The organism is Streptomyces cylindrosporus (genome assembly GCF_022698165.1).
GTDB lineage: Bacteria > Actinomycetota > Actinomycetes > Streptomycetales > Streptomycetaceae > Streptomyces > Streptomyces cylindrosporus.
In genome coordinates, this window is the sequence record NZ_JALDAY010000021.1 from 1 (window position 1) to 113,228 (window position 113,228).

At 71.4% G+C, this 113,228-nt stretch carries 104 protein-coding genes, 3 pseudogenes and 1 riboswitch (1 of these 108 running past the window's edge); of the genes and pseudogenes, 67 read left to right on the forward strand and 40 right to left on the reverse strand.

Translation table 11 applies throughout. The features are described 5' to 3' along the window. Positions 1-110: 110 nt before the first annotated feature. The 10 genes from clsA to MQP27_RS47410 all read left to right on the forward strand — a co-directional run bounded on the left by clsA (position 111) and on the right by MQP27_RS47410 (position 10,189). Positions 111-719 (forward strand): cardiolipin synthase ClsA, encoded by a 609-nt coding sequence (gene clsA, locus MQP27_RS47365; RefSeq protein ID WP_133047467.1) that lies wholly within the window; start codon positions 111-113, stop codon positions 717-719. 114 nt (positions 720-833) lie between these two features. Continuing rightward, a complete protein-coding gene (locus tag MQP27_RS47370) occupies positions 834-3,329 on the forward strand; it encodes a mannose-1-phosphate guanyltransferase (RefSeq protein WP_242777623.1) in 2,496 nt (831 codons plus the stop codon). A gap of 107 nt (positions 3,330-3,436) precedes the next feature. Next, the gene (locus MQP27_RS47375; protein ID WP_242777625.1) at positions 3,437-4,342 is read left to right on the forward strand and encodes a DUF881 domain-containing protein; all 906 of its coding nucleotides are present in this window, start codon (positions 3,437-3,439) and stop codon (positions 4,340-4,342) included. Then, entirely contained in the window at positions 4,339-4,671 is a 333-nt protein-coding gene (locus MQP27_RS47380; protein ID WP_003988855.1) for a small basic family protein, read from the forward strand. The genes MQP27_RS47375 and MQP27_RS47380 overlap by 4 nt, the downstream gene beginning before the upstream one ends. 5 nt (positions 4,672-4,676) lie before the next feature. Beyond that, complete coding sequence (locus MQP27_RS47385) at positions 4,677-5,513, forward strand: DUF881 domain-containing protein (RefSeq protein ID WP_242777627.1); 837 nt, start codon at positions 4,677-4,679, stop codon at positions 5,511-5,513. Positions 5,514-5,574: 61 nt separating this feature from the next. Next, positions 5,575-6,483 (forward strand): FHA domain-containing protein, encoded by a 909-nt coding sequence (locus MQP27_RS47390; protein WP_242777628.1) that lies wholly within the window; start codon positions 5,575-5,577, stop codon positions 6,481-6,483. A 40-nt stretch (positions 6,484-6,523) separates the two neighbouring features. Beyond that, positions 6,524-7,261, forward strand: coding sequence for a transcriptional regulator FtsR (gene ftsR, locus MQP27_RS47395; protein ID WP_242777630.1), 738 nt, complete (start codon positions 6,524-6,526; stop codon positions 7,259-7,261). Between the two features lie 85 nt (positions 7,262-7,346). Beyond that, positions 7,347-7,820 carry a bifunctional nuclease family protein gene (locus MQP27_RS47400; RefSeq protein WP_004002801.1) on the forward strand — a complete coding sequence of 158 codons (474 nt, stop codon included), beginning with the start codon at positions 7,347-7,349 and terminating at the stop codon, positions 7,818-7,820. A gap of 259 nt (positions 7,821-8,079) precedes the next feature. Beyond that, a complete protein-coding gene (locus tag MQP27_RS47405; RefSeq protein ID WP_242777632.1) occupies positions 8,080-8,724 on the forward strand; it encodes a MerR family transcriptional regulator in 645 nt (214 codons plus the stop codon). A gap of 82 nt (positions 8,725-8,806) precedes the next feature. Beyond that, entirely contained in the window at positions 8,807-10,189 is a 1,383-nt protein-coding gene (locus MQP27_RS47410; protein ID WP_242777634.1) for a DNA polymerase IV, read from the forward strand. A gap of 25 nt (positions 10,190-10,214) precedes the next feature. On the opposite strand, the gene MQP27_RS47415 is transcribed toward MQP27_RS47410, so the two are convergent. Then, a complete protein-coding gene (locus MQP27_RS47415; RefSeq protein WP_242777636.1) occupies positions 10,215-10,592 on the reverse strand; it encodes a PRC-barrel domain-containing protein in 378 nt (125 codons plus the stop codon). A 114-nt stretch (positions 10,593-10,706) separates the two neighbouring features. Next, a riboswitch (glycine riboswitch) is annotated at positions 10,707-10,803 on the forward strand. Between the two features lie 176 nt (positions 10,804-10,979). Here MQP27_RS47415 and gcvP point away from each other — a divergent pair. Next, positions 10,980-13,865: an aminomethyl-transferring glycine dehydrogenase gene (gene gcvP, locus MQP27_RS47420; RefSeq protein WP_242777638.1), complete on the forward strand. Its 2,886-nt coding sequence runs from the start codon at positions 10,980-10,982 to the stop codon at positions 13,863-13,865. A 62-nt stretch (positions 13,866-13,927) separates the two neighbouring features. On the opposite strand, the gene MQP27_RS47425 is transcribed toward gcvP, so the two are convergent. From MQP27_RS47425 to MQP27_RS47445, 5 genes are all read right to left on the reverse strand, one after another. Continuing rightward, on the reverse strand, positions 13,928-14,347 hold the full coding sequence (locus tag MQP27_RS47425; protein WP_242777640.1) for a TOBE domain-containing protein: 420 nt from the start codon (positions 14,345-14,347) through the stop codon (positions 13,928-13,930). Positions 14,348-14,374: 27 nt separating this feature from the next. Continuing rightward, entirely contained in the window at positions 14,375-15,706 is a 1,332-nt protein-coding gene (locus tag MQP27_RS47430) for an ABC transporter ATP-binding protein (RefSeq protein ID WP_242777642.1), read from the reverse strand. A 106-nt stretch (positions 15,707-15,812) separates the two neighbouring features. Beyond that, positions 15,813-16,709, reverse strand: a complete 897-nt coding sequence (modB, locus tag MQP27_RS47435; protein WP_242777644.1) for a molybdate ABC transporter permease subunit — start codon at positions 16,707-16,709, stop codon at positions 15,813-15,815. Continuing rightward, the gene (modA, locus tag MQP27_RS47440; RefSeq protein WP_242777646.1) at positions 16,706-17,536 is read right to left on the reverse strand and encodes a molybdate ABC transporter substrate-binding protein; all 831 of its coding nucleotides are present in this window, start codon (positions 17,534-17,536) and stop codon (positions 16,706-16,708) included. The genes modB and modA overlap by 4 nt, the downstream gene beginning before the upstream one ends. A gap of 190 nt (positions 17,537-17,726) precedes the next feature. Continuing rightward, on the reverse strand, positions 17,727-18,122 hold the full coding sequence (locus MQP27_RS47445; RefSeq protein WP_242777648.1) for a TOBE domain-containing protein: 396 nt from the start codon (positions 18,120-18,122) through the stop codon (positions 17,727-17,729). A 61-nt stretch (positions 18,123-18,183) separates the two neighbouring features. On the opposite strand from MQP27_RS47445, the gene MQP27_RS47450 reads away from it, so the two are divergent. Next, positions 18,184-18,390: a hypothetical protein gene (locus MQP27_RS47450; RefSeq protein WP_242777650.1), complete on the forward strand. Its 207-nt coding sequence runs from the start codon at positions 18,184-18,186 to the stop codon at positions 18,388-18,390. Here the strand turns inward: MQP27_RS47450 and MQP27_RS47455 are convergent. Next, complete coding sequence (locus MQP27_RS47455) at positions 18,368-18,886, reverse strand: hypothetical protein (protein ID WP_242777652.1); 519 nt, start codon at positions 18,884-18,886, stop codon at positions 18,368-18,370. The two genes, MQP27_RS47450 and MQP27_RS47455, sit on opposite strands and share 23 nt — an antisense overlap. Positions 18,887-19,012: 126 nt before the next feature. Further along, positions 19,013-20,965 carry an APC family permease gene (locus tag MQP27_RS47460; protein WP_242777654.1) on the reverse strand — a complete coding sequence of 651 codons (1,953 nt, stop codon included), beginning with the start codon at positions 20,963-20,965 and terminating at the stop codon, positions 19,013-19,015. Positions 20,966-21,315: 350 nt separating this feature from the next. Here MQP27_RS47460 and MQP27_RS47465 point away from each other — a divergent pair, with 350 nt between their 5' ends. From MQP27_RS47465 to MQP27_RS47485, 5 genes are all read left to right on the forward strand, one after another. Further along, positions 21,316-23,211 carry an NAD-binding protein gene (locus MQP27_RS47465; RefSeq protein WP_242777655.1) on the forward strand — a complete coding sequence of 632 codons (1,896 nt, stop codon included), beginning with the start codon at positions 21,316-21,318 and terminating at the stop codon, positions 23,209-23,211. A 178-nt stretch (positions 23,212-23,389) separates the two neighbouring features. After that, positions 23,390-25,096 carry a PHP domain-containing protein gene (locus MQP27_RS47470; RefSeq protein WP_242777657.1) on the forward strand — a complete coding sequence of 569 codons (1,707 nt, stop codon included), beginning with the start codon at positions 23,390-23,392 and terminating at the stop codon, positions 25,094-25,096. Further along, the gene (locus MQP27_RS47475; protein WP_242777659.1) at positions 25,093-25,716 is read left to right on the forward strand and encodes a hypothetical protein; all 624 of its coding nucleotides are present in this window, start codon (positions 25,093-25,095) and stop codon (positions 25,714-25,716) included. Before MQP27_RS47470 ends, MQP27_RS47475 begins: the two co-directional genes overlap by 4 nt. Before the next feature lie 137 nt (positions 25,717-25,853). Beyond that, the gene (locus tag MQP27_RS47480) at positions 25,854-28,745 is read left to right on the forward strand and encodes an AfsR/SARP family transcriptional regulator (RefSeq protein WP_242777661.1); all 2,892 of its coding nucleotides are present in this window, start codon (positions 25,854-25,856) and stop codon (positions 28,743-28,745) included. 96 nt (positions 28,746-28,841) lie between these two features. Then, on the forward strand, positions 28,842-29,381 hold the full coding sequence (locus MQP27_RS47485) for a sigma-70 family RNA polymerase sigma factor (protein ID WP_242777663.1): 540 nt from the start codon (positions 28,842-28,844) through the stop codon (positions 29,379-29,381). On the opposite strand, the gene MQP27_RS47490 is transcribed toward MQP27_RS47485, so the two are convergent. Then, on the reverse strand, positions 29,365-30,771 hold the full coding sequence (locus MQP27_RS47490; protein ID WP_242777665.1) for a hypothetical protein: 1,407 nt from the start codon (positions 30,769-30,771) through the stop codon (positions 29,365-29,367). The two genes, MQP27_RS47485 and MQP27_RS47490, sit on opposite strands and share 17 nt — an antisense overlap. A gap of 178 nt (positions 30,772-30,949) precedes the next feature. On the opposite strand from MQP27_RS47490, the gene MQP27_RS47495 reads away from it, so the two are divergent. The 3 genes from MQP27_RS47495 to MQP27_RS47505 all read left to right on the forward strand — a co-directional run bounded on the left by MQP27_RS47495 (position 30,950) and on the right by MQP27_RS47505 (position 37,873). Continuing rightward, a complete protein-coding gene (locus MQP27_RS47495; protein ID WP_242777667.1) occupies positions 30,950-33,037 on the forward strand; it encodes an Rv2240c family protein in 2,088 nt (695 codons plus the stop codon). An 80-nt stretch (positions 33,038-33,117) separates the two neighbouring features. Beyond that, positions 33,118-33,411: a WXG100 family type VII secretion target gene (locus tag MQP27_RS47500; protein WP_242777669.1), complete on the forward strand. Its 294-nt coding sequence runs from the start codon at positions 33,118-33,120 to the stop codon at positions 33,409-33,411. Between the two features lie 70 nt (positions 33,412-33,481). Next, positions 33,482-37,873, forward strand: coding sequence for an FtsK/SpoIIIE domain-containing protein (locus MQP27_RS47505; RefSeq protein ID WP_242777671.1), 4,392 nt, complete (start codon positions 33,482-33,484; stop codon positions 37,871-37,873). Positions 37,874-37,982: 109 nt separating this feature from the next. On the opposite strand, the gene MQP27_RS47510 is transcribed toward MQP27_RS47505, so the two are convergent. Continuing rightward, positions 37,983-38,621, reverse strand: a complete 639-nt coding sequence (locus MQP27_RS47510; protein ID WP_242777673.1) for a hypothetical protein — start codon at positions 38,619-38,621, stop codon at positions 37,983-37,985. Continuing rightward, complete coding sequence (locus tag MQP27_RS47515) at positions 38,618-38,911, reverse strand: hypothetical protein (RefSeq protein WP_242777675.1); 294 nt, start codon at positions 38,909-38,911, stop codon at positions 38,618-38,620. Before MQP27_RS47515 ends, MQP27_RS47510 begins: the two co-directional genes overlap by 4 nt. 109 nt (positions 38,912-39,020) lie before the next feature. On the opposite strand from MQP27_RS47515, the gene MQP27_RS47520 reads away from it, so the two are divergent. From MQP27_RS47520 to MQP27_RS47540, 5 genes and pseudogenes are all read left to right on the forward strand, one after another. Continuing rightward, complete coding sequence (locus MQP27_RS47520) at positions 39,021-39,680, forward strand: hypothetical protein (RefSeq protein WP_242777677.1); 660 nt, start codon at positions 39,021-39,023, stop codon at positions 39,678-39,680. Between the two features lie 296 nt (positions 39,681-39,976). Continuing rightward, the gene (locus tag MQP27_RS47525) at positions 39,977-41,269 is read left to right on the forward strand and encodes an extracellular solute-binding protein (RefSeq protein WP_242777679.1); all 1,293 of its coding nucleotides are present in this window, start codon (positions 39,977-39,979) and stop codon (positions 41,267-41,269) included. 9 nt (positions 41,270-41,278) lie between these two features. Then, a complete protein-coding gene (locus MQP27_RS47530) occupies positions 41,279-42,277 on the forward strand; it encodes a carbohydrate ABC transporter permease (protein ID WP_242777681.1) in 999 nt (332 codons plus the stop codon). A gap of 53 nt (positions 42,278-42,330) precedes the next feature. Continuing rightward, the gene (locus MQP27_RS47535) at positions 42,331-43,095 is read left to right on the forward strand and encodes a carbohydrate ABC transporter permease (protein ID WP_242777902.1); all 765 of its coding nucleotides are present in this window, start codon (positions 42,331-42,333) and stop codon (positions 43,093-43,095) included. A 52-nt stretch (positions 43,096-43,147) separates the two neighbouring features. Continuing rightward, positions 43,148-44,200, forward strand: a pseudogene (locus MQP27_RS47540) (endo-1,4-beta-xylanase). A 60-nt stretch (positions 44,201-44,260) separates the two neighbouring features. Here the strand turns inward: MQP27_RS47540 and MQP27_RS47545 are convergent. From MQP27_RS47545 to MQP27_RS47555, 3 genes are all read right to left on the reverse strand, one after another. Beyond that, complete coding sequence (locus MQP27_RS47545; RefSeq protein WP_242777683.1) at positions 44,261-45,307, reverse strand: LacI family DNA-binding transcriptional regulator; 1,047 nt, start codon at positions 45,305-45,307, stop codon at positions 44,261-44,263. A gap of 260 nt (positions 45,308-45,567) precedes the next feature. Further along, positions 45,568-45,774, reverse strand: a complete 207-nt coding sequence (locus MQP27_RS47550) for a DUF5999 family protein (protein ID WP_278197371.1) — start codon at positions 45,772-45,774, stop codon at positions 45,568-45,570. Positions 45,775-46,172: 398 nt separating this feature from the next. After that, positions 46,173-46,757 carry a hypothetical protein gene (locus MQP27_RS47555; protein ID WP_242777687.1) on the reverse strand — a complete coding sequence of 195 codons (585 nt, stop codon included), beginning with the start codon at positions 46,755-46,757 and terminating at the stop codon, positions 46,173-46,175. Positions 46,758-47,308: 551 nt separating this feature from the next. Here MQP27_RS47555 and MQP27_RS47560 point away from each other — a divergent pair. Then, a complete protein-coding gene (locus MQP27_RS47560; protein ID WP_242777689.1) occupies positions 47,309-48,826 on the forward strand; it encodes a glutamate-cysteine ligase family protein in 1,518 nt (505 codons plus the stop codon). 20 nt (positions 48,827-48,846) lie between these two features. Here the strand turns inward: MQP27_RS47560 and MQP27_RS47565 are convergent, their stop codons facing one another. Further along, positions 48,847-50,616, reverse strand: coding sequence for a substrate-binding and VWA domain-containing protein (locus MQP27_RS47565; RefSeq protein ID WP_242777691.1), 1,770 nt, complete (start codon positions 50,614-50,616; stop codon positions 48,847-48,849). A gap of 185 nt (positions 50,617-50,801) precedes the next feature. On the opposite strand from MQP27_RS47565, the gene MQP27_RS47570 reads away from it, so the two are divergent. Further along, positions 50,802-51,602: a CPBP family intramembrane glutamic endopeptidase gene (locus MQP27_RS47570; RefSeq protein WP_242777693.1), complete on the forward strand. Its 801-nt coding sequence runs from the start codon at positions 50,802-50,804 to the stop codon at positions 51,600-51,602. Here MQP27_RS47570 and MQP27_RS47575 read toward each other — a convergent pair. Beyond that, a complete protein-coding gene (locus tag MQP27_RS47575) occupies positions 51,599-52,408 on the reverse strand; it encodes a PhzF family phenazine biosynthesis protein (protein ID WP_242777695.1) in 810 nt (269 codons plus the stop codon). The two genes, MQP27_RS47570 and MQP27_RS47575, sit on opposite strands and share 4 nt — an antisense overlap. Before the next feature lie 153 nt (positions 52,409-52,561). Between MQP27_RS47575 and MQP27_RS47580 the strand changes: the two genes are divergently transcribed. From MQP27_RS47580 to MQP27_RS47595, 4 genes are all read left to right on the forward strand, one after another. Further along, entirely contained in the window at positions 52,562-53,347 is a 786-nt protein-coding gene (locus MQP27_RS47580; protein ID WP_242777697.1) for a cyclase family protein, read from the forward strand. Further along, on the forward strand, positions 53,344-54,984 hold the full coding sequence (locus tag MQP27_RS47585; protein WP_242777699.1) for a thiamine pyrophosphate-binding protein: 1,641 nt from the start codon (positions 53,344-53,346) through the stop codon (positions 54,982-54,984). The genes MQP27_RS47580 and MQP27_RS47585 overlap by 4 nt, the downstream gene beginning before the upstream one ends. A 134-nt stretch (positions 54,985-55,118) precedes the next feature. Beyond that, on the forward strand, positions 55,119-55,616 hold the full coding sequence (locus MQP27_RS47590) for a GNAT family N-acetyltransferase (RefSeq protein ID WP_242777701.1): 498 nt from the start codon (positions 55,119-55,121) through the stop codon (positions 55,614-55,616). Positions 55,617-55,691: 75 nt separating this feature from the next. Beyond that, positions 55,692-56,324, forward strand: coding sequence for a PadR family transcriptional regulator (locus tag MQP27_RS47595; protein WP_242777703.1), 633 nt, complete (start codon positions 55,692-55,694; stop codon positions 56,322-56,324). Between the two features lie 81 nt (positions 56,325-56,405). On the opposite strand, the gene MQP27_RS47600 is transcribed toward MQP27_RS47595, so the two are convergent. Together MQP27_RS47600 and MQP27_RS47605 are read right to left on the reverse strand one after the other, a co-directional pair. Continuing rightward, a complete protein-coding gene (locus MQP27_RS47600) occupies positions 56,406-56,834 on the reverse strand; it encodes a type II toxin-antitoxin system Rv0910 family toxin (RefSeq protein WP_242777705.1) in 429 nt (142 codons plus the stop codon). A gap of 78 nt (positions 56,835-56,912) precedes the next feature. After that, positions 56,913-57,107 carry a hypothetical protein gene (locus tag MQP27_RS47605; RefSeq protein ID WP_242777709.1) on the reverse strand — a complete coding sequence of 65 codons (195 nt, stop codon included), beginning with the start codon at positions 57,105-57,107 and terminating at the stop codon, positions 56,913-56,915. Between the two features lie 197 nt (positions 57,108-57,304). Here MQP27_RS47605 and MQP27_RS47610 point away from each other — a divergent pair, with 197 nt between their 5' ends. Both MQP27_RS47610 and MQP27_RS47615 read left to right on the forward strand, forming a co-directional pair. Further along, positions 57,305-57,868, forward strand: a complete 564-nt coding sequence (locus MQP27_RS47610; protein ID WP_242777712.1) for a Clp protease N-terminal domain-containing protein — start codon at positions 57,305-57,307, stop codon at positions 57,866-57,868. A 46-nt stretch (positions 57,869-57,914) separates the two neighbouring features. Continuing rightward, positions 57,915-58,919, forward strand: coding sequence for an EamA family transporter (locus tag MQP27_RS47615; protein ID WP_242777714.1), 1,005 nt, complete (start codon positions 57,915-57,917; stop codon positions 58,917-58,919). Positions 58,920-58,984: 65 nt separating this feature from the next. On the opposite strand, the gene MQP27_RS47620 is transcribed toward MQP27_RS47615, so the two are convergent. Together MQP27_RS47620 and MQP27_RS47625 are read right to left on the reverse strand one after the other, a co-directional pair. Continuing rightward, entirely contained in the window at positions 58,985-59,620 is a 636-nt protein-coding gene (locus tag MQP27_RS47620; RefSeq protein ID WP_242777716.1) for an FMN-binding negative transcriptional regulator, read from the reverse strand. After that, positions 59,620-60,303 (reverse strand): pyridoxamine 5'-phosphate oxidase family protein, encoded by a 684-nt coding sequence (locus MQP27_RS47625; protein ID WP_242777721.1) that lies wholly within the window; start codon positions 60,301-60,303, stop codon positions 59,620-59,622. The genes MQP27_RS47620 and MQP27_RS47625 overlap by 1 nt, the downstream gene beginning before the upstream one ends. Positions 60,304-60,368: 65 nt before the next feature. Here MQP27_RS47625 and MQP27_RS47630 point away from each other — a divergent pair, with 65 nt between their 5' ends. Next, positions 60,369-61,697 (forward strand): aminotransferase class I/II-fold pyridoxal phosphate-dependent enzyme, encoded by a 1,329-nt coding sequence (locus tag MQP27_RS47630; RefSeq protein ID WP_242777722.1) that lies wholly within the window; start codon positions 60,369-60,371, stop codon positions 61,695-61,697. On the opposite strand, the gene MQP27_RS47635 is transcribed toward MQP27_RS47630, so the two are convergent. Beyond that, positions 61,669-62,598, reverse strand: a complete 930-nt coding sequence (locus tag MQP27_RS47635) for a DMT family transporter (protein WP_372511470.1) — start codon at positions 62,596-62,598, stop codon at positions 61,669-61,671. The two genes, MQP27_RS47630 and MQP27_RS47635, sit on opposite strands and share 29 nt — an antisense overlap. 74 nt (positions 62,599-62,672) lie before the next feature. Between MQP27_RS47635 and MQP27_RS47640 the strand changes: the two genes are divergently transcribed. Further along, positions 62,673-63,575 carry a LysR family transcriptional regulator gene (locus MQP27_RS47640; protein ID WP_242777724.1) on the forward strand — a complete coding sequence of 301 codons (903 nt, stop codon included), beginning with the start codon at positions 62,673-62,675 and terminating at the stop codon, positions 63,573-63,575. 1 nt (position 63,576) lies between these two features. Here MQP27_RS47640 and MQP27_RS47645 read toward each other — a convergent pair whose 3' ends face one another. After that, a complete protein-coding gene (locus MQP27_RS47645) occupies positions 63,577-64,044 on the reverse strand; it encodes a pyridoxamine 5'-phosphate oxidase family protein (RefSeq protein ID WP_242777725.1) in 468 nt (155 codons plus the stop codon). 141 nt (positions 64,045-64,185) lie between these two features. Between MQP27_RS47645 and MQP27_RS47650 the strand changes: the two genes are divergently transcribed. Continuing rightward, entirely contained in the window at positions 64,186-64,842 is a 657-nt protein-coding gene (locus MQP27_RS47650) for a cysteine hydrolase family protein (RefSeq protein ID WP_242777727.1), read from the forward strand. Here the strand turns inward: MQP27_RS47650 and MQP27_RS47655 are convergent. Continuing rightward, the gene (locus MQP27_RS47655; protein ID WP_242777729.1) at positions 64,829-65,332 is read right to left on the reverse strand and encodes a Rieske (2Fe-2S) protein; all 504 of its coding nucleotides are present in this window, start codon (positions 65,330-65,332) and stop codon (positions 64,829-64,831) included. The two genes, MQP27_RS47650 and MQP27_RS47655, sit on opposite strands and share 14 nt — an antisense overlap. Before the next feature lie 205 nt (positions 65,333-65,537). On the opposite strand from MQP27_RS47655, the gene MQP27_RS47660 reads away from it, so the two are divergent. From MQP27_RS47660 to MQP27_RS47695, 8 genes and pseudogenes are all read left to right on the forward strand, one after another. Further along, positions 65,538-66,302: a HipA family kinase gene (locus tag MQP27_RS47660; protein WP_242777731.1), complete on the forward strand. Its 765-nt coding sequence runs from the start codon at positions 65,538-65,540 to the stop codon at positions 66,300-66,302. Next, complete coding sequence (locus tag MQP27_RS47665) at positions 66,299-66,748, forward strand: DUF3037 domain-containing protein (protein WP_242777733.1); 450 nt, start codon at positions 66,299-66,301, stop codon at positions 66,746-66,748. The genes MQP27_RS47660 and MQP27_RS47665 overlap by 4 nt, the downstream gene beginning before the upstream one ends. A 125-nt stretch (positions 66,749-66,873) precedes the next feature. Beyond that, on the forward strand, positions 66,874-67,635 hold the full coding sequence (fabG, locus tag MQP27_RS47670) for a 3-oxoacyl-ACP reductase FabG (RefSeq protein ID WP_242777735.1): 762 nt from the start codon (positions 66,874-66,876) through the stop codon (positions 67,633-67,635). Positions 67,636-67,648: 13 nt separating this feature from the next. Beyond that, complete coding sequence (locus tag MQP27_RS47675) at positions 67,649-68,410, forward strand: SDR family oxidoreductase (protein WP_242777737.1); 762 nt, start codon at positions 67,649-67,651, stop codon at positions 68,408-68,410. Between the two features lie 211 nt (positions 68,411-68,621). Beyond that, positions 68,622-70,205 (forward strand): ABC transporter substrate-binding protein, encoded by a 1,584-nt coding sequence (locus tag MQP27_RS47680; protein WP_242777739.1) that lies wholly within the window; start codon positions 68,622-68,624, stop codon positions 70,203-70,205. A gap of 84 nt (positions 70,206-70,289) precedes the next feature. Further along, positions 70,290-70,973 carry a uracil-DNA glycosylase gene (gene ung, locus MQP27_RS47685; protein WP_242777741.1) on the forward strand — a complete coding sequence of 228 codons (684 nt, stop codon included), beginning with the start codon at positions 70,290-70,292 and terminating at the stop codon, positions 70,971-70,973. Between the two features lie 550 nt (positions 70,974-71,523). Beyond that, a pseudogene (locus tag MQP27_RS47690) lies at positions 71,524-71,796 on the forward strand (hypothetical protein); the annotation flags it as partial. A gap of 393 nt (positions 71,797-72,189) precedes the next feature. Further along, positions 72,190-72,441, forward strand: a pseudogene (locus MQP27_RS47695) (hypothetical protein); the annotation flags it as partial. A gap of 237 nt (positions 72,442-72,678) precedes the next feature. On the opposite strand, the gene MQP27_RS47700 reads toward MQP27_RS47695, so the two are convergent. The 3 genes from MQP27_RS47700 to MQP27_RS47710 form a co-directional block, all read right to left on the reverse strand. Next, the gene (locus MQP27_RS47700; protein ID WP_242777743.1) at positions 72,679-73,173 is read right to left on the reverse strand and encodes a hypothetical protein; all 495 of its coding nucleotides are present in this window, start codon (positions 73,171-73,173) and stop codon (positions 72,679-72,681) included. Between the two features lie 112 nt (positions 73,174-73,285). Further along, positions 73,286-73,801, reverse strand: a complete 516-nt coding sequence (locus MQP27_RS47705) for a DinB family protein (RefSeq protein ID WP_242777745.1) — start codon at positions 73,799-73,801, stop codon at positions 73,286-73,288. A gap of 42 nt (positions 73,802-73,843) precedes the next feature. Beyond that, the gene (locus MQP27_RS47710; protein WP_242777747.1) at positions 73,844-74,440 is read right to left on the reverse strand and encodes a TetR/AcrR family transcriptional regulator; all 597 of its coding nucleotides are present in this window, start codon (positions 74,438-74,440) and stop codon (positions 73,844-73,846) included. Between the two features lie 172 nt (positions 74,441-74,612). Between MQP27_RS47710 and MQP27_RS47715 the strand changes: the two genes are divergently transcribed. Beyond that, entirely contained in the window at positions 74,613-75,797 is a 1,185-nt protein-coding gene (locus tag MQP27_RS47715; RefSeq protein ID WP_242777749.1) for an FAD-dependent monooxygenase, read from the forward strand. A gap of 13 nt (positions 75,798-75,810) precedes the next feature. Continuing rightward, complete coding sequence (locus tag MQP27_RS47720; RefSeq protein WP_242777751.1) at positions 75,811-76,716, forward strand: Gfo/Idh/MocA family protein; 906 nt, start codon at positions 75,811-75,813, stop codon at positions 76,714-76,716. On the opposite strand, the gene lnt is transcribed toward MQP27_RS47720, so the two are convergent. Together lnt and MQP27_RS47730 are read right to left on the reverse strand one after the other, a co-directional pair. Further along, positions 76,640-78,214: an apolipoprotein N-acyltransferase gene (lnt, locus tag MQP27_RS47725; protein ID WP_242777753.1), complete on the reverse strand. Its 1,575-nt coding sequence runs from the start codon at positions 78,212-78,214 to the stop codon at positions 76,640-76,642. The two genes, MQP27_RS47720 and lnt, sit on opposite strands and share 77 nt — an antisense overlap. 110 nt (positions 78,215-78,324) lie before the next feature. After that, positions 78,325-78,801 (reverse strand): nuclear transport factor 2 family protein, encoded by a 477-nt coding sequence (locus MQP27_RS47730; protein ID WP_242777755.1) that lies wholly within the window; start codon positions 78,799-78,801, stop codon positions 78,325-78,327. Positions 78,802-79,223: 422 nt separating this feature from the next. Between MQP27_RS47730 and MQP27_RS47735 the strand changes: the two genes are divergently transcribed. After that, positions 79,224-79,436 (forward strand): hypothetical protein, encoded by a 213-nt coding sequence (locus tag MQP27_RS47735; RefSeq protein ID WP_242777757.1) that lies wholly within the window; start codon positions 79,224-79,226, stop codon positions 79,434-79,436. Between the two features lie 71 nt (positions 79,437-79,507). Then, on the forward strand, positions 79,508-80,248 hold the full coding sequence (locus MQP27_RS47740; RefSeq protein ID WP_242777759.1) for an SDR family NAD(P)-dependent oxidoreductase: 741 nt from the start codon (positions 79,508-79,510) through the stop codon (positions 80,246-80,248). Positions 80,249-80,367: 119 nt separating this feature from the next. Here the strand turns inward: MQP27_RS47740 and MQP27_RS47745 are convergent, their stop codons facing one another. Continuing rightward, complete coding sequence (locus MQP27_RS47745) at positions 80,368-80,547, reverse strand: hypothetical protein (RefSeq protein ID WP_242777761.1); 180 nt, start codon at positions 80,545-80,547, stop codon at positions 80,368-80,370. A gap of 133 nt (positions 80,548-80,680) precedes the next feature. Next, positions 80,681-80,959, reverse strand: coding sequence for a winged helix-turn-helix transcriptional regulator (locus MQP27_RS47750; RefSeq protein WP_242777763.1), 279 nt, complete (start codon positions 80,957-80,959; stop codon positions 80,681-80,683). A 137-nt stretch (positions 80,960-81,096) separates the two neighbouring features. Between MQP27_RS47750 and MQP27_RS47755 the strand changes: the two genes are divergently transcribed. Beyond that, positions 81,097-81,657 (forward strand): carboxymuconolactone decarboxylase family protein, encoded by a 561-nt coding sequence (locus MQP27_RS47755; protein WP_242777765.1) that lies wholly within the window; start codon positions 81,097-81,099, stop codon positions 81,655-81,657. Between the two features lies 1 nt (position 81,658). Here MQP27_RS47755 and MQP27_RS47760 read toward each other — a convergent pair whose 3' ends face one another. Then, a complete protein-coding gene (locus MQP27_RS47760; protein ID WP_242777767.1) occupies positions 81,659-82,534 on the reverse strand; it encodes an undecaprenyl-diphosphate phosphatase in 876 nt (291 codons plus the stop codon). Between the two features lie 306 nt (positions 82,535-82,840). Here MQP27_RS47760 and MQP27_RS47765 point away from each other — a divergent pair, with 306 nt between their 5' ends. The 3 genes from MQP27_RS47765 to MQP27_RS47775 are packed head-to-tail and all read left to right on the forward strand — an operon-like array spanning position 82,841 to position 85,658. Beyond that, a complete protein-coding gene (locus MQP27_RS47765; RefSeq protein ID WP_242777769.1) occupies positions 82,841-84,019 on the forward strand; it encodes a Gfo/Idh/MocA family protein in 1,179 nt (392 codons plus the stop codon). Continuing rightward, the gene (locus MQP27_RS47770) at positions 84,016-84,942 is read left to right on the forward strand and encodes a DUF6807 domain-containing protein (RefSeq protein WP_242777771.1); all 927 of its coding nucleotides are present in this window, start codon (positions 84,016-84,018) and stop codon (positions 84,940-84,942) included. Before MQP27_RS47765 ends, MQP27_RS47770 begins: the two co-directional genes overlap by 4 nt. Then, the gene (locus MQP27_RS47775) at positions 84,939-85,658 is read left to right on the forward strand and encodes a cupin domain-containing protein (protein ID WP_372511472.1); all 720 of its coding nucleotides are present in this window, start codon (positions 84,939-84,941) and stop codon (positions 85,656-85,658) included. The genes MQP27_RS47770 and MQP27_RS47775 overlap by 4 nt, the downstream gene beginning before the upstream one ends. Positions 85,659-85,667: 9 nt before the next feature. Here MQP27_RS47775 and MQP27_RS47780 read toward each other — a convergent pair whose 3' ends face one another. Beyond that, positions 85,668-86,138 carry a winged helix-turn-helix transcriptional regulator gene (locus MQP27_RS47780; protein ID WP_242777775.1) on the reverse strand — a complete coding sequence of 157 codons (471 nt, stop codon included), beginning with the start codon at positions 86,136-86,138 and terminating at the stop codon, positions 85,668-85,670. Positions 86,139-86,245: 107 nt separating this feature from the next. On the opposite strand from MQP27_RS47780, the gene MQP27_RS47785 reads away from it, so the two are divergent. Then, positions 86,246-87,415: a thiolase family protein gene (locus MQP27_RS47785; RefSeq protein ID WP_242777777.1), complete on the forward strand. Its 1,170-nt coding sequence runs from the start codon at positions 86,246-86,248 to the stop codon at positions 87,413-87,415. A 3-nt stretch (positions 87,416-87,418) separates the two neighbouring features. On the opposite strand, the gene MQP27_RS47790 is transcribed toward MQP27_RS47785, so the two are convergent. After that, positions 87,419-88,204, reverse strand: coding sequence for a TVP38/TMEM64 family protein (locus MQP27_RS47790; RefSeq protein ID WP_242777779.1), 786 nt, complete (start codon positions 88,202-88,204; stop codon positions 87,419-87,421). A gap of 49 nt (positions 88,205-88,253) precedes the next feature. On the opposite strand from MQP27_RS47790, the gene MQP27_RS47795 reads away from it, so the two are divergent. The 4 genes from MQP27_RS47795 (at position 88,254) to MQP27_RS47810 (ending at position 91,879) form a co-directional block, all read left to right on the forward strand. Next, the gene (locus MQP27_RS47795; protein ID WP_242777781.1) at positions 88,254-88,976 is read left to right on the forward strand and encodes a DNA alkylation repair protein; all 723 of its coding nucleotides are present in this window, start codon (positions 88,254-88,256) and stop codon (positions 88,974-88,976) included. Between the two features lie 255 nt (positions 88,977-89,231). After that, on the forward strand, positions 89,232-90,401 hold the full coding sequence (gene tuf, locus MQP27_RS47800) for an elongation factor Tu (RefSeq protein ID WP_242777783.1): 1,170 nt from the start codon (positions 89,232-89,234) through the stop codon (positions 90,399-90,401). A 95-nt stretch (positions 90,402-90,496) separates the two neighbouring features. Beyond that, the gene (locus tag MQP27_RS47805) at positions 90,497-91,342 is read left to right on the forward strand and encodes a spermidine synthase (protein ID WP_242777785.1); all 846 of its coding nucleotides are present in this window, start codon (positions 90,497-90,499) and stop codon (positions 91,340-91,342) included. A gap of 99 nt (positions 91,343-91,441) precedes the next feature. Beyond that, positions 91,442-91,879: a DUF4442 domain-containing protein gene (locus MQP27_RS47810; RefSeq protein ID WP_242777905.1), complete on the forward strand. Its 438-nt coding sequence runs from the start codon at positions 91,442-91,444 to the stop codon at positions 91,877-91,879. A gap of 57 nt (positions 91,880-91,936) precedes the next feature. On the opposite strand, the gene galU is transcribed toward MQP27_RS47810, so the two are convergent. Beyond that, entirely contained in the window at positions 91,937-92,878 is a 942-nt protein-coding gene (gene galU, locus MQP27_RS47815) for a UTP--glucose-1-phosphate uridylyltransferase GalU (RefSeq protein WP_242777787.1), read from the reverse strand. 380 nt (positions 92,879-93,258) lie between these two features. Between galU and MQP27_RS47820 the strand changes: the two genes are divergently transcribed. The 4 genes from MQP27_RS47820 (at position 93,259) to MQP27_RS47835 (ending at position 100,069) form a co-directional block, all read left to right on the forward strand. Then, complete coding sequence (locus MQP27_RS47820; RefSeq protein ID WP_242777789.1) at positions 93,259-95,052, forward strand: RICIN domain-containing protein; 1,794 nt, start codon at positions 93,259-93,261, stop codon at positions 95,050-95,052. Positions 95,053-95,311: 259 nt separating this feature from the next. Next, positions 95,312-97,777 (forward strand): beta-glucosidase, encoded by a 2,466-nt coding sequence (locus tag MQP27_RS47825; RefSeq protein ID WP_242777792.1) that lies wholly within the window; start codon positions 95,312-95,314, stop codon positions 97,775-97,777. After that, the gene (locus MQP27_RS47830) at positions 97,774-99,333 is read left to right on the forward strand and encodes a carboxylesterase/lipase family protein (protein WP_242777795.1); all 1,560 of its coding nucleotides are present in this window, start codon (positions 97,774-97,776) and stop codon (positions 99,331-99,333) included. Before MQP27_RS47825 ends, MQP27_RS47830 begins: the two co-directional genes overlap by 4 nt. 85 nt (positions 99,334-99,418) lie before the next feature. Further along, positions 99,419-100,069 (forward strand): DedA family protein, encoded by a 651-nt coding sequence (locus tag MQP27_RS47835; RefSeq protein ID WP_242777798.1) that lies wholly within the window; start codon positions 99,419-99,421, stop codon positions 100,067-100,069. Between the two features lie 3 nt (positions 100,070-100,072). Here MQP27_RS47835 and MQP27_RS47840 read toward each other — a convergent pair whose 3' ends face one another. Then, positions 100,073-100,603, reverse strand: a complete 531-nt coding sequence (locus MQP27_RS47840; protein WP_242777801.1) for a gamma carbonic anhydrase family protein — start codon at positions 100,601-100,603, stop codon at positions 100,073-100,075. A 158-nt stretch (positions 100,604-100,761) separates the two neighbouring features. Here MQP27_RS47840 and MQP27_RS47845 point away from each other — a divergent pair, with 158 nt between their 5' ends. Then, positions 100,762-101,607, forward strand: coding sequence for a YhjD/YihY/BrkB family envelope integrity protein (locus MQP27_RS47845; protein ID WP_242777804.1), 846 nt, complete (start codon positions 100,762-100,764; stop codon positions 101,605-101,607). Between the two features lie 376 nt (positions 101,608-101,983). Here MQP27_RS47845 and MQP27_RS47850 read toward each other — a convergent pair whose 3' ends face one another. Further along, complete coding sequence (locus MQP27_RS47850; RefSeq protein ID WP_242777807.1) at positions 101,984-103,387, reverse strand: DUF2252 domain-containing protein; 1,404 nt, start codon at positions 103,385-103,387, stop codon at positions 101,984-101,986. Positions 103,388-103,555: 168 nt separating this feature from the next. Here MQP27_RS47850 and MQP27_RS47855 point away from each other — a divergent pair, with 168 nt between their 5' ends. Then, positions 103,556-104,869 carry a diacylglycerol/lipid kinase family protein gene (locus MQP27_RS47855; RefSeq protein WP_242777810.1) on the forward strand — a complete coding sequence of 438 codons (1,314 nt, stop codon included), beginning with the start codon at positions 103,556-103,558 and terminating at the stop codon, positions 104,867-104,869. 15 nt (positions 104,870-104,884) lie between these two features. On the opposite strand, the gene MQP27_RS47860 is transcribed toward MQP27_RS47855, so the two are convergent. Beyond that, the gene (locus MQP27_RS47860; protein ID WP_242777813.1) at positions 104,885-105,346 is read right to left on the reverse strand and encodes a DUF7144 family membrane protein; all 462 of its coding nucleotides are present in this window, start codon (positions 105,344-105,346) and stop codon (positions 104,885-104,887) included. A 142-nt stretch (positions 105,347-105,488) separates the two neighbouring features. Between MQP27_RS47860 and MQP27_RS47865 the strand changes: the two genes are divergently transcribed. Together MQP27_RS47865 and MQP27_RS47870 are read left to right on the forward strand one after the other, a co-directional pair. After that, positions 105,489-105,785, forward strand: coding sequence for a DUF8691 family protein (locus MQP27_RS47865; RefSeq protein WP_242777816.1), 297 nt, complete (start codon positions 105,489-105,491; stop codon positions 105,783-105,785). A 117-nt stretch (positions 105,786-105,902) separates the two neighbouring features. Beyond that, positions 105,903-106,379 carry a LuxR C-terminal-related transcriptional regulator gene (locus MQP27_RS47870; RefSeq protein WP_242777819.1) on the forward strand — a complete coding sequence of 159 codons (477 nt, stop codon included), beginning with the start codon at positions 105,903-105,905 and terminating at the stop codon, positions 106,377-106,379. A gap of 25 nt (positions 106,380-106,404) precedes the next feature. Here the strand turns inward: MQP27_RS47870 and MQP27_RS47875 are convergent, their stop codons facing one another. The 3 genes from MQP27_RS47875 to MQP27_RS47885 all read right to left on the reverse strand — a co-directional run bounded on the left by MQP27_RS47875 (position 106,405) and on the right by MQP27_RS47885 (position 110,014). Then, positions 106,405-108,819, reverse strand: coding sequence for a winged helix-turn-helix domain-containing protein (locus MQP27_RS47875; RefSeq protein WP_242777822.1), 2,415 nt, complete (start codon positions 108,817-108,819; stop codon positions 106,405-106,407). Between the two features lie 158 nt (positions 108,820-108,977). Then, positions 108,978-109,460, reverse strand: coding sequence for a DUF1269 domain-containing protein (locus MQP27_RS47880; RefSeq protein WP_242777825.1), 483 nt, complete (start codon positions 109,458-109,460; stop codon positions 108,978-108,980). Beyond that, positions 109,460-110,014 carry a DUF1269 domain-containing protein gene (locus MQP27_RS47885; protein WP_242777828.1) on the reverse strand — a complete coding sequence of 185 codons (555 nt, stop codon included), beginning with the start codon at positions 110,012-110,014 and terminating at the stop codon, positions 109,460-109,462. Before MQP27_RS47885 ends, MQP27_RS47880 begins: the two co-directional genes overlap by 1 nt. 133 nt (positions 110,015-110,147) lie before the next feature. On the opposite strand from MQP27_RS47885, the gene MQP27_RS47890 reads away from it, so the two are divergent. Both MQP27_RS47890 and MQP27_RS47895 read left to right on the forward strand, forming a co-directional pair. Next, positions 110,148-111,566: a hypothetical protein gene (locus MQP27_RS47890; RefSeq protein WP_242777830.1), complete on the forward strand. Its 1,419-nt coding sequence runs from the start codon at positions 110,148-110,150 to the stop codon at positions 111,564-111,566. 22 nt (positions 111,567-111,588) lie between these two features. After that, positions 111,589-113,228 carry the 5' portion of an MGH1-like glycoside hydrolase domain-containing protein gene (locus MQP27_RS47895; RefSeq protein ID WP_242777833.1) on the forward strand. The gene runs 1,057 nt beyond the window's last position, so the window shows 1,640 of its 2,697 coding nt (coding positions 1-1,640); the start codon lies at positions 111,589-111,591; the stop codon falls past the right edge of the window.

Genomic DNA, 113,228 nt, shown 5'->3' on the forward strand with positions numbered 1-113,228 from the left:
TTCTTTTAGAGCTCTGGCTCTTGGGTACACAAGCCCAAGAGCCAGAGCTTTTTTGCGTTGAGGTAAGGTCAGGGGGCATCGTTGGCTCGTTTCCCACAGGAGGCCCCCGGGTGGAGGTCCAGGAGACCCGCGTCCAGACGGACCGGGTCCTCACCATCCCCAACATCCTCAGCATGGCGCGTCTCGTCGGCGTACCGATCTTCCTGTGGCTGATTCTCCGGCCCGAGTTCGGGGGGCCGAAGAGCGACGGCTGGGCGCTGCTGGTGCTGGCCCTGAGCGGGATCAGCGACTACCTGGACGGCAAGCTCGCACGTCGTTGGAACCAGATCAGCAGTCTGGGCCGGCTTCTCGATCCCGCGGCCGACCGGCTCTACATTCTCTCGACTTTGGTCGGTCTCACCTGGCGCGAGATTCTGCCAATCTGGTTGACCGCTGTACTTCTGGCGCGAGAGCTGGTCCTGCTGGTGATGGTGGGCATCCTCAGGCGGCACGGCTATCCGCCGCCGCAGGTGAACTTCCTGGGGAAGGCGGCCACCTTCAACCTGATGTACGCCTTCCCGTTGCTCCTGCTCAGTGACGGAAGTGGATGGATCTCGTCACTCGCTGCTATTTTCGGATGGGCGTTCGCAGGTTGGGGTACAACCCTGTACTGGTGGGCAGGAGTCCTCTACGTGGTACAAGTCCGCCGCCTGGTCCGTGCGGACGCCATGGCCGACTGAACTCGTCGATTGCCCGGCCGTAGTGGCTCGATGGCTTCCGGCGGAAAAGTGCGGGACAATCTTGACGGGTGAAGTCGGCTAGACCGTCGTCTCTTTGAGGAGGACGCTTCCGACATGAAGGCCGTCGTGATGGCCGGAGGTGAAGGCACACGCCTTCGCCCCATGACCTCTAGCATGCCCAAGCCGCTCCTGCCTGTGGCCAACCGCCCGATCATGGAGCATGTGCTGAGGCTGCTCAAAAGGCATGGGCTGAACGAGACCGTCGTAACTGTCCAGTTCCTGGCCTCATTGGTCAAGAACTACTTCGGCGACGGAGAAGAGCTCGGAATGGAGCTCTCCTATGCCAACGAGGAGAAGCCACTCGGTACCGCCGGAAGCGTCAAGAACGCCGAAGAGGCGTTGAAGGACGATGCTTTCCTCGTCATCTCCGGCGATGCGCTGACCGACTTCGATCTCACCGAGCTCATCAATTTCCACAAGGAAAAGGGTGCGCTCGTCACCGTCTGTCTGACCCGTGTGCCCAATCCGCTGGAATTCGGCATCACGATCGTCGACGAAGAGGGGAAGGTCGAGCGTTTCCTGGAGAAGCCGACCTGGGGGCAGGTCTTCTCCGACACCGTGAACACGGGCATCTACGTCATGGAGCCCGAGGTCTTCGACTATGTCGAGGCCGATGTGCCCGTCGACTGGTCCGGCGATGTCTTTCCGCAGCTGATGAAGGAGGGCAAGCCGATCTACGGCTATGTCGCCGAGGGCTACTGGGAGGACGTCGGCACGCACGAGAGCTATGTGAAGGCCCAGGCCGACGTCCTGGAGGGCAAGGTCGACGTCGAGCTCGACGGCTTCGAGATCTCACCGGGTGTGTGGGTGGCGGAAGGTGCTGAAGTGCATCCCGATGCCGTTCTGCGCGGGCCGCTCTACATCGGCGACTACGCCAAGGTCGAGGCCGGTGCGGAAATCCGTGAGCACACCGTCGTGGGCTCGAACGTCGTCGTGAAGAGCGGCGCCTTTCTGCACAAGGCCGTCGTCCACGACAACGTGTACGTCGGGCAGCACAGCAATCTTCGTGGCTGTGTCGTCGGAAAGAACACCGACATCATGCGTGCCGCACGGATCGAGGACGGCGCGGTCATCGGTGACGAGTGCCTGATCGGTGAAGAATCGATCGTTCAGGGCAATGTCCGGGTCTACCCGTTCAAGACCATCGAGGCCGGCGCCTTCGTCAACACCTCGGTCATCTGGGAGTCGAGGGGGCAGGCCCATCTCTTCGGCGCCCGCGGGGTGTCCGGCATCCTGAACGTGGAAATCACGCCCGAACTCGCGGTGCGCCTCGCCGGCGCCTATGCGACGACGCTCAAGAAGGGCTCCACCGTCACCACGGCCCGCGACCACTCCCGTGGTGCGCGTGCCCTCAAGCGGGCGGTGATCTCCGCTCTGCAGGCCAGCGCCATCGACGTACGAGACCTGGAGAACGTACCGTTGCCGGTTGCCCGGCAGCAGACCGCGCGGGGCAGTGCCGGCGGGATCATGATCCGGACCACACTCGGGGTGCCGGACTCCGTGGACATCATGTTCTTCGACGGGCAGGGCGCCGACCTGTCGCAGGGCAGTCAGCGGAAGCTGGACCGGGTGTTCGCGCGGCAGGAGTACCGGCGTGCGTTCCCAGGTGAGATCGGGGATCTGCACTTCCCGGCCAGCGTCTTCGACTCGTACACCGGGTCGCTGCTGCGCAATGTCGACACTACCGGGATCGCCGAGTCCGGGCTGAAGGTCGTCGTCGACGCGTCGAACGGCAGTGCGGGGCTTGTGCTGCCCAGCCTGCTCGGCAAGTTGGGCGTGGACTCGCTGACCATCAACCCGGGGCTCGACGAGTCCCGGCCCACCGAGACCGCCGACGTACGGCGGTCGGGGCTGGTTCGGCTCGGTGAGATCGTCGCGTCCTCTCGTGCCGCCTTCGGTGTGCGCTTCGACCCCGTCGGCGAGCGGCTGTCGCTGGTCGACGAGAAGGGGCGGATCGTCGAGGACGACCGGGCGCTGCTCGTGATGCTCGACCTGGTGGCGGCGGAGCGGCGCAGCGGGCGTGTGGCGCTGCCGGTTACCACGACCCGTATCGCCGAGCAGGTGGCGGCGTACCACGGGACACAGGTGGAGTGGACGACCACCTCGCCCGATGACCTGACCCGGGTCGGACGTGACGAGTCGACCATCTTCGGCGGCGACGGCAAGGGCGGCTTCATCGTCCCGGAGTTCAGCAGTGTCTTCGACGGTACGGCGGCCTTCGTACGGTTGATCGGGCTGGTGGCGCGGACGCAGCTCACGCTCAGCCAGATCGACGCACGGATCCCGCGTGCGCACGTCCTGAAGCGGGATCTGGCGACTCCCTGGGCCGTCAAGGGACTTGTGATGCGGCGGGTCGTCGAGGAGGCCGGAGACCGCTTCGTGGACACCACCGACGGCGTGCGGGTGGTGGAGACCGACGGGCGCTGGGTGATGGTGCTGCCCGACCCGGCGGAGGCGGTCACCCATCTGTGGGCGGAAGGGCCGGACGACGCCTCCGCGCAGGCCCTGCTCGACGAGTGGTCGGCGGTCGTGGACAGCGCCGGGCGCTGAGAGAAGCAGCACGCGCGCGTGCCGGGCAGGTGTCCTCAAGGGGGCCTGTCCGGCACGCCGGTGGGGCCATTCGGAGGTAGTGGTCGCGACATGCGACGATGTGCGGCATGCCGCAGCAGCCCCCCGTTCGGAGCACACCCACGCGACCCTCGCGTCCGGACGCATCCATGTCGCTGCTCACCAACGTCATGGATCACAGCCTCGACGACGGATACGCCGAGGCCGCCGCCCGGAAGAAGGCGGAGGGCGCCGGCGGGATGCCGAACACCCTCCGAGCCAAGCTGGGGCTGGCCGCCGGACTCGTGCTCGCCGCCCTGGTGGTCACCGTCGGTGCGGCACAGGCACGCGTGGCGGCTCCGGTCGTGGCCAAGGAGCGCCAGGAGCTGATCGACCGCATCGACCGGGAGACGGCCGCCGCGGACAAGCTGGAGGGCTCCGTCGACAAGCTCCGCGACGACGTGAGCGCGAGCCAGCGCGAAGCCCTCAAGAAGAGCGGCAGCGGCGACCAGAGCGAACTCGTGGGCGTCCTTTCCGGCGCCGTCGAAGTACACGGACCGGGCGTGAAACTGGTCGTCAACGACGCCAAGGAAGCGACCAGCGGCGGCAACGGCAACCCGCGTGAGACCTCCGACTTCTCCGACACCGGCCGGGTCCGCGACCGCGACATGCAGCGCGTGGTCAACGGGCTGTGGGAGTCGGGGGCCGAGGCCATCTCCATCAACGGGCAGCGGCTGACGGCACTGTCGGCGATCAGGGCCGCGGGTGACGCGATACTGGTCGACAACAAGCCCCTGGTTCCGCCCTATACGGTGCTCGCCGTGGGCAACGGCAAGCAGTTGAGCACCAGGTTCCAGGACAGCGCCGACGGGCTGTATCTGCACGCCCTGCAGGAGAACTACGGCATCCGGACGGGCATTTCCGTCGAGGACGACCTCCGGCTGCCCGCAGCACCGAGTGTGATCGTACGTACAGCACAGCCGAGCACCGAGAAAACTGAGAAGGGCACATCGTGATCGCCGTACTGGGCCTCGTCGTGGGAGTCGTGGCCGGACTGTTGGTCCGGCCTGAGGTTCCGGCGGTCGTCGAGCCTTATCTGCCGATCGCCGTCGTCGCGGCGCTGGACGCCGTCTTCGGCGGTCTGCGGGCCATGCTCGACGGCATCTTCGACGACAAGGTCTTCGTGGTCTCGTTCCTGTCGAACGTGGTCGTCGCCGCGCTGATCGTGTTCCTGGGCGACAAGTTGGGCGTCGGCGCCCAGCTGTCCACCGGTGTCGTCGTCGTTCTCGGTATCCGCATCTTCTCGAACGCCGCCGCGATCCGCCGGCACGTGTTCCGGGCGTGAGGCCGATGACCGACAAGGAAGAGACGCCCGAGAACAGGCTGCGCAAGGAGCTGCCCGAAGAAGTGCCCGCGGAGACCTCCGAGGGCGCGGCCGACGCTCCGGAGGAGAAGCAGCCCGAGCTGACCGGCCGGCAGCGGCTGGCCAAGGGCCTGTGGCCGCCGCGCGTCACCCGGGCCCAACTCATCGTCGCCCTGCTGCTGTTCGGCCTCGGCTTCGGGCTGGCCGTCCAGGTCGCCTCGAACAGCGACAGCGACAGTGCGCTGCGCGGTGCGCGTCAGGAAGATCTTGTTCGCATCCTCGATGAACTCGACGACCGTACTCAGCGTCTTGAGGACGAGAAGCAGGGACTGGAGAAGCAGCGCGACGAGCTGGAGAACAGCTCCGACCAGGCCGAGGAGGCCCGCAAGCAGACGGTCGAGAAGGAGAAGCAACTCGGCATTCTGGCGGGCACGGTGGCCGCGCAGGGACCCGGCATCACGATGACGATCGAGGACACGAAGGGGACGGTCGAGGCGGACATGCTGCTCGACGCGATCCAGGAGCTGCGCGCGGCCGGGGCGGAGGCGATCCAGGTGAACGACGTGCGTGTGGTGGCGGGCACCTATCTCACGGACTCGGGCAAGAGCGTGAGCGTCGACGGGAACAAGATCAACGCTCCCTATCGTTTCAAGGTCATCGGCAAGCCGGAGGACCTCGAACCGGCGCTCAACATCCCTGGAGGCGTGGTGCAGACTCTCGAGAAGGAGCAGGCCACGGTCACCGTGGAGCGATCGAGCAAGATCGTCGTTGATGCCTTGCGAGCGGCGAAGCAGCCTGACTACGCTCGGTCGTCCTCCCAGTGAACCGGGGGTGCATGGGGGACGTCCGGCAGGGGCATGAGGTTGCGGGGGGTCGGCGCACCGAATGGGTGGTGCGTGGTGGAAACTGTCTGGTGGTTACGGACGTTGTGAGGATGTCCGGGTCGGCCGGCGTATTGAGTCAGGGTTCGTCCTGCCCCACGGGCGGGTCTGTTTCGGTCAAGGGGAATCGCCCGTGAAGTTGTTTCAGAGGTTGTTCGGCAAGAGCGCGCGAGAGGGCAGCGACAGCAACGCGACCGCTCGCCATCGCGCACAGCCAGACGCAGAGGGTCAGCGGCCCCTGTTCCGCGATCAGGTCGCTGGTCCGGGCGGTGACATTTCCGGAGGTCAGGGCGCGCCGTCTGTTGACCCTGCGCAGTCCGGCGGCATAGGTTTCGGGCAACCGTCAACCTCAAGTACGGGTGGAGGGTTTTCCCCTATGTCGGCCCTGGTGTGTACGAGGTGCGGTAACCGCAACGCGGAGAACAGCCGCTTCTGCTCCAACTGCGGCGCTCCCCTGCGGCCCGGGGCCACTCCCGAGCGACCGTCCGAGACCACGTCCACGATCTCCATTTCCGGCCTCGAGGCGTACGACGCCGAGGCCACCGGCCAGACCCAGCTGCCGGCCCTCTCTCCCGAGGCGCAGGCGGCCGTGGACGCGCTCCCGATGGGTTCCGCGCTCCTGGTGGTCCGCCGCGGGCCGAACTCGGGCAGCCGCTTCCTGCTGGACGGCGACCTGACCACGGCCGGGCGTCACCCGCAGAGCGACATCTTCCTGGACGACGTGACGGTCTCGCGCCGGCACGTGGAGTTCCGCCGCGGCGCGGACGGCTCGTTCACGGTGGCCGACGTGGGCAGCCTCAACGGCACGTACGTCAACCGCGAGCGGATCGACCAGGTCGGCCTGAACAACGGCGACGAGGTGCAGATCGGCAAGTACCGGCTGGTGTTCTACGCGAGCCAGCGCGGCTACTGAGCCGCCCCGGCCCGGTCCGGGGAATCCCCAGGGAAGGTCCATGCTTCAAACACCGAGCGGTGGTGCCGGCCACGGCACCGCCGCCACGGACAGTGGGCTGATGAGCATCGGCACGGTGCTGAACGTGCTGCGCGACGAGTTCCCCGAAGTGACCATCTCCAAGATCCGGTTCCTGGAGTCGGAAGGGCTGATCGAGCCGCAGCGGACCCCCTCGGGGTACCGGAAATTCACCGCGGGGGACGTCGAGCGCCTCGGTCACGTCCTGAGAATGCAGCGGGACCACTATCTGCCCCTCAAGGTGATCCGAGAGCACCTGGACGCCATGGAGCGCGGCGAGGCGGCCCCCTTGCCCACCGTGGGCCGTCAGCGGGACGGGGAGCCCGTCCTGGAGGTCTCCGAGGGCCCCACCGCGGCCCGGATCGGGCGGGCCGAGCTACTCGCGGCGGCCGACATCGGCGACGAGGAGCTCCAGGAGTGGGAGTCGTACGGACTCCTCGCACCGCTGCCCGACGGTGCCTACGACGCCGAGGCGGTCACCGTGGCCTCGCTCGTCGTGGAGCTGGGACGGTTCGGGATCGAGCCGCGCCACCTTCGGGCGATGAAAGCCGCCGCGGACCGTGAGGCCGGGCTCGTGGACCAGGTGGTGGCCCCGCTCAAGCGCCACCGCAATCCGCAGACCAGAGCGCACGCCGAGGCCCGTACGAAGGAACTGGCGGCGCTCACGGTGCGGCTGCACGCGGCCCTCGTGCAGACCGCGCTCGGCGTACGCCTGCCCTGAGCCGGGCGGGTGTGCGAAGGCCGGATAGGCCCCCCGTTCTCTGCCCGACTACCCAAACGTCCCGGGCACGTCCTAGGGTTGCTGTGTGAACGAGCTCGATGTCGTAGGTGTCCGGGTCGAAATGCCCTCCAACCAACCGATCGTGCTCCTGCGTGAAGTGGGAGGCGACCGCTACCTCCCCATCTGGATCGGGCCCGGGGAGGCGACGGCGATCGCCTTCGCCCAGCAGGGCATGGCCCCCGCACGACCGCTGACCCACGACCTGTTCAAGGACGTGCTGGAGGCCGTCGGCCAGGAGCTCACCGAAGTGCGCATCACGGATCTGCGTGAGGGCGTCTTCTACGCGGAGCTGGTCTTCGCCAGCGGGGTCGAGGTGAGCGCCCGTCCGTCCGATGCCATAGCGCTGGCCCTGCGCACCGGGACGCCGATCTACGGCAGCGACGGCGTGCTCGACGACGCGGGCATCGCGATCCCCGACGAGCAGGAGGACGAGGTGGAGAAGTTCCGCGAGTTCCTCGACCAGATCTCGCCGGAGGACTTCGGCACCAGCAGCCAGTGAGACGCGGCCGATTCGGCGGATCAGCGGTCCGTGACGGGTCGGTCGTGTCCGGTCACCACTGAAATGCCGGCATTTGCCACCGGCGCGTGAGAGAGTCCTGCGGCCCGTCCCGAGCGCATTCGGCTAGCCTTTCCCCGCGGTGGGGTACGGGAAACCACTCCTAGGGTGATTATCACTCGGCGTGCCGAGTGTGGCGGTCGTTGACGCACCCCTGGTGGCTGCCTACCGTCGAGGAGGCAGGTCAAGGACGGAGGTCGGCGTGAGAAGCAGCGGCGACGGTACGGCTGGGGGTGCCCCCGGACGGAGTCTGGGGGAGGGCGGCCCGTACCCGCTTCACAGCAGCGCGGCCGATCACGCTCCGCAGCGACCGGCGGCCGTGCCGAGCAGCGGAGGGGCGACGTCCATGGCGTCCGAGCAGATCGGCTATCGCGGGCCGACGGCATGTGCCGCCGCCGGCATCACCTACCGGCAACTGGACTACTGGGCGCGCACCGGACTCGTCGAGCCGAGCGTGCGACCCGCCTACGGGTCGGGGACGCAGCGGCTGTACAGCTTCCGGGACGTCGTCGTCCTGAAGATCGTCAAGCGGTTCCTGGACACCGGCGTGTCGCTGCAGAACATCCGGACCGCGGTGCAGCATCTGCGTGAGCGGGGCTTTCGGGACCTGGAGCGCATGACGCTGATGAGCGACGGCGCCACGGTCTACGAGTGCACCTCGCCCGACGAGGTCCACGCGCTCCTCCAGGGCGGCCAGGGCGTCTTCGGGATCGCCGTCGGGGTGGTGTGGCGGGACGTCGAGAGCGCGCTGTCGCAGCTGCACGGCGAGCGGATCGACACCGGCGAGACCCTGATCGGGCAGAACCCCGCGGACGAGCTGGCGCGGCGGCGCAACCGGGCTGTCTGAGCGCACGCGGGGGCTGGTGAGGGCAGAGGCCCCGGACGGTCGTTCGGGGCCATTGTCAGTGGCGTAGGGCAGCATCGGAGATGTGAGAAACGCGCCCACGATCCTGCATCTCGACATGGATGCCTTCTACGCCTCGGCGGAGCAGGCGTCCAAGCCGAGTCTGCGGGGGAAGGCCGTCGTCGTGGGCGGGCTGGGGCCGCGTGGGGTGGTGGCCACGGCCTCGTACGAGGCGCGGGTCTTCGGGGTGCGGTCGGCGATGCCGATGGCCCAGGCGCGGCGGCTGGCGCCGAACGCCGCGTATCTCGTGCCGCGCTTCGGGTTCTACCGGGCGATCAGCGAGCAGGTGATGGGGCTGCTGCACGCGTTGTCGCCGCTGGTGGAGCCGCTCAGCCTGGACGAGGCGTTCGTGGATCTGGAGGCCGGGGAGGCGGCTTGGGACGAGGCGTCGGCGCGGCTGGTGGGGGAGAAGCTGCGGGCCGACATACGGGCGGGCACGGGGCTCACCGGGTCCGTGGGGCTCGCCGCGTCCAAGATGCTCGCGAAGATCGCGTCCGAGGAGGCGAAGCCGGACGGGCTGGTGCTGATCGAGCCGGGGACCGAGCGGGCGCTGCTGGGGCCGATGCCGGTGCGGATCCTGCCGGGGGTGGGGCCGGCCACGGGGGACCATCTGCGGCGGGCCGGGATCACCACGGTCGACGAGCTGGCCGAGGCGGGGGAGGACGAGCTCGTACGGCTGCTGGGGAAGGCGCACGGGCATGCGCTGTACGCGATGGCACTGGCGCGGGACGACCGGCCCGTGGTGGCCGAGCGGGAGGCCAAGTCGGTGTCGGTCGAGGACACGTACGACGTGGACATCCATGACCGGCTGAGAGTGGGGATGGAGGTGCAGCGGCTGGCGGACCGGTGTGTGCGGCGCCTGCGGGGGGCCGGGCTGTCGGGGCGGACGATCGTGCTGAAGGTGCGTCGGTACGACTTCTCGACGCTGACCCGGTCCGAGACCTTGCGGGGCCCCACGGACGATCCGGCTGTGGTGCGGGAGGCCGCGGCTCGGTTGCTGGATTCCGTGGACACGACGGGGGGTGTGCGGTTGCTGGGGGTCGGGGTGAGCGGGCTTGCGGACTACACGCAGGAGGACCTGTTCGCGCAGGCCGCGGGGGTGGGGGAGAGCGAGGAGGCGGCTGCGGAGCACTCGGTGGAGGAGGGGAGCGAGGGGGCTGTGGAGGCGCAGGCGGCGCATGGCGAGCGGCGGTGGGCTGCGGGGCACGATGTGCGGCATGCCGAGTTCGGGCACGGGTGGGTGCAGGGGAGCGGGCTCGGGCGGGTGACCGTGCGGTTCGAGACGCCGCAGTCGGAGGTGGGGCGGGTGCGGACGTTCCGGGTCGATGATCCTGAGCTGGAGCCGGCTGAGCCGTTGCCGCTGGTGGTGGAGAGACCGGGGGCCGCGGTGGGTGGGGTGGGCGGCTAGGCGGTACCGCTGTCCCCGGGCTGCCCTACGCGTCCGCGTCCTCCGTGCCTGCCAAGTTGCCGAAATCCCGGTCCGGGAAAGGGGGTGGGGGAGCCACGTCCAGGCCGTAGTGGTGGTAGAGCTGGAGTTCCTGCTCGGGGGACAGGTGGCGGCCCACGCCGAAGTCGGGGGCGTCCTTGATCAGGGTGCGGTCGAAGGGGATGCGGAGTGTGCCTTCGACGAGTTCGCTGGGCTCCAGGGGGACGAAGGCGTCCCGGGAGAAGAGGCCGGTGCGTATGGCCGCCCACTCCGGCACGCCGGTCGCGTCGTCGAGGTAGATCTCGTCGATCGTGCCGATCTTCGTGCCGTTGCGGTCGAACGCCTTGCGGCCGATCAGGTTGCGCGGATCGATGTCGGTCTGCACGGGCCCTCCACTTGGTCGCAACTCATTCGTAAGCACTACAAAAGAGCACATTGGTGAAGGTGGCCACTCGAACGCCCGGGTGAGGTGCTCGCTTGGTAGGCTGGCAGCGGCTGCTGACCCCGTGCGGGAGAGTCTTCCGGAGATCGTCCGGAAGCGCCGAAGGAGCAAATCCTCCCCGGAATCTCTCAGGCACACGTACCGCACGGACGAGGTCACTCTGGAAAGCAGGGCGGGTGTCGACGGCTTCCGCTCTCACCGACGGTGAAAACCGGGAGCTCTTGGGCGACCCGGTGAAGCTCTCAGGTTGAGATGACAGAGGGGGAGGCCGTCGGGGTACCCGCGCCGGGGTGCCCCTCGAAGGTCGCGTCAGACCAGGAGGCCTCCGCAATGACCGCCCACCGCATTCCGCTCTCCGAGCTCGAACAGGGGATTCCCTTCGAGCAGCGTCATATCGGCCCCGATCACGAGGCGCGGGCCAAGATGCTCGCCCAGGTCGGGTACGGCTCCCTGGACGAGCTCACCGCCGCCGCGGTGCCGGATGTGATCAAGAACGCGGACGCTCTCGATCTGCCCGGGGCGCGTACCGAGGCCGAGGTGCTGGCCGAGCTGCGGTCGCTGGCCGACCGGAACCAGGTGCTCGACTCGATGATCGGGCTCGGGTACTACGGCACCTTCACGCCGCCCGTGATCCTGCGGAACGTCATGGAGAACCCGGCCTGGTACACGGCCTACACCCCGTACCAGCCGGAGATCTCCCAGGGGCGGCTGGAGGCCCTCCTCAACTTCCAGACCATGGTCGCCGACCTCACCGGGCTGCCCACCTCCGGCGCCTCGCTGCTGGACGAGGGCACGGCCGCCGCCGAGGCCATGGCTCTGTCCCGGCGCATGGGGAAGAACAAGAAGGGGCTCTTCCTCGTCGACGCGGACGTCCTTCCGCAGACCGTCGCCGTGATCCAGACGCGGGCCGAGCCGACCGGTGTGGAGGTGGTGGTCGCCGACCTGAGCGCCGGCATCCCGGCCGAGATCGCCTCCCGTGAGATCAACGGCGTGCTCGTCCAGTACCCGGGCGCCTCCGGTGCCGTACGCGACATCAAGCCGCTCATCGACCAGGCGCACGAGTTCGGCGCCCTCGTCACCGTCGCCGCCGATCTGCTCGCGCTGACGCTGCTGAAGTCGCCCGGGGAGCTCGGGGCGGACATCGCGGTCGGTACGACGCAGCGGTTCGGCGTGCCGATGGGCTTCGGCGGGCCGCACGCCGGCTACATGGCCGTGCACGAGAAGTTCGCGCGCAGCCTGCCCGGGCGGCTCGTGGGTGTGTCCGTGGACGCGGACGGGCACAAGGCGTACCGGCTGGCGCTGCAGACGCGTGAGCAGCACATCCGGCGGGAGAAGGCCACCAGCAACATCTGTACCGCGCAGGTGCTGCTCGCGGTCATGGCCGGCATGTACGCCGTGTACCACGGGCCGGAGGGGCTGAAGAGCATCGCCGGGCGGACCCACCGGTACGCCACCGTCCTTGCCGCGGGGCTCGCGGCCGGTGGGGTCGAGGTCGTGCACGGTTCGTACTTCGACACGCTGACCGTGCGTGTCGCCGGGCGGGCCGCCGAGGTCGTCGCCGCCGCTCGGGAGAACGGGGTCAATCTGCACCTCGTCGACGCCGACCATGTGTCGATCGCCTGTGACGAGACGACGCGGCGGGCCCAACTCACCGCCGTGTGGGGCGCGTTCGGGGTCGAGGGGGACATCGAGGCGCTGGACGCGGCCGTCGGGGAGGCGATTCCCGAGGGGCTGCTGCGCGATGACGACTACCTCACCCACCCCGTCTTCCACCAGCACCGCTCCGAGACGTCCATGCTGCGCTACCTGCGCAGGCTGGCCGACCGCGACTACGCGCTCGACCGCGGCATGATCCCGCTGGGCTCCTGCACCATGAAGCTCAACGCGACCACCGAGATGGAGCCGGTCACCTGGCCCGAGTTCGGGCAGCTGCACCCCTTCGCGCCGGCCGAGCAGGCGCAGGGATATCTGACGCTCATCCGTGAGCTGGAGGAGCGGCTCGCCGAGGTCACCGGGTACGACAAGGTGTCCCTGCAGCCCAACGCCGGGTCGCAGGGCGAGTTTGCCGGGCTGCTCGCCGTACGCGGATACCACCGGGCCAACGGGGACGAGCAGCGGACCGTGTGTCTGATTCCGTCGTCCGCGCACGGTACGAACGCCGCGAGCGCCGTGATGGCCGGGATGAAGGTCGTCGTCGTCAAGACCGCCGAGGACGGCGAGATCGACGTCGAGGACCTGCGGGCGAAGATCGAGCAGTACCGCGACGAGCTCGCCGTGCTGATGATCACGTACCCCTCGACGCACGGTGTGTTCGAGGAGCATGTCGCCGACATCTGCGCGCAGGTGCACGAGGCCGGCGGGCAGGTGTACGTCGACGGGGCGAACCTCAACGCCCTGGTGGGGCTTGCCAAGCCGGGGCACTTCGGCGGGGACGTGTCCCACCTGAACCTGCACAAGACCTTCTGCATCCCGCACGGCGGCGGCGGTCCGGGCGTCGGCCCGGTGGGTGTGCGTGCGCACCTGGCGCCGTATCTGCCGAACCACCCGCTGCAGCCGGCGGCCGGTCCCGAGACCGGTGTCGGGCCGATCTCGGCCGCGCCCTGGGGTTCAGCGGGGATCCTGCCCATCTCCTGGGCGTACGTACGGCTCATGGGTGGTGAGGGGCTCAAGCGGGCCACGCAGGTGGCCGTGCTGTCCGCCAACTACATCGCCAAGCGGCTGGAGCCGCACTACCCCGTGCTCTACACCGGCCCGGGCGGGCTGGTCGCGCACGAGTGCATCATCGATCTGCGGCCGCTGACCAAGGCGACCGGGGTGTCGGTGGACGATGTGGCCAAGCGGCTCATCGACTACGGCTTCCACGCGCCGACGATGTCCTTCCCGGTGGCCGGCACGCTGATGATCGAGCCGACCGAGTCCGAGGACCTGGTTGAGATCGACCGGTTCTGCGAGGCGATGATCGCCATTCGTGCGGAGATCGAGAAGGTCGGCGCGGGCGAGTGGCCGGCCGAGGACAACCCGCTGCGGAACGCTCCGCACACCGCTGCCGCGCTGGGCGGGGAGTGGGAGCACGCCTACCCGCGTGAGGAGGCCGTGTTCCCGGCGGGGGTGTCGGCCGCGGACAAGTACTGGCCGCCGGTGCGGCGGATCGACCAGGCCTTCGGGGACCGGAACCTGGTGTGCTCGTGCCCGCCGTTGGACGCGTACGAGGACTGACGTCGGTGCCGTGAGGTCGGCGCGGTGAGACAGGGCCCCGCTTCGGCGGGGCCCTGGTGTTTTCAGGCCGTGGCCAGGGAGACCTCGGTCGACTTGATCAGGGCGACGACCTGGGTGCCCTCCGCGAGGGCCAGGTCGCGGGCCGCCTCGTTGGTGATCGCGGAGGTCAGTTCGCCTCCCTCCACGGCGACCTTGACGGAGGCCATGGCGCCGCCGGACGCGATGGCGGTGATCGTGCCGGGGAGCCGGTTGCGGATGGAGAGGCCGTCGACCGGGCCGGTGGCGAGGGAGACCTCCGTCGACTTCACCAGGGCGCGGACCGCGGAGCCCGGGGCGAGGGCCAGGTCGGTCACGGCCTCGCGGGTGATCGCCGCGGTGAGGGTCTGGCCGCCGGAGAGACGGACGCCGACCGTCGCCATCGCCTCGCCGGGGGTGATGGTGGTGACGGTGCCGGGGAGCTGGTTGCGGATGCTCAGGGTCATGGGCAACACCGTAGGCCTTTGGGGGCTTTACGCCGGGTACGCGTGCGTCTGCGTCGCCTTCACCGTCGCCCAGACCGACGCACCCGGGTGCAGGTCGAGTTCGGCCGCGGCGACCGTGGTGAGGTCTGCGGCGAGGGGGAGTTCGCCGGTGAGGTCGGCGCGGATCTGGTCGCCGTGGGTCTCCAGGCCTGCCACCTCGCAGCGCCAGTGGTTGCGGGCGCTGGTGCCGGTGGGCGGGTCGCGGTGGAGGGTTACGGCGCTGGGTGGGAACGCGACGAACACCTCGCCGGTGAGGAGCTCCGTGGTCGTGATGGCCGGGCCCGCGTCGAGGTGGACCGTGTGGCCGTCCGCCCTGCCCTTGTAGAGGTTCAGGCCGACGAGTTGGGCGATGTAGTCGGTACGGGGGTGGCGGGCGATGTCGGACGGGGTGCCTTCCTGGACCACGCGGCCGTGTTCGATGACGACTAGGCGGTCGGCCAGGACCATGGCGTCCAGGGGGTCGTGGGTGACGAGGACTGCGACCGCCTCGAACTCGGCGAGGTGGTGGCGTAGTTGGGCCCTCACGTCGAGGCGGGTGCGGGCGTCCAGGGCGGCGAGGGGTTCGTCGAGGAGGAGCAGGCGGGGGTTGGTGGCCAGGGCTCGGGCGAGGGCTACGCGTTGGGCCTGGCCGCCGGAGAGGTGGCGGGGTTTGGCCGAGGCGTGTGCGGTGAGGTCCATGCGGTGCAGCCAGGCTGCGGCCTCGGCTCGGGATTCCGCCTTTGTCGCGCCCTGGCAGCGGGGGCCGAAGGCGACGTTGTCGAGGGCCGTGAGGTGGGGGAAGAGGAGGTAGTCCTGGAAGACGACGCCTACCGGGCGGGATTCGGGGGGTGTGTGGTGGAGGGGGGTGCCGTCCAGGTGGAGGTGGCCTGTGGTGAGGGGGGTGAGGCCGGCGAGGGCTCTGAGGGCGGTGGTTTTGCCTGCGCCGTTGGGGCCGAGGAGGGCGAGTACGTCGCCGGGGGCTGCGGTGAGGGTGATGTCCAGGGTGAAGTTGCGGCGGTTGATGACGAGGTGGGCGTCTAGGGCGGGGGTGGTTTGTGGGTGGGGGTGTGGGTGCGAGTGCGCGTGCGGGTGCGTGGTGGGGGCCCGGCCTTCGGCCGGGATTGTGTTCCCACCCGCACCACCCGTGCGACTTTCGTCGTCGGGTGCGGGTGGCCCCTGTGGGGGTTGAGCGCCGTTGGCGGGTGCGGGTTCGTCTTGAGGGGGGTGGGCGGCGTTGCTGGGTGCGGGTGGGTCCTGTGGGGGGTGGGTGCCGCTGGCGGGTGTGGGGGGGCTCTGGAGGGGCTGGGTGTTGTCGTTGGCTGGGGAGGGTGTGTTCTTCATCGGGACGGCGTCCAGGGGGTGTTCGGGTGGGTGCCGTCGAGCCGGGGGGTGGTTGGCGGGGGGTGTGGGGTCGGCTCGGGGGTGTCGTGGGGCTTGGGTGGGTGGTTCATGAGGGTGTCATCCAGCGGTCTCGTAGGGCTGCCAGGACTGTGATCGAGACCGCCAGGAGGACCAGGCTCAGGGCTATGGCTGCCTCCGGGTTGTTCTGGAGCGCCAAGTAGACGGCCAGCGGCATGGTCTGGGTGCGGCCGGGGAAGTTGCCCGCGAAGGTGATCGTCGCGCCGAACTCGCCCAGTGCCCGGGCCCAGGCCAGGACCGAGCCCGCTGCGATGCCGGGGGCGATCAGGGGGAGGGTGACCCGGCGGAAGGCCGTGAAGCGGGACGCGCCCAAGGTGGTTGCCGCCTCCTCGTAGCGGGGGTCGGCCGCGCGCAGTGTGCCCTCCACGCTGATGACCAGGAACGGCATCGCCACGAAGGTCTCGGCGACCACGACGCCTGTGGTCGTGAAGGGGAGGGTGATGCCGAACCAGGAGTCGAGCCACTGGCCGACCACGCCGTTGCGGCCCAGGGCGAGGAGGAGGGCCACGCCGCCCACCACGGGGGGGAGGACCAGAGGCAGGGTGACCAAGGCCCGTACGAAGCCTCGGCCCGGGAAGTCCGTGCGGGCCAGCAACCAGGCCAACGGGACTCCGATGACCAGACTCGCCGCCGTAGCCGCCGTGGCGCAGATCAGCGACAGGCGCAGGGCCTGCCAGACCTCCGCGCTGGTCAGCTGGTCCGGCATCGTGCTCCACGGGGCCCGCACGAGCAGCGCGACCAGGGGGAGGAGGAGGAAGGCCAGGCCCAGGAGGGCCGGGATGAGCAGGGGGAGGGGGACTCCGCGGCGGGCGGTGGGGTGGGCCCATGTGGTGTCCGGGCCTCGGCGGGGCGTGCGGACACGTCCGCGCCGCGGGCCGCCCTCCAGGGTGTCGGCCGCGGCGTCGGACCTGTCGGTGGGGGTCACGGCTTGAGGAACCCGGCCTCGTTCAGGACCTTCTGGCCCTCGGCGGACTGCACGAGCTGGATGAACGCCTTGGCCGCGGTGGGGTTCTTGGCGTTCTTCAGGAGGGCGATCGGGTAGTCGTTGATGGCCTTCGCCGACTCGGGGAACTCCACGCCCTCGACCTTGCTGCCCGCCGCCTTCACGTCGGTCTGGTAGACCACCGCCGCGTCGGCCTCCTTCAGCACCACCTTGTTGAGGGCCGACTTGACGTCCTCCTCGTAGGAGACCGGCGTGAGCTTCAGGCTGCTCGCGTCGAGCGCCTTCTGTGCCGCGGCGCCGCACGGCACCGTCTTGTCGCACAGCACGACCTTCAGGGAGGACTTGGTGAGGTCCTTCAGGGAGGCGACCTTGTCCGGGTTGCCCGGCAGGGTGGCGATCTCCAGCTGGTTGCGGACGAAGGTGGCCGGCGTGCCGACCGCGTCGCCCTTGTCCGTCACGATCGCCATCGTCTTCGGGCTGGCCGCGGCGAAGACGTCGGCCGGGGCGCCGCCCGTGATGCCCGCGGCGAGCGAGTCGCTGCCGCCGAAGCTGAAGGTCACCTTCGTGCCCGGGTGCTCCTTCTCGAACTCCTTGCCCAGCGTCGTGAAGCTCTCCTGCAGCGAGGCCGCCGCGAAGACGGTCACGGTGCCGGACAGCTTCGGCGACGAGGAGGCGGAGGCCGAGGTGTCGGACTTGGTGGAGTTCGAGTCCGAGTCGGAGGAGGAACAGGCGCTCAGGGCCAGCAGTGCGGCGGCTCCTGCGCCGGCCACCTGCAGAGTCCGGCGGGTCCGGCGCGCGGAACGGGTCATCACGGGTCCACTCCCTATGTCGCTTCGTGGAGGAGCCCGTCGGGCCTCTCCTGTGCGCCGATCATACTGGCGCAAATGCGAGGTGTAAGTCTCCTGTCACATCGCATGAGCTGGACCAATGGGTGGATGGGGTGTGCATGTGCGTTCATACGGGACGGGAGTGGCGGGCGGTGCGGATGCGCTCGGTGGGTCAGGCTCGGTCGATGTGGACGTTCGTCGACTTCACCCGGGCCGTGGCCTCCATGCCGACCTCCAGGCCGAGTTCCTCGACGGCCTCGCGGGTCAGCAGTGAGACCAGGCGATGCGGACCGGCCTGGATCTCGACCTGGGCCGCCACGTCGCCGAGTTTGATCGCGGTCACGATGCCCGGGAAGGCGTTGCGCACCGAGGTGTACGAGGTCTCCTCCTCGCTGGTGCCGGCCTTGGCGAGCTCGACGGAGAACGCGGCCAGGGCCCGCCCGTCGATGAGCCGCCGCCCGCTGTCGTCGCGATGGGTCGCCACCCGGCCGGCGTCCGCCCAGCGGCGCGCGGTGTCGGGGCTGACGCCGAGCAGCCGTGCTGCCTGGCCGATTGTGTAGCTCTGCATGCGGTCACGATAGGGCCGCGAACGGGCTTCGGCGGACGTGCACCCGGACCGGGACCGGGTCGTGGACGTGCTGCGCGTCGCCGGCGGGGACGGCTGGGCGGTCCCGCGGAGGCTGGAGAGCGACTCGGAGTGGGGCGAGGTGACCCTCGTCTTCACGGAGGGGGGCCTGTGGGAGTGTGGCGTCGAGATCCGCGGCCGTATGGGCTTCGGGCAGGTGGTGGTACGTCCGTGGCGGCGCGGGGTGTTCAGGAGAGTCCCGACGCCCTGAGTACCGCCAGCGCGGTCTCGTCGTCGATGCGGTGGCCGAGGCGGCGCAGCACCTCCGTGCCCTGGCGGAGCGTGCCGCGCTCCAGTGAGCGACGTACGCCCGTGTCCAGCTCGTGCCAGAGCAGCGGGTCGGCGACCAGGACGCGCGGGTCGAGTTCCAGGTTGTGGCCGTCGGTGTCGCGCAGGGCAAGGTGGCAGGAGGCGCCCTCGTACTGCCGTACCGAGACCAGGGCGTCCGTGCGGACCGTGCGGCGGTGCACCGGGCCGCTGACCGCGAGCCAGCCCGGACCCGCGGTCACGCGGGGCGGGAGCAGGACCGTGAAGACGGCCGCCGAGAGGGCGAGCCAGAGCAGCGCGCGGGCCGGGGTGAGCGTCCGCGCGTCCCAGTCGACCAGCAGAGTCATGGCGAAGAAGGCCAGTGCGCAGCACGCGGCGAGGCGGGCGCTGCCGCGCCAGTGGCGGTCGCCTGCCGGGGCCGGCGGTGTGCTCCTTCGCATGAGGCGACGGTAGGTCGGCGCACCAGTGGGTGGGCCCGCCGCTGACGCTCTTCTGACGCGGGGAGAGCGGATTCTGACGCGTTCCTTACGTCTCCCGGGTCGCGTAACCCGGCGGCCGGCCGGGGTTCAGCCGGTGTGCACCCGTGGCCGGCGCGCGCGGTCGGGCTCCGCCTCGCGCAGCACCTCGCGGGTGACCGGGGCGACCTCGCCCTGGCCGAACAGGAAGAAGCGCAGGAAGTTGGCGAACGGGCTGCCCTCGGTCCACTCGAAGTAGATGTGCGGGGTGCAGCCGGTGCTGTCGCGGACGTGCAGGAGCAGCGCGGCCAGGGCGTTCGGGATGGAGGAGGACTCCAGGGTCAGCACGCGGTAGCGGTTGTGCAGGACCTCGCCGCTCACCTTCAGGCCGGCCTCGAACTCGGACGGGTCGGTCACCGTGACCTCGACGAAGACGAAGTCCTCGCCGGGGATGTCGTTGTCGGCGCGGATCTGCTCGATCTTGTCGCGGTACTCGGCCTTGTCGCGCTGGTCGGGCTCGTTGGCGATGAACCGTATCTTCCGGCTCGACATGTCCCGGATGAAACGTTCCGCCATCGGGTCCAGCGTCACGCTGGTCACGCGCAGCTCGAAGGCGCGGGCCAGCCGGGACAGCAGCGAGACCAGGATGATGCCGGCGATGAAGCAGGCGCCGATCTTGACGCCGTCGGGGCGTTCGACGACGTTCGCGCCGGTGACGTACAACAGGACCGCCGAGACCGCCGCGAAGCCGATGGTCCAGCCCTTCTGCCCGGCGCGGCGGGCGGCGATGGTCACCGCGATCGCGGCCGAGGACATGAGCACCAGGACACCGGTGGCGTAGGCGCCGCCCTGGGCGTCGACGTCGGCGTCGAAGATCCAGGTGACCAGGAAGGCGATCAGGGTGAAGACGATGACCATCGGGCGGACGGCGCGGGCCCAGTGCGGGGCCATGCCGTAGCGGGGCAGGTAGCGCGGCATCAGGTTGAGCAGGCCGGCCATTGCGGAGGCGCCCGCGAACCAGAGGATGGCGATCGTGGACACGTCGTAGACCGTGCCGAAGGCGTTGCCCAGGTAGTCGTGGGCCAGGTAGGCGAGGGCGCGGCCGTTGGCCTGGCCGCCGGACTTGAACTCCTTCTCCGGGATCAGCACGGTGGTGATGAAGCTCGTGACGATCAGGAAGACGCTCATGATCAGGGCGGCGGCCGTCAGGAGCTTCTTGGTGTCCCGGATCCGGCCCTTGGGGTTCTCCTCGGTGTCGTCCGAGTCGCCCTGGACGTGCGGCATGACGGCCACGCCGGTCTCGAAGCCGGAGAGGCCGAGCGCGAGCTTGGGGAAGACCAGCAGGGACACGCCGATCATCGCGAAGACGTTGCCGTGCTCGGTCGTCAGGGCGCTGGTCCAGTCGGTGACGACGTGCCCGGCGGTGATCACGTGCCACATGCCGACCACCACGACGACGGCGTTGAGGCCGAGGTAGGCCACCACCAGGGCCACCGCGACGCCGATCGCCTCCAGGAAGCCCTTGAGGAAGACCGCGCCGAGCAGGGCGACCAGGACCAGGGTGATCACCATCTGCCTGCCGTGCAGAACGCTGGTCAGGTGCGGGTTCTCGACCATGTGCGTGGCCGCGTCGGCCGCGGAGAGGGTGATGGTGATCAGGAAGTCGGTCGCGGCGAAGCCGAGCAGGGCGAGGACGAAGAGCTTGCCCTTCCAGAACGACAGCAGGCGCTCCAGCATCGCGATAGAGCCCTCGCCGTGCGGGCTCTCCTCGGCCACCCGCCGGTAGACGGGCAGCGCGCCCGCCAGGGTCACGATCACCAGCACGATCGTCGCGATGGGTGACAGCAGGCCGGCCGCGAGGGCGGCGATGCCCGGCTGGTAGCCGAGCGTGGAGAAGTAGTCGACACCGGTCAGGCACATCACGCGGTACCAGCGCTGCCCCTTGTGGACCGGCTCCGACTCGGCCGGCGGCGCCGCGTGGGCGGTGCCCTTGCCCATGTCGGAGAGGCCTTCCAGCATCCAGGCGCGCAGGCGACTGGGTGGGGGGTGCTCGGTGGTGGCCATCGGCGTGCTCCTGATGTGCGGCTCAGCGTGTGGGTTCCGGCCATCACGCGGACGGCGGCACCAGCGTAAGCGGAGAGTGACGCGAGGGCCCACGGCTGAGGGCGTCGCGGGCGTCAAGCTTCCGTTAAGACTGGCCGGTCAGCGGGCTGCGGCGGCGGAATGGGAGGTTATGGGGTGCTTTGCCGTGATTGCTCCGTGCGAGGGGAAGGGCGTCGCCGGGCCGGGGTGGACACCCTGCGTCATGGTGACGGGGCACGGGCGGGTGGTCTTGACGTTCCCTTGACGCAATCTTGAGAGCTGTCAGGTACACGGCCGGAACAGCCCTCGCGGGCCGGGCCGTTCAGCCTGATGTGACGTCAACTCTTCCCGACCGCACGGAACCCGCCCAGCGCGCCCAGCACATGGTGATCTGCGGCGACGACGGGCTCGCGCACCGGCTGGCCGTGGAACTCGACGGAGTGTGCGGCGAGGTCGTCACCGTCGTGCTGCCGTCCGCGAGCGACGAGCACGGGGCGGAGATCGCCGCACTGCACCGCGACCCGGGCTCGCCGGTCGAACTGCACCTCTCCGCGCGGCCCGACGAGCGGACCCTGCGCGCGGCGGGCGTCGAACGCGCCGCCGCGCTCGCCCTCACCTACCGCGACGACCAGGTCAACATGACCGCTGCCCTGCTCGCGCGGACCGTCAACCCCTCGGTGCGGCTGGTGGTCCGCATGTTCAACCGGGAACGCGGCCGGCATCTGGAGCGGCTGCTGGACCGGGCGGCGGGACTGTGCGAGGCCCCGGTGCAGGACACCTCCACCACCGTGCTCTCCGACGCCGACACCGCCGTACCGGAACTCGTCGCGGCCGCCGCCGTCGGGCACGGCCACACCCTCCAGGTCGAGGGCAAGGTGTTCCGCGGGGTCGTACGGCCCGCGCGGACCGCACCGCAGGGCACCGATCTGGCCACGCTGGCCGTGCTGTCCGGTGCGCATCAGGACGACCCGGCGAGCCAGGACAGCCCGGAGACGCCCGGGGAGGACGGGACACAGCTGCTGCCCGACGACCGCACCGCCCACCACCGGCAGTCCACGCACGGGCGGCTGATGCTGGAGGAGGTCACGCACGCCTCCGAACCGGCCGCGGGGGCGCGCCGTCCGCGGCTGCGCGGCTGGCTGCGCCGACGGCTGGCGCACCTGCCCTGGAAGGTCTTCCTCTCCCATCAACTCGCCGCCGTCTACGGTGCGTTGGCCGCGGTGGTCGTCGGACTCTCCACCGCCACCGCGCTCTTCGCCGACGAACACCCGTGGTGGAAGAACATCTATCTGCCGCTGCTGGACATCTTCACCATGGGCGACCCGGCCACCGAGGAGTCGCCCGCCCGTCGCGTCCTCCAACTGCTCGCCGGATTCGTCGGGTTGGCGGTACTGCCGCTGGTCGTCGCGGCGACCATGAACGCCACCGAGGCCTTCCGCACCGCCTCCGCGAACCATCCGCCCGACGACGACGTCAGCGGGCACATCGTGCTGGTCGGCCTCGGCATGGTCGGCACCCGCGTGCTGGCCCGGCTGCGCGCCACCGACCACCAGGTGGTGGCCATCGAACGCGACCCGCGGGCCCGTGGCGTCGCCCTCGCCCGGCGGCTCGGCATCCCGCTGATCCTGGACGACGCCACGGCCCCCGAGGTGCTCGAACTCGCCCGGGTCCGGCACAGCCGCTCCCTGCTCGTCCTCACCCGCGACGACGGCCAGAACCTCGACATCGTCATGGCCGTCCGCGAGTCCAACCCCGGCGTCCGGGTCGTGACGCGGTTGTACGACGACGGCTTCGCCGCCACCGTCCAGCGCACCCTGCGCGCCTCCTACCCGGACGCCCTGACCCGGAGCAGGAGCGTTTCCGCGCTGGCCGCGCCCTCGTTCGCCGCGGCGATGATGGGCCGGCACGTGCTGGGGGTGATGCCGGTGGAGCGCGGGTCGCTGCTGTTCACCTGCGTGGACGTGGCCGGGCACGCCGAGCTGGAGGGGCGGTCCGTGCGCCAGGCGTTCCGGGAGAACGAGTGGCGGGTGCTGGCGGTCGGGTCCGCCGCCGGGCCGCTTCCCGCGTCGTCGGGCGGGGACTCCCTCACCGGCCTCAACCTCGACCGCACGGAGTTCGACTGGCGGCCCGGGCAGGAACGGGTGCTGCGGGCGGGCGACCGGGTGGTGCTGGCGACGACGCGGCGCGGGCTGGACATCCTGATGACGGGGGTGGCGCGGCGCGACTGAGGCGCCGCGAGACCCGGTGGCGGCGGCTCGGCAAGGGGGAGGGCGATCGGCGGTTCTTTGCGCCTGCTTTACTTCCGGAGTTCTTTGTTCCGCCGCTGTGGCATCGCGCGCAGTTCATCGGGGGTGAACAGCCTCGGCCCCGTCCGACGCATACTCCGTTGCAGCAGCAGGAGCTGACATGGGCCACAGCGGTCACAGACACGGCCATGGACATCACCACCACGATCACGAGACCGGCACCGGCTCCCTGCCGCCGGCCCTCGACATGTCCGTACCGGACGAGGAGTTGACGCCCAGTCAGCTCTCGCGGCGTTCGATGCTGCGGCGCACCGGGCTGCTCGGAGCCGGGCTCGCCGCGGGCAGCGTGCTGGCCGGTGCGGGGGAGGCAGCCGCGTCGACCGTCGACATGCCCGCCACGCACGGCGGCTCCCGCTCCGGCGGCTACCTGTGGCTGGCCGGCGACCACCACATCCACACCCAGTACAGCTCCGACGCCAAGTACCGGGTGATCGACCACGTCCGGCAGGCCAACGCGCACGGCCTGGACTGGATGGTCATCACCGACCACGGCAGCGAGACCCACGCCAAGATCGGTGTGGAGAAGGTCAACCCGGACATCGTCGACGCCCGCGACCGGATCGACGACACCCTGGTCTTCCAGGGACTCGAGTGGAACATCCCGGCCGCCGAGCACGGCACCGTCTTCGTGCACCCGGGCAAGAACGAGGTCGCGGTGCTCAAGGAGTTCGAGAACTCCTTCGACGGCTCGGTCAAGGGTGCCTCGGCGAGCACCCCGGCCAACGAGGCGCTCGCCATCGCGGGCGTCAACTTCCTCGCCGACGCGGTGCGCCGCCGCAAGGTCAAGGATGCCCTCTTCCTCGCCAACCACCCGGCCCGCAAGGGCATCGACTCCCCGCACGAGATCCGCGGCTGGCGCGACGCCCAGCCCACCATCGCGGTCGGCATGGAGGGCGCCCCCGGCCACCAGGCCGGCGGTCTGCCCAAGCCGAACGGCCCGGGCGGGGCGCGCGGCATCTACGACAACAGCCCCAGCGCCGACTCCTTCACCGGCTACCCGCTGGAGAGCTACCGCACCTGGGGCGGCTTCGACTGGATGACCGCCACCGTCGGTGGCCTGTGGGACAGCCTGCTCGCCGAGGGCAAGCCCTGGTGGATCACCGCCAACTCCGACTCCCACAACGTCTACGCCGACACCGCCGTACGCGGCCCGAACAGCGACTTCAACGCCAACGGCCGCTACAACGACCCGGTTTACGGCGGCGGCCTCAACCTCACCGACACCGACTTCTGGCCCGGCCAGTACTCCCGCACCCACGTCGGCGCCGCGTCCTTCTCGTACCAGTCGGTCATGGACGGCATCCGGGCCGGCCGTGTCTGGGTCGACCACGGCGGGCTCATCAGCGGCCTCGACGCCCGGCTGCGCGGCGGCGGCCGTGCCGTCACCCTCGGCGGTGTGCTGCACGTGAAGCGCGGCAGCCAGGTCGACCTGGTGATCGACATCAGCCTGGCCAACGGCCCCAACTGGGCCCAGTTCGTACCGTCGCTGGCCCGCGTGGACGTCGTCCAGGGCGATGTCACGGGGCCGGTCGCCGACAAGGACGCCTTCGCCACGCCGAGCACCCAGGTGGTCAAGTCCTTCGAGGTCGGCAAGGCGACGGGCTCGGTCCGTCTGACGTACTCGCTGGGTCGCGTCGACAAGCCGGTGTACGTACGGCTGCGCGGTACCGACGGCAACCGCGGCGCCGTCGGCATCAACGGTCCGGCGATCGACCCGGCGGGCCCGGCCATGGACGTGCTCGGCGACGCCGACCCGTGGAAGGACCTGTGGTTCTACTCCAACCCGATGTGGGTCCTGCCCGCATGACGGCACCGGACTTCCTGCCCGGCGTCCGCTCCGTCATCGGGGTGGACGCCGGGACGGTGAGCCTGCGGGAGGCGGACCATCTCGTCCATCGACTGGCGGACGAACTCGGCCTCCCCGCAGGCACGTTCGCCTGCACGCATCTGATCCGCGAGGGCGAACGGCGGGGTACGGCCATCTCCTTCGCGTTTGAGGACAGCGGGGAGGCCGAGGCGGCTTGGCGGCGGCTGGTGCGGCTGGGCGAGCCGGAGGCCGGCGCGGTCCTGGGCGGCCGTGAGTGCGGCCCGGCCGAGGCCGTCCGCGCGGCGGGGACGGCGGCCGGGGAACACGCGGGGCGCCGTGGCGGCCGGGCTGTGCTCTATCCGGGCGTGGAACACCTCACCGGTACGGTCACCCTGGGGGAGCTGCTGAGCCTGACCGCCATCGACGAGGCCACCGTGGTCGGCCGGCCGTCGACGCCCGGGCAGGGGCCCGACCCCCGCACACCGGTGCACACCCGCGACCACGTACGCCCGGAATGGCGTGGCGGCCGTCTGGTCCTCGCCCTGGTTCCCGCTGCGGGGGACACCCTCGCGCCGTTCGAGGTGCCCAATCCCACGCCTTGCTGCGCGGACCACGGCTGACAACACGGCTGACAAAGGGAGTTGGCCGGTTCGACGCGCACGACGCTCCGTCGCCCCGCAACCATGCGCCGCCCGGCGCCCCCGGACTCTATGCTCGTCCGGTCGTTCTTGTCGTCACAGTCGGTGCAGGGGATTCGGTGCGTACTCGATTCGCCGTGCTCGGACCCGTCCGGGCCTGGCGCGGCGGCACCGAGCTGGTGCTCGGGCCGCCCAAGCAACGCGCCCTGCTCGCGCTGCTGTTGACCGAGGCGGGGCATCCGGTCGCCGTGCACGAGATCGTCGACGCGCTGTGGGGCCAGGACCCGCCGGACACCGCCGTCAACGTCGTCCAGCGGCACATCGGAGCCCTGCGCCGGCTGCTGGAACCCGAGCTCCCGGCGCGCGGCGAGTCACGATGGCTGGTGCGGGGCTCGGGCGGCTACCGCCTCGACGCCGACCCCGACTCCCTCGACCTGCTGCGTTTCCGCGAGCTGCGGCAGCGGGCGGCCAAGGCGGCGCAGGAGAGTGAACCGGCCGCCGCCACCGAGCTGTTGATCGAGGCGCTGGCCCTGTGGCGCGGTCCCGCGGCCTCCGGGATCGCGCCCGAGGTGCGCTCGTATCCGGCCTTCACCGCCCTGGACGGCGAACACCTGGCCGCCGTGAAGGAGGCGGCGGAGCTGGCCCTGGAGGCCGGCGGGGGGCTCGGCGCGCGGGTGCTGGTGACGCTGCGGCAGGCCGCGGCACAACACCCGTTGGACGAAGGGCTGCAGGCCAGGCTCATCCTGGTGCTCGCGGCCACCGGGCACCAGGCCGAGGCCCTGGACGTCCACCGGACCGTACGCACTCGCCTCGCCGACGAGTTGGGCGTGCAGCCCGGCCCCGAACTGCAGGCGGCCCAGCAGCGGGTTCTCGGCCGTACCCAGACGCTGCGTGCCTCCGTGCCGACCGGTTCCGGCGAGGACGCGGGGGAGGAGGACCTCCAGCCGGCGCCCGCCGCCACCGTACGGCCCGCACAACTCCCCGCGGACCTCGCCGCGTTCACCGGCAGGCGCAGCGAACTCGCCCGCGTCCGGGAGCTGTTGCCGCCGTTCGGGGAAGCCATGTCGACCGTCGTGATCAGCGCCATCGGCGGCATGGCCGGAGTCGGCAAGACGACCCTCGCGGTGCACTGGGCGCACAGCGTCGCCGACCGCTTCCCCGACGGACAGCTCTACGTCAATCTGCGCGGCTTCCATCCGACCGGCTCGATCATGAGCGCGGCCGAGGCGATCCGGTCGTTCCTCGACGCGTTCGGCGTCCCCGGGCAACGCATCCCGGCCGGGCTCGACGCGCAGGCCGCGCTGTACCGCAGCCTTCTCGCCGACCGCCGCGTCCTGATCGTCCTCGACAACGCCCGGGACACCGAGCACGTGCGGCCGCTGCTGCCCGGCGCGCCCGGCTGCCTGGTCCTCGTCACCAGCCGCAGCCAGCTGTACGGCCTGGTCGCCGGTGAGGGCGCGCACTCCCTGACGCTGGACGTGCTCACCCGTGACGACGCCCGTGAGTTCCTCTCCCGCAGGCTCGGCGACGAACGCGTCGCACGCGAACCCGACGCCGTCACCGAGATCATCGACCTGTGCGGACGGCTCCCGCTCGCGCTCGCCGTGGTCAGCGCCCGCGCGGTGGTGAACCCGAGCTTCCCGCTCGCGTCCGTCGCCGCCGAACTGCGCGAGAGCGAGGACAGCCTCGACGCGTTCTCCGGCGAAGCTCCGGTCGCGGACGCACGCAGCGCGTTCTCGTGGTCGTACCAGCTCCTCAGCCCGGCCGCGGCGCGTGTCTTCCGGCTGCTCGCCCTGCACCCCGGCCCCGACTGCTCGCTCGCCGCCGTCGCCAGCCTCGCCGGGCAGCGTATCGGCCAAGTGCGGCCGCTGCTCGGGGAGTTGGTCCGCGCCCACCTGCTGTCCGAGCCCGTGCCCGGCCGTTACGGCTGCCACGAGCTGCTGCGCGCCTACGCCACCGAACTGGGCCGGGCCGAGGACGGCGTACCGGACCTGGACGCGGCCAGGCGCCGCCTCCTCGACCACTACCTGCACACCGTGCACGCGGCCGACACCGTCATCGCGCCCACCCGGGAACGCCTCCAACTGCGGCCCCACGCACCGGGAGTGACCGTGCCGCGGCTGCCCGACCAGGCGGCCGCTGCCACCTGGCTGGAGGCGAACCGGTCCGTCGTGCTCGCCGCGATCGAGCAGGCCGCACGGCACGGCAGCGGTGAGCACAGCTGGCAGCTGGCCGCGACCGCCGACCTGTACCTCGACCGCAACGGCCACTGGCAGGAACAACTCGCCGCGCAGACAACGGCGTTGGGAGCCGCCCAGCGGCTGGGCGACATCCGGGGCCAGGCACACGGGCACAAGGCGCTCGGCTTCACCAACGGCCGCTTCGACCGGTGGGACGAGGCCGACGCACACCTCGCGCGCGCCCTTGAACTGTTCGCCGAGATCGGCGACGGGATCGGGCTGGCCAGGGTGCACCGCCACTGCGCCTACCTCGCCAACCGGCGCGAGCGGCACGAGGAGGCCCTCGGCCACTACGCCGACGCGAGCAGCCTCTACCGGGCGGCCGGCTGGGCCAGCGGCGAGGCGTACGTGGCCAACGAGGTCGGATGGACGTACATCCTGATGGGCCGGTACGAAGACGCCCTGAAGGAGTGCGGCCGGGCGCTGGCGGCCCACCAGCGGACGGGGGACGGCAACGGTGTGGCCTCCGCGTGGGACAGCCTCGGCTACGCCCATCACCACCTGCACGAGCACGACCGGGCGCTCGAATGCTACGAGCACGCCCTGCGGTTGTACCGGGAGAGCCGCGACCGCTACCTGGAGGCCGACACCCTGGTGCACATAGGCGACACCCACCGCGCGAGGGGCGAGAACGGCCGGGCCGCGCTCGCCTGGCGCGAAGCGGCCGCCATCCTGGAGGACATCGGTCACTCGGAGGCCGCGCAGGTCCGCGACCGGCTGAGGGACCTCGCCGTACCCGATCCCGTACCCGATCCACCCGGGCGTCAGTAATCCGTCAGAGTTCCGGAAGTGGGTCCTGCCTACGCTCCCCGCTCCGCTCCAACCGGAGTCGGAGCCGCGTACGGCAACCCCTTCAGGAACTGGATCATGACCACGACCACTGACGTGGCCGCCGCGTCGGCCGCGCACCGGGACCAGCTGCTGCACACCATGATGGCCGACCACGCGAAGGCCCTGCTCGCCTACGCCGAGAAGCTGCTGAAAGACCGTCACACGGCCGAGGACATCGTCCAGGAGGCCCTCATCCGCGCCTGGCCGCACGCCGAACGCCTCTACAGCACCGAGGGGTCGGTGCGGGGCTGGCTCCTCACCGTGACCCGCAACCTCGTCGTCGACCGGAAGCGCAGCGCGGCCGCCCGCCACGAGACCATCGGCGCCGAGGACCGGGACGTACCGCTGCCCGACCACGCCGGTGACGTGCTGACCTCGGTCGAAGCGACCGACCTGCTGCGGGAGTTGAGCCACGAGCACCGTGAAGTGCTCGTGCACACCTGCATGTTCGGCCGCACCGCGCAGGAGACCGCGCGCATCCTCGGGATACCCGCCGGCACCGTCAAGTCCCGCCGCCACTACGCCCTCAACACCCTGCGCGCCAAGGCCGACAGGAGACTCAGGCCGGCACGGTGAGCCGTACGTCCAGGACCGGGATGTCGACATGGCCGTCGGCGTCGGTGCGCCAGCGCCAGTGCGCGCCGCCCGCCTCGCCGTAGACCAGCCCGGTCCAGCCCGCGCCGCCCGGCCCGCACAGGGCGGCCAGCTCGGCGGCCTCCCGCTCGCCCGGCGTCCCGGTCACCACGACCAGGCCCCGCACCGGCCGCCGCGAGGCTCCGGCGCGCACCGTCCCCCGACCGGCGACGGGCGCCGCGGGAGCGGGGGCGTCCACCCGCGGCAGCTGCCGCAGCCCGTCCGGCACGGCGAGCGGCAGGTCGCCGTCCGCCCCGCGCAGCACGGTCACCGGGGTGTTCGGGCGGGTGCGGGCGATCTCCGCGAGGAGATTCTGTACGACGTCCCGAGCCACCGTCCGGTCGCCGCTCACGCTGAGGACGCCGTCCAGCCGGCTCAGGTCCACGAAGACGGGCTCACCGTCCTCGTCCGTGCCCGCGCGGACCAGGCAGGCGGCGCCGACCGAGGCCTGCGCGGCCGTGCCGGGTTCGTCGCCGCGGGTCAGCCAGCCGGTGGCCGCGGCGGGGCGGCGCCAGCGGGTGCTGTCGACGTTCGTCCAGGGGGCGTCGGCCGAGTCGGAGGCGGCCAGCCACACCGTCACACCGGTGGCGTCGACGCGCAGGGCGTGCACCGGCTTCTCGGGCTGCTGCCGGGTGGGCGCGAACTCACCCAGGGTGCCGTAGGCGCGTCGTACCGACTCCGCGTCGGTCGCGAACCGGCGGCCCGTCGCCCGGCGCTGCATCAGCAGGCGCCTGCGCCGCATCGGCTCGCCCAGCCCGCGGACCGCGCGGACCGTGGCGGCGTACGCCTTGCGCACCTTCCGGCGGCCGACGATGCCCGCGGTGATCAGGGCGAGCAGGAACGCGCCCAGCACGGCGACGGCCGCCGCCAGCGGGAAGGTGAAGGTCGCGGACGTCTGCTGTCCGGAGGCCGGGGGTGCGGACGTGGCGCTCTGGGCGCCGGTGTCCCGTGCCAGTTGGACGTCGGGGCCCGAGGCGTCCTGGGGCAGGCGCAGGATCCAGCCGGGGTGCAGCTGGTCCGCCGGGTCGGTCAGCGCCCCGCCGTCCTTCTGGGCCTGGCCGCGGTTCAGGTCGAAGATCTCGCCGGAGCGCGAGGCGTCACCGAGTGTGGAGGCGGCGATCGACTGGAGCGTGGCGAGCTGCCCGCCCGTCTGCGCGGGGTCCGGGACGACGAACACCTTGATCAGATCGTCCTGGGGCGCCGCGTGCGCGGACGCGGTGGCGCCGATGGTCATGAGACAGGCTGCCAGCAGCGCAGCCAGGGCCCGCAGGAGTGTCCGTGCCGTGACGGTTGCCGGCCTGTGCTCGGGCCTCGCGCCCGCGCCGTTGCTCATCGTGTCCGCCCTTCGGGGTTCCGTTGCACCGACTACACGGGGCGGCCCGCCGAAAACGTTCGAACGGAAGTCGCCCTGAACTTCCCGGACTTCGAAGGCAAGTCGCTTTGAACCATCCGCGACACCGACCCCGTGTACCTGGCGACCACTCGTCACAGGCAGCGCACCGGGGGATCCCATGGCACGTCGGCACTCGAGTCCCGAGGACTTCCGTCTCGTCGGCATGGACTCGGACCCGACCCCCGGCGACCCGGACCTGATCCAGGGCGTGATGCAGCGGTACCGGGACATCGGGGACGCCGCCGAGAAGGCGCTGAACGTGCTGAAGAAGGACGGCACGATCTCGCAGGGCCGGGGTTCGGCGATGGACCAGCTGAAGGAGAAGATCGGCGACGATCTCCCGGACAAGCTGACCAAGACCATGAACTCGTACCACGACGCGGCCCAGGCCTACAGCGACTACATGCCCCGGCTGCGCGAGGCCCAGGACACCTTCGACCGGGCCGTGGACCAGGCGCAGGCCGCCGCGCCCGCGGCGAACCAGGCGCCCAAGGAGCTCGGCGCGAACCCGACGGACGCCGAGAGGTCCGAGGCGCGCAAGGCGCAGGACGCCATCGATGCCGGCAAGTCCCAGCTGAACGCGGCCAAGAGCCTTGCCGAGCAGGCGAAGTCGATGCGGGAGAGCGCGCAGCGGCAGTGCGCCGACGTGCTGGACCGGGCTGCGGGGGAGGCGATTCCGGAGCGGAACATCTTCCAGAAGATCGCCGACTTCTTCAAGGACTTCCCGTTCGTGCAGATCCTGCTGGCCGCGCTCATCGCCGTGGTCGCGGTGTTCTTCCCGGTGGTGGGGGCGCTGCTCGGCGGCGCGTTGTTCGTCTTTAACCAAGTGATAGCCAGTCAGACCGGCGGTATCAAAGCCGGTGACTTCGTCGTCGGGCTGCTCGGGATCATCCCCGGCGGCTCGCTGCTGAAGCTGGGCGGTCGGGCCGTGGAGGCGATCGCGCCGGCCGCCGTGGCCGCGGTGAAGAACTCCGGGTTCATCGCGAAGAGCACGGCGTCGATCACCAAGATCGGTGAGTCCTTCAGCAACAGCAAGATCGTGAGCGGGGTGCTCGCCAATCCCATCGGCAAGGTGGGTGCGGAGGTCACCGGGAAGTTCCTCACCAACTCGGCGCTGGAGGCGGGGGCCAAGGCGGCCAACCACGACCAGATCACGGCCGCGGGCGTGTTCGCCGGGGCCGCGGCGGGGGCGGTGGCCGGGGCGGCCTTCAAGGGCGGCATCGGGAAGATCGGCAAGAGCCGCGGGAACCCTCCGGTGGAGGAGGGCAAGGGCGGCCGCTTCGGCGACACGACGGCGCCGGCGGCCGGGGACACGGTCGGCAAGCGGGCCTCCGACCAACTCGGCGGCGCGATCGAGGAGGGCGCCACGCTCGGCACGAAGATCGGCGTGGGCGTGGCGCAGGGCGGTGACCCCAACGAGGTGGCGGCCGGTGAGATCGCCAACTCCGCACCGAAGCTGGGCGCCGGGCCGGTCGGCAAGGCGGGCCTCGGCCGCTCGATCGACGGCCTCGCCGACAAGATCCCGATCAAGGGCAGCCCGAGGCCGTCGACGGCGGCGCCGAACACACCGCCTGCCGGGCAGCCGACGACACCGGCTCCCGCGAACGCGGGGGCCGGGGCGCAGGGACCGGCGGCCGACGGTGGGAATGGCGGGGCCGGGGCGCATGGTCCCGGGCCGGACGGTGGGAATGGCGGGGCGGGGGCACACGGGCCCGGGCCGGACGGTGGGAATGCCGGCGCCGGGGCTCACGGGCCCACGTCGGCCGATCCGGCGAACGTACCCCTGCCGGCGTCGCCCACGAGCCCGCGCCCCTCGACCCCCGCGCCGGTGGATCCGGCGAACGTGCCGATCCCGCCGTCGCCCACGAGCCCGCGCCCCTCGACCCCCGCGCCGGTGGATCCGGCGAACGTGCCGATCCCGCCGTCGCCCACGAGCCCGCGTCCCTCCACCCCCGCTCCGGCGAACCCGGCGGACGTGCCGCTTCCGCCGTCTCCGACCGCTCCGCATGCGCCGGTCACGGCGCCCTCGCCCGCCGCTCCTGGCGACGGGTCGGCCCCCGGGCGCCCCACCGTCCCGCCCATCAGCACCTCCGACTCGCAGTCGAACTCCGGCAGCGAGCCCGCGTCGCCGTCGCCGAGCAGCGACGGGTTCGTCACCGCGCCGACCAGTCCCTCGGAAGGCGACAGCGGCGGCAACGGCCGCTGACCGAGCGGGCGTTCGCGCACCACCAGTCGTCCGTCCGCTACCCGGACGGATCGCTCCAACCATCAGCAAGGAGAACTCCCATGCCCAACTACGCCGTCAACTCCGACACCACGTCGTCCACTTCGCAGGCCCTGCTCAACGACTTCTCCCAGCTCCAGGACAAGCTCAACGAGGTCCGCGGCAAGATCACCAACCTGCTCGCCGACGGCTACAGCACGCCCGCCGCGCAGCAGAAGTTCCAGCCCTTCTTCGACGAGTTCGCCAAGGGCTTCGAGCAGGTCAACCAGGGTCTGCAGGGCATCGGCCAGTACGTGAAGTCCGTCGGCGAGGCCTTCGACCAGACCGACAGCCAGCTCGGCTCCAACCTCTCCTGACCCCACGGCCCGGCTCGCCGCCACGGCGGTCGGTGCCGCCCCCACCTCCACACGAGAAGGACGATGAGCAGTGCGATTGACCGTCAGCGTGCGTGACCCGCAGGTCGAGGGGGTGTCCACCACCGTCGCCGTGGAAACCGAACCGTCCGCCCAGGCGGGCAGGTTCGCGGCCGAGCTGGCCCGAAGCGTCGGACATGCCGGGGCGGCCACGGGGGAGCCGCCCCTGTACATCGGCTCGACCCCCGTCGACCCGAACACCACGCTCCAGGGCGCCGGTGTGCGGGACGGCATGGACCTCGGGCTCGGCGCCCCCCTGCCGCGGGAGCCCGAGCCCGAGGGCAGCACCGAGGTCCGTGTCGTGTCGGGGCCGGGCGCGGGAACCGTGTTCCGCCTGGTCCCGGGCGACTACGACATCGGCAGCGCCACGGTCTGCCGGATCCGCCTCGCCGAGGGTGCGCCGATGCTCGCGGCCCGAGTGCGGGTCCGGCTCGACGGCAGCGCCCAACTCCTCATGACCGACATGGCGTTGCTCGACGGCAAGCCCGCCGAGGACGCCTCGCCCTGGCGGGAGGGAAGTCAACTCGCCGTCGGCGACATCCTGTTGGAGCTGACCTCACGGCCCACGGCCCGCGCCCCGCTGACCCCGGCCCAGGACGGCCTCGGCCTGGAGTTCAACCGGCCGCCGAGGTTCCTGCCCCCGGCCGCGGGCGCCAGGTTCCGGCTGCCCACCCCGCCGGTCAAGCCCGACAAGCGGCCCATCCCGCTGCTGCCGATCCTCCTCCTGCCCGCGGGCAGCGCGGCCATCGCCATCTTCGTCACCCACCGCTGGTCCTTCGTCTTCATCGCCCTCCTCTCGCCGATCGCCGCCCTGGTCACCCAGTTCGGCGGCCGCAAGCAGGCGATGCTCAAGTACCTGGAGAAGAAGGAGGAGTACGACGGGACGCTGGCCCGGGTCCGCGCGGACATCGAAGCGGCCGTACTCGAAGAACAGCACAACCTGCGTCTGTCGCTGCCCGATCCGGCCACGCTGCTCCAGATGGCGGTCCAGCCCTCGGAGCGGCTGTGGGAACGCCGTTGGCAGGACCCCGACTTCCTCACCGTGCGCGTCGGCACCACCGATCTGCCCTCCTCCGTCAGCGTCGACGACCCCGAGCAGGACGAGCACAGGCGCTCCACCGTGCCCTGGCTGAACCAGGTGCCGGTGGCCGTGCCGCTGCGCCGGGCCGGGGTCGCGGGCATCGCGGGCCCGGGCGCGACCAGGCTCGCCGGGTGGCTGACCGCCCAGGCCGCCGCCCTGCACAGCCCCACCGACCTGCGGATCGTCGTCCTCGCCGGACCGGACGGCGAACGGGACTGGTCCTGGACCCGCTGGCTGCCCCACGCCCAGGCCCAGGGCGAGGACGCCTACGCCCTCATCGGCAGCACCGCCGAGTCCCTGGCCCGCCGTATCGGCGAACTCGGCCAGCTCGTCGCCGCCCGCGTCGCAGCCGGACCCGACCTGGTCCGCGGCGGCGTGAACGGCTACCCCGACGTCCTGGTCGTCCTCGAACAGGCGCGCCGCGCCCGCTCGTTGCCCGGCGTGATCGCCCTGCTGCGCGACGGCCCGTCCGTCGGCGTCCACACCCTCTGCATCGACCGCGAGGAGCGGCTGCTGCCCGAGGAGTGCGGTGCCGTCGTCGTCACCGGCGCCGACGCCACCACGGCCAAGGTCCGCACCGGCTCCGCCGCCGCCCTGGAGAACGTCCGCGGCGACTCCCCGGAGCCCGACTGGTACGAGCACTTCGCCCGCGCCCTGGCCCCCCTGCGCGGCGTCGGCGACAGCGACGAGAGCGCCCTGCCCGGCTCCGTACGCCTGCTGGACCTGCTGAACATCGAACCGCCCACCGCCGAGGCCGTGGTGGCCGGCTGGTCGCTCGGCGGCCGCAGCACCAGGGCACTGCTCGGGGTGGGCTACGACGGTGAGTTCGCCGTCGACCTGGTGCGCGACGGACCGCACGCGCTGATCGCCGGCACCACCGGTTCCGGCAAGTCCGAACTGCTGCAGACCCTCGTCGCCACCCTCGCCGTCGTCAACCGGCCCGACGAGATGACCTTCGTGCTCGTCGACTACAAGGGCGGCAGCGCCTTCGCCGAGTGCGCCGACCTGCCGCACACCGTCGGCCTGGTCACCGACCTCGACACCCGCCTCGTGGAGCGGGCCCTGGTCTCCCTCGGCGCCGAACTGCGCCGCCGCGAGACGCAGTTGGCGCAGGCCGGCGCCAAGGACATCGAGGACTACCTCGACAAGCGGGCCCGCGGCGGCAACGTACTGCCCCCGCTGCCCCGACTGCTGCTGGTCATCGACGAGTTCGCCTCCATGGTGCGCGAACTGCCCGACTTCATCTCCGGGTTGGTGAACATCGCGCAGCGCGGCCGCTCGCTCGGCATCCACCTGGTCCTCGCGACCCAGCGTCCCGGCGGCGCGGTCACGCCGGACATCCGCGCCAACACCAACCTGCGCATCGCCCTGCGCACCACCGACACCAGCGAGAGCCGGGACATCATCGACGCCCCGGACTCCGGGGAGATCTCCCCGGCCAACCCGGGCCGCGCCTACGCCCGGCTCGGCCCGTCGGCCCTGCTGCCGTTCCAGTCGGGCCGCGTCGGCGGCCGCCGTCCGGGCGGTGAGGTCCCCGCCGGGACCGAGGTGACCGTCCACGCGGAGCCGGTGACCTGGCAGAACCTCGGTGGCCCGCTGCCGTCCGCCCGCTCCCGGGGCGGCTCGGGAGCGGCACGCACCGAGGCCGTCACCGACCTCGCCGTCCTCGCGGGAGCCGTGGCACAGGCGGCCCGGCTGGCCGACGTACCGCGCCAGCCGAGCCCCTGGCTGCCGCCGCTGCCCGCGCTGCTCCCGTGGACGCCGTCGCCCGCGCCCAAGCAGACCGCCGAGCGCGAGGCGGCCCTGCCCGCCGTGGAGTACGGCATCGTCGACCTGCCCGCCCAGCAGACCCGTGCCCCGCTGGTCCTCGACCTCGACCGGGCCGGTCATCTGCACATCGTCGGCTCGCCGCGCAGTGGACGCTCCCAGACCCTGCGCACCCTCGCCGCGGCACTGGCCCAGGCACACGGCGCCGACGACGTGCACCTCTACGGCATCGACTGCGGCAACGGCGCGCTCAACGCCCTGACCGCGCTGCCCCACTGCGGCGCGGTCGTCGACCGTAACCAAGTCGAGCGCCTGGGACGCCTGCTGGACCGGCTCGGCGCCGAACTCACCGCTCGCCAGAGCATCCTGGGCGCGCGCGGCACCGCCGACCTGACCGAACTGCGCCGCAACCAGGCGCCCGAGGAGCGGCTCGCGCACATCGTGCTGATGGTCGACCGCTTCGAGGTGTTCGAGCGGGAGTTCACCGCGTACGACAACGGCAGCTACCTGGAGCGCATGCTGCGGCTGCTGCGCGACGGCGCGGGCGTCGGCATCCATGTCGTGCTCGCCGGTGACCGGGTGCTCGGCAGCAGCCGGTTCTCCGGCACCACCGAGGACAAGATCGTCCTCAGGCTCAACGACAAGCAGGACTACTCCAGCGTCGGCATCCCCACCAAGTCCGCGCCGACCGACCCCGAACCCGGGCGCGGCATCCGCACCCAGGACCTCAGCGAGGCCCAGATCGCGGTGCTCGGCGAGGACCTGTCCGGCACCGCGCAGGCCGAGGTGCTGTTCACCCTGGGCCGGGAGCTGACCGAACGCGAGGCCGCGGTCCCCGCCGCCCGCCGCCCGATCCGGCTCGACGTGCTCCCCGACCGGATCGCGTACGCCGACGCCCTCGCCCTGCACACCCACGGCGGGCCCATGCGGCCCCTGGTGGCCGTCGGCGGCGACACCCTCACCTCGCTCGGCCCCGACCTGGCGGACGTGCCGACCTTCGTGGTCGCCGGGCCGCCGCGCACCGGCCGCAGCACCGCCCTGCTCGTCGCGGCGGAGTCGCTGCTTTCCGCCGGGACCGGGCTCATCGTCCTCGCACCGCGCCGCTCACCCCTGCGGAACCTGCTGGGACGGCCCGGTGTCGCCACCGTCATCACCGACGCCGAGGTCACGGCGGGCGAGTTCCGCCAGGCCCTCGGCAACGTCCCGGAGGAGCACGGTGTGATCGTCGTGGACGACGCCGAACTCTTCATGGGCGCCGAGATCGACCCCGACCTCGCACTGCTCGCCCGCGGCGGCGCCGGCACCGGCTGGGGCCTGCTCGCGGCCGGCAACGCCGAGTCGCTGGCGCTGAGCCTGGCCGGATGGATGGGCCAGGTGAAGCGCAACCGCACCGGCATGCTGCTGTCCCCGCAGGGGCTGAGCGACGGCGAGGTCATCGGCGTCAAGCTGACCCGGGGCGTGGTCGGACAGGCCCCGCAGCCGGGCCGCGGCCTCGTGCACCTGGGCGACGGGACCCTGCGCACCGTACAGGTACCGCTGCTCGACGCGGACCTCTGAGACGGGGAGGTGCGCTCCCGCTTCCCCCGCGGGAGCGCACCTCCCTCCGCACGCCGAAGGGCGGCCGGACCGTGGTGGTCCGGCCGCCCTTCGGGCTGCGTACGGTGGATCAGGCGGCGACCGTGTCGTCCTTCGGCGGCACCTGGACACCGTCGTCCGTCACGAAGCGGAACGTGCCGGTGATGGCGTCGAACAGGTCGTAGACCTCGTTCTTCAGCGGCAGGTTGGGGCTGGCCAGGGTGACGACCAGGAAGTCCTCGGTGCTGCCCGGCACCGGCATCATCGTGTGCATCGTCAGCAGCTTGACGTCGATGTCCCCGGTCAGCCGGGTCACCTCGGTGCCGGTGACCCGGGCCACCGTGCCCACGTGCGGGATCTTCGCGGACGCGATGACCCGGTCCCTGGGAGCCACTCCCGTCGCGGAGGAGACGCCGAGCCGCGCGGACAGCACCGGCAGCGTCAGCTCCTCGCCCTCGGGCGTGCTGACCGCGAACACCATGCCGTACGCCAGGAAGAGGCCCTCGGTGTACATCGTCGCGGTGCCCGCGGCCAGCAGCGCCCCGTGGCGGCGGGCCGCTCGGGTCACCTCGCGGCCCTGGCGGAACATGTCGTTGATCCGCGCCTTCTCGCGCGGGTCGTCGGTCGTGGCGAGGGCCTGCGCCCGGGTCCTGGCCAGCTCCTCGCCGCTCAGGTCGACCTGCTGCCACTGGTCCGGGATGTCCAGCAGAAATCGTCGTGCCGTGCTCACTTGCCGCCTCCGTCGTCGAGGTTCGCCACCGCGTCCTGGTCGGTCTTCTCGAAGGAGTCGAGGATGTTGCCGATGGCGTCGCGGATGCCCTGCACCTGCTTCTGCAGCTGGTGCTTGCCGTCCTCCCACTTGTTCTCGAAGTTCTGCGCGGAGCCGTGGGAGAGCTCGGGCCCGAACGCCGCATCGAAGTCGAAGGTGTGGTGTCCGATGTCGATGTTGTCGTGCACGAAGGCCAGCATGTTCTTGGCCTCCTCGAGTTCGCTCCCGGGGATGTTGACGTCCGACGCCACTGCGGGCCCCCGTTTCTGTGTGCTGAGGATTCGCCTCTGCGGGGAACACGAGAGCGCGGGTGCGAAACGTTCAGTGAACCCTCGCCGGGCCCTGCCTCGTGTGTCAGGCATGACCTCGCTCTTCACCCGCCGTGCCGTCGCCGCGTCCGTGCTCGCCCTGTGCGGGGCGCTGAGCCTGTCGGCCTGCGGCAAGACGATCTCCATCGGGGACAGCTCGACCCCGGCCGCCTCGGCCCCCGCGTCGCCGTCCGCCGCGGCCTCGCCCTCGTCCACGGCGTCCGCCCCCGCCCAGGGCGCGGGCAACTCGGCGCTCCAGGTGGTCGACTCCACCGCCAAGGACAACGGCCTCAGCGGCACGGGCGGGACGGTGGTCGGAGCGGCGGTGCAGGAGGCGCCGCCCAAGTGGGTGCAGTTGTCCGCCGTCACCTCGGTGCCGCTGAACGCGCCCCACCTCATCAACATCAACCAGGCCGCGCTGTACCGCTTCGACGCCGACACCGCGGGCTCGGGCCAGTCGGCCTGCAACGACGCCTGCGCCGCGAAGTGGCCCCCGGTGACGATCCAGGAGGGCGGCAACGTCTACCTGGCGGGCGTGGACCCGAAGCAGGTCGGCGCGTTCCGCCGGCAGGACGGCCAGGTCCAGATCACCGTCGGCGGCTGGCCCCTCTACCGCTTCTCCGGCGACAGCAAGCCGGGCGACCTCAACGGCCAGGGCCTCGACGGCAAGTGGTTCGCGGCCGGGCCGACGGGAGACAAGGTGACGCAGTAGCGGTCACCACCCTCCCCGACGGCGGCGCCCCTCAGCGGGCGCCGTCGTTTTGCGTATGCGCGCCTTCGCAAAGTTCGCCGATCATGCCGAATGTTTCGGTCGCGGCTCCACCCGTATCGCCTCAACGGTCGGCGTCGCCATGCCCGGTGCTCACAGATTCACTGCGTACAAGGGGTTGCCACCCTTTGGGAGCTGTCTCTAGGGTGCGGCAACAACGCATCTTTCTGGATCACTTCCGAAACTTTCGGTCCCAGCGGACGGTCGTGGACGCGCCGTCCCTATCCAAGGAGCGCAAAATGGGCGACCGGGCACTGTCCCGCCGCGGCTTCCTGGCGGCCTCCGCCGCGGCCGGTCTGGGCATGACGGCACTGAGCGGCTGCGGTGGCGACTCGGACGGGGGGTCGTCGGACGGGACGACCACGATCGAGTGGTGGAACATCTCCACCACCGAGCCCGCGCACACCGTCTGGGCCGGTCTGGCCAAGAAGTTCGAGGCCCAGAACCCCAAGGTGAAGATAAAGATCACCCAGCTGGAGAACGACGCCTACAAGACGAAGATGACCTCGCTGACCGCCTCCGGGAAGCTGCCCGACATCTTCCACACCTGGGGCGGCGGCGTCCTCCAGCAGCAGGTCGACGCCGGGCTCGTCGAGGACCTCACCGACAAGACCAAGCCGTGGGCCGACGGCCTGCTGTCGGTCGCCAAGCAGGCGTACATCCTCGACGACAGGACGTACGGCATCCCGTTCGACATCGGCATGATCGGGTTCTGGTACAACAAGGCGCTCTTCAAACAGGCCGGCATCGCCGAGCCGCCGACCACCTGGAGCGGCTTCCTCGACGCGGTGAAGAAGCTGAAGGCGAAGAAGATCACGCCGATCGCGCTGGCCGGCAAGGAGAAGTGGCCCGAGATGTACTACTGGGCCTACCTCGCGATGCGCACGGCCGGCCTCGACACCCTGAAGAAGGCCAACGACAACAAGGACTTCACCGACCCCGGGCTGGTCCAGGCCGGACAGCACCTCAAGGAACTGGTCGAACTCCAGCCGTTCCAGAAGGGGTTCCTCGGCGCCGCCTACTCCACGCCGACCGGACAGGCCGCCACCATGGGCAACGGCAAGGCCGCCATGGAGCTCATGGGCCAGTGGGCCCCGTCCGTCGAGGCCGACTCCGGCAAGGGCCTCGGCGCGAACCTCGGCTTCTTCCCCTTCCCGGCCGTCGAGGGCGGAAAGGGCGCCATCACCGAGGTGTTCGGCGGAGGCGGCGGACACGCCCTGCGCAAGGGCGCTCCGCAGGCGGCCTTCGACTTCCTGAAGTTCTTCGCCTCCGAGGCCACCGACCTCGAACTCGTCAAGAAGACCGGCACCCTGCCGATCCTGCCCGCCGCCGAAAAGGCCCTCTCCGACCCCAACACCAAGGCCGTACAAGCCCAGTTGAACGCCGCCACCGGCTTCCAGCTCTACCTCGACCAGGCCTACGCGCCCGCCGTCGGCCAGGAGGTCAACGACAGCGTCTCCGCGCTGATCGCCGGCTCCAAGTCCCCCGAGCAGGTCACGCAGTCGATCACCAAGACCGCGAAGGAAGCGTAGTAGCCGGCGATGACCTCCACTTTCCTCCCGGACAAGCGGACCGGCCCCGACGTCGCCCTCTCCTCCCCGACGGCGACGTCGGCCCGGCGGCGGGCGCGCCGCCGGCTGGCCCACTGGCTCACCGCGGTCGGCTTCCAGGTGCCCGCCCTCGTGCTGTTCATCGGGCTCGTGCTGCTGCCGATGCTGTTCGCCCTGTACGCCGCCTTCTTCCGCTGGGGCGGCTTCGGCATGCCCTCCGACTATGTCGGCGGCGACAACTTCACCCGCCTCTTCCAGGACGACGTCTTCCTCGGCGACCTGTGGCGCTGCGGAGTCCTGATCGTCCTCTCGCTCGCCCTGCAACTGCCGTTCGCGCTCGCCCTCGCCGTCGCCCTCAACCAGCGGATCCGCGGCCGGGCCGTCTACCGCATGCTGTTCTTCGCGCCGTACGTCCTGTCCGAGGCCATCACCGGCGTGCTGTTCAGCATGATCTTCGCCCCCGACGACGGGCTCGTCGACCACTTCCTCGGCAGCATCGGCCTCGACGGGCTCGGCGGCGAGTGGTTCGCCGACCCCTCCTACGTCATGGCGACCCTCTTCCTCGTCATGACCTGGAAGTACTTCGGCTTCCACATGATGCTCTACCTGGCCGGACTCCAGTCCATCCCGGCCGAGTTGACCGAGGCGGCCCTCATCGACGGCGCCGGCCCCTGGCAGCGCTTCCGCAACGTCACCCTGCCGCTGCTCGCGCCCACCCTGCGCATCAGCGTCTTTTTGTCCGTCATCGGGGCGATCCAGCTCTTCGACCTGGTGTGGGTGATCACCCAGGGCGGCCCCGACCACCACTCCGAGACGATGGCCGTGACGATGTTCCAGTACGGCTTCAAGCGCTACCAGGTCGGGTACGCCAGCGCGATCAGCGTCGTCATGTTCGGCATCTGCCTCGTCTTCGCCCTCGCCTACCAGCGGTTCGTGCTCCGCCGCGACCTCGAAGGCGCCACCACGAACATGAGGGGAGACGGCAAGTGAAGACCGTACGCAACCTGCCGCTGCACGTGGTCCTCGTCCTGGTCGGCGCGGTGATGGTGGTACCCCTGCTGTACGCCGTGCTGTCCGGCTTCAAGTCCACCGACGAGCTCTCCAGCAACCCCTTCGGGCTGCCCGAGCACTGGCTGGCCGGCAACTACACGGACATCCTCGGCTCCGGCGACTTCTGGCGGCTGCTCGGCAACAGCACCCTCATCGCGGTCGGTACGACCGTGCTGGTGGTCGCCGTGTCGGCGCTCGCGGCCTTCTCCTTCGCGCGGTTCGCCTTCCGCGGCCGGGAGGTGCTGTTCACCTTCTTCACGATGGGGCTGATGTTCCCCTTCGCGGTGGCCGCCCTGCCGCTCTTCCTGCTGCTGCGCTACCTCGACCTGCTGGACAACCCGCTCGGGGTGATCCTTCCGCAGGCCGCCTTCGGGCTGCCGATGACCATCATCATCCTGCGCGGCTTCTTCCGGCAGATCCCGGGGGAACTGGAGGAGGCCGCCACCCTCGACGGCTGCACCGCCTTCGGCTTCTTCTGGCGGGTGCTGCTGCCCATGGCGCGGCCCGCGCTCGGCACGGTCTCCGTGCTCGCCGTCGTCACGAGCTGGAACAACTTCATGCTGCCGCTGCTGGTGTTCACCGACGCCAAGTGGTGGACCCTGCCCATCGGCGTGCAGCAGTTCCAGGGCCAGTACTCGGCGGACTACGCCCGGGTCTTCGCCTACCTCGTGCTGGCGATGGTCCCCGCCCTCGCCTTCTACTCGGTCGCCGAGCGCCAGCTCGTCGGCGGCCTCACCGCCGGCGCCACCAAGGGATGACAGGCACCGGTGGACGTACGGCCCCACACCACACCTCGTGAGGAGTCGCACCATGCGCAAGACCACCCGCCTGAGACTCGCCGGCGCCGTCGCCGCCGTCCTCGTCGCGGCAGGCATCGCCTCCGGCACACCCGCACAGGCCCACGGCAGGACCGCCACCCTCGCCGACCTCGCCCAGCGCCACGGCCGCTACTTCGGCAGCGCCACCGACAACCCGGAACTCACCGACACCGCCTACACGGCCCTGCTCGGCAGCGAGTTCGACATGATCACGCCGGGCAACGGCATGAAGTGGTACGCCACCGAGCCCCAACAGGGCGTCTTCGACTGGACCAACGGCGACCAGATCGTCGACCTCGCTCGCGAGAACCACCAGAAGGTCCGCGCCCACACCCTGGTCTGGCACAGCCAGCTGCCCAGCTGGCTCACCGACCGCGAGTGGACCGCCGACGAGTTGCGGGCCGTACTGAAGAAGCACATCCAGACGGAGGTACGGCACTACCGCGGCAAGGTCTACTCCTGGGACGTCGTCAACGAGGCATTCAACGAGGACGGCACCTACCGCGAGACCATCTGGTACAACACGCTCGGCCCCGGTTACATCGCCGACGCCCTGCGCTGGGCCCACCAGGCCGACCCGCACGCGAAGCTCTACCTCAACGACTACAACATCGAGGCGGTCGGCCCGAAGAGCGACGCCTAGTACCGGCTGGCGCAGGAGCTGAAGGCGCAGCACGTGCCGCTCGACGGCATCGGCCTCCAGGCCCACCTGGCCCTGCAGTACGGCTATCCGACCACCTTGGAGGACAACCTCCGCCGCTTCTCCGCGCTGGGCCTCGACACCGCGCTCACCGAGGTCGACGTACGGATGATCCTGCCGGCGACCGAGGAGAAGCTGGCGCAACAGGCAGACTGGTACCGGGACTTGACCGCAGCGTGCCTCGCGGTGCGGCGGTGCGTGGGCATCACGATCTGGGATTACACCGACAAGTACAGCTGGATCCCGGCGTTCTTCCCCGGTGAGGGCGCCGCGCTGCCATGGGACGAGCAACTGCAGCCGAAACCCGCGTACTTCGCGATCAGGGAGGCGCTGGGCGGCAAGTAGCGGTTGCCCGAACGCCCCGGCGGTGCAGTGGGGAGCACCGCCGGGGTCCGGCACCCCCGGTCAGGGCGCCGGGGGTGCCGTGCTCGACCGCACGACCAGCTCCGTGCCCAGTTCGACGCGCGGCGAGTCCGGCTGCTCGTCGCGGGCCAGCCGCAGGACCGTGCGGACCGCCAACTTGCCCATGTCGGCGAGCGGTTGGCGGACCGTGGTGAGCGGCGGCGCGGACCAGCGGACCTCCGGGAGGTCGTCGAATCCGACCACGCTCATGTCCTCCGGCACTCTGAGGCCTCGCCGGCGCAGCGCCTCGATGGCGCCGAGGGCCATCTGGTCGCTGGCCGCGAACAGGGCGGTCGGCGGCTCGGCCAGGTCGAGCAGGGTGTTGCAGCCGGTGAAGCCGGACTCGGGGTGGAAGTCGCCGGGGACGACAAGGGTCTCGTCGAGGGCGATGCCGGCGCCCTCCAGGGCCGCACGGTAGCCGTCGAGGCGGGCGCGGGAGCACAGCAGCCGGGGCGGGCCCGCGATCAGGCCGATCCGGCGGTGCCCCAGGGACAGCAGGTGCTCGGTGGCGGCCATGCCCCCCGACCAGTTGGCGGCGCCGATCGTGGGGACCTCCAGCGTGGGCGAGCCCGCCGGGTCGACGACCACCAGCGGGACGCCGAGCGCCCGCAACTCCTCGTGCAGCAGCGGCTCCAGGGCCGAGGTGACCAGGATGACCCCGTCGGAGGCGCGGGCCCGGAGGTTGCGCATCCATTCGCGGGCGTCGCCCGAGCGGCCGTGGATCGCGGAGACGACCGTGCCGACGCCGGACGCGTGCGCGACCTCCTCCACGCCCCTGATGATCTCCACCGCCCAGGGGCTGTCGAGGTCGTTGAAGACCAGGTCGAGCAGGGCGGCACGGGTGCCGGAGGCGCTCGCGCGCTTGCGGTAGCCGTACCTCAGCAGCAGGTCCTCGACGCGGGCCCGGGTGCGCGGTGACACGTCGGAGCGGCCGTTGACGACCCGGGAGACCGTCGGCACCGAGACGCCGGCCTGCCGGGCGATCTCGGTGATCGTGACCCGGCCCCGCGCCTCGGACGCCCCCTCGGCGCCGGCCTCGTCTGCTGCCATTTCCCCCACCTCCGTGGACGCCTGCGGCGAAACTTCCAGAAGTCTTCCGGAAAGCGGGCACTCATGGGAAGAGTGATCAGCGCCCGATCGTGCCCGATGGCGCCGGATCACCGCGGATGTGCCGCGGTGACCTCAGTACGCATGGGTAACTACGGGGAGTGATCGGGCTCCGACATGCGTAGGGGCCGGCTCGCGGTTCGTGTCCGCGACCGGCCCCTGGAATCCACCGGACGGCTCGGCGGCGCCGCCCGGCCGCCGCCTCAGGCGGCGGTCATCACCTTGCTCGCGCCCAGCGGGCGGTGCGGGGCGATGATCTTGCCGTCGGGCAGGAGCTCACCGGTGTCCTCGAAGAGCAGAACGCCGTTGCACAGCAGGCTCCATCCCTGCTCCGGGTGGTGCACCACGAGTCGGGCGCACTCCCGGTCGGCGGAGTCTGCTGAAGGGCACGGTGGCTGGTGCTGGCACATTGGTGGGATCTTTCGCTCTGTCGTGATGTGTGAGATGGCTGTGGTGTCTGCTGCGCGGCTTGAAGCGTTGTCCATGGCCGCCCCCCGTTGTGATAAGTCGGTCCAGTCCCAGTGTTGCCCCACGGACGTCAATCCGCAGGCATTTTGCGGCACCACTTCTTCACAGGTTGATGACGCATCACCCGCCCGGGCGGTTCATTCCAAGTGCACTGTCATTTCGGGTGGTTCGCGGTGGCCGGATAGGGCTAGTCCTTCCTGGTCGGAGGCGGTTTCCGGCTCGTACGAGCAGTCATTTGCTCGGACGAGCGAAGGGGACGGGGAAAGCGGGTGGGAAAAGCGCCGTACCCCGCCACCCGGAATTCGGGAGCGGGGTACGAAGGGCCGCGCGGGGGGTGGGTTCAGACGGGCTGGCTCAGCAGGGGTGCGGCAGTCACCCGATGGGTCAGCACCGGGAGGAGTTCGGCGACGCGGTGCGGACGGTGGGCCGCGATGCCGGGCGGGGCGGGCGCCAGCGGGACCAGCAGATCGGTGGCGGCGGGGTGACCGCTGGCCCCGTCCGCCGTGCTGTCGCCGTGCAGCCACAGCGTGAGCATGTACAGGCTGGGTACCGAGAGCAGGCGTGGCTGGTAGGACTGGGGCATCGTCTCGGCCTGGCGCAGGGCGCGCTCGGTCGAGGTGATGTACGGGCCCTCGAAGAAGTGCGAGAAGGCCCAGCCGTCGGGGGTCAGCCGGGTCTCGGCGGCGGCCACGGCACGGTCGCCGCAGCGGATCAGGAAACGCCACCCGGCCAGCCGGGTGGCGGACACGCCCGCGGGCGTGAGGTCGTCCAGCACATGGACGGGCAGCGGGAGTTCGGGGGTGGCGGGTCCCTGGGAACGCAGCAGGGAGGGCGTTCGGGCCTCGCGGACCGCGGTGGGCGAGGCGAGTGCGGTGAGAACGGTGCGCAGGGCAGGTGCGGGTGCCGGGGGGACATGCAGCGGCATGGTGGGTCGCCTCTCATTCGACAGGCACGGTGGCGCGAGGGCGGGGGCGGACGGCGCTGTCTGCTCACGCGGTCAGAGAGGCGGGGCCGGGGTCTGGGAACGAGGGATATGGGTGAGGCCTGCCGCACGTCACCTCGACGGCAGGTTCCATGACCGCGGGCGCCAACCCTCTGCCTTGTTCGCGGAGTTTATACGACATGTGTTCAGACGGTGTTTCGTCTAGCCGTTTCCGGCGCACCCGGCAAGGGTGTATCCGGTCGGCGATACGTGGGAATCATCCTGATTCCGCTCGGCGCCGCTGCGGTGACCTCGGGAAATGCCCGGGGCGCGGTCGGCCAATTCTCGTCGGCATTTTTCACGAGATCGTCTTCGGCCCGAAACAACGCACCGTTTCATGCCTCGTGAATGTGCCTCCGGTCACATCCCACCAGAGTAGCGGTCGACGGGCCCGCGTGGGGACGTTATCGATCGCCGCGGCTGGGCATCATCCCACGTGACCCGACACCGGCGGCCGGGATCTTCCCGCCGCCCGATCGAGGAGGGACGCTTCGATGGGGGAGAAGGTCGTGGCAGGCCGGTTCGATCTGTCTGATCGGCAGCTCTACCGCGACAAGCTGCGCAGGTGCCTGACGGGGCTGGAGCGGCTGCTGGCCGAGAAGCGGTTCGACCGGCCCAAGAACCTCATGGGGCTGGAGATCGAATTGAATCTCACCGGCGCCGACGGCATGCCGAAAATGCTCAATGCCGAGGTCCTGGAGCGCATCGCGAGCCGAGATTTCCAAACAGAACTCGCCATGTTCAATCTGGAAGTCAACATAGCCCCACACCGATTGGGCGGGCGGGTATTCGACCGGCTCGCGGAGGAACTCCGCACCTCGCTGGCATATGCCGACCGTAAAGCGGGCGAGGTCGACGCCGGAATCGTGATGATCGGAATTCTGCCGACCCTCGACCGCGACGACCTCGTTTCCTCCAATCTCTCCGCCGTCGACCGCTACGCCCTGCTCAACGAACAGATCGTGGCCGCGCGCGGCGAGGACTTCGTCCTCGACATCGACGGCGTCGAGCGCCTCACCTGCACCTCGAAGTCGATAGCGCCGGAGGCCGCCTGCACCTCCGTGCAGCTGCACCTCCAGGTCACCCCGGCCCGCTTCGCCGACGTGTGGAACGCCGCGCAGGCCGTCACCGCCGTACAGATCGCCGTGGGCGCCAACTCGCCGTTCCTGTTCGGCCGTGAGCTGTGGCGCGAGTCGCGGCCGCCGCTGTTCCAGCAGTCCACGGACACCCGCCCGCCCGAGCTCCAGGCACAAGGCGTGCGCCCCCGCACCTGGTTCGGAGAGCGCTGGATCTCCTCCGCGTACGAGCTCTTCGAGGAGAACCTGCGCTTCTTCCCCGCGCTGCTGCCGATCTGCGACGGGGAGGACCCGCTCGACGTCCTCGACGCGGGCGGCGTCCCCAAGCTCGCCGAACTCGTCCTGCACAACGGCACGGTGTACCGCTGGAACCGCCCGGTCTACGGCATCGCCGACGGCGTCCCCCACCTGCGCGTCGAGAACCGTGTCCTGCCCGCGGGCCCCACCGTCACCGACGTCATCGCCAACGCCGCCTTCTTCTACGGCCTGGTCCGCGCCCTCGCCGAGGAGTCCCGGCCGGTGTGGACCAGGCTGCCCTTCGAGGCCGCCGCCGCCAACTTCGACGCCGCCTGCGAGCACGGCATCGACGCCCGCCTCCAGTGGCCGCGCCGCGGACGGTACGGCGGCACCGCCGAGGTCGACGCGGTGAGCCTCGTACGCGACGAACTGCTGCCGCTGGCCGAGGCCGGGCTGGACGCGTGGGGGGTGGAGCGGGCCGACCGGGACTTCTACCTCGGGGTGATCGAGGAGCGCTGCCGGCGCCGGGTCAACGGCGCGTCCTGGCAGGCGGCGACCTTCCACCGGGCCCTGGAGGCGGGGCTGTCACGGGATGCCGCGCTGGCGGCCACCACGCGCAGGTACCGCGATCTGATGCATCAGGGGGAGCCGGTGCACACCTGGCCCGTGGGGTTGCCCGAGCCGGTGCCGCTGGGGTGAGCCGCGGGAGGCGGTGAGCGTCAGCCCTGGGCGTTGCCCTGGGCCCCCGCCGCCACGATCGCCTTCAGCATCACCGACTGGATCTGGGACGGGTTGCTGACCGACTGGCCCGAGCCACCGGTGGCCTGGGCGATCTCCTCGGCCTCCTGCTGGTCGGCGTCGGGGCCCACGGCGATGATGATCAGCGGAACCGGACGCTCGGGGTTGGTGAGCTTCTGCAGTTCGCTGATCAGCCGGCCGCGGGAGATGCTGCCGGGGTCCTGGTTGACGCCGTCGGTGAGGATGACCAGGGCGTTGAACTTGCCCTTCACATAAGAGGCGGTGGCCTCCTTGTAGGCGGCGAGCGTGGTGTCGTACAGGCCGGTCGCGCCGTTCGGCACCGGCTCCAGGCCGGTGAACGCCGCCGACAGCTTGTCCCGTACGGTGCCGCCGTCCTTCTGGTCGCCGAGCCGCTCGGTCGGCACCAGGACGCGGTAGTCCTTGTCGCCGTCCAGCTTGGTGGAGAACTCCCACAGCCCGATCTCGTCCTCGGGCGTGAAGGTGGCGAGCGCCTGGAGCAGCGAGGCCTTGGTGACGTCCATCCGGGACTGGCCCGACTTCGACACCGGCTCGGCCATGGACCCGGAGGCGTCCACGACCGTGGTGATCCGGGCGCTCTGCACCGTGATCGTCCAGGTGCCGAGCGCCTCCTGGAGCGCGGCGTCCGGGGCCGGCTGCGGCGCGGGTTCGTCGTAGGGCTGCGGGCTCTCACCGCCCGCCTGGGCCACCACCGCCTCCGGCGCGCTGTCGTCGGAGGTGCGGAAACCGTACTTCTGAAGGAGCTTCAACTGCTCCGTCTGGCGCAGGTAGTTCATGAACCGCAGCGCGGCCCGGCTCTCGTCGGTCGACAGCTGGTCGACCATCGCGTACGGGTAGTTCAGCCGGGGCGAGCCGTCCTTCGGGTAGAACATGTCGAGGCCGTTGCCGCCGTCCGCCGACGCGTTGTAGGCGTACGCCGCCTGCTCGGTGAGGACGAGGGCCTGGTTCCGCTTGGGGTTGCCCAGCTCGGTGCCCGAGGAGTCGCGCGGCAGCGTCTCCACCACCTGGCTGTCACTGTCCGAGGTGCGCTGCGACAGCGTCTTCATCATGGCCGCGGCCTGGGTCTCCCCGCCCTTCAGCCCGGCCGCGCCGGTCGTCAGCTGCGTCAGCGCGAGCAGCCCCGTGGCGCTGCGCGCGGGGTCGGCCGCGCCCAGCTTGAGCGAGTCGTCCTGCATCGTCGCGCCGGCCAGATCGATCCAGCTGTACGTCTTCTTCGGCCACCCGAGCGACTTCGCGGCCGTCGGCACCATCGCCACGCCGACCGGCGTGGAGGCGACCTCGCCCGCCGGGGTCAGCTCGGTCGCCGCGGTGTTCGCGGTGATCCGGTCGACCCACAGCCCCGAGTCCGGCACCCACACCTGCACCTCGGTCTTCTTGCCCGTGTTCAGCTCGTCCGCGACCTTGTACGAGTCGCGGGCGGTCACCGTGACCGCGACACAGCGGCCGTCCGAGGTGACGCCGCTGTCCCGGGCCCGCTTCGCCGCCGCCGTCAGGGCGGGCGCGATGTCCGGCGAGGCGGCGAGCCGGAGCCGCACCGGGTCGTCCTTGCACGACGAGCCGAACGACAGCAGTCCGCCCTTGACGGCACCCGCGGTGCCGCCGGCGACGGTGAGAACGAGAACCGTCGCGATCGCCACCGTCCGGCGGCGCGCGCGTGGACGGGGGTCGCTGCCGCCCGCCCCATACTGATCGGGCAAGCTGTGACGTCCCATGACGGTGGTGCCCCTCCCTGTTGAACCTCGTGCCGGATGACGGCCGTACGGCAGGCAAAGGGGAGACACACCCCGTACGGCGTCCGTCCCCCCAGACGGCCAAGCGCACGATCTTCGTAAGTTCTTTCGAGACACTAGCGGGGCGGCGATGGGGATGAGGCGGGAATACTCAACTGGAGGCAGGAGTGCAGGCAGAGGCGGGCCCGGTGGCCGATTCTTTTCCGCCGGAGCGGCCCTCGCGACGCGTTTTCCGTGACGAGACCCTGCTCGTTCTGGGGCTTTCGCTCGGTGCGAGCGGAGTGTCCGCCCTGATCAGCTTTGTCGGATCGGTCACGAAACCGGGCGGCCTCAAGGACCAGGCGGCGACCCTCAACGCGTCCGCCGCGCCGGGCCGCCCCTGGCTCGATCTCGCCTGGCAGTTGTTCGGGATCGCGAGCGCCCTGGTGCCCGTCGCACTGGTCGCACACCTGCTGCTGCGGGAGGGCGAGAGCCTGCGCACGATCGGCTTCGACCGCACCCGGCCCTGGCCCGACCTCGGCCGCGGCGCCGGGATCGCGGCGGTGATCGGCAGCACCGGAATCGCCTTCTACCTGGCCGCACGCGGCCTCGGCTTCAACCTCACCGTGGTGCCGGAGGCACTGCCCGACGTGTGGTGGAAGTACCCGGTGCTGATCCTGTCCGCGATGCAGAACGCGATCCTCGAAGAGGTCATCGTGGTGGGCTATCTGCTGCGCCGCCTCGGCCAGTTGGGCTGGACCCCGGGGACCGCGCTGGTGGCCAGTTCCGTACTGCGCGGTAGCTACCACCTGTACCAGGGCATCGGCGGCTTCGTCGGCAACATGGTGATGGGCGTGGTGTTCGTGTACCTGTACCGGCGGTGGGGCCGGGTGGGTCCCCTGGTGGTGGCGCATTCCCTGCTGGACATCGGAGCCTTCGTCGGCTACGCGCTGCTGGCCGGGAAGGTGGGCTGGTTGCCCACCGCCTAGGCCAGCAGCTCGCCCTCGATCACGGTGACCGCTCGCCCGCTCAGCAGCGTGCGGTCACCCCGCAGTTCGGTGCGGACGCGGCCCGAGCGCGGTGAGGCCTGCAAACCCGTGAGGGCCGGGCTGCCCAGGCGCTCCGACCAGAACGGGGCCAGCGCGGTGTGGGCGCTGCCGGTGACCGGGTCCTCGTCGATGCCGACGTTCGGGAAGAAGCAGCGGGAGACGAAGTCGTAGCCCCGGGACGGGTCCTCGGCGCGGGCGGTGGCGATGATGCCGCGCTCGGAGTAGGCGGCCAGCGCCTTGTGATCCGGCGTGAGGGCGTGGACCGTCTTCTCGTCGGCGAGTTCGAGCAGCAGGTCGCCGACGTTCGGGCCGGTGTCGAAGGCGGAGCGCGGCTCGGCGCCGAGCGCCTCGGCGACCCCGGCCGGGACCTCGACCGCCGTCAGCGGAGCCGTCGGGAAGTCCAGCGTGATCGACCCGTCCTCCTGGGGCGTCGCGACGAGCACCCCACTACGGCTGGCGAACCGGACCGGGCCCTCGTGCGCACCGGTCGTGTGCAGCACATGGGCCGTGGCCAGCGTCGCGTGCCCGCACATGTTGACCTCGGCCGCGGGCGTGAACCAGCGCAGCGCCCAGTCGGCCTCCCCGCCCTCGGGCAGTGGGTGCGCGTACGCCGTCTCCGCGTGGTTCACCTCCAGCGCGATCTTCTGCAACCGGTCGTCGTCCGGAAAGGCGTCGAGAAGCAGTACGCCGGCCGGGTTGCCGGCGAAGGGGCGGTCGGTAAAGGCGTCCACGATTCGGATTCGCATGACGCAGACGCTAGGGCGGAGTGGCGCCCGCAACCAAGGCCAATTCCCGGTTCCTGGACTGATTTCCGGGCCGCGCGCCTCGGCGCGGCGGCCGTCGGCTGACACCCTGTACAGGCAGGCGCCGACAGTCCAGCTCCGCCCCGGGAGGCCGTCATGTCCCAGCCGTCCGTGCTCGCCGCCCTGTTGTCCGGGCTGCGCAGCGGCTCCATCGAGGTCGTCGACCTCACCCAGCCACTGTCCTCGACGACACCCGTGATCCAGCTGCCGCCCCCGTTCGGCCAGACCCAGGTCTTCGAACTGGAGGAGATCAGCCGGTACGACGACCGGGGCCCGGCCTGGTACTGGAACAACTTCCGCAGCGGCGAGCACACCGGCACCCACTTCGACGCCCCGGTCCACTGGGTCACCGGCAAGGACCTCGCCGACGTGGCCTCGGTGCCCGCGAGCCGCCTCATCGCCCCGGCCGCCGTACTGGACTTCTCCGAGCAGGCCGCCAAGGACCCCGACTTCCTCGTCGAGGTGGACCACATCAAGGCCTGGGAGGCGGAGCACGGGCCGCTGCCCGACGGCGGCTGGCTGCTGCTGCGCACCGGCTGGGACGCCCGCTCGGGGTCGCAGGAGGAGTTCCTCAACGCCGACGAGAACGGCCCGCACACCCCCGGCCTGTCACCGGAGTGCGCCCGCTGGGTCGCCGAGGAGTCCCCGGTGCTCGGCCTCGGCACCGAGACGGTCGGCACCGACGCGGGCCGCGCCCACTCCTTCGACCCGGCGTTCCCCTGCCACTCCTACCTCCTGGGCGCCGACAAGTACGGCCTGACCCAGCTGCAGAACCTCGCCGCCCTGCCGCCGACCGGCGCCGTCGTCCTCGCCGGGCCGCTGCCCATCGTCACCGGCTCCGGCGCCCCCGCCCGCGTGCTCGCCCTGGTGGAGCGGTCGTGAAGGTCGCCGAAGCCGTCGGACGGGCACTCACCGCGGCCGGGGTCGACCACGTCTTCGGCGTCGTCGGCTCGGGCAACTTCCACCTCACCAACGCCATGGTGGCCGCGGGCGCCCGCTTCGTCGCCGCCCGGCACGAGGGCGGCGCGGCGACCATGGCCGACGCGTACGCCCGCACGAGCGGCGCGGTCGCCGCGGTCAGCGTCCACCAGGGGCCTGGCCTCACCAACGCCCTGACCGGCATCACGGAGGCCGCCAAGAGCCGTACGCCCCTCCTCGTGCTGGCCGCCGAGGCGACCGCGCAGAACTCCAACTTCCGGATCGACCAGGCGATGCTCGCGCACTCCGTCGGCGCCGTGACGGCCCGCGTCACGACGGCACACGACGCGGTGGAACAGGCCCGCGCGGCCCTCCGGCGGGCCCGGCACGACCGGCGCACGGTGCTGCTGAACCTCCCGCTGGAGGTGCAGTCCCTGGACGTGCCGGACGGCGTGCTGCTGGACGCCCTGCCCATGCCTGCGAGGGAACCGGTCGAGCCGTCGGATGCCGCGGTGGCGGATCTGGTACGAGTCCTGGAGACCGCCCGGCGCCCGGTATTCGTCGCCGGCCGGGGTGCCCGCACCACCGGAGCCCGCGACGCCCTCCTGGCCCTCGCCGACCGGTACGGGGCCCTCCTCGCCACCTCGGCGGTCGCCCGCGGCCTCTTCCACACCAGTCCCTGGTCGCTCGACGTGTCCGGCGGCTTCGCGTCCCCGCTCGCGACCGAACTCCTCCAGGGCGCCGACCTGATCGTCGGCTGGGGCTGCGCCCTGAACATGTGGACCATGCGGCACGGCAGCCTGATCGGCCCCGACGCGACCGTCGTACAGGTGGACGACGACCCGGACGCACTCGGCGCCCACCGCGCCATCGGCCTGGGCGTCACCGGCGATGTGGAACGGACGGCGCGGCGGGTGCTCGAAGCGGGCGGAGAGGGGCGCCGGGGATACCGGAGGCCGGAGCTCGCCACCGACCTCGCCTCGCGAGGCCGCTGGAGGGACGTGCCGTACGAGGACGAGGGCACCCGCGAGCGCATCGACCCCCGCACCCTCAGCATCGCCCTGGACGACATCCTCCCGGCCGAGCGGGTCGTCGCCGTCGACTCGGGCAACTTCATGGGGTATCCGAGCGCGTACCTCTCGGTGCCGGACGAGAACGGCTTCTGCTTCACGCAGGCCTTCCAGTCGATCGGCCTGGGGCTGGCCACGGCGATCGGAGCGGCGCTGGCCCGGCCGGACCGGCTGCCGGTGGCCACGCTCGGCGACGGCGGCGCCCTGATGAGCGCGGTGGAGCTGGACACGGTCCGGCGCCTGGGCCTGCCCATGGTGGTCGTGGTCTACGACGACGAGGCCTACGGCGCCGAGGTCCACCACTTCGGCCCCGACGGCTTCCCGCTGGACACGGTCACCTTCCCGGAGACGGACATCGCGGCGGTGGCCCGCGGCTACGGCTTCGAGGCGGTGACCGTCCGCACCCCGGCCGACCTCAAGCCGGTGGCGGACTGGGTGGGCGGCCCCCGCTCGGCGCCGCTCCTGGTGGACGCCAAGGTGACGCGCGACCACGGCTCCTGGTGGCTGGAGGAGGCGTTCCGCGGCCACTAACCGCTTCGCTGGATGTGCCGTGGGGGCTGTCGTTCGGCTGCGGCGCCGTCGTGGCTGGTCGCGCAGTTCCCCGCGCCCCTTTGGGGCGCTGCCCGACCACGGCCGATTTCGCCAGGACCGCTTAGCGTGACGCCATGGCGTACGCCCCGATGCAACTCCACCTCGAAACCGCCCGGTTGATCCTGCGCGAGTGGGACGACTCCGACGTCGCCGAGCATCGCGCGCTCGTCGGCGAGCGGGGCGGTGGCCTGCCCTCCGTCGAGGAGAACCGGCGGATCATGGAGCGCCAGTTCGCCCGGCAACGGGAGACCGGGCTCGCCCTGCTCGCGGTCCACCGCCGGGACGAGGGCGACTTCATCGGCTACTGCGGCCTCACCGTCGGCCGGGCCTCCCTCGACGAACCCGAGATCGCGTACGAGCTGTTCCGGCGGGCTCACGGCCGCGGTTACGCGACGGAGGCGGCGGCCGCGGTCCTCGACGCCGCCACCGCGACCGGCCGCGAGCGGCTCTGGTCGGCGGTGCGCCCGTGGAACACACCGTCCTTCCGCGTCCTCGAGAAACTCGGCTTCGAACGGGACCACACCTCGGCCGACGAGAGCGGCGAGCTGGTCTGGCTGACCCGTTCCCTGTAAGGGGTTGCCTTCCGAACGCTTCCGATATATCGTTGACGCATCGCGACAGATCAACGATTGAATGGAGTGATTGCGATGCGTTCCCATGGATTCGAACGTGGACACGGTGGACCCGGCCGTCGTGGTCGGGGTGATTTCGAGGGCATGCGCGGTGCCTTCGGGCCCTTTGGGCCGGGCGGCGGTCCGGGCGGCCCTGGCTTCGGCTTCGGCGGCCCCGGCTTCGGTCCGGGCCCCTGGGGCCCGCGAGGACGCGGCGGACCGAGGGGGAGGGCACGGCGCGGTGATGTCCGGGCCTCCATCCTCGCCCTGCTGAAGGACCGCCCGATGCACGGCTACGAAATGATCCAGGAGATCGCCGAGCGCAGCGGCGGGGCGTGGAAGCCCAGCCCCGGCTCGGTGTACCCCACCCTCCAGCTGCTGGAGGACGAGGGCCTGATCGCCAGTGAGTCCGAGGGCGGCAAGAAGCTGTTCTCGCTCACCGATGCCGGCCGCACCGCGGCCGACGAGGGCCCGGACGCGCCCTGGGAGGAAGCCTCCCGCGGCATCGACTTCGAGGCGCTCGGTGAGATCCGCCAGGCCGGCTTCGGCCTGATGGAGGCCTTCGGCCAGGTCTGGAAGACCGGCAGCAAGGAGCAGCGCGAGAAGGCGCTGGCCGTCATCAACGAAGCCCGCAAGAAGCTGTACCTGATCCTCGCCGACGAGGACTGATCACCACACCACTACGGCCTCCCCGCCGTACGAAAAGGCGCCCCGCGGATCTTTCCGCGGGGCGCCTTCCGTGTCCGGCGGTCAGGACACCAGCCCGGCGAGCTTGCGCAGCGACTCGTTGAGGGCTGCGGTTCCGGAGTCCTTCAGCTTGCCCGCCATCAAGGTGACCGCGGCGCCCGTGAACTCGCCGTCGATGCGGACCGTCGTGGCGTCGCCGTCAGGGGTCAGGGTGTAGCGCGTGGCCACGGTCACCGCCATCGGGCCCTTGCCCCTGATGGCGAAGACACGGGCCGGTTCCAGTTCCTCGATGGTCCAGTCGACCTCGGCCGGGAAGCCCATCAGCTTCATGTTCTCCTGGAAGGTCCCGCCCACTTCGAGCGCGGTCGGGCCGCCCTGCGGAAAGCTGGTGTGGGTGGCGTTCCACTCGCCGTACGCGGGCCAGTCCGTGAGCTGTGCCCACACCTTCTCGGCCGGCGCCTCGATCCGTGCCTCCGCGCTGATTTCGGGCATGCGACCACCTCTTCGTGTCGGGCTGTGGTGTCGCGGAAAGTAACGTCAGAGGTCGCAACATTCAATACTGATGAACCGTCAGGAATTGTGGACGAGTCGTATCACCGCGGCGTCGAAGAGGTCCCACGCGCGCGGGAAGGCGCTCTCGTCATGGCAGTGCCAGGCGTCCCAGAACAGGTCGGCCGGCAGTGCGTCCTCCGGGGCGTACACCCGGTACACGTACTGCTTGCCGTCGACGGCCGGCAGAGCGACCAGCCAGCACCTGCTCTCCACGCTCCTGTTGGACGTGCGACGGAGCGCCGCGGTTGCGCGCGGGGCGCATGGCAAGGCGGCTCGCGCCCCTGCGGGTCGAACGGCCTGATGTCATCCGCAAGGAGGAGATTGCGGTCCTGCGGGTCCACTCTGTGTGGGACCCCAAGATGCTTCCCCCCGGGGATGACCGGAGAGCGCGGGACTGATGGGGTGGGGATGTGCAACCCCGTATCCCCCGCCAGCAGGCCGACGAGCAGCCCGTCGGTCCTCGCCCGGACAACGATGCCAGGCTCAGCGCCGAGCTGGCAGCGGTGGTCTCGGGCGCCAGACGGCGGGCGGTGCGCGACGGCGACCGGCAGATCGACACGGCCCATCTGCTGCACTCGCTCCTGGAGTACGACCCCGAGGCGCGCGCCGTCTTCGGCGACGGACCCGGCCTCGCCCGGCTGCTGGGCTATCTCGTGCAGCGCAGCATCGGCTACGGCCTGCGCTGGCAGAGCTCCGTCGAGGACTCCGGCGCCGTACCCGTGGTGACCGAGGCCGACGGCTTCTCGCCGCTGGCCGCGAGCGCGATGGAGGACGCCTGCGAGCGCGCCGCCCGGCGCGGCGGCGAACCGGCGCTCGGCGTCGACCTGCTCGCGGCGATCGTCGTCGACCCGCAGGCACGGGCCGTGGAGGTGCTCCTGCGCGCCGGTCTCGACCCGCGCGAGGTGCTCGCCCGCGTCGAGCACCTGCCGGCCGGCTCCGGCTGGGGCGACCCCTGGGACGCGTCCAACCGCTGAGACAGGTGTCATCGGGGGTGACGCTCATGTCATCCCCTGTCATCATGTGCCGGTGCATACGTCTGAGAGCAGTCAGGGCGGCCCGGCGGCCCGCGGGAAGGGCGTCGGGCTCGGCCTCGCGCTCGCGTCCGCGCTCGCCTTCGGCGGATCCGGGGTCGCGGCCAAGCCGCTGATCGAGGCGGGCCTCGACCCGCTGCACGTGGTGTGGCTGCGCGTGACCGGCGCCGCCCTGGTGATGCTCCCGGTCGCGGTCCGCCATCGCGCGCTGTTGCGCCGCCGCCCCGCGCTGCTCGCCGGGTTCGGACTGCTTGCCGTGGCCGGTGTGCAGGCCTGCTACTTCGCCGCGATATCCCGCGTCCCGGTCGGCGTCGCGCTGCTCGTCGAGTACCTCGCGCCCGCCCTCGTCCTCGGCTGGGTGCGGTTCGTGCAGCGGCGGCCGGTGACGCGGGCGGCGGCGCTCGGCGTGGTCCTCGCGGTCGGCGGCCTCGCCTGTGTCGTCGAGGTCTGGTCTGGACTCAGTTTCGACGCCCTCGGCCTGCTGCTCGCCCTCGGCGCGGCCTGCTGCCAGGTCGGCTACTTCGTCCTGTCCGACCAGGGCAGCGACGCCGGCGAGGACGCGCCGGACCCGCTCGGCGTCATCGCCTACGGCCTGCTGATCGGCGCCCTCGTGCTGACCGTCGTCGCCCGTCCCTGGGGCATGGACTGGTCCGTGCTGACCGGGAGCGCGCCGATGAACGGCACCCGGGTCGCGGCCGGTCTCCTGTTGGCCTGGATCGTGCTGATCGCCACGGTCCTCGCCTACGTCACCGGCGTGCTGTCGGTGCGGCGGCTCTCCCCGCAGGTCGCGGGGGTGGTGGCCTGCCTCGAAGCGGTCGTCGCGACGGTGCTGGCGTGGGTGCTGCTCGGCGAGCACCTGTCTGCTCCGCAGATCGTGGGGGGTGCGGTGGTGCTGGTCGGTGCGTTTATTGCCCAGTCGTCCGCGCCGGCCAAGGCGTCCGCGGAGCCGGTCGCGAGTGGGGGGCCGGAACGGGAGTTGTCCGCCCGCCGGTAGTGCCGCGATGGGTCGTCTGGCGTGTGCGGGCCCGTCGTGGCTGGTCGCGCAGTTCCCCGCGCCCCTTAGGGGCGCTGCAGTCGCCTGCGCCTCAGATGTGCCAGCGCCGTCGCGTCCCGGGGGCCGGCCCGGTTCGCCAGGCCCGTCGCTATCCGCTCGTGCGCCTGTGGCTTGTGGCCCGCGTACTTGAACTTTGCTCGTACGTCGGTCACTTCGAGACGCAGCCCGCGCAGCCCGGACAGCATCCTGTCGTACGGGTCCTCGCCCGCCGCCACCCGTGCCGAGCCGCCCTCGGGCTGGAAGTGGTCCATCAGCCGGTTGAGCAGGTCCGCCTTCTCGGCCGGGTCGTCCACCAGGTGGGCCCGGCAGCGGAGTTGGACCGCCGCGTAGTAGCTCGTCGGGGTGCCGTGCTCGGGCGGGGCGTCGGGCATGGCCTGCCAGTAACCGGGCGCGTAGACGTAGTCGTCGACCACGCTCAGCAGCACCTCCGGGTCCGCCTCCAGCGCCTTCCACAGTGGGTTGGGCCGGGCCAGGTGGGCGAGGACCTCGGCGCGCTCGGCGTCGTACAGGAAATGCAGTGGCTGGACGTACGGTGCCTCGCCGGGCAGGCCGTTGACGGCCAGCTGGCCGAAGTCGTGGACGGCGAGCCACTGTTGCCACTCGGTGTCGTCGTGGGCCGCGTCCCAGGGGTGGATCAGCATCAGCGCACCGCCAGGTAGTCGGGCAGCTCGGTGCCGGGGGACAGGTCGGGGTCGGCGACCGGGGGCTCGTAACCCTTGCGCAGGGGGACGACGCCGGCCCAGTGGGGGAGGGCGAGGTCCTCGGGGTCGTCGTTGACGCCGCCGGTGCGGAGCTTGGCGGAGACCTCGTTCAGGTCGAGGCGGATCACGGCGGTGGCGGCGAGCTCCTTCTTGTTCGCGGGTCGCGAGTCGGCGGCCCGGCCCGGCACCACGTGGTCGACCAGCGCGTCCAGGGCCGCCCGCTTCTCCTCCGGGTCGGTCACGTCGTACGCGATGCCGTGCACCACCACGGACCGGTAGTTGATCGAGTGGTGGAAGGCCGAGCGGGCCAGGATCAGCGCGTCGACGTGCGTGACGGTGAGGCAGACAGGGAGCCCGGGGTCGGCCTTGCCGGTCATCCGCAGCGGGCGCGAGCCCGTCGAGCCGTGCACGTAGAGCCGGTCGCCGACCCGCCCGTACAGCGTCGGCAGCACCACCGGCGCCCCGTCCCGCAGGAAGCCCAGATGGCAGACGTAGCCCTCGTCGAGTATCGAGTGCACCAGGTCCCTGTCGTACGACGCCCGGTCCGCCGAGCGTGTGGGGACCGTGCGGTCGGTCGGCGTGTAGGCGGCGGGCTGCGACGTCGGCTGGGCGGTTCCCTGCATGTCGGTCTCCGTAGCTGTTGCTGTTCGAGTTGCTTCTGATATTGCACTAGTGCATAATCTGCTTTGTGCTAGGAGAATACCGGATCGAAGGGCGGCGCGCAGCAGAGATCGCTGCGAGCGTCGAGCGTGCGGTGGGTGCCGGCGAGCTGGAGCCGGGGCAACTGCTGCCGCCCATGCGGGAGTTGGCGGGAGAGCTGGGCGTCAATCCGAACACGGTGGCGTCCGCGTACCGGATCCTGCGGGAGCGCGGGGTGATCGAGACCGACGGGCGGCGGGGGAGCCGGGTGCGCTCGAAGCCGGCCACCACGGGGCGCGAGTACGCCCGGATGGACGTGCCCGAGGGCGTGCGGAACGTGGCGAGCGGCAACCCGGACCCGGCGCTGCTGCCCTCACTGGCCAAGGCGTTCACGGAGGCGGCCGAGCAGGCCGATCGCGAGCCGGTGCTGTACGGGGACGCCCTGGTGGAGCCGGAGCTGGCCCGTGTCGCCCGCGCCGAACTGGACGCCGACGGTGTGCCGGACGGCCCCCTGACCGTGGCCTCCGGATCCCTGGACGCCGTCGAGCGCGTCCTCGCCGCTCACCTCAAGCCGGGCGACACCGTGGCCGTCGAGGATCCCGGCTGGGGGAGCCTGCTCGACCTGATCCCGGCGCTGGGCCTGCGCACGGCTCCGGTGCGCGTCGACGACGAGGGCCCGCTCCCGGACGACGTCCGCCGAGCCCTGGAATCCGGCGCCCGCGCCCTGGTCGTCACGGACCGCGCACAGAACCCGACCGGCGCCGCGGTCACCGCCGCACGCGCGCGTGCCCTGCGCGCGGTCCTCCGGGACCACCCGGAGATCCTGCTGATCGAGGACGACCACGGGCACGGCATCGTCGACCTCCCCCTGCACCCCCTGGCCGGCCCGACCCGGCACTGGGCCTTCGTCCGCTCGGTCGCCAAGGCCTACGGCCCCGACCTCCGCCTGGCCGTCCTCACCGGCGACCCCGTCACGGTCGACCGCGTCACCGGCCGCCACCGCCTCGGCCCCGGCTGGCTCAGCCGGATCACCCAGCGGGCGGTGGTGGGTCTGTGGACCGACGACGCGCACGACACACGGGCGGTGGCGGCGGCGTACCGCACCCGCCGCGACCGCCTGATCGACGCCCTGGCCCGGCGCGGTGTCGAGGCCCATGGCCGAAGCGGCCTGAACGTCTGGATCCCGGTCCCGGACGAGACCGCCGCCGTGTCCCGCCTCCTGCACGCCGGCTGGGCGGTGGCCCCGGGCGCGCGCTTCAGGATGAACGCACCGGCCGGGATCAGGGTGACCGTGTCCACCCTGGGCCTTGAGGAGATCGATTCGTTGGCCGACGCGGTGGCCGACACCTTCAGGCGACCCTGGGCTTCATCTGTGTGAGGGCCGCCCCCGCCAGCACGATCAACGCTCCGACCGGGGTCGACCAGCTCAACGACTCCCCGAGGACGGTGACTCCGGCCGCCGTGGCGATGACCGGAATGAAGTACGTGACCATCTGGGCTGTGGTCGGCCCGACCTCGGCGACCAGGCCGTACTGGATGAGCACGGCCAGACCCGTGCCGAGGGCGCCCAGCGCGGCTGTCGCCAGCAGCGGAACGACGGGGAAGCGGGTCGGGAAGGACGTGAACATCGGTGTCGCGACCGCCAGTTGAGCCGTCGCCAGGAGCAACTGCGCACCCGTCAACGACAGGTTCGAGTGACTCGACCCGGCCAGGGTCCGGCGGACGTAGATCCAGCCGACGGGATAGCTCAGCGATGCGAGCAGGGCCATCGCCGTGCCCTTGGCGTCCAGGCCGCTGAACCCCTCCCACGCGCCGAGGACCGTCAGGACACCCAGGAACCCGATCCCCAGCCCCGCGACCCGGACCCGCGTCGGGCGGTCCTCCGACAGGGCCACCAGGGACAGCGCCATGCCCCACAGCGGAGAGGTCGCGTTGCAGATTCCCGCCAGCGTGGACGGAATCGTCAGCTCCGAGTAGGCGAACAGTGAGAACGGCAGCGCGTTCAGCAGGAACGCGGCGACCGCCAGATGCCCCCACGTCCGCATCGCGCGCGGCAACCCCTGCCGCTTGACCGCCATCGCCACACCCAGCACCGCCGTCCCGAACGCCAGCCGCCCCAGCGTGACCTGGAACGGCGCGTACCCCTGCGTCCCGACCTTGATCAGCAGAAAGCTGAAGCCCCAGATCAGCGACAGCGCGCCGAAGCGCAGGCGCCAGTCGAGGGCGGATCTGCGGGGGACGGTGTCGACGGAGGCCCGGGGCGCGGTGGCGGTGGTCATGGCCGTAACGATGATGGAGAAAACCTCGTAGCACAATCGAGTATTCGCGCGGGGTATCTCGTAGCATTGCTTACATGTTGAACCTGGAGCGCCTGCGCACCCTCGACGCCCTCGCCCGGCACGGCTCGGTCAGCGGCGCGGCCGAGGGGCTGCACGTCACCACCTCGGCCGTCTCCCAGCAGCTGTCCAAGCTGGAGCGCGAGGTCGGCCAGCAGCTCCTCGCCAAGAACGGCCGGGGTGTGCGGCTCACCGACGCCGGCCGGCTGCTCGCCGAGCACGCGGCCCGCATCCTGTCCCAGGTCGAACTCGCCCAGTCCGATCTGGAGGCGCACCGCGGGGAAGTGGTGGGCGAGCTGCGGCTGGCGGCCTTCCCGACGGCCGCGCGCGGCCTGTTCCCGGTGGCGCTGGCGCAGTTGAGGGCCCTGCATCCCGGACTGCGGGCCGTCTCACGGGAGATGGAGCCCGAGCCGGCCGTACTGGCCGTGATGCGGGGGGACTTCGACCTGGCCGTCGTCCTCGACTGGTACAACAGACCGCTGCCGGTGCCCGACGGGCTCGCCAAGGCCGTCATCCTCGACGACACCGCGGACGTGGCGATGCCGGTGGATCACCGTTATGCGGACCGTGCCGAGGTCGACCTCGAGGACTTCGCCGACGACGACTGGATCACCTGGGGCGAGAGCGAGTTCTGCCACGAGTGGCTGATCCACACCCTGCGCTCGAAGGGCATCGAACCGCGCGTCGCCCACCGCGCGGAGGAACACCCCACCCAACTCGCCCTGGTGAGCGCCGGGTTGGGCGTGTGCGTGGCGCCCCGGCTCGGGCGCGGCCCGGTGCCCGAGGGCGTGCGGACCGTGCCCGTACGGCAGTCGGTGCGGCGCCAGATCTACGCCGTGTGGCGTGCGGACGCCGACCGCCGCCCGTCGATCCGGGCGGCGGTCGAGGCGTTGCAGGAAGCGGCTCGCACAGTGAACTGACCTACGCGGAGCCGAGCTTGCGGAAGTCCCAGGACACGATCTTCTCCGGGGTCAGCCGCACCCAGGCGTGCCGGCCGTCGTGCGGCATCTCCTCCAGGTTGAAGTTCTTGCGCGCGAACAGCGTCTCGGGGACGTCGAGTTCGGCGCACAGCTCCCCGGTGCGCGGGAACTCGCCCACGAACTCCACGGCCCCGGACAGCTCGACGCCGCGCAGCTCGTCGTACTCCTCCCCGGTGTCGATCACGATCGCGACCCGGGGATCGCGGCGCAGGTCGGTCCAGCGCTTGCTGCGCACCACGGAGTACAGCCACAGCGACTTGCCGTCCCAGGCGAACCACAGCGTGCTGACGTGCGGTGCGCCGTTCGCCGACACCGTGGCGACCCGGCAGGTGCGCTGGGTGGCGAGGAACTCGTCCAGCTCGCCGGGCGTCATCATGATCTTGCGGCCCCGGCGCTGACTGACGGTCATGCGGCCCCCTCTTCTCTCACGTCGTGCCAGAGGATTCCGGTGATCCTCTGACATCACGTCAGAAAAGGATGGGTCGTCTTCCGCCCGTGCGCAATGGTGGCTAGTGTCACCCGCCCACACCGTCGGTGACGAGGGGGCCCTGTGCCGTCGTACGAAAAGCTCCGCGAGCTCCTCGATCCCGCCACCACCGTGCTGCTCACCGTCGAGTGCCAGCAGGGGGTCGTCGGCCCGGACAGCGCCCTGCCCGAACTCGCCCGCGAGGCACGCTCGTCGGGGGCCCTGGCCAACATCGCCCGGCTGGTGGCCGCGGCCCACACGAGCGGCGTCCAGGTCGTCCACGCCATCGCCGAACGCCGCCCCGACGGCCGCGGCGCGAGCCGCAACGCCCGGCTGTTCCGCGCCGCCGAACGGCTGCCCGTCCAACAGCTGTCCGGCACCACGGCGGTACGCGTGGCGGCCCCCATCGAGGTGACCGACGAGGACTTCGTCGTACGACGGCTGCACGGCCTGTCGCCCATCCAGGGCACCGACGTCGACGCGCTGCTGCGCAATCTCGGCTGCCGCACGCTGGTCGTGACCGGGGTCTCCGCCAACGTGGCGATCCCCAACACCGTCTTCGACGCGGTGAACCGCGGCTACACGGCGGTGGTGCCGTCCGACGCCATCGCGGGGGTGCCTGCCGACTACACCCCCGCGATGATCCGTCACACCCTCGCGTTGGTCGCCACGGTCGCGACCACGGACGAGGTGCTGGGCTGCTTCGAACGGCCCCGACGCGTACCGGTCACGCCAGGGTGATCGAGTCCCCGCTGACGGTGACGTTCTCGGCCGTCAGACCCGTGGTCGCCGGGCCCTTCTTCACGCTGCCGTCCTCGACCGAGAACTGGCTGCCGTGACAGGGGCAGACGATGGCGCCGTTCGCGATGCTGCTGACCGCACAGCCCGCGTGCGGGCACTTGGTCGAGAAGGCCTTGAAGGTGCCCGCGGCGGGCTGGGTGACCACCACGGCCTGGTCCTTGAAGATCTTGCCGCCGCCCTCGGGGATGTCGGTGGTCTTCGCGAGCGCCGTGCCGCCGCCGGAGCCCGAGGAGGCGCTGCTGCTGGCGCCGGAGCCCGTGTCGCCGCCGGTCGACGCGTTCGCGCCGGCCTGGGTGTCGGACGAGCTCGACGAGGAGTCGTCGGAGGATCCGCACGCGGTCAGCGCGACGGCGAGTCCGGCCGCGCCGGCTGCCGCCATCACGGTGCGACGGGCGGGTGCCGGGGCGGGGGGAATTGATTCGCTGGTCATGCTGACGTTTCCCTTCCATTGCAAGTTTCCTGGATCTGTCCAGGGGTACGGGCGCCTGCCGTCGGTTGTTCAGACGCAGTCGAGAGCTTGACCCTGTCGAGCTCAGGGGTGGGTAAAACCACGCTGTCGCTTTGCTGTCGATGTCCGCTGCGGTGTCGTGGCACCACTCGTCCGGAGGCCGCCGCCGCCCCAGTAACCTGGGGCGATGCTCAAGGAAGTCATCGCGACCCGCTACATCACGCCATTGCGCGAGGGCGGCTCGCTGCCGGGGCTCGTCGAGGCGGACGACCTCGGGACGTACGTCCTGAAGTTCACCGGCGCCGGGCAGGGCCGCAAGACGCTGGTCGCCGAGGTGGTCTGCGGTGAACTCGCCCGGCGGCTGGGGCTGCGGATGCCCCGTCTCGTGACGGTCGACCTCGATCCGGTGCTGGGCCTCGGCGAGCCGGAGCAGCAGGTGCAGGAGCTGCTGCGGGCCAGCGGCGGCACCAACCTCGGCATGGACTTCCTCTCCGGCGCCCTCGGCTTCGACCCGCTCGCCTTCACGGTGAGTCCTGAGGAGGCCGGGCGGATCCTCTGGTTCGACGCGCTGATCAACAACGTCGACCGCTCCTGGCGCAACCCCAACCTGCTGATGTCCCACGGCGACCTGTGGCTCATCGACCACGGCGCCACGATGATCTGGCACCACAACTGGCCCGGCGCCGACGCCTCCGCGGCCCGCCCCTACGACGCCTCCGACCACGCCCTGGCCCGCTTCCGCCCCGATCTCGCGGGCGCCGCCGCCGAGTTGGCCCCCCGCGTCACCGAGGACCTCCTGGCCGAGGTCACCGCCGAGGTCCCGGACGTCTGGCTGGCCGACGAGCCCGGCTTCGACACCCCCGACGACCTTCGGCACGCCTACGCGCGCGTGCTGCTCGCCCGCGCCGCCGACGTCCACACGCGCGTGACCGGAATCGAGGAGGGCAAATGAGCGAGCGCCACATCCACATGGCCGGCAGCGTGGTCGAGCGCCACATCATCCGAGGCGGCGAGACGAACGAACGCGACGTCTACGAGTACGCCCTGCTGCGGATCGTGCCCAGGGTCGAACGAGGCGAGTGCATCAACGCGGGCGTGCTGGTCTACTGCCGCGCCAAGGGGTACGTCGGCGCCCGCACCCACCTCGACGAGGCGCGGCTGCTCGCCCTCGACCCGGCGGCGGACGTGGCCGGCATCCGGGCCGCGCTCGGCGCCGTCGAGGGCGTCTGCGGCGGCGGGGACACGGCGGGGCAGGCCGCGGGCGATGACCCGGGACGGCGCTTCCGCTGGCTGGTCGCGCCCCGTTCCACCGTCGTCCAGCCCGGGCCCGTGCACACCGGACTCACCGCCGATCCGGCGGCCGAGACGGAGCGGTTGCTCGACCTGCTGGTGAGGTAATGGATCACACCGGTGCCGCCTGCCGTTGACACCGAGTGCCAGGCCTTCTAGCGTCACGTCCATCGAAGGTACTAAGCGGTCGCTCACCGCACCACAGGTTCTCTCAAGGGCGAGGAGAAGCACCAATGTCCACCACTGACCAGCGGGTCGCCGTAGTCACGGGCGCAGCGCGCGGGATCGGCGCCGCAACCGCCGTACGACTGGCCGCCGAGGGCCGCGCGGTCGCCGTGATCGACCTCGACGAGGCCGCCTGCAAGGACACCGTGGAGAAGATCACCGCGGCCGGCGGCAAGGCGATCGCGGTCGGCGCGGACGTCTCCGACGAGGCGCAGGTCGAGGCCGCGATCGCACGCGTGGTCGCCGAGCTGGGCGCGCCCACGATCCTCGTGAACAACGCGGGCGTCCTCCGCGACAACCTGCTGTTCAAGATGAGCACGTCCGACTGGGACACCGTCCTGAACGTGCATCTGCGCGGCTCCTTCCTGATGTCCAAGGCGGTCCAGAAGCACATGGTCGACGCCGGCTTCGGCCGGATCGTCAACCTCTCCTCGTCCTCCGCCCTCGGCAACCGCGGCCAGGCCAACTACTCGGCCGCCAAGGCAGGCCTGCAGGGCTTCACCAAGACCCTCGCCATCGAGCTCGGCAAGTTCGGCATCACCGCCAACGCGGTCGCCCCCGGCTTCATCGCCACCGACATGACCGCCGCCACCGCCGCCCGCGTCGGCATGGGCTTCGAGGAGTTCAAGGCCGCCGCCGCCACCCAGATCCCGGTGGCCCGGGTCGGTGAGCCGGACGACATCGCCAACGCCATCGCCTTCTTCACCGGCGAGGCGGCCGGGTTCGTCTCCGGCCAGGTGCTGTACGTCGCCGGCGGACCGCTCGACTAGGAGAACACGCACCATGACTGAACTGCCCGCCCTCTCCGGCAAGGTCGCCCTCGTCACGGGCGCCAGCCGCGGCATCGGCTACGGCGTCGCCGAGGCGCTCGTCGCCCGCGGCGACCGTGTCGCCATCACCGGCCGCAACGAGGACGCCCTCAAGGAGGCCGTCGACAAGCTCGGCGCCGAGCGCGTCATCGGCATCGCCGGCAAGGCGCACGACCTCGACCACCAGACCGAGGCCGTCGCGCGCACCATGGAGGCCTTCGGCCGCGTCGACTTCCTGGTCAACAACGCCGGTACGAACCCGGTGTTCGGGCCGATCGCCGACCTCGACCTGAACGTCGCGCGCAAGGTCTTCGAGACCAACGTGATCTCCGCGCTCGGCTTCGCCCAGAAGACCTGGCACGCCTGGCAGAAGGACAACGGCGGCGCGATCGTCAACATCGCCTCCGTCGCGGGCCTCGCGCCCTCGCCCTTCATCGCCGCGTACGGCGTCTCCAAGGCCGCGCTGATCAACCTGACCCAGCAGCTGGCGCACGAGTTCGCGCCCAAGGTGCGGGTCAACGCGATCGCCCCGGCCGTGGTGAAGACCCAGTTCGCCAAGGCGCTGTACGAGGGCCGCGAGGAGGAGGCGGCCGCCTCCTACCCGCTCGCCCGGCTCGGTGTGCCGTCCGACATCGGCGGCGCCGCCGCGTTCCTCACCTCCGAGCAGTCCGACTGGGTGACCGGCCAGACGCTCGTGGTCGACGGCGGCATCTTCCTGAACGCCGGCGTCGGCTGACCGGACGGTTGCGAACGTAACGATCGGGCACCCGAGGGCGCCGTTTCCTTGACGGAAACGGCGCCCTCGTCGTCGTACGAGAGGCGCACAGCGGGATGACAACGTCGTCATAAACAAGCTGATCAAGGGCCATGTTCGGACCGGGTTCAACCTCCGGGGCACTGCGGTATGGTCTGCCGACCCTTGGTACGGCAGATCGAGGAGCGAGCGCGTGTTCAACCGGAAGCGACGCCTGTTTCAGGTGGCGGCCATCGCGTCCATATCGTCCCTGGTGACCGGATGCGGAGTGTTCTCGTCGGGCTCCTCCGACGACAAGGGACCGATCACAGTCGGAACGACGAGCGCCCCCAGCACACTGGACCCCGCCGCGTCCTGGGACCAGTCCTGGGAGCTGTTCCGCAATATTTACCAAACGCTCCTCAGCTACCCCTCCGGCGCGACCTCCCCGCAGCCCGACGCCGCCGACAACTGCCGCTTCACGGACAGCGGCAACAAGACCTACAGATGCGAGCTGCGCTCGGGCCTGAAGTTCGCCGACGGGCACACGCTCGACGCACAGGCCGTGAAGTACTCCATCGACCGGATCCGGAAGATCAACCTCAACGGCGGCCCCGCCGGCCTCCTCGGCAGCCTCGACCGCGTCCAGGTGCTGAGCGACAGGGAGGTCGTCTTCCATCTCAACAAGGCGGACGCCACCTTCCCGTTCGTGCTCGCCACGCCTGCCATGTCGATCGTCGACCCCGAGGAGTACCCCGCCTCCTCGCTCCGCAAGGACGGCAAGGTCTACGGCTCCGGCCCCTACACGCTCGCCTCCTACGAGGAGGGCAAGAAGGCCGAGCTCGTCAGGAACGACAACTACCAGGGCTACGCCGACCGCAAGAACAGCGCGGTGACCATCCGCTACTACCAGGAGTCGGCCCCGATGGTCGCCGACCTGAAGAAGGGCGCGCTCGACGTCGCCTTCCGCGGCATGGACGCCGACGACATCGTCGACCTGCAGAAGCACGACGCGAACGGCAGCATCCAACTCGTCGAGGGCGCCGGCATCGAGATCAACTACCTGGTGTTCAACCCCAAGGACTCCTGGGCCTCGAAGGTCGCGGTCCGCAAGGCCGTCGCGCAGGTCGTCGACCGCGGCGCGATCGCGCACAAGGTGTACAAGGACACCGTCGAGCCGCTGTACTCCATGGTCCCGAAGGGCCTGACCGGCCACACCACCGACTTCTTCGACGACTTCGGCAGCCCCAGCACGGCCAAGGCCCGCAAGATCCTCACCGACGCCGGCATCAAGGAGCGCGTCCCGCTCACCCTCTGGTACACCACCGACCGCTACGGCTCCTCCACCAAGCTGGAGTTCGCCGAGCTCAAGCGGCAGCTGGAGGAATCCGGGCTCTTCACGATCACCCTCAAGAGCCGCCCCTGGAAGACCTATGTGACGGGCTACCAGAACGGCGAGTACCCGGTCTTCGGGCGCGGCTGGTTCCCCGACTTCCCGGACCCCGACAACTTCATCGCGCCGTTCGTCGGCAACCAGAACGCCCTCGGTACGCCCTACCCGGAGCCCGAGATCACCGGGGTGCTGCTGCCCCGCTCGCGCGGCGAGAGCGACCGGGCCAACGTGGTCTCCGACTTCGAGCGGGCCCAGCAGATCCTGGTGAACGACGCGCGGCTGCTGCCGCTGTGGCAGGGCAAGCAGTTCGTGGCGGCGAGCGACGACATCTCCGGCGCGGAGCAGGCGCTGGACCCGTCGACGATCATGATGATGTGGCAGCTGTACCGCAAGACCAGCTGGTAGGCCCCGGTTGTCAGTGGTCGCCTGTAGGTTCTGAGGCCTGGAAGTGACCGCACCGCGGTTTCCGTACACCGTAAGGACGTTGACGTGACCGACATCGCCATGCTGCCCGAGTCCTGGCGCGGGGTTCTGGGCGACGAGCTGCAGCAGCCCTACTTCAAGGAGCTCACGGAGTTCGTGGAGGAGGAGCGGGCGAAGGGTCCCGTCTATCCGCCGCGCGAGGAGGTCTTCGCCGCGCTGGACGCGACGCCGTACGACCGGGTGAAGGTGCTGATCCTCGGTCAGGACCCGTACCACGGCGAGGGGCAGGGCCACGGCCTGTGCTTCTCGGTGCGGCCGGGCGTCAAGATCCCTCCGTCCCTGCGCAACATCTACAAGGAGATGCACGAGGAGCTGGGCACCCCCATCCCGGACAACGGCTTCCTTCTCCCGTGGGCCGAGCAGGGCGTGCTGCTGCTCAACGCGGTGCTCACGGTCCGCTCCGGCGAGGCCAACTCGCACAAGGGCAAGGGCTGGGAGAAGTTCACCGACGCGGTGATCCGCGCGGTGGCGGAGCGGCCCGACCCGGCGGTCTTCGTCCTGTGGGGCAACTACGCGCAGAAGAAGCTCCCCCTGATCGACGAGACCCGGCACGCGGTGGTCAAGGGCGCGCACCCCTCCCCCCTGTCCGCGAAGAAGTTCTTCGGCTCCCGCCCGTTCACCCAGATCAACGAGGCGGTGGCGAAGCAGGGCCACGGGGCGATCGACTGGACGGTGCCGAACTTGGGCTAGGGCCGGGGTGGGGGGACGGTGGCCGGTTCGAGGCGGGGCGGCCGGGCCGGGTGGGCGGCGACCGGGCGCCGGGAGCGCGGCGACCGGGCTGAGGGTGCGGCGGCTGGGCCGGGAGTTTGTGCGCCCGGCTGGGAGTGCGGCGACCGGTTCGGGAGTTTGTGCGCCGGGCTGGGAGTCCGGCGGCTGGTTCGGCAGTATGGCGGCGGCTTCGGGAGTAAGCGCGCCGGGCCGGGAGTGCGGTAGCCGGGCCGGGACTGCGGCGGCTGGGCCGGGAGTATGCGCGTCGGGCTGGGAGTGCGGCAGGCGGGTCGGTTCCGCGTGGGGTCGGTCCGGTGCCGCCTGACCGGGATTGCCGGTGGGGGCGGCCGGGCTGGGTGGGCGGCGACCGAGCCGGGACTGCGGCGGCTGGGCCGGGAGTATGCGCGTCGGGCTGGGAGTACGGCAGCCGGGTCGGTTCCGCGTGGGGCCGGTCCGGTGCCGCCTGACCGGGATTGCCGGTGGGGGCGGTTAGCGTCGGTCGGGACAGTCGACCGAGTGGGCGGAGTGCGCGGTGGCCACAGGGCAGGAGCAGACGGCGCCGGATGCCGTGATGACGCGGATCGGGCAGGTCGTCATCCTGCACCACGCGGGCGACCGAGAGGAGGCCCGGCACCGCTTCCTCGCCCTGTGGGCGGAGATCGGCGAACACGGCGACCCCCTCCACCGGTGCACCCTGGCCCACTACATGGCCGACACCCAGGACGACCCGTCGGACGAACTGGCCTGGGACCTGCGGGCGTTGACGGCGGCGGAGGAACTGACGGCGGGACGGCTCGCGGTGGATGAGGGGGCGTTGGAGGGGGACGGGGGTGGGGCGTGGGAAGGGGTGTTCGGCGGGCGAGGCGGCGGCGGGGCTCGGGAGGGGGCGTTCGGCGGGGAAGGCGGTGGGCGCGAGAGGGCGGTTGGCGGCGAGGACGGGGCGGTCTGTGGGGACGGCGGGGACGAGGGGGCGGTTGACGGCCGAGGTTGCGACGGGCAGGTAGGGGTGTTCGGCGGCGGGGGGCCGGCGGAGGCCTGCGGTGGTGAGGGCGACGGCGGGTGCGCGAGCGCGGTTGGCGGCGGCGGGCAGGACGGGGTGGTTTACGGCGACGGGCGCGAGGGGGTGTTCGGCGGCGGCGACGGTGGTGATGGCGTCGGGCCCGAGGCCGCGGTCGGTGGCGCGGGTGGCGGTGTGCCGGAGGGTGCTGTTGCCGTGCGGGCTCTGTATCCCTCCCTGCATCTCAACCTCGCGGCCGACTACGTCAAGCTCAGCCGCGTCGGGGCCGCCCGCACGCATCTGCGGCGGGCCCGGGAGGCCGCCGCAGCGCTGGGGGACGATCCGTACGGGGACGGTGTGCGGGCAGCCATCCGGCGCCTGGAGCTGCGGCTGGAGAAGGAACGGGGCGCGGCGGGCGAGGGAGGCTGGGGGCCGCCACGGCAGCGGCCCTGATCCACACCACCCACACCGTGTACCTCACCCGCGCCAAGCCCACCCTCGCTCTCACACCGCCCGGACGCCTGCCACCCTGTCGACACCCGGGGGTGGGTGCACTCCCTCCACACCTGGGAGCGGGCTCGCCTTCTCAACGCCCGGAAGGGGCCCGCCCCTCAATATTCGGGAGCGGGCCCGCCCCCTCAACACCTGGAAGCGGCCCGCGCACTCAACAGGCGGACGCCCTCCCGCGATTCAACGCCCGTGCGCCTGTTTGCAGATCACCGACTCCGGGCTGTCCGCCTTCCAGCCGCCGTACTTCTTGCCCAGCGCGCACACGTCCGACTGGCTCTTCGGGACCGACTTGGTCACGTCGGGGATCTCGATGTTCGGCTGGGACTGGTGCCGCGGCTGGGGATGCGGCTTCCGCGGGTGTGGGTGAGGGTGCGGGTGTGAGCGGGGTGCCGGGTGAGGGTCGGCCGGCGTCTGCGCGTCCGCCGTCGGCCCGTGCCGCTCCGGCTTCCTCGGCCCCGCCGACTTGGACGGGCCCATCATCTCCAGCGCCTCACGGGCCGGCGCCTGCACGATCTGCGGCTCCGACTGCCCGTCGGGGCGTGGTGCCGACGGCTGTGAGGGAGCCGCCGGCACCGGGCCGGCCGGCACGGGTGGCCGCTGGACCGTCACACAGCCGGAGAGGGCCGAGACAGCCACGGTGACCAGGAGCGTTGCGGTGGTCGTCGTTCGATGCACCCGCGCAACGATGGCGCCTCGGACACCCCCGCGAACAGCGGACAGGCGGAGGATGCCCCGCACGGGTGATCTCTGGCCCCCTACGGAGTCCGCGCGTGCGGCCCGGCTGACGTCAGTCGCCCGTGGCGCCGTCGATCCGCTCGCGGATCAAGTCGGCGTGACCGTTGTGACGGGCGTACTCCTCGATCATGTGGGTGTAGATCCACCGCAGGTTGAACTGCTCGCCGCTGCGCGGATGCCGCCCCTTGGTGATGTCGTCCAGCCCGAAGCCGGCGGCATGCCGACGCGCGGCCTCGATCTGCGCCTGCCAGGTGGCGTACGCCTCCGCCCAGGTGTCCTCCTCGGTGAGATGGAACTCCCCGTCGGGGTCCTCGTCCGTGTAGTAGATCGGGCCCGCTTCCTCCTCGGCCCCGACGACCACGCGGAACCAGCCCCGCTCCACCTCCGCCATGTGCCGCACCAGCCCCATCAGGGACAGCGAGGACGGCTCCACGGCGGCGGTCCTGAGCTGGGCGTCGGTCAGTCCTTCGCACTTCCATGCGAGCGTCTGCCGGTGGTACTTCAGCCAGCCCTCCAGCATGGTGCGTTCGTCGGCGGTGTTCGCGGGTTCGCTTCGCTCGATGGTCATGGCCGCATCCTCACCCAGCCGGCCCGATCCCACCACGGGTTTTCAGCCGTCGAGCATGCCGTGCAGCAGCTCCCACAGCCCCGCCCGTACTTCCTCCAGGCCCGGCACGTTCGCGTTGAACGACCCCGCCACGCACGAGAACATCAGCCCGTCCGCCCAGGCCACCAGGGACAGCACATGCCGGGCCGGGTCCGTGGAGCCCGCCGCCGTGACCATGCCGGTGAGCTGGTCGCGGAAGCGGGCGCCGGTCGCGTCGAAGTAGGCGCGCAGCTCGGGGCGGCGGGTGGCCTCCAGGGCCAGTTCGTAGCGGGCCAGGGTCAGTTCGCGGTTGCGGGTCAGGGCGCGGTGGGTCGCCAGGGCCAGCGCGTCCACCAGGCCGACGAGCCCGGCCTTCGGGTCCGGCAGCTCGTGCAGCGCGAGGACCCTCGCCTCACGGTCGGCCAGCCGGCGTACGGCGAGCTCCAGCAGCGCCTGCCGGGTCCGGGCGAGGTTCGAGGTGGAGCCCTGCGGCAGCCCGGCCGCCTCGTCGACCGCCCGGTGGGTCAGTCCGCGCATCCCGCGCTCGGCGAGCAGGGCGAGGGCGGCATCGGCGACGAGATCGGCGCGGGAGGCGCCGGGAGCGCCCACAGGAGTCGTCATGGAGATCAACCTACCCGGCCGACTACATGTGTAGTACCTTCGACGCCAGGCGCAACTACAGGTGTAGTGGCATCGATAGGTTCAATGCCGCGCTTCACTACAGATGTAGTTCCCTGGCTACAGACGTAGCTACAGGCGTAGTCGCATGTCCCCCCGCATTGGAGGAGCAGCCATGCCCCAGTCCCGGCGAGCCATCGTCATCGGCGGCGGAATCGGTGGCCTGACCGCGGCCGTCGCCCTGCACCAGTCCGGTCGGCGGGTCACCGTGCTGGAGCGGGCGTCCACGCTGGAGCCGGTCGGCGCCGGTATCTCCCTCGCCCCCAACTCCCTGCGCGCCCTGGACGTCATCGGCCTGGGCGACGAGATCCGCGACCTCGCCGCCTGGCAGGGCGACGGAGGCCTGCGCACCCCCTCCGGGCGCTGGCTCGCCCGCACCCCCGCCGACGCCGTGGCCGAACGTTTCGGCGGCCCCCTCGTCCTGCTCCACCGGGCCACCCTCGTCAACAGCCTCATCGCGCGCCTGCCCCCGGGCACCGTCCGCACGGGCGCCGCCGCGACCGTCGTCGATCCCGGCGCCGCCAACCGCCCGGCCCGGGTGTCCACACCGGACGGCGAGTTGCAGGCCGACCTCGTCGTGGCCGCGGACGGCATCCACTCCGCCGTACGCCGAAAGCTCTTTCCGGAGCATCCCGGGCCCGTCTACTCCGGGTTCACCACCTGGCGGGTCGTCATCCCGGTCCCCGGTGTCGAGTTCGCCTCGCACGAGACCTGGGGGAGGGGCAGCCTGTGGGGCACGCACCCGCTCAAGGACGGGCGGGTGTACGCCTACGCGGCCGCCGTCGTCCCGGCCGGCGGGCGCGCCCCCGACGACGAGCGGGCCGAACTGCTGCGCCGCTACGGCGACTGGCACGACCCGATCCCCGCCGTCATCGCCGCCGCCCGCCCCGGCGACGTCCTGCGCCACGACGTCCACCACCTCGCCGATCCGCTGCCGGCCTACCACCGCGGCCGGGTCGCGCTGCTCGGCGACGCCGCGCACGCCATGCCGCCGACGCTCGGGCAGGGCGGCAACCAGGCGATCGAGGACGCGGTCGTGCTGGCACACCACTGCGAGGATCTCGCCGCCTACACGGCGGCCCGGCTCCCTCGTACGACCGCGATCGCGCGCCAGGCCGCGCGGGCGGCGCGCGTCAACCTCACGAGCAACCGCGCGCTGATCGCCGTACGCAACACGGCGGTCGCCGCGCTGTCGCAGGCCGCGCCCATGTTCCTGCTGCGCGGCTTCGACTCCGTGGCCGGCTGGCGGCCGCCGCAGCGGCCGTATGCTTCCGGGAGGACCCCGGCAGGCAACCGTTAGAGGAGACCATCCCGTGAAGGTCGGCTGCATCGGACTCGGCGACATCGCGCAGAAGGCCTACCTTCCGGTGCTCGGCACTCTCCCCGGGGTCGAGCTGCACCTGCAGACACGGACGCCCGCGACGCTCGACCGGGTCGCCGACACCCTCCACCTCACGCCCGGGCAGCGCCACCGGGATCTCGACGCGCTGCTCGCCCAGGGACTCGACGCGGCCTTCGTGCACGCGCCCACCGTCGCGCACCCGGAGATCGTGACGAGGCTGCTGGAGGCGGGCGTACCGACGTACGTCGACAAGCCGCTCGCCTACGAACTCGCCGAATCCGAACGGCTGGTGACGCTCGCGGAGCAGCGCAACGTGTCCCTCGCCGTCGGCTTCAACCGGCGCTTCGCACCCGGCTACGCGCAGTGCGCCGACCATCCGCGCGAGCTGATCCTCATGCAGAAGAACCGCATCGGGCTGCCCGAGGAACCCCGCTCGATGATCCTCGACGACTTCATCCACGTCGTGGACACGCTCCGCTTCCTGGCACCCGGGCCGGTCGACGACGTGACGGTACGCGCGCGCGTGGCCGACGGGCTGCTGCACCACGTGGTGCTGCAACTGGCCGGCGACGGCTTCACCGCGCTCGGGGTGATGAACCGGCTCAGCGGTTCGGCGGAGGAGATCCTGGAGGTGTCCGGGCAGGACACCAAGCGTCAGGTGGTCAACCTCGCCGAGATAATCGACCACAAGGGTCAGCCGACGGTGCGCCGGCGCGGCGACTGGGTGCCGGTGGCGCGCCAGCGGGGCATCGAGCAGGCGGTGTTCGCCTTCCTCGACGCGGTGCGCGCGGGCAAGGTGCTCAGCGCCCGGGACGCACTGGCGACTCATGAACTGTGCGAGCGGGTGGTACGTGCGGTTCAGGAGCGGACCGCCTGAGACGGAGCGCGCGGACGCCCTCGGTCGCGCACCAGGCGGCGAGGATGAGCAGGGCGGCGTGGACCGGCCAGTCGCCGTAGCGGACGTACGGAGTCACGCCGTGCGCCAGTGGTATGTCATACAGCACTGAGCTGCTCTCGCTCGTCCCGACCCACGACCCGATCCGCTCCCCGCTCGCCCCGTACACCGCCGACACGCCCGTGAGCGTCGCGTGCACCATCGGACGACCGGTCTCGGCGGCGCGCAGGGCGGCGAGCGAGGCGTGCTGCTCGGGGGCCCAGCTCTGCTGGAACGACGAGGTCGCCGACTGGGCCACGAGCACCTCGGCGCCGTCTTCGGCGAGATGCCGGCTCATGTCGGGGAACGCGGACTCGAAGCAGACCATGGGGCCGATGCGCAGGCCGTGGCCGACGTTCATGACGACCTGTTCGGTGCCGCGCCGGCGGTCCTCGCCGGCCGCCTTGCCGACGTCGGTGGCCCAGCCGAGGACCGAGCGGAACGGGATGTACTCGCCGAACGGCACCAGCCGCATCTTGTCGTAGCGGTCGCCGGTCAGGCCCTGCGGGCCGACCAGTATCGAACTCTTGTATATGCCGGGCTTGTCGGAGCGGCGCGCGTCCACGTTGACCAGGATGTCGGCGCCGGTCTCGCGGGAGAGCGCCGCGAGCCTGCGGGCCAGGTCGGGCCGGTCGCCGAGGTCGAAGCCGACGCTGCTCTCGCCCCAGACGATCAGGTCCGGCTTCTCCCCGGCGAGCTTTCGGGTGAGCTGTTCCTCGCGGTCGAAGCGCTTCTCGGGGCTGCCGACGCCGTCTATGACGCCGGGTTGTACGACGGCGATCCGCACCCGGCCGTCGACGTCGGGGCGTGGTGACCACACCCAGGCCGCGGAGGTGGCGGCGGCCGTCGCGACGATCCCGGCGACGGCCGGCACCCTGGACTCGCGGACCGCGACCAGAACGGCGACCGAGACGTTGACGGCCACGACGAGGAAGCTGAGCAGCCACACGCCGCCGACGGAGGCGAGTCGCAGCGCGGGTTCCACCTGCCACTGGCTGGAGCCGAGCAGGCCCCAGGGTCCGCCCAGGCCCTGCCAGGAGCGCACGAGTTCGACCATCAGCCACCCCGACGGCAGCACGGCGAGGGCGGCGAGCACCCGCCCTGGGCCCGGCACCCCGCCGAGGAACCGCCGCACCAGCCAGCCCCACGGGGCCCACAACGCGCCGAGCAGCGCGCCGATCACGAAGATGAACACATTGAGGCTCGGCAGCAGCCAGTGATGGACGGCCACCATGAACCCGAACCCGCCGGCCCAGCCGTCGTACGCCGCCCGTTTCCCGGTCGGGGCGGAGCGCACCAGCAGGATCCACGGGACGAGGGCGACGTACGCGTACCACCACAGCGACGGGGCGGGGAAGGCGAACACGGGCAGCGCACCGGCGAGGGCGGCGAGCGCGGAGCGCCGCCACGGGGAGGCGAGCCACTGATCCAAACTCTTCATACGGCACCTCCCTACCCCGTGGGTGGCTCCAGTGTGCGTGTTTTCGATGATCGGGAACAGTGGCCGGGTGATCAGCGGTCCGAGCGGATGCCCGGCCGCCGGGTTGGCGATCAGTCGGCCACGGGTGCCGGGCGCCGCCCGGGCAGCCGGCGCCACTTCTCCTGGACCACGACCTCGCGCAGGCGCCAACCGTCGTACGTCCGCAGCAGTCCGAACGCGTAACGGCCGCCGCACACGAAGTCCGGTGCGGCGCCGTCGCCCTCGAACCGCATGGGATTGACGTAGTCGGCCTGCACGCGCGCGGTGTCGCCGGTGTCCTGTTCCAGAAGCCCGAACCGCACCCGGCGGTTGACGATCAGATGCTGCCGCATCGGAAACAACGCCATGCTCTCGGCGAGCCAGGCGGCAACGCTCCCGGCGTCCCCCTCGATCCCACCGGCCGACCGGTAGTCGGCGCGCCCGTCGGTGGTGAACAGCCTCCGGTACGCGTCCCAGTCCCCGTCGTCCACCGCCACCGCGTAATCGGTGACCACCTCGTCAACGGCCAACCGATCCATCACGGTCGCAAGCTCCACGCGCTGCGTCATCGGCTCAGTGTTGGGCATGCGGACTGCCGGGCCAAGGGCGGGGTCGATATTGGGTCGCTCGCGAAGACATACGGCCAGTGGGTCCCTGCACCGAGGCCGCAGCAGCGTGGGACGCGCGACCGCATCCAGCGAAGCCGGGTCGGCCTCAAGTCACCTGCGGACAAGGGTTGTTCGGTGCTCTGTGGCGGTAGAGTGATATGGCCGTCAGGATTCTGCCGACGGTTGGAGACGAGATCAGGGGGATGCACATGCAGTGCTCAGGCCACGTGGGTCCCACCCCGTGGTTGCCGGTCGTGTGCCGCGTAGGCGGTGCGCCCTGGCTACGGCATCAGTGCGTAGGCATTGGTCGTCCGGCTGGCATGTGTGCGGAATCCCGCAGGATCCGGACGCCGATGTTCTGACAGAACTCGGAAGGATCGTCGTTGTCCAGTCAGGTTCCGGTGTGCAATCACCGGGTCTACGAAGTCGTGATCGTCTTTCTCCTGTCCATCGTCGCGGGCTTGGTTGCCGGTCTGGTCTGGGCCGCGCTCGGCATGGCACCGGCGTCGGCCATCGGTGCCGGAGCCGCGGTCTTCGCCGGCGCCTTCGGGCTCTGTATGACGGCGGTGGCCTACGTGAAGAAGCAGACTGACTAGCCCGCATGGCGACAACTCCGGGCTAGAGTGATCGATGATCGATCATTTGATCTGCTGCTCAGGAGGAACCCATGACACGTCCCGTCACCGTCGTCACCGGCGGCAGTAGGGGAATCGGTGCCGCGACCTGTCTCCGGCTCGCGGCGGACGGGCATGACGTGGTGGTCGGGTACGTCCGGGACCGGGACGCCGCCGAGCGTGTCGCGGACGGGGTGCGGGGGGTTGGGGGGCGCGCCGTCACCGTGCAAGTGGATACCGCCGTCGAAGGCGATGTCGAGCGGCTCTTCGACGTGGCTGAACTTGAACTCGGGCCCGTGACCGGTCTTGTGAACAACGCTGCCGTGACAGGGCCGTTGGGGCGGCTCGCCGATACCGGTACCGACACCCTGCGCCGCGTCGTCGACGTCAATCTCCTCGGCACGCTGCTGTGTTCGCGCCGAGCCGCGCAGCTCATGACCCCGCGGGGGAGCGGCGTCATCGTCAACGTCTCGTCGGGGGCCGCCACCCTCGGCAGTCCCGGCGAGTACGTGCACTACGCGGCCACCAAGGCGGCCGTCGACGCCCTGACTCTCGGCCTGGCCAAGGAACTCGGGCCCGACGGCATCCGCGTCAACGCCGTCGCGCCCGGCGCCGTCGACACCGAGATGCACGCCACCATGGGTGATCCGGACCGTGCTTGGCGGATGGCCGAGTCGATTCCGCTGCGGCGGCCGGCACGGGCCGAGGAGATCGCCGCGGCCATCGCATGGCTGATGTCACCGGACGCGTCGTACGCGACGGGTGCGGTACTGCGAGTGGCCGGCGGGCGTTGAACTACGGCTGTAGTGCGGGCGCGGGTGCGGGTGCGGGTGCGGAGCGTCCGGGTCTGCGGGGTGGCAGGTCGGGCGGGGGCGTATAGGCCGCCCGCGCCGCGTGACGGGCGGGCTGCCGCTTACGCCGCCTCGATCACGCCTCCACGGATCGCCGCCGCCCACTCGACCACCAACAGCTCGTACTCCGCACGCTCCTGAGCCGAGAGCGAGCCGCTCGCGCGCAGCCACAGCGCGCGGATCTGCTCGTTCACCTCGGCAGCAGACCGCACGGAACCAGGGGCCATGGAATCGGGGGACATGCCGACAAGCCTAGGGGCAAGCACTGACACTGCGCTACCGGACGGCTACTCATCCCCTATGTCTTTGGTCACGGATTTCTTGATCACGGCCGCTTACTGACTTTACGGTCAGTCAACCAAGCCCGGCAGGCGTTTACTTCTGCCTCTCCGCCCAAACCCGCGACCACTCCAGCAGCGGTCCCATCGCCGCTACCAAGTCCAGCCCGAGCGCCGTGAGTTGCCAGGTCGCGTCGGCCGTCGGCGCCGCGATGCCCGCCTCGCGCAGCTCCGCCAGCCGTGTCGACAGGACGCTGGAGGACATGCCGTCGCAACGGCGTTGCAGGTCCCGGAAGCCGATCGGGGCCGTGTGCTGGTGGAGTTCCCAGATCACGCGCAGCGTCCAGCGGCGGCCGAGCAGGTCGAGTGCCGCCATGACCGGACGGCCGGTCGTCGATCCCCGGACCGGCCGCCCGGGAGTTGGTGCCGGTCCCACAGCAGTTCCTCCAGCATCTCCGCGAATCCAGCCCACACTCTTGCGCTTCGATTTCAGAAGCGCAAGAGTCGGTACCCATGAAGCAGCGTATCGACGGCGTAGCGCCGCCCTACCCGCCCGAGACCGACCGCGCCCTGCACCGCTGGATGCCGCCCGGCGTCACCCGCGAACCCCTGATGCTCTTCAAGGTCCTCGAACGTCACCCCGAACTCGCCTCCCGTATGCGCGCACTCGGCGCCGGACTCCTCGTCCACGGCCGCCTCTCCGACGCCGACCGCGAGCTGGTGATCGCCCGCGTCGCGGCCCGCGCCGGCTGCGCCTATGAGTGGGGAGTCCACATGGCGACGTACGCGGAAACGGCCGGTCTCACCCCGTACCAGATCACGTTGACCGCGACCGGCACCCCCGACGACCCCGCCTGGTCGCCCCGTCAGACGGCGCTGCTGCGCGCGGTCGACGAACTGCACGCCTCCGCCCGGCTGGGCGACGACACCTGGGCCGCGCTCCGCGAGCAGCTCGACGAGCCCGAGGCCATCGAGTTCCTTGTGCTCGCCGGGTGGTACCGGACCATCGCCTATGTGGCCAACGGTGTGCAGATCGAGTCCGAGCCCTGGGCGCTTGCGCTGCCCGCGCGGTGAATCAGCCCGCCGACTCCGCCGCGTGCGGGCTCAGCGCCCCCGCCGTGACCAGCGCGATGATCACGATGCCGAGCGCGATCCGGTACCAGACGAACGGCATGAAGCTCTTCGTCGAGATGAACTTCATGAACCAGGCGATCACCGCGTAACCCGACGCGAAGGCGATCGCCGTCGCGAAAAGCGTCGGGCCCCACGACACGTGGTCGCTCTCCATCGCGTCCTTGAGTTCGAACAGGCCGGACGCCAGCACCGCGGGGACGGCGAGCAGGAAGGAGTAGCGGGCCGCGGCCTCGCGCTTGTAGCCCATGAACAGGCCGCCGCTGATGGTGGCGCCGGAGCGGGAGACGCCGGGCACGAGGGCGGCCGACTGGCACAGACCGAAGACCAGGCCGTCCTTCACGCCCAGGTGCTCCAGCGTCTTGCGCTGCTTGGGCGCGCGGTGCCGGCCACCCGTCTCGTCGCGGGCCGCCAGCCGGTCGGCGATGCCGATGACGACGCCGATCCCGATCAGCATGGTCGCGGTGATCCGCAGATCGCGGAACGGCCCCTCGATCTGGTCCTTGAACAGCAGCCCCAGCACGCCGATCGGGATCGAGCCGACGATGACCAGCCAGCCCATCTGCGCGTCGTGGTCGGCCCGCATCTCCTTGTTCACCAGGGAGCGCGACCAAGCCGAGAGGATCCGCCCGATGTCCTTGCGGAAGTAGATCAGCACCGCGGCCTCCGTGCCGATCTGGGTGATCGCCGTGAACGCCGCGCCCGGGTCCTTCCAGCCCGAGAAGGCCGCGGTCAGCCGCAGATGCGCGCTGGAGGAGACGGGAAGGAACTCGGTCAGCCCCTGGACGAGTCCGAGGACGAGGGATTCAAACCAAGACATGAAGTTACGGCGTCCAAGTGCTGATCGTGGCGGGCGGACAGGGCGTCGAGGCAGGCGGACAGGGCGTCGCGCCGCCGGGCGTCGTGATCACGGGTGTGGGGGCAGCCTAGCGTCCGGCACTGACAGCGCCCCCACAGGGGTTCCGGCACGGACAGCTCCCGCACAGGGGTTTCGCGGGCGGCCCGCGACCATGGGTTTCGGGTGGTTGACCTTGCGCGGGGGCGCGGCTTACCTTCCATGGAGGAGAAAGCGCTTGCTGTTCCTCCTCTTAGACCCGCCGTCCCCGGAGGAGTGCTGATCGCGTCCATGTCCACGCCCGAGACCCGCCCAGGGACGTCCCAGCCCCCCTCCGGCCCGCTCGCCGGCCGCCGTGTCCGGGCCGCGATCATCGGCACCGGGGCCATCGGCCGCGGCTCGCATCTGCCCGCGCTGAACAGGCTCGCCGAGGAGGGCGAGACGGAGGTCGTCGCCGCGGTCGACATCGATGCCATCGCGGTCGAGGAGTTCTGCGAGCAGACCGGGATCCCGCACGCGTACACCGACCTGGACCGCATGCTGGAGGAGCAGCGCCCCGACCTGGTCAGCATCTGCACCCCACCGACCCTGCACCGCGCGCAGACGATCGCCGCGCTGCGGGCCGGGGCCTGGGTGTGGTGCGAGAAGCCGCCGGTGCCGACGCTCGCCGACTACGACGCCGTGGAGGCCGAGGAGGGCACGGAGAGCGGCCCGTACGCGTCCATCGTCTTCCAGCACCGCTTCGGTTCCGGTTCGCGGCATGTACGGCGGCTGCTGGCCGAGCGGGCCATGGGCCGGCCGCTCGTCGCGCACTGCCAGACCACCTGGTACCGGGACACCGCCTACTACGCCGTGCCCTGGCGCGGACGCTGGGCGACGGAGGGCGGCGGGCCCGCGATGGGGCACGGGATCCATCAGATGGACCTCCTGCTGGACCTGCTCGGGCCGTGGAGCGAGGTGCGGGCGATGGCCGGGCGGCTGGTGCACGACGTGGAGACCGAGGACGTGTCGACGGCCCTGGTCCGCTTCGAGAACGGCGCGCTGGCGACCGTCGTCAACAGCGTGCTCAGCCCCGAGGAGGTCAGCCGCATCCGCATTGACTGCGAGCGCGCCACCGTCGAGCTCACCCACCTCTACGGCCACTCCAACGCGAACTGGCGGATCGTCCCGGCCCCGGAGGTGCCCGGCGACGAGGCCGCCGCCTGGCAGGACTTCGGCGCGGACGTGCCCAGCTCGCACCTGGAGCAGCTGCGCGAGCTGGTCGCGAGCATGCGCAAGGGCGAGCGGCCGCGCAGCAGCGGCGCGGACGGGCGCACGAGCCTGGAGCTGATCGCCGCGCTGTACAAGTCGGCGTTCACCGACAGCACGGTGAGGGCGGGCGAGATCGGGCCCGGCGACTCGTTCTACACGGCGATGCACGGGAACGTCCCCGGGTGGGCACCCGTGGCCGCCGAGGAGGTGTCCGCATGACCGGCCTGCGTCTCGTCCACGCCCACGGCGAGCGGATCACGCTCACCGAACCGGCCACCGGCGTCGAGGTGCTGAGCTACGTGTACGCGCCCGAGGCCGCCTGGGAGGCCCCGAAGCCGTATGTGCACCCGATGCGCACCCTGGCCGGCGACGTCGTCACCGACTACCGGCCCAACGACCACCGCTGGCACAAGGGCCTCCAGCTGACGGCCTCGCACCTGTCCGGCGCCAACCTGTGGGGCGGCAACTCGTACGTGCACGGCGAGGGCTACCTCGAACTCCCCGAGCGTGTCGGCTCGATGGCGCACGTCGCCTTCGACGAGGTCGCCGTGCACGAGGACCGGGCCGTCATCGCGGAGCGGCTCACCTGGCACCCGTACAGCGGTGAACTGTGGGCCGACGAGCGGCGGTTGATCGAGGTGCACGACGTCGACCGCGAGTCCGGTTCCTGGGCGCTGACCTGGACCAGCGCGGTCACCAACCGGCGCGACGAGCCGCTGCGGTTCGGCAGCCCGACCTCCGCCGGGCGCGAACTGGCCGGTTACACGGGTTTGTTCTGGCGGGGCCCGCGCGCCTTCCGCGACGGCCGCATCATCGGCCCGGAGTCCGAGGGCCCCGGCCTGATGGGCGAGCAGGCGCCCTGGCTCGCCTTCTCCGGCGAGCACGACGGCAGCGACGGCCACGCGACGCTCGTCTTCGCGCACGCCCCCGAGAACGACCACCTCGGGGCCGGGGGAGCCCACCCGGCCCACTGGTTCGTCCGCAACGAGCCGTTCGCCGGCGTGGCCCCGTCCTGGGCCTTCTACGACGAGCTGGAGCTGGCCCCCGGCGCCACGCTCACCCGCCGCTACCGCGTGGTGGTGGCCGACGGGGTCTGGGAGCGGGAGGAGATCGCCAAGTACCTGGAGGCGCACCCGTGGTGAACACCGGCGCATTCACCGGCCTGCCGGGCGGCGTCGCCGTCTCGCACCTGCGCGTCTACGACTGGCCCGCCGCCGACGGCGTCTGCGGCGGAACTCCCCATATGCACCTGACCTGTTCGGAGGGGTACGTCGTCACGGGCGGCCGGGGCGCGGTGCAGACGCTCACGACGTCCGGGTACGAGGTCACGCCCCTCGTGCCCGGCACGGTCGCCTGGTTCACGCCGGGCACGATCCACCGCCTCGTCAACGAGGACGACCTGCGCATCACGGTGCTGATGCAGAACAGCGGCCTGCCGGAGGCGGGCGACGCGGTCCTGACGCTGCCGCCGCGCTACCTCACCGATCCGGAGACGTACGCGGCCGCGACCAGGATCCCCGCGGACGCGCCGGAGGCCGAGCAGGAGCGGGTCGCCCGGGCCCGCCGGGACCTCGCCCTGGAGGGCTACCGGGCACTGCGCGAGGCGGACGGCCCCGAGCCGCTGGCCGCCTTCCACCGCGCCGCGGCAGCACTGGTACGTCCCCGGCTCGCCGAGTGGCGCGAGCGCTGGCGCCGGGGCGCCGAGGCGGCCGCAGCTGCCACGGGGGAGCAGCTGCGCCGCCTCGAACAGGGCGACACGTCCCACCTGGCGGACGCCACCGTACGGGCCGAACTGCCTTCGGCGCACGGCAAGTTCGGGATGTGCGGGCGGTTGGACGTGTACCCGGGGCCCGCCTGACGGCAGGCGTCAGGCCGCCGTCGGCCCCGTCACCGTCCAGCCCTCCGCCTGGGGGTGGGCCGTCAGGTCCTCGTGGTGGACCGGTTTCCCGCAGGACCGGCAGGTGACGAGCGGGACGAGTTCGTGGCCGCAGATGTGTTCGACCATCATGGGCAGGTTCACACCGCCCCGGATGTGGCGGTCGCCCCACTCCTTGAGGGTCATCAGGACGGGTTCCAGCTCCAGTCCGGCCTGCGTGGGCCGGTATTCGAAGCGCTGCGGCCGTTCGCTGTAGGCGCGCTTCGTCAGGATGCCCGCGTCTACGAGGCGGCGCAGGCGGCTGGACAGGACGTCGCGCGGGGCGCCGATGTTGCGCACCAGTTGGTCGAAGCGGCCGTTGCCGAGGCACACCTCCCGCAGGACGAGCAGGGAGTACTTCTCGCCGACGACTGCCAGTGCGTCGGCGATGGAGCAGGGGCGCGGATCTCCGTTGGCGGCCATGACGCCCAGTCTAGAGGAGGGTTGGATTTTCAAACTCACGGAGCTATGGTGAGTTTGGATTCCCTACTCACTGGTAGTTCCCGTCGCTTCCACCGGAGGCCCGCACCATGCGTGACGCAGTCGTCGTCGAAGCCGTACGTACCCCGATAGGCAAGGGCAAGCCGGGCGGCGCCCTCGCCCACGTCCACCCCGTCGAACTGCTCGCCCACACCCTGCGCACCCTCGTCGAGCGCTCCGGAGTCGACCCGGCGCTGATCGACGACGTCATCGGCGGCACCGTCGACCAGGTCGGCGAGCAGGCCATGAACACCACCCGCTACGCCGTGCTGTCGGCCGGCTTCCCGGACACGGTCCCGGCGACCACCGTGGACCGCCAGTGCGGCTCCTCCCAGCAGGCCGTGCACTTCGCGGCGCAGGGCGTCATCTCGGGCGCGTACGACATCGTCGTCGCCTGCGGGGTGGAGTCCATGAGCCGGGTGCCGATGTGGTCCAACGTCCCGGCCGGCAAGGACCCCTTCGGCCCGGGCGTCGCCGAGCGCTTCCCGGAGGGCCTCGTCCCGCAGGGCATCAGCGCCGAGCTGATCGCCGCCAAGTGGTCGATAAGCCGCGAGCAGATGGACGCCTTCGCGGTCTCCTCGCACCGCAAGGCGGCGGCCGCCTGGGAGCAGGGCCTCTTCGACGCCGAGGTGGCCCCCCTGGAGGGCGTCACGCGCGACGAGTGCGTACGGCCGGGCAGCACTCCCGAGATCCTGGCCGGCCTCAAGTCCGCCTACTACGACCCGGGTTTCGCCGAGCGCTACCCGCAGATCGAGTGGAACGTCACCGCGGGCAACGCCAGCCCGATCAACGACGGCGCCTCCGCGGTCCTCATCATGTCCGGCGAGACCGCGGCCCGGCTCGGCCTGCGCCCGCTGGCCCGCCTGCACAGCTTCGCCGTCACCGGCTCGGACCCGGTCCTCATGCTCACCGGCGTCATCCCGGCCACGGAGAAGGTGCTGCGCCGGGCGAACCTGACCCTCGACGACATCGACCTGTTCGAGGTCAACGAGGCCTTCTCCAGCGTCGTCCTGGCCTGGCAGCAGGAGACCGGCGCGGACCTCGACAAGGTGAACGTCAACGGCGGCGCGATCGCCATCGGGCATCCGCTCGGCGCGAGCGGCACCCGCCTGACGACCACCCTCGTGCACGCCATGCACGCGCGTGGAGCGCGTTACGCCCTGCAGACCATGTGCGAGGCGGGCGGCCTCGCCAACGCGATGATCCTCGAAGCGGCGTAACGACTACCGGCCCCGGAAGTGATGGCGCTTGCGCCAGGCCACCACCGCGCCCGCCACCGTCGGCAGCGCGATGGCGGCGAGCGCGATCAGGAAGACGGGGGAGGTCGGGGACGAGGCCCGGGCACCGGCGACCACATAGGCCGCCGTGTTCGGGACCGACCCCAGCGCGGTCGCCACCAGGAAGGACGTCCAGTCCATCCGGGAGACGGCCGCGCAGTAGTTCACACCCCAGAACGGCAGCCCGGGAAAGAGCCGCGCCGCGAGCATCGAGCGCATCCCGTGCCGGCTCAACTGCCCGTCCGCGGCCTTCAGCAGCCGCCCCCGCAGCAGCGGCCGCAGCGCGTCCTGCCCCAGCACCCGGCCGAGCCCGAACGCGAGCCCGGCCCCCAGCACCGTCCCGGCCAGGGACACCCCCAGACCCAGCGCGGAGCCGAACAGCGCGCCCGCGGCCAGGTTGAGCAGCGGACGCGGCACGAACGCGACCGTGACCACGCCGTACGCCACCGCGAACACGACGGCCGCCGTGGCGCCGCCCAACTGCGGTGGCCAGCCGTCGGCGAGCAGCTTCTGCGGCTGGAACAGCAGCACGCTCGCCCCTGCGCCCGCGAGCAGCGCGACGAGCAGCGAGAACCTGGCCCAGGGCGACAGCAGGAGTCTGCCGAGGCGCACGAGCGGAGGAGTCGGCGCGACGGCGGCGGCGACTACGGGCACGGTGACGGCGAGCTCCGTGGCGGCGGCCCGGGGAGAGGCCGTGGCGGTGCCCCCAGAGCGGGTGGTGGCATCGAGCATTCGGCGACACTAACCGACGGATATGTGTGATCGCCGTATGGTTCGTCTCATGAGCGTCACAGCTGCGGACATTCCGCGTGTGCCGTCCAGCACACTCGCCGACTCCGTGCTGGAGCGGCTCACCGCCGTCTACGGCGCCGCGGCCGACCCCGAGCAGGCCGCGCCCATGCGCGCGTACATGAAGGACGTGGCGCCCTTCCTGGGCCTGACCACCCCCGTGCGCCGCGCCCTGTCCCGCACCGTCCTGGAGGGCCTGCCGCGCCCCGCCGAGGCCGACTGCACCGCGATCGCCCTGCGCTGCTGGCGGCTGCCCGAGCGCGAGTACCACTACTTCGCCGTCGACTATCTGCGCCGCCACGCGCGCGTGTGCTCCTCCGCCTTCCTGCCGGTGGCCCGGCACCTCGTCGCCACCGTCTCCTGGTGGGACACCGTCGACCTGCTCGCCGCCCATGTCGTCGGCGCCCTGGTCGCGGCCGACCCGAAGCTCACCGCCGACATGGACGCCTGGATCGTCGACGACGACCTGTGGATCGCCCGCACCGCACTGCTGCACCAGCTGCGCTACAAGGAACGCACCGACACCGAACGCCTCTTCGCCTACTGCCTGCGCCAGTCCGGCCACCCCGACTTCTTCATCCGCAAGGCCATCGGCTGGTGCCTGCGCGAGTACGCCAAGACCGACCCGGAGGCCGTGCGGGGCTTCCTGGCGCGCGAGCGGGGGAGGTTCGCGCCGCTGTCGGTGCGGGAGGCGCTGAAGAACATCGGGGCGTGAAGTCCCGTACGGGGAAAAATCGTTCGACGTCGGGCCGGGTGTGGGCAATGATCGGCGTCATGTTCCGGCACGCCTTCGTCCTCGCAGCATCCGCAGTCGCGGATGCGCCGAAGGCTGCCGTTCCCGTTTTCCTGACGGCCGTCGACGGCGCCCGAAGCTGACCCTCTCCGGATCGTCCGGCGGACCCCGCAGGGGGAGGGTCGGCAAGTCCTTGGGGTCCCCGCTTTCCTGACGAAGAGACTTCGAGGTACAGCCATGCCCAAGACGGCATACGTGCGGACCAAACCGCATCTGAACATCGGCACGATGGGTCACGTCGACCACGGCAAGACCACCCTGACCGCCGCCATCACCAAGGTCCTGGCCGCCCGCGGCAGCGGCACGTTCGTGCCGTTCGACCGGATCGACCGCGCCCCGGAGGAGGCCGCCCGCGGCATCACCATCAACATCGCACACGTCGAGTACGAGACCGACACCCGGCACTACGCCCACGTGGACATGCCGGGCCACGCCGACTACGTCAAGAACATGGTCACCGGAGCCGCGCAGCTCGACGGGGCGATCCTCGTCGTCTCCGCGCTCGACGGGATCATGCCGCAGACCGCCGAACACGTCCTGCTCGCCCGCCAGGTGGGTGTGGACCACATCGTGGTGGCGCTGAACAAGGCCGACTCGGCCGACGAGGAGCTGGTCGAGCTCGTCGAGCTGGAGGTCCGCGAGCTGCTCACCGCGCAGGGTTACGGCGGCGACGCCGTGCCCGTCGTACGGGTCTCGGGGCTGAGGGCCCTGGAGGGCGACCCGCGCTGGACGGCGTCCATCGAGGCGCTGCTCGACGCGGTGGACACGTATGTGCCCATGCCGGAGCGGTACTTGGACGCGCCGTTCCTGCTGCCGGTCGAGAACGTGCTCACCATCACCGGTCGGGGGACCGTGGTGACGGGCGCGGTCGAGCGGGGCACGGTCCGGGTGGGCGACCGGGTCGAAGTGCTCGGCGCCGGTGTCGACACCGTCGTCACCGGTCTCGAGACCTTCGGGAAGCCGATGGACGAGGCGCAGGCCGGGGACAACGTGGCGCTGCTGCTGCGGGGCGTCCCGCGGGACGCGGTGCGGCGGGGGCATGTGGTCGCCGCGCCGGGGAGCGTGGTGCCCGGGCGGCGGTTCTCGGCTCAGGTGTACGTGCTGTCCGCCCGGGAGGGGGGTCGTACGACGCCGGTCGCGAGCGGGTACCGGCCGCAGTTCTACATCCGGACCGCGGATGTGGTGGGGGACGTCGACCTCGGTGAGGTCGCCGTGGCTCGGCCGGGGGACACGGTGAGCATGACCGTTGAGCTGGGGCGGGACGTGCCTCTGGAGGCCGGGCTGGGGTTCGCCATTCGTGAGGGTGGACGGACCGTGGGGGCCGGGACCGTGACCTCTGTGGAGTGAGGTGAATGTGCGTGGGGGACTGCGGGGCCGTTGTGGCTGGTCGCGCAGTTCCCCGCGCCCCTTCGGGGGCGCTGACGCCGCCCCACAATGGAGGAGTGACCGAACCCATCCCCGTGAGCAGGACGACCGACTTCGGCTTCGCCAAGCTCATGCCCGACGTCGACCGGAAGCGGGCCTGGCTGCTCACCGTCGACGGGGCTCCGCAGTCGTACGTGGATCTCGATGAGCCGGACCATCTGGAGTTCGAGTACGCGCGGCGGCTGGGGCATGTGCTGGACATCCTCGGTGAACCGGGGCAGCCGTTGGACGTGCTGCATCTCGGCGGCGGTGCGCTCACCCTGCCCCGGTATCTCGCGGTGACCCGGCCGGGGTCGCGGCAGGACGTCGTCGAGGCCGATCGCGGGCTGCTGGAGCTTGTCGTCGAGGAGTTGCCGCTGCCGGAGGGCGCCGGTGTCTCGCTGCATCCCGCCGACGCCCGCGCCTGGCTGGAAGCCGCCCCCGCCGACTCGGCGGACGTGATCGTCGCCGACGTCTTCGGCGGCTCACGCGTTCCGGCGCACCTGACCTGCCTCGGGTACGCCCGTGAGGCCGGCCGGGTCCTGCGTGGCGACGGCGTCTACCTCGCCAACCTCGCCGACTCCGCCCCCTTCGGCTTCCTCCGCTCCCAACTCGCCACCTTCGCCGAGGAGTTCGAGGAGCTGGTCCTCATCGCCGAACCCGCCGTCCTGCGCGGCCGGCGCTTCGGCAACGCCGTGCTCGTCGCCTCGCACCAGCCCGTCGACATCGGCGCCCTGGCCCGCCGCACCGCGGCCGACGCCTTCCCGGCCCGCGTCGAACACGGTGCGGGGCTGCGGGAGTTCATCGGTTCGGCCCGGCCGGTGCGGGACGAGGACGCCGTACCGTCGCCCGAGCCCCCGGACGGGGCCTTCGGCATCGGCTGAGCCGTGTAGTGCGTCGCTCGTCACAAGGATCCGGCCACACGAGGATCTGGCCACCTGAGGATACTCGTGAGTAACATGCGGTTCATGAGCGCAGACCAGATGTCGATCGGCGAGATGCTCGCCGCGACCGTGCCGATGGCCCGGACGCTGAACCTGGAGTTCCTGGAGACCACGGCGGAGAAGGCCGTGGTGGCACTGCCGGACCAGGGCGAGTACCACAACCACGTGGGCGGGCCGCACGCCGGCGCGATCTTCACGCTCGGGGAGACGGCCAGCGGCACGATCGTGCTGGGCGCGTTCGGGGACCAGCTGGCACGGGCCGTGCCGCTCGCCGTCCGTGCCGAGATCGCGTACCGGAAGCTGGCCATGGGGACCGTCACGGCGACGGCGACCCTCGGCCGTCCGGCCGTCGACGTCGTCGCGGAGCTGGACGCCGGCGGGCGCCCCGAGTTCCCGGTGTCGATCGAGGTCCGGCGCGGGGACGGAGCCGTCACCGCGGAGATGACCGTCGTCTGGACGCTCCGGCCGAACGGCTGACCAGGATCCGGACAGGAGGCCCGGGGGTGCGTCGTCCCCCGGGCCTCCGGCGTCCCGTCAGGCGGCCAGCCGCCCGCGGTCCGCGCCGCCGCTCTCCAGTCCCGACACGAACTCCTTGAGCCAGGCCACGAATTCGGGGCCCAGGTCGTCGCGGTCGCAGGCCAGGCGGACCACCGTGCGCAGGTAGTCTGCCTTGTCGCCGGTGTCGTAGCGCAGTCCGTCGAAGACGACCCCGTGGACCGTGCCGCCCGCGGCCAGTTCCTGGAGGGCGTCGGTCAGCTGGATCTCGCCGCCCCGGCCGGGCCGCGTGCGCTCCAGGGTGTCGAAGACGGCCGGGTCGAGGACGTAACGGCCGATGACGGCGTAGTGGCTGGGCGCGTCCTGGGGTGACGGCTTCTCGACCAGGCCGGTGACCCGGACCACGTCGTCCTCGCCGGTCGCCTCCACCGCCGCGCAGCCGTAGAGGTGGATCTGCTCCGGCGGTACCTTCATGAGCGCGATCACGCTGCCCTGGTGCCGGTCGCGGACGTCGAGCATCCGGCTGAGCAGCGTCTCGCGCGGGTCGATCAGGTCGTCGCCGAGCAGGACCGCGAAGGGCTGGTCGCCGACGTGCCGGCGGGCGCACAGCACCGCGTGGCCGAGGCCGAGTGGCTCGCCCTGGCGGATGTGGTGGATGTTGGCCAGCCGGGCCGGATCGCGCACCGCGTCCAGCCGCACGGCGTCGCCCTTGGCCGCGAGGGCCTGCTCCAGCTCGAAGGCGTTGTCGAAGTGGTCCTCGATGGAGCGCTTGTGCCGGCCGGTGACCATGAGGACGTCGTCCAGACCGGCCGCGGCGGCCTCCTCGACGACGTACTGGATGGCCGGCTTGTCGACGACCGGCAGCATCTCCTTGGGTGTGGCCTTGGTCGCCGGCAGGAAGCGCGTGCCGAGTCCGGCCGCGGGGACGACGGCCTTGCGGACCGTGCGGGTGGGGGTGCTCGAAGAGTGGGGGGCGCTCATGCGGGCCATGCTGGCCCACGGGAATGAGAGCTTCCCGGGAGAAAGTTCGGAGAACGCTGTGGGTCGGCGGCGGGGGTGTGACGGGGGATCAGAAGTTGGAGATTTCGTGTGCCAACCGTCTTTCGGTGTACACAAGTTGACGCGCAGGTGCCGGGCGTTTCGAATGCGGGTGCGGATACCCGCGGTAACTTATCTGAACTTTCCCGTTTTTGAACTTGGGTCACTCGAACTCCTTGTTTGCTGTGAGTCAATTGTGCGAAAGTGAGCGGCCCTGTGACGCTCCTGGACCCGACGCGCATAGGTATGCACCAATCAGGCACCTGCTTTCCGATGGACGTGCGTATTCCGCTTACCGTCCCGCGGTGGAAGGAATTGGTTCAGTGCAATCCCCATACCCCCCACGTCCGCCCTATCCGCCGCGTCCCGGATCGGGGCCGGCCGAGTCCGACCGCAACCTCGTCGCACAACTGGACCAGGGGGCCGCGGGTGCCCGGGCCGGCGCATTGCTGCTGGCCCGGCACTGGCGCGCGACATATGACTACGCGGCGATCTGTCTGGCCGCCCCGGAACACTCGGCGTCCATGGCGGCGGCCGCCGCATTCCACCGAGTGCTCGGGAAGCCGGCCGGCGGAGCCCTTCGGCCACAGCTTCTGACCGCCGTACGGGACACCGTCAAGGAGTGGGCCGCCGACGACCGCATTTCTCTGGTCCTGCCGGAACTCCGCAAACCGACCGGCGGTCGCGGACTGCGGGCGGCACGCTCCGTGACGCCCGAAAGGCGATTGCTCGCCGAGCGTGCATTCCGGGCCCTTCCTGGGGCCTCGCAATGCCTGTTGTGGCACACCGAGGTCGAGGCCGAACCCATAACCGTACCGGCCGGTCTGTTGGGGGTGGACGTGCCCACCGCGACGGCCGCCCTCGACCAGGCGCGCGAGCAATTCCGGACCGGCTGCGTGCGCGCCCACGGGGAACTCGCGCCGGGCAAGGAATGCCGCTTCTACAACCGCCTCCTCGACGTCCCGATACGCCGGGGCGGCGCCCTGCTCCCGGATGTCCAGCAGCATCTGGCCGAGTGCCGCTACTGCCGGCACGCCGCCGAGCAGTTGAGCCATTTCGAGGGCGGCCTCGACGTGCTCCTCGCCGAGACCGTCCTCGGCTGGGGCGCCCGGCGCTATCTCGACTCCCGCCCCGGCCGCGGCGGCGAGCGGGCCCCGGCGCCGGGGCGCGGACTCCTGCGGCCCGCCGGCGGCGGACGTCACCGCCCGGCCGCCCCCCGGAGAAGCACCAAGGCCGTCGTCGTCGGCGTCGGTCTCACCTCCCTCGCTCTGCTCGCCACCGTCCTGGTCGCCAAGGGCTGGACCGACGACAACGGTGTCCCGGACCCGCAGGCCACCTGGGGAGCGCAGAGCGGCAGCTCCATCGACCCGGGGCGCTCCGCGACCGGGACCTCGGCCGGATCCCCCTCGGCCGCCTCCGCGGAGCAGCCGATCGAGGTCGGGCGCGGCAGGCTGCGCAACCCGAGCGCCGGGCTCTGCCTCGACGTCGACGGCGGCCGGGCCCGGACCGGCGCCGCCCTCGTCCTGGCGGCGTGCTCGACCGCCGGGTCCCAGCAGTGGTCGTACCAGGACGACGGCCTCCTGCGCAGCGGGGCGGACCCCGCACTCTGCCTGGACGCCGACACCGCGGACGGTTCGGTGACCCTGGCCGGTTGTGTCGTACACGCGGGGGAGGTGCGCTTCGACCTCACCGTGCGCGGCGAGCTGCTGCTGCGCGGGGGCAAGGGATCGCTGGTCGCGCCCGGCAAGGGGGACGCCGTCGTCGTCGCCCGCCGGGACGGGGCGGCCCGGCAGCGCTGGGTGCTCGAAGCCGGCGCCGACACCGAGGGGGTCACGCCGCAGCAGGGCGGAGTGGAGGGCGTGCAGCCGCCGCCCGTGCGCCCGGACCCGCCCGGCGCGACCCCGCGCCCGCCCGTCGGCCCGCCTCCGTCGGCGGCACCGCAGGGCACGGAGCAGGGGCAGGGGCAGGGGCAGTACGGGAAGAAGTACGCGCAGGTCAGCAGCGAGACCCGGCCGGCCGACCCGCCGGTACCGCTCGACGACCTCGGTACGCTCCCGGCCGACGTACTCGACACGGTCTCGTCCCTCGCGGCGCCGCTCGGGTCCGCCCTCGGCTGACACGCGGCACAACGGCCGGGGTCACCCCACCCAGGGGTGGCCCCGGATTCGTTTCTTGTGGGCATTCGGGCTGTTTCTTGTTCGGATCATTGACACGAGTCACCTCCGGTCATAGTTTTCCCGCCGCGCCGCTGGTGTCCGACGGGGTGTCAATTCGGTTCCGACGCGGAGTGCGTTCAGATGCCGAACACAGGCCGGGACGCCATGGCGCGCCTGCGGTTCACATCGTCGTGCCCGCACACCGAAGGAGTGACGGCCCATGACCGACACTGTCTCGAGGAGATCCGCACTGCGACTGCTGGGCGGCGCGATCGCCGTCGCCGCGGCGGCCACCGGCGGTCTCACCTCTCCGGCCCACGCACAGACCAGACCCGAGGCGGGGGCCGGCCCCCGCGTCGAAGGCCTCATCGGCAAGCTCACCCTCGACGAGAAGATCTCCCTCCTGCACGGCGCCACCGACCCCGCCTCGCTCGGCCAGGCGGGCTACGTCCCCGGGGTGCAGCGCCTCGGCATCCCCCCGCTCCGCCTCGCCGACGGCCCGGCCGGTGTCCGCGTCACCCGGCACGCCACCGCCCTGCCCGCCCCCGTCCTGCTGGCCTCCGCCTTCGACCCGGACCTGGCCCGGCGCTACGGACAGGTCATCGGCCGCGAGGGCCGCGCCCTGGGCCAGGACGTGCTGCTCTCCCCGATGGTCAACCTCATCCGCACCCCGTACGCGGGCCGCAACTTCGAGACCTTCAGCGAGGACCCCCTCCTCGCGTCGGAGATGGTCGCCGCCGAGATCCGCGGCATCCAGGGCGAGCACCTCATCGCCACCGTCAAGCACTACGCGATGAACAACCAGGAGAAGGACCGCATGTCGATCGACGTGCGGGTCGACGAGCAGACCATGCACGAGCTGGAGCTCCGCGGCTTCGAGGCGGCCGTGGAAGCCGGCACCGGCGCCGTCATGGGCGCCTACAACAAGGTCAACGGCACCTTCGCCTGCGAGAACAAGACCCTGCTCAGTGACATCCTGCGCGACCGGTGGGGCTTCGAGGGCTGGGTGATGACCGACTGGTTCGCCGCCCACAGCACCGTCGCCGCCATCACCGCGGGCCTCGACATGGAGATGCCCGACGGCACCTATTTCGGTACGGCGCTCAAGACGGCCGTGCAAAGCGGCAGCGTCCCCGAGCGCTATGTCGACCGTGCCGTACGCCGGATCCTCGCCGTCATGGACCGCTTCGGCCTGCTCGACGGCAGCGTGCCGCCCCGCCCCGACCGTGACGCGCCGGCCGGCGCGGCCGTCGCCCTGGAGGTCGCCAAGGCGGGCGCCACCCTCCTGCGCAACGAGCACCGCACCCTCCCGCTGGCCCCCGGCGGCAGCGTCGCGGTGATCGGCCCGACCGGCAGCCTGCCCTTCGTCAGCGGCGGCGGCAGCGCACACGTCGTCCCCGACCACGCCGACAGCCCGCTGGACGCCATCAAGTCCCGCGCGGGACAGGTGACTTACGCCCTCGGCGAGGACCTGTTCGGCAAGGCGATCCCCGCCTCCGTGCTCAGCCCCGCCTTTGACAGCGAGGGACAGCAGGTCGGCGTCGGCAAGATCTGGACGTACGACGGGACGCTCACGGTCCCCGAGGACGACGAGTGGACCTTCGTCCTGCACTTCTCCTCCGCGCCCACGGCCCGCCCCAAGGTCCTCCTCGACGGCACCGAGCTGTTCCCGCAGGCCGCCGGATACGGCGAGTACTTCTCGGGCGGGCTCGTCTCGGCCGCCCCCGACGGGCTCTCCGTGCGCCGCAAGACCCTGACCCTCACCAAGGGCGCCCACTCCCTGAAGATCACCGCGCAGGGCGGGGCCTCCGGACTGCTCTTCCGGCTGCGGCGGATCACCGGCGCGACCCGCGCCCAGGACGTGGCCGAGGCCGTGGGTGTCGCCCGCGCCGCCCGCGACGTGGTGCTGTTCGCCTACGAGGACGCCACCGAGGGCCTGGACCGCACCACCATCGCCCTCCCCGGCCGGCAGGCCCGGCTGATCGAGGCGGTCACCGCGGCCAACCCGCGCACCACGGTCGTCCTCAACACCTCGTCCTCCACCTCGATGCCGTGGCTCGGGCACACCGGCGCCGTGCTCCAGATGTACTACCCGGGCCAGGAGGGCGCGGCCGCCACCGCCGCCGTGCTGTACGGCGAGTGCGACCCCGGCGGCCGCCTCACCCAGTCCTTCCCGGTCGACGACGACCACCATCCCGTCGCCGGCGACCCCCTCCGCTACCCGGGCGTGGACGGCACCGAGGAGTACTCGGAGGGCATCCACGCCGGCTACCGCTGGTACGACGCCGAAGGCGTGCGGCCCCTGTTCCCGTTCGGGCACGGACTGTCGTACACCTCCTTCTCCTACGACGACCTGCGCGCGCACCGGACCCGGCGCGGCCTTGTGGTGTCGTTCTCCGTGCGCAACACCGGGCGGCGGGACGGGATCGCGGTGCCGCAGGTGTACGTCGGGCGCTCGCCCGATCTCCGACTCGACCAGGCGGTACGGGTGTTGGGCGGATTCCGGCGGATCGCCCTGCGGGCGGGGGAGCGCCGGCGCGTCGAAGTGGAAGTCTCCGCACGCACATTGTCCTCATGGGACCCGAAGCGTCACGATTGGGTGCTCGGGACCGGTCGGCGCACCGTGTGGGCCGGCGCGTCCTCGCGCGATCTGCGGCTGCGGACGACCGTGGAGGTGGGCAAGTGATACGACGTGTCGCCATCGCCCTGACAGCCCTCGCGGCGGCGCTCGTCGCCCCCGTGCCCGTGGCGCAGGCCGCGGCGCAGGGCCGTGATCCGGTCGTGCGCACCGACGCCGGCTCCGTGCGCGGTGAAACCACCGCCGAGGGGCGGCAGTTCCTCGGCATCCCGTACGCCGAACCACCGGTCGGGAAGCTCCGCTGGCGGCAACCGCGGCCGGTCCGGCCCTGGCACGGGGTGCGCTCCGCGCGGGACTTCGGCAACAAGTGTGTACAGACGTCGAGTTGGGACCCGGGCTACGAGCAGCCCTCGTACACCGAGGACTGTCTCGATCTCAACGTGTACGTGCCCGAGGGGTCCGAACGGCGTGCGGTGCTCGTCTGGTTCCACGGGGGCGGACTGACGGCCGGGGCCGGACAGGACGTCGTGCCCGACGCCTTCGCCCGGCAGACCGGAACGGTCGTCGTGACCGTCAACTACCGCCTGGGCGCGATGGGTTTCCTGGCCGCGGCCGGGCTCGACGGCGAGGCGCGCGACGGGGTCTCCGGGAACTTCGGCATGCTCGACCAACAGGCCGCGCTGCGCTGGGTGCGCGCCAACATCGGCCGCTTCGGCGGCGATCCGGGCCGCGTCACCATCGCCGGCGAGTCGGCGGGCGGCCGTTCGGTCTGCACCCAGCTGGCCTCGCCGACGGCGAAGGGGCTGTTCCGTTCGGCGATCATCGAGAGCGGCGCCTACGACGACTGCGGCGCGCGTACGCACGAGGACGCGGTGGCTCAGGGCGCCGCCTTCGCCCAGCGGCTGGGCTGCGCGGACGTGGCCTGTCTGCGCGGGAAGTCCGCCCGCGAAATCCTCGAAGCACAGGGGGACTTCGACTGGGGACCGGTGACCGGCGGCGCCTTCCTGCCGGTGCAACCCGAGCAGGCGATCGCCCGGGGGACCGCGTCCCGGGTGCCGGTGATCAACGGCTCGAACAAGGACGAGGGGCGGCTGTTCGCCTTCTCCTCCTTCGATCTGAACGGCACACCGCTCACAGCCGAGCAGTACCCCGAGGTCATGCGGAACGACTTCGGCGAGCAGGCCCTGCGGCGCTACCCGCTCTCGGCCTACCCCACGCCGACCATCGCCTACGCGACCGCACTCGGCGACACGCTGTTCAGCTGCTCGGCGCTGCGACTCGACGGGCTGCTCGCCGCGCGCGGTCCCGTCTACTCGTACGAGTTCGCGGACCGCACCTCCCCGCCCTTCGCCTCCCTGCGCAACCTGCACACCGACTTCGACTTCGGTGCGACGCACGTGAACGAGATCCAGTACCTCTTCAAGCACTTCGGTCTGGAGTCACCTTTCGACGCCGAGCAGCAGGCGCTGTCGCGGCAGATGGTGCAGTACTGGGGATCCTTCGTGCGCGACGGTGTGCCGCGGGCCGCGGGGCAGCCCACGATGCCGGGCACCGTCGGCACGGTGCTCTCCCTGAAGACCGCGGCCAAGGGCGGGAACACCCTCAGTACCACCCTGCACCAGGAGCACCGGTGCGACCTGTGGGACGCCGCCACGGCGGGGTGACCCGGTAGGCTTCCCGGCGTGCGCCCCCGTGCGGCGCACGCCGGGAACACCGGAACCAGAGCTCGCACAACGGGAGGAACCGGCGTTGCACGTCCAGGAGTGGCTCGACACGGTGCCCGCGGCAGCCGTCTACGCCGTGGTGGCACTGGTCATCGGTCTGGAGAGCCTGGGCATCCCGCTGCCGGGCGAGATCATCCTGGTCTCCGCCGCCCTGATGTCCTCCCAGCACTCCGGGATCAACCCGGTCGTGCTCGGCGCGTGCGCCACCCTGGGCGCCGTCGTCGGCGACTCCATCGGCTACGCGATCGGCCGCAAGGGCGGACGTCCGCTGCTGGCCTGGCTGGGCAGGAAGTTCCCGCGGCACTTCAGCGAGGGACACGTCGCCACCGCCGAGCGGTCCTTCGAGAAGTGGGGCATGTGGGCGGTCTTCTTCGGCCGCTTCGTCGCCCTGCTGCGCATCTTCGCCGGCCCCCTGGCGGGCGTCCTCCACATGCCGTACTGGAAGTTCCTGATCGCCAACGTCCTGGGCGGCATCTGCTGGGCGGGCGGCACGACGGCCGTCATCTACTACGTCGGCGTCGTCGCCGAGGACTGGCTGAAGCGGTTCTCGTACCTGGGGCTGGTGGTGGCCCTGCTGATCGGACTCACCTCGATGCTCGTCCTGCGGCGCAGGGCGAAGAAGGCCACGGCCCGCAAGGAAGCGGCCGAGACGGAACCCGTCCCGGCCGTCGACTGAGGGCTACCGCTCGTACAGCTCGTCGTGCGACTTCGCGAGCTCCGCGTAGAACGTGCCGTTCAGCGTCACGCCCTGGCGCTCCTCCTCGGTCAGCTCCCGCCGCACCTTCGCCGGTACGCCGGCCACCAGTGAACCCGGCGGGACCCGCATGCCCTGCGGCACCAGGGCCTGCGCCGCGATCAGCGAGCCCTCGCCGATCACCGCGCCGTTGAGGACCGTCGCGCCCATGCCGATCAGGCAGTCGTCGCCGACCGTCGCTCCGTGCACCACCGCGTTGTGGCCCACCGACACCCGCTCCCCGATGCTGACCGGGAACCCGGGGTCGGCGTGCAGCGTGCAGTTGTCCTGGATGTTCGCCCGGGCGCCCACGGAGATGCGCTCGACGTCACCGCGCAGTACCGCGCCGTACCAGACGCTCGCCCCCGCCGCGAGCGTCACATCGCCGATCACCGAGGCCGTGGGGGCCACGAAGGCCTCCGCGTCGATCTTCGGTTCCCTGCCGCCGATGCCCGTGATCAGCGCCTTGTGCGTCATCGACCTCTCCTCGTCGTCGGTTCAGGACGCACGGTAGGCGATGACCGGCCGCCGCGGCTCGCCGGGGCCGTGCGTCACCCACTGCGGGCGAAGCACGCCGGGGCCGGCCGGGGCGAGGGTGGCGGATCGACAGGCTTCCGCGGTCCGAGGAGGCGGTCATGGCGTTGCCGGGTCTCGTCAGATCCCCGGCCATCGGCAAGTCGCTGGCCGTTGGCAGGTCCCTGGCGGTCGGCATCGGGCGTCAGCTGGTGAGCGTGGGGTTCCTCGACATGGCGACCCGGCTGGCGGCCCAGGCCTTCCTGACCGCGCTGCCCCTGCTCTTCGCCATCGCCTCCTTCTCCCCGGCCGGGATCCGCGACGAACTGCGGCGGACGATACGACTCCTCCTCGGCGCCTCGGGCCCGGCCCTCGCCCAGGTCGACGGGGTGTACGCGGGCGGCGACCAGGCGCGGGAGACCTGGGGCGCGGTCGGTGTGCTGGTCGCGCTGGTGTCCGCCACCGCGTTCAGCCGGGCGCTGCAGCGGCTGTGCGAGCGGGCCTGGCATCTGCCGCGGTCCGGGCTGCGCAGCGTGGTGTGGCGGTGGGGCGCCTGGCTGGTGGTGTGGGTCGCGGCCCTGCTGTTCCAGGGTTCGGTTCGGGACGGGTTCGGCGCCGGGCCCCTGCTCGGAGTGCCCCTTCAGCTGATCGGGGCGTGTCTGCTGTGGTGGTGGACGCAGCATCTGCTGCTGGTCGGGCGGGTGGGCTGGCTGCCGCTGCTGCCCGGCGCGCTCCTCACCGGCGTCGGCGTGGTCGCGTTCTCGGCCGTCTCGGGGCTGTGGCTGCCGCGCTCGCTGCGGCTGAGCGTCGAGCGGTACGGGCCGCTCGGCTCCGTCTTCACCCTGCTGTCCTGGCTGATCCTCTTCTTCGCGACCGTCGTCGTCGGCATCGCAGTGGGGTACGTCGTCGCCCACGTCGACGCCGTCGCGCGGCGGCTCGGGGTGGCTGCGGCACCGCCGTCTGGATGAGGTGACGGTTGGGGCGGCGGTCTGGCTGGGGCGGTGGTGGCGCGGCGGTCTGGTTGGGGTGGCGGTTGGTCGGGCGGTCTGGTTGGGGTGGCGGTTGGTCGGGCGGTCTGGTTGGGGTGGCGGTTGGTCGGGCGGTCTGGTTGGGGTGGCGGTTGGTCGGGCGGTCTGGCTGGGGCGGTGGTGGCGCGGCGGTCTGGTTGGGGTGGCGGTTGGTCGGGCGGTCTGGCTGGGGCGGTGGTGGCGCGGCGGTCTGGTTGAGGCGGTGGTTGGTTCGGCGGTCTGATTGAGGCGGGCGTGACCCGGCGGCCTGGCTGCGGCGGCGCGGCGGTGGTCCGGCCGTCTCGTTGAGCCCGTTGAGCCGCCGGAGGCCCGGTGGTCAGGCTGAGACCGCGGTGACCCGGCCGTCCCGTACCGCCTCCGTCAGCGCCCGGTGGTCCGCTTCGTTGCGGTCGGCGTACAGCTCGGCGAAGGCCGCGATCGCCTGGTCGAAGGCGTCGGTGTCGCCCAGGTAGGCGGCGATCGCTATCCGGTCGCCGGAGCGGGCGTGCGCCCGGGCCAGCGTCGCCCCGCACAGCCGGCCGAACAGCCGCATCACCTCCGGCGACATGGTGTCGGCCTGCGGAATCGCCTTCCAGTCACGCAACTGGCGGACGTAGAAGTCGCGCTGCCGGCCGTCCAGGCCCTCGACCCGCTCCCAGCCGAGGAACATGTCGCTGGTCGCCTGCATGAGCCGCTGCCCGGCGACGACCCGCTCACCCTGGTTGGCGTGGCTGCTCGGGGCCGTGAACTCGGCGAGCACGGACTCGCCGGCCTCCTTCGCCTGCAGCAGCAGCGGATCCTGGTCGTCGCGGCCCAGCAGCAGGACGATCCAGCACCGGGTGCCCACGCTGCCCACACCGACCACCTTGCGCGCCATGTCCACCACCCGGTACTGACCCAGCAGCGCCCGCCGGTCGGACGGCAGGGTGTGGCCGTAGCGGTCGATCAACTCCCGCAGCTGCCCCTCCAACTGCTCCCGCTCCACCCCGGGCATCAGATCGCCCAGCGGAACCACCAGCGGCGGGTCGGGGGCGATGCGCCGCTCACCCTTGACCACATGGGTCAGCTTCTCGAACGCGTGCAGATGGTCCCGGGAGCGCGCCTTGGTGAGCGCCCGGCTCACCCGGCGCTGCTCACGATGGCCCAACTGCTCGGAGAGGGTGGTGAACAGGTCGTCCGCCTCGATCCGCGAGTACCACACCTCCAGGTTGCGCTGCCCGGCGAAGCCGTCCATCGACTCCCGGTAGGAGCGCACCGTGTCCCGGACCACGTGCGCCCGCTCCCGGTCACCGAACCCGTTGGCGCGGCCCGCGATCACCAGCGAGGCCGCCAGGCGCTTGACGTCCCACTCCCACGGCCCCGGCAGCGTCTCGTCGAAGTCGTTCACGTCGAACATCAGATGCCGCTCGGGGGAGGCGAGCAGCCGGAAGTTCAGCATGTGGGCGTCCCCGCACAGCTGGGCAGTGATCCCGCTCGCGGGCGTCCCGGCGAGGTCGGCGGCCATGACCCCGGCCGCGCCCCGGTAGAACCGGAACGGCGACTCGGTCATCCGGCCGTAGCGGATCGGCACCAGGTCCTGGAGCCGGTTCGCGGACTGCCGCTCGACCTGTTCGACCGGATCGGTGCGGCCGGCGGCGGGCGCGAACTCCGCGTGCAGGTCGAGCGGGACGCGCGTGCGCGCCTCCCGGCCGCGGTCCGCCCGTTCCTGCGGGGTGAAATGCATGTGCCTGGTTCCGGTCATGGCGGACCCCCTTCGTCACGTTACGACTGTTCAGCCGAACCGCGTCCACGCCGTCACCCGGGCCGTGTGATGCACGCGCCGGGTGCGCCCGGCTGCGCGGTGTGACCGGCCCACGGATCGCCTGCCGGGGGTGATGTGCCCGCGCGGGGCGGCACCGAAGGTGACGCCATGGAATCCACGACATCGCGACAGCGGTGGCTGGCCCGTGCCTCGCTGGCGTCCGCCACCGCGTCCGTGCTGGTCCTGGCCGTCTTCGCGGGCCTGCGGACCATCGCCCTGGTGGGAGTGGGCCTGGCCGGCACCGCGATCACCGCGGCGGCCGTGTGGTGGGCGCTGACCCGGCGGCGCCTGGCGCGGGCGCTCGCCGTGCTGCTGGCCGTCGCCGCGCCCGTGTGGGTCCTGGTGACGTACACCGGAGCCCACCTCGCCTGGGTCGTGATCGTGGCCGCCGCCCTGTGGCTGCTCGCCGTCGCCGCGGGTCGGCGCGCCCTGGCACCCGCCGACCGGGCCCTCGCCATGCCGGAGCGTCCGGCGCCGCCGGTCCGCCACCCCGTCCTGATCATGAATCCGCGGTCGGGCGGCGGAAAGGTGGAACGGTTCCGGCTCCGGGAGAAGGCCGCGGAGCTGGGCGCCCAGGTACTGCTGCTGGAGGGCCCGGGCCCGATCGACGTGGCCGAACTCGCGCGCAAGGCCGCCGCGGAGGGCGCCGACCTGCTCGGGGTCGCCGGCGGAGACGGCACCCAGGCGCTGGTCGCCGAGGTCGCCGCCGGGCTCGACCTGCCCTTCCTGGTCGTCCCGGCCGGCACCCGCAACCACTTCGCCCTCGACCTGGGCCTGGACCGCGAGGACCCGTCGCTGGCCCTGGACGCCCTGCGCGACGGCGTCGAACTCCGTGTCGACCTCGGCCTCGCCGGCGGCCGCACCTTCGTCAACAACGTCTCCTTCGGCGCCTACGCCGAGGTGGTGCAGAGCCCGGCGTACCGCGACGGCAAGACCCGCACCACCCTAGACCTCCTGCCGGACCTGCTGGTGGGCCACAAGGGCGCCCGCCTCACCGCCCGCGCGGGTGACACGACGTTCACCGGGCCGCAGGCGCTGCTGGTCAGCAACAACCCCTACGGCACCGGCGACATCGCGGGCCTCGGCCGCCGGGCCCGGCTGGACGGCGGCGAACTGGGCGCCGTCGGCGTCGACGTGACCAGCGCCGCGCAGGCCGCCGGCCTGCTCAGGGGCGGACGCGCCACCGGGCTGACCACGGCGACGGTGACGACGGTCGTGGTCGACGCGGACCGGCCGTCGATCCCGGCGGGCGTCGACGGCGAGGCCCTGACGCTGCCCGTCCCCGTGCGCTGCGAGATACGGCCGCGGGCCCTGCGGGTGCTGGTGCCGCGCCACCGCCCGGGACTGCGCCCGACGCGGCCCCCGCTCGACTGGCGCAGGCTCTCCCGGCTGGGCCTGCTGTCGACCGGCCGCGGCGGGTAGCCCGGAGCGAGCCCCCTACATCGGCGCGCCGTACGCCTTGTGGGCCTGGGCGCGGCCGTAGGTGGCCAACGACCAGATCACCAGCACGTCGAGCCCGATGATGATGACCGCCCAGATCGGGTAGTACGGCGTGAAGAAGAAGTTCTCCAGCGCGCTGAGCGCGGCCACGACGATGCCGACGACCCGGGCCCACGTCTTGCCGCTGAACAGGCTGAAGGCCGCGGCCAGGATGACGATCCCGGAGGCCAGCTGGAGCCATCCCCACGCGTTCACGTCGTAGTCGTACGGGTAGTCCCGGATCCGCTTGTAGAAGTCGTCGTCGATGATCGCGGCCATTCCGACGACCGCGTGGTACAGGCCGACCAGGAACAACATGCACACGGCGAACACCACCCCGCCGAGCATCATCGGCGTGATCCGCGGCTCCGGCGCGGGGCGGCCGTACCGGTCCTGCCCTGCGGATGTCTGCTCCGTCATGTCGGGTACCTCCTCCTCGGGAGACAAGGAGCATCCTGCGGGCGGCGCACCCGGGGTTCACCCGCGATGGATGACTCCGGGCGGGCCCGGGGCCCGGAGAATGACGAACAGCCCCCAGGCCGCGGCAGCGGAGGTGACTCCCATGGGTACGGCGGAGGAACGCCCGGGACCTGAGCGGGGCGAGGCGCGCACCGCCGGCGAGGAGTTCGAGATCCGGATCAAGGGCAGGGTGGGTGAGGCCTTCCGGACGGCCTTCGCCGAACTGGCGGTCACGGTCAACCCGCCGGAGACGATCCTGCACGGCGCCGGGCTCGACCAGGCGGCTCTGTACGGGATCCTGGACCGGATCCAGGCCCTCGGACTCGAACTGGTCGAGGTACGCCGGTTGCCGGGTGGGCGTGGCGGTGCGAACGGCCCCGGTCCCGCTCGGCGGACGTAGACACTCTTCAGGCATATTTGCCGGTCCTGTGACCAAAAGGCCGTACGGCCCCTTCCGGCTCGGGTGTCCGGCACGCACCGTTGGTATGTACCGCCGACCTCGAAGGAGGTGAGGGACATGCCTGCGGTGCTGGGCAGCGAGCGGAGGGAAACGGCCCTCCGGCCGGCGGAAGCCCGGCGGGTGTCCGTGCTGCACGGGCGGTTGCGTGCCCTCGGGGAGGACGAGTCCGGGGCGGACACCGTGGTGGCGACCTGTCTGGTGTGGGTCGCCGACACGCTCGTGGACATCGCGGCCGCCGTGGGCGACGCGCGAAGCGCGGGCGTACTGGTGGACGAGGCGTCGGCCGTGCTGGCCGCCGTGCCTCGGGACGGTCGGGGCCGCCAGGGCCCCGTGACACCGGCCGAAGCCCTGACGGAACGTGAGCACGCCGTCCTGGTACGGCTCCAGGAGGACGTACCGCTCCGGCAGATCGGAACGGAACTCTTCATCTCGCACAACACGGTGAAGAGCCACGCCCGCGCGGTCTACCGCAAGCTCGGTGTCTCCTCGCGCACCGAAGCGCTCCACAGGGCGAGGCAACTGCGGCTCCTGTGACCCCGGGAGCCGGTCAGGGGGAGCCTCAGAGCAGTTCGAGTTCGCGGGCTCGCCGTACCGCGGCCGACCGCCGCGTCACGGCGAGCTTGCGATAGACGCTCTTGAGGTGCGTCTTGACGGTGTTGACCGACAGATACAGCTCCGCGGCTATCTCCTCCGTCGTCATCATCTGCGCCAGCCGCTGCAGTACGTCCTGTTCCCGGGCGCTGAGCGCGTCGACGGGCGGCGGCTCGTCCTGCCGCCGGTGCTCCGGTACGGCCGTACGGTCGTCGGACCCGGGCCGGCGCAGCGTGTGGGCGCGGATCGCGCCGACCGAGGCCGCGCACGCCTGCCGCACCGGACGGCGCAGCCCGTCGGCGAGCCACTCGGCGGTGTCGGGGATGGCCTCCACGGTCCCGGGCGGCGGCGGAGTGCCCCTCTCCATCGCGCTGACGAGCTGGGCGACGAGCGAGCCGATCCCCGCGACGAACGGATCCGGCGCGGTGCGCAACGCCGCGTGCGCGCGGGCGAGTTCGCTGCGCGCCCGGCCCGACTCCAGCCGGGCCATGCCGACCCAGGCCCGTACGACGTGCAGCGCCGCCCGGGAGGGGTCCTCAGGCATTCCGGCCGGCAGCGGCGGCCGCTGGGCGTGCCCGGCGAGTTCGTCTGCCGCCCGGAAGCGTCCGCGGACCACTTCGAGCAGCGCCAGCTCGGCGAGGCAGTCGCGGCGCAGCGCCTCGTTCTCCGCGGCGCCCGCGGCCTTCAGACCGGCGGTCAGGGAGGCCTCGGCCGCCTTGAGGCCACCCTCCCGCAGTTCCGCGCGCCCCCGGATGGACAGGGCCAGCGCCTTCAGTTCGGGGCGGTCCGCCAGCAGGGTGCGCGGCACATCGGCGAACAGCCCCTCGACGTCGGCCGCCGCGGCCCGCGCCGCCGGCGGATCGCAGCACCGGTCCTTGGTCATACGGACCACCGCGTGGGACAGCCGGCACCGCGCCACCCGGTCGGACTCCTCCCGGGGCAGCCGGCTCAGCAGCCGGTCCGCGAGCTCCAGGGCCTGGACGCAGGCCGGCTGCTCACCGCGCCGCAGGGCGGCCGCCGCGGCGACGAGCGCGGTCTCCGGATCCAGCGACTGTCCGGGCAGGTCCCGCAGATCGGCGGGCGTCAGCCGGACCAGCTCGTTCGGCAGCCGCGCGTCGGTCAGGGCCAGGACCTGTCCGATGGCCAGCTGATGGACGATCAGCCGGCTGGCCTGGCGCCAGTCGCCCGCGGCCAGCGCGTGCCGTACCGCCTCGGCGAGCAGCCCGTGCTCGGCCAGCCAGGACGCCGCGCGGCTGTGCAGACCGGGTACCAGGCCGGGCGCCTCGTGCCGCAGCCGCACCCGCAGCACGTCGGCGAACATGCGGTGGCAGCGGTACCAGCCGTTGCCCATGTACTGGAGGAAGGAGTTCTGCCCGACGAGCGCGGCGAAGTGCGCCCCGGCCTCCCGGCCCGCGAGTTCGGTGGCCAGCTCGGTGTTGAGATGCTCCAGGACGCTGGTCGACAGCAGCAGGTCGCGCATGGCGGGGCTCTGCCCGTCCAGCACCTCCTCGACGAGGTAGCTGACCACCGCCTCGTCGTCGCCCGCGAACTGCGCGACGAACTTCTCCGGATGCGGATGCCGCTGCATCGACATGGCCGCGAGGCGCAGCCCGGCCGCCCACCCGTCGGCCCGGTCGCGCAGGGTGCTCACCGCCTGGCGGGGCACCTCGACGCCGTGCTGGGCGAGCAGCGCGGCCGTCTCCCGGTCGTCGAAGGCCAGGTCGGCGGTGCGCAGTTCGGTGAGTTCACCGGCCAGCCGGTAGCGGTGCAGGTGCAGCGGCGGGTCCCGGCGCGAGACCACGACCAGCCGCAGCGCGGGTGCGGCATGCCGGAGCAGGGCTGCCGTGCCCAGGGCGACCGGTGAACCGGTCTCCGGCTGGAAGTCGTCCAGGACGAGTACGACGGGGTCCTCGCGGCCCGCCAGCGAGGCGGCGACGGAGGCGACCAGCAGCGGCCAGTCCTCCAGGGAGGTCACCGAGGTGAGACCGTCGGCCCCGGCTCCGGTGGCGGGGTCGACGGTCGCGAGGCGGGGCATCGCCGACAGGTCGGGCAGGTCCACGCCCGCCTCGCGCAGGGCCGCCGGCACCCGGGACCAGAAGACGTCGGGCTGCTCCTCCGAACCGTCACAGGTGACCCAGGCGACCGGGCCGGGCGCGCTCCTGGTGTGCGCCCACTCCACGGCGACCGCCGACTTCCCGGCCCCGACCGGCCCGACCACCACGGTCAGCGGTCCCAGTACGCCCCGGGAGAGACGGTCCGTCAGCCGGGGCCGGGGGACCAGCCACGAAGGCAGGGGAGGCACCCCGACCCGGGCCGGGAGAGCGCCCGACGGAGCCGGGGCGCTCGTCTCGGGCGGCCGCTGCCGCTTTCTCCACTCGTCCATCGCCGGCTCCTCGCTCTCGGGGCTGGCTGGTGCACGTCAGACGAGTGTGGTCCCACCCGCTCGGGGCGCCCACGGCGAAAGCGCCTTCTCACCCGGGTGAACTTGGTAGAACGCTCAGTTGTTCAAAACGCTCGTGCCGTCAACCCTGGGGCCGCCACTCAACCCTGGAGGGCCGCCACGAGCTCCTCCTCGCGGTCCTTCGTCAGCGAGGTGCGCAGCACGGTGGGCTGGAACGGCCGCAGCGCGTCCCGGACCTTGTCGGGCGTGGTGCGCCGTACCAGCGCGAAGACGGCGGCCCGGCCGGGCTCCAGCGCGCCGGCGATCTCCTTGATGAAGGCGTCGTTGATGCCGACGTCCGTGAGCTTGCCGGCGACCGCCCCGGTGGCGGCACCGACCGCGGCCCCGAACACCGGCATCAGGAAGATCAGGCCGAACAGCGTCCCCCACAGGGCGCCGCCGGCCGCACCGGTCGCGGTGGGGCTGAACGACTGCCGTACATGGATCTTGCCGTCCTGGGTGCGCCAGGCGAGCGCCGCGTCCTCCAGGTCCAGGAGCTCCTGTTGGGACAGCTCCTTCGAGAGGCGCAGCACGGCCTCGGCCTTCTCCTTGTCGGTGAAGCCGAGCACGACGAGATCGGTCATCAGGACCTCCTGGTGTTCCGGCCGGACTGCCGGCCTGACTGGCTGTTCTCCTCGGCGGCCTCGTCGAGGCGGGCCACGGCGAGGGCGAGTTCGGCGATCACGGCCTCCAGGGCCTCCTCGGTGAGGAAGCCCTCGGCGACGGGCACCCCGCCCGTCTCCCGGATCGCCTCGCGCAGACCCCTGGCCCAGGTGTGCTCCAGCAGCACGAACCCGGCGGCGGTGCCCGGGTCCAGCTGCTGCGCGAGCTCCCGGACCTCCTCCAGGGTGAGCCCGAAGGCGTTCCCCTCGGACAGGGACGGGAACACCGCCTCGGCCTCCCGCAGGGTCCGGCGCGGAATGCCGAGCAGCGCGGCCACCGTCTCGCCCATGCCCTCGGCCTGGTAGTCGGCGACGACGAGATCCCCGTCGGGCTCCTTCTGCACGAAGAGCAGGTCGAGCACGCGGACCTGGCCGCGGCCCTCCAGCGCGCCGAGTTCGTCGACGATCCTTCCCTCGAACTTCGCGTCCGGCCCGAACTCGACCGTCAGCAGTTGTACCGGCCCGATCCCGGCCATGGCCGCTCCCTCCACGTGATGCCGACGTGATGGCACTCCATCCAGTCGCGCCGGCTCCGGTTCCGCGTCACCCGCCGCAGGTGAGGGCCCGGGCCCAAGTCGGCGCCACGGTGGGCTCGGAGGTGCGAGGCCCATGGACCGGAACCGGGCAGCACAGCAGGAGAAACCGCCGGCCGCGGACGAGAACGAACTGCGGCGGCTGCGCGCCGAACTCGCCGAGCTGCGCGCCCGCGTGGGTGGTGAACAGCGGCGCCGCACACGGCTGTTGACGGTGCGGCGGGTGGTGGCCGCGGTGCTCGTGGCGCTGGTCGCGATCCTCGCGGTGACCTCGGTGGTCGGGGTGTGGGGTGCGCGGACGACTCTCAATACCGGCCGCTGGGTCGCGACCGTAGGCCCGCTGCCCGACGACCCGGCCGTGAACGCGGCCGTCTCGACCTATCTCACCGACCAGATCTTCGACCAACTCGACGTGGAACAGCGCTTGTCCGAGGCGCTCCCGGACCGCGCGGCCTTCGCCGCCGCACCCGTCACGGCGGCGGTCCACGACTACATGAAGGGCACGATCTCCCAGCTGATCAGGACCGAGCAGTTCCAGAGCCTGTGGCGGGCCACGAACCGCTCGGCGCACGCCCGGATCGTCGACGTACTGGAGAAGCGCGACGACGTGCGTACCTCGGGCGACACCGTGACCCTGAACCTGCTGCCGATGGTCAACAACGCCCTCAACGCCCTGGAGGAACAGCTCCCCAGCCTGTTCGGCAAGCAGCTGGACCTGCCCGAGCTCTCCTCGGGCGAGCTCCCGCCCGGACTGCACGACAGGATCGAGAAGGCCCTCGGAGTGAGCCTCCCCGACGACTTCGCCCAGGTCCGGCTCTACAACCGGCATGAACTCGGCCAACTCCAGCAGGCCGTCGTGGTGTTCAAGCGGGCCCTGGTCGGCCTGCTGATCGGCACGGCCCTGCTGCTTGCCCTCGCGCTGTGGATCTCGCCCGACCGCCGGCGCACCGTGCTGCAGCTCGGGATCTGGCTCGTCGTGTGCACGGCCGTGCTGTCCGGTGTGCTGCGCGCGGTGCGCGACCAGATCCTCGGCCAGGTGCCGGACGGCGTCTACCGCGACGGCGTACGCGCCGTCCTCTGGACGGTGTTCACCACCCTGCGTGAACGGGGCGACCAACTCCTGCTGATCGGCGTAGCCCTGGCCGTGGCCGCCTACGTCGTCGGCCCCGGCCGGCTCCCGGTGGCGGCGCGCGGCTACGGCGTCCAGGGCGCGCGGGCCACCGGCCGGTTCGCCGCCGACACCACTCGGCGCCTGACCCGGGAGATCGAGGTACGGCTGTGGATCAGGGACCACGTGGACGTGCTGCGCGTCGCCGGGATCGTCCTCGCGGTGCTCTGCGCCCTGCTGCTGTCTTCCTGGACGGGCCTGCTCGTCGTGGCGATCGTCCTCGCGGTGTACGAGGTGACGCTCACCCTCCTCGCACGCGGCGCGGCCTCACCCACGGCAGGTGAGGCACCTGCCGGGAGGCCCCCACAGACTGGCGCCGCCGGTTAGACCTGCGACAGGGAGCGAGGGGATGAGCGCGCGGACGAGCGGTGAGCGGATCGGCCCGCGGGGCGACGAGGACGGGCGATGGCGCCTGTGGGGGCCGTATCTGAGTGAACGTCAGTGGGGGACGGTCCGGGAGGACTACAGCGACGGGGGTGACGCGTGGTCGTACTTCCCCCACGACCACGCGCGCTCCCGCGCCTACCGCTGGGGCGAGGACGGCCTCGGCGGCATCTGCGACGAGAAGCAGCGGCTGTGCCTGGCGCTCGCCCTGTGGAACGGGCGCGACCCGATCCTCAAGGAGCGCGCCTTCGGCCTCACCAACAGCGAGGGCAACCACGGCGAGGACGTCAAGGAGTACTACTTCTACCTCGACAGCACACCCAGCCACTCGTACCTGAAGTACCTGTACAAGTACCCGCAGAGGGAGTTCCCCTACACCGAACTCGTGGCCGTCAACAGGTCCCGGACCAGGCAGGACTTCGAGTACGAGCTGCTGGACACCGGGATCTTCGACGACGACCGCTACTTCGACGTGACCGTGGAGTACGCCAAGGCGGCCGCCGACGACGTGCTGGCCCGCATCACCGTCGCCAACCGCGGCCCCGAAGAGGCGACCGTGCACGTGCTGCCAGCCCTCTGGTTCCGCAACACCTGGTCCTGGCACGACAACGACGCCGAGAAGCCGCGGCTGAGCGCGCTCGACGGCCCCGCCGGCACCACCGCGCTGCGTGCCGTCCACCCCGAACTGGGCAGCTACGACTGCCGTTTCGGCGCCTCCGTACCTCTGCTGTTCACCGAGAACGAGACCAACGAGGAACGGCTCTTCGGCAGGCCCAACGCCTCCCCGTACGTCAAGGACGGCATCGGCCGGCACGTCGTGGACGGCGAGAGCGGCGCCGTGAATCCCGCGCGGGAGGGCACGAAGGCCGCCGCGCACCACATCCTCACCCTCCCCGCCGGCGGCTCCGAGACCCTGCGCCTGCGCCTCGGCCCCTCCGGCGCCAAGCTGTCCCTCGCCCGCGGCTTCGACACGGTGTTCAAGGACCGCATCGCCGAAGCGGACGCCTTCTACGCCGAGTTGACCCCCGAGGGCGCGAGCGAGGACCGGGCCATGGTGCTGCGGCAGGCACTCGCCGGAATGCTGTGGACCAAGCAGTACTACCAGTTCGACCTGGAGGAATGGCTGGGCGAGCACGGCCTGGACCCGTGGAGCGTGCCGCGCCCTGGCGTGCGCAACCGCGAGTGGTTCCACATGGTCAGCGACGACATCGTCTCCATGCCCGACAAGTGGGAGTACCCCTGGTTTGCCGCCTGGGACCTGGCCTTCCACACCGTGGCCCTGTCGGTCGTGGACATCCGCTTCGCCAAGGAGCAGCTCGAACTGCTGCTGCAGGACGCCTACTTGCACCCCAACGGCCAGATCCCGGCGTACGAGTGGAACTTTGCGGACGTCAACCCGCCCGTGCACGCCTGGGCCGCCTACTTCGTCTACCTGATGGAGGAGCGCACCACCGGCCACGCCGACCACGCCTTCCTCGAACGGGCCTTCCAGAAGCTGCTGACCAACTTCACCTGGTGGGTCAACCGCAAGGACCCCGGCGGCCGCAACGTCTTCCAGGGCGGCTTCCTCGGCCTCGACAACATCGGCGTCTTCGACCGCAGCGC

Coding starts and splice junctions, on each gene's coding strand:
- MQP27_RS47750 (WP_242777763.1), bottom strand. CDS start 80,959: ATGGCGGCACTCGACCTGCTCGGCCGCCGCTGGACGCTGCGCGTGATC.
- MQP27_RS47370 (WP_242777623.1), top strand. CDS start 834: ATGAAGGCCGTCGTGATGGCCGGAGGTGAAGGCACACGCCTTCGCCCC.
- MQP27_RS47710 (WP_242777747.1), bottom strand. CDS start 74,440: ATGACGACTCCTGTGGGCGCTCCCGGCGCCTCCCGCGCCGATCTCGTC.
- MQP27_RS47430 (WP_242777642.1), bottom strand. CDS start 15,706: ATGAAGAACACACCCTCCCCAGCCAACGACAACACCCAGCCCCTCCAG.
- MQP27_RS47520 (WP_242777677.1), top strand. CDS start 39,021: ATGACCTCGCTCTTCACCCGCCGTGCCGTCGCCGCGTCCGTGCTCGCC.
- MQP27_RS47745 (WP_242777761.1), bottom strand. CDS start 80,547: ATGTCCCCCGATTCCATGGCCCCTGGTTCCGTGCGGTCTGCTGCCGAG.
- MQP27_RS47840 (WP_242777801.1), bottom strand. CDS start 100,603: ATGACGCACAAGGCGCTGATCACGGGCATCGGCGGCAGGGAACCGAAG.
- MQP27_RS47460 (WP_242777654.1), bottom strand. CDS start 20,965: ATGGCCACCACCGAGCACCCCCCACCCAGTCGCCTGCGCGCCTGGATG.
- MQP27_RS47530 (WP_242777681.1), top strand. CDS start 41,279: ATGACCTCCACTTTCCTCCCGGACAAGCGGACCGGCCCCGACGTCGCC.
- MQP27_RS47740 (WP_242777759.1), top strand. CDS start 79,508: ATGACACGTCCCGTCACCGTCGTCACCGGCGGCAGTAGGGGAATCGGT.
- ftsR (WP_242777630.1), top strand. CDS start 6,524: ATGCTTCAAACACCGAGCGGTGGTGCCGGCCACGGCACCGCCGCCACG.
- MQP27_RS47475 (WP_242777659.1), top strand. CDS start 25,093: ATGACGGCACCGGACTTCCTGCCCGGCGTCCGCTCCGTCATCGGGGTG.
- MQP27_RS47550 (WP_278197371.1), bottom strand. CDS start 45,774: ATGTGCCAGCACCAGCCACCGTGCCCTTCAGCAGACTCCGCCGACCGG.
- MQP27_RS47875 (WP_242777822.1), bottom strand. CDS start 108,819: ATGGACGAGTGGAGAAAGCGGCAGCGGCCGCCCGAGACGAGCGCCCCG.
- MQP27_RS47655 (WP_242777729.1), bottom strand. CDS start 65,332: ATGACCAGCGAATCAATTCCCCCCGCCCCGGCACCCGCCCGTCGCACC.
- MQP27_RS47765 (WP_242777769.1), top strand. CDS start 82,841: ATGTCCACGCCCGAGACCCGCCCAGGGACGTCCCAGCCCCCCTCCGGC.
- MQP27_RS47810 (WP_242777905.1), top strand. CDS start 91,442: ATGTCGATCGGCGAGATGCTCGCCGCGACCGTGCCGATGGCCCGGACG.
- MQP27_RS47785 (WP_242777777.1), top strand. CDS start 86,246: ATGCGTGACGCAGTCGTCGTCGAAGCCGTACGTACCCCGATAGGCAAG.
- MQP27_RS47535 (WP_242777902.1), top strand. CDS start 42,331: ATGGTGGTACCCCTGCTGTACGCCGTGCTGTCCGGCTTCAAGTCCACC.
- MQP27_RS47565 (WP_242777691.1), bottom strand. CDS start 50,616: ATGGGACGTCACAGCTTGCCCGATCAGTATGGGGCGGGCGGCAGCGAC.
- MQP27_RS47770 (WP_242777771.1), top strand. CDS start 84,016: ATGACCGGCCTGCGTCTCGTCCACGCCCACGGCGAGCGGATCACGCTC.
- MQP27_RS47470 (WP_242777657.1), top strand. CDS start 23,390: ATGGGCCACAGCGGTCACAGACACGGCCATGGACATCACCACCACGAT.
- MQP27_RS47855 (WP_242777810.1), top strand. CDS start 103,556: ATGGAATCCACGACATCGCGACAGCGGTGGCTGGCCCGTGCCTCGCTG.
- MQP27_RS47790 (WP_242777779.1), bottom strand. CDS start 88,204: ATGCTCGATGCCACCACCCGCTCTGGGGGCACCGCCACGGCCTCTCCC.
- MQP27_RS47620 (WP_242777716.1), bottom strand. CDS start 59,620: ATGCTGATCCACCCCTGGGACGCGGCCCACGACGACACCGAGTGGCAA.
- lnt (WP_242777753.1), bottom strand. CDS start 78,214: ATGAAGAGTTTGGATCAGTGGCTCGCCTCCCCGTGGCGGCGCTCCGCG.
- MQP27_RS47860 (WP_242777813.1), bottom strand. CDS start 105,346: ATGACGGAGCAGACATCCGCAGGGCAGGACCGGTACGGCCGCCCCGCG.
- MQP27_RS47755 (WP_242777765.1), top strand. CDS start 81,097: ATGAAGCAGCGTATCGACGGCGTAGCGCCGCCCTACCCGCCCGAGACC.
- MQP27_RS47850 (WP_242777807.1), bottom strand. CDS start 103,387: ATGACCGGAACCAGGCACATGCATTTCACCCCGCAGGAACGGGCGGAC.
- MQP27_RS47425 (WP_242777640.1), bottom strand. CDS start 14,347: ATGACCCTGAGCATCCGCAACCAGCTCCCCGGCACCGTCACCACCATC.
- MQP27_RS47795 (WP_242777781.1), top strand. CDS start 88,254: ATGAGCGTCACAGCTGCGGACATTCCGCGTGTGCCGTCCAGCACACTC.
- MQP27_RS47780 (WP_242777775.1), bottom strand. CDS start 86,138: ATGGCCGCCAACGGAGATCCGCGCCCCTGCTCCATCGCCGACGCACTG.
- MQP27_RS47445 (WP_242777648.1), bottom strand. CDS start 18,122: ATGCAGAGCTACACAATCGGCCAGGCAGCACGGCTGCTCGGCGTCAGC.
- MQP27_RS47645 (WP_242777725.1), bottom strand. CDS start 64,044: ATGACCGTCAGTCAGCGCCGGGGCCGCAAGATCATGATGACGCCCGGC.
- MQP27_RS47500 (WP_242777669.1), top strand. CDS start 33,118: ATGCCCAACTACGCCGTCAACTCCGACACCACGTCGTCCACTTCGCAG.
- MQP27_RS47375 (WP_242777625.1), top strand. CDS start 3,437: ATGCCGCAGCAGCCCCCCGTTCGGAGCACACCCACGCGACCCTCGCGT.
- modA (WP_242777646.1), bottom strand. CDS start 17,536: ATGACCCGTTCCGCGCGCCGGACCCGCCGGACTCTGCAGGTGGCCGGC.
- MQP27_RS47560 (WP_242777689.1), top strand. CDS start 47,309: ATGGGGGAGAAGGTCGTGGCAGGCCGGTTCGATCTGTCTGATCGGCAG.
- MQP27_RS47490 (WP_242777665.1), bottom strand. CDS start 30,771: ATGAGCAACGGCGCGGGCGCGAGGCCCGAGCACAGGCCGGCAACCGTC.
- MQP27_RS47625 (WP_242777721.1), bottom strand. CDS start 60,303: ATGCAGGGAACCGCCCAGCCGACGTCGCAGCCCGCCGCCTACACGCCG.
- MQP27_RS47890 (WP_242777830.1), top strand. CDS start 110,148: ATGGACCGGAACCGGGCAGCACAGCAGGAGAAACCGCCGGCCGCGGAC.
- MQP27_RS47525 (WP_242777679.1), top strand. CDS start 39,977: ATGGGCGACCGGGCACTGTCCCGCCGCGGCTTCCTGGCGGCCTCCGCC.
- MQP27_RS47760 (WP_242777767.1), bottom strand. CDS start 82,534: ATGTCTTGGTTTGAATCCCTCGTCCTCGGACTCGTCCAGGGGCTGACC.
- MQP27_RS47885 (WP_242777828.1), bottom strand. CDS start 110,014: ATGGCCGGGATCGGGCCGGTACAACTGCTGACGGTCGAGTTCGGGCCG.
- MQP27_RS47455 (WP_242777652.1), bottom strand. CDS start 18,886: ATGCGAAGGAGCACACCGCCGGCCCCGGCAGGCGACCGCCACTGGCGC.
- MQP27_RS47600 (WP_242777705.1), bottom strand. CDS start 56,834: ATGCCCGAAATCAGCGCGGAGGCACGGATCGAGGCGCCGGCCGAGAAG.
- gcvP (WP_242777638.1), top strand. CDS start 10,980: ATGACCGCCCACCGCATTCCGCTCTCCGAGCTCGAACAGGGGATTCCC.
- MQP27_RS47635 (WP_372511470.1), bottom strand. CDS start 62,598: ATGACCACCGCCACCGCGCCCCGGGCCTCCGTCGACACCGTCCCCCGC.
- MQP27_RS47385 (WP_242777627.1), top strand. CDS start 4,677: ATGACCGACAAGGAAGAGACGCCCGAGAACAGGCTGCGCAAGGAGCTG.
- MQP27_RS47555 (WP_242777687.1), bottom strand. CDS start 46,757: ATGCCGCTGCATGTCCCCCCGGCACCCGCACCTGCCCTGCGCACCGTT.
- tuf (WP_242777783.1), top strand. CDS start 89,232: ATGCCCAAGACGGCATACGTGCGGACCAAACCGCATCTGAACATCGGC.
- MQP27_RS47580 (WP_242777697.1), top strand. CDS start 52,562: ATGTCCCAGCCGTCCGTGCTCGCCGCCCTGTTGTCCGGGCTGCGCAGC.
- MQP27_RS47715 (WP_242777749.1), top strand. CDS start 74,613: ATGCCCCAGTCCCGGCGAGCCATCGTCATCGGCGGCGGAATCGGTGGC.
- MQP27_RS47390 (WP_242777628.1), top strand. CDS start 5,575: ATGGGTGGTGCGTGGTGGAAACTGTCTGGTGGTTACGGACGTTGTGAG.
- MQP27_RS47675 (WP_242777737.1), top strand. CDS start 67,649: ATGACTGAACTGCCCGCCCTCTCCGGCAAGGTCGCCCTCGTCACGGGC.
- MQP27_RS47575 (WP_242777695.1), bottom strand. CDS start 52,408: ATGCGAATCCGAATCGTGGACGCCTTTACCGACCGCCCCTTCGCCGGC.
- MQP27_RS47595 (WP_242777703.1), top strand. CDS start 55,692: ATGCGTTCCCATGGATTCGAACGTGGACACGGTGGACCCGGCCGTCGT.
- MQP27_RS47880 (WP_242777825.1), bottom strand. CDS start 109,460: ATGACCGATCTCGTCGTGCTCGGCTTCACCGACAAGGAGAAGGCCGAG.
- MQP27_RS47495 (WP_242777667.1), top strand. CDS start 30,950: ATGGCACGTCGGCACTCGAGTCCCGAGGACTTCCGTCTCGTCGGCATG.
- MQP27_RS47870 (WP_242777819.1), top strand. CDS start 105,903: ATGCCTGCGGTGCTGGGCAGCGAGCGGAGGGAAACGGCCCTCCGGCCG.
- galU (WP_242777787.1), bottom strand. CDS start 92,878: ATGAGCGCCCCCCACTCTTCGAGCACCCCCACCCGCACGGTCCGCAAG.
- MQP27_RS47640 (WP_242777724.1), top strand. CDS start 62,673: ATGTTGAACCTGGAGCGCCTGCGCACCCTCGACGCCCTCGCCCGGCAC.
- MQP27_RS47545 (WP_242777683.1), bottom strand. CDS start 45,307: ATGGCAGCAGACGAGGCCGGCGCCGAGGGGGCGTCCGAGGCGCGGGGC.
- MQP27_RS47485 (WP_242777663.1), top strand. CDS start 28,842: ATGACCACGACCACTGACGTGGCCGCCGCGTCGGCCGCGCACCGGGAC.
- MQP27_RS47590 (WP_242777701.1), top strand. CDS start 55,119: ATGGCGTACGCCCCGATGCAACTCCACCTCGAAACCGCCCGGTTGATC.
- MQP27_RS47865 (WP_242777816.1), top strand. CDS start 105,489: ATGGGTACGGCGGAGGAACGCCCGGGACCTGAGCGGGGCGAGGCGCGC.
- MQP27_RS47665 (WP_242777733.1), top strand. CDS start 66,299: ATGAGCGAGCGCCACATCCACATGGCCGGCAGCGTGGTCGAGCGCCAC.
- MQP27_RS47705 (WP_242777745.1), bottom strand. CDS start 73,801: ATGACCATCGAGCGAAGCGAACCCGCGAACACCGCCGACGAACGCACC.
- MQP27_RS47825 (WP_242777792.1), top strand. CDS start 95,312: ATGACCGACACTGTCTCGAGGAGATCCGCACTGCGACTGCTGGGCGGC.
- fabG (WP_242777735.1), top strand. CDS start 66,874: ATGTCCACCACTGACCAGCGGGTCGCCGTAGTCACGGGCGCAGCGCGC.
- MQP27_RS47845 (WP_242777804.1), top strand. CDS start 100,762: ATGGCGTTGCCGGGTCTCGTCAGATCCCCGGCCATCGGCAAGTCGCTG.
- MQP27_RS47660 (WP_242777731.1), top strand. CDS start 65,538: ATGCTCAAGGAAGTCATCGCGACCCGCTACATCACGCCATTGCGCGAG.
- MQP27_RS47730 (WP_242777755.1), bottom strand. CDS start 78,801: ATGACGCAGCGCGTGGAGCTTGCGACCGTGATGGATCGGTTGGCCGTT.